A 115,343-nucleotide genomic window follows, 5' to 3' on the forward strand; every position below is an offset into this window, starting at 1 on the left:
GGTGCCGCCATCGGGGCTCATGGTGCCGTTGCCGCTGGCATCGCTGCGGCGGGAACCGTTCATGCCGGACGAATCCGCACTCATACCCGAGTCGGCAGTGGTACCGCTACCGCCCGCACCGGTGGCATCGGAGCTGGTGCCGTTGGAGCCGCAGGCGCTCAGCAGGGTGGTGCTCAACGCCAAGGCGGCTAAAAAAACGGAGGTTTTTTTGATTGTCATCATGGCAAACTGAAATAGTGAATAGGGTTTCTATACGGATATTATCGTGGTGCCAGTCACCGAATTAACCCGTATTTTAGACCGCACAAATACGCATTTTTGGGCCGAAAGCCCCGCGCCCGAGCCCCAGCCAACCCGGCAAAAACAGCAAGGATTCCTCTTGGCTTTCATTCGGGTCAAAACTTGCCGCCAGGGCCGCACGTTAGGCTAAGAGGCTTCCCGAAAAATAGTCTTCCCTGCGAAGAACCGGCGTGCCGAACATCCCCAGCCCCAACTCTATGCCCGATTCTGGTCCCGACATCATCCTTTTCGACGGCGTGTGCAACTTGTGCAACGGCTTCGTACAGTTTATCATCCGCCACGACCAAGCCGGACGCTTCCGTTTCGCGGCCCTGCAAAGTGAAGCCGGGCAGGCCTTGCTGGCTAAACACGGACTTGCGCCCTCCGCTGGCGCGGCGGAGCTTGATTCGGTGCTGCTGCTGAGCGGCGGGCAGCTCTACTCCCACTCCTCAGCGGTGCTGCGCATTGCCCGGGGGCTGGGCGGCGGGTGGGCGCTGGCGGGCGTGGGCGGGCTGCTGCCCCGCGCCTGGCGCGACGCGCTCTACCGCTTCATTGCCCGCAACCGCTACCGTTGGTTTGGGCGGCAGGAAAGCTGCATGCTGCCCACGCCAGAGCTGCGGGCGCGGTTTCTGTAGCAAACCAGCCGTGGACGGCTACCGGCGCGCCCGGCGGCGTTCGGCTTCGTACACGCGCCGGCCCAGGTCGCGCAGAAACGGGAATCCGATGCGGTCGTACTCGTACTTATCGTCGTTCAGCACGCCGTCGGCGTTCACGTAGAGCACGGCGCTGAGCAGGAATTCCACGCCGTGGGCCTCGTCCTGCACGTAGGCGTTGTCGATTAGAAAGCCGTAGGCCTGGCCGATTTTATTGAACACCCGCACGCCGGGCGGCAGCGGGGCAATGCCGCCCCCACCGAGCAGAAATTTGACGTAGGTATCGGGATAATGAGCGGGGTCGTAGCGCGGGTGCGGGCTGTCGCGGGGCAGCTGCGAAAGGGCCTCGCGCAGCAGCGCGTAGTCGGCGGGGGCCAGGCGCAGGCGCTGGGCGGGCGGCGTAGCTTCGGGAAACAGCACGCGGCGCAGCATCAACTGCAAGTCAGTTAGCGAATGGGCATTTTTCTGGCTGAAATCGAGCGGGCCGAGCATCCGCTGGTCATCTTTGAGGTAGGCCAGGCCGATGGCTTCTCCCCGCAAGCCCAGCCGGGGCCACGGGCCGGGGTAGTAGGCAGCGGGCTGCCGCACCAGCAGCTGCGTAGTGGCCGTATCGGCAAAGAAGGCCACTGGGTTGGTGTGGCGGCTGCCGGGCTCCTGGTCGCCCACCGAGAGGCGGTGTAGCAGGCGGCTTTGGCGTAGGCCCAGCCGGTGCAGCTCCTGGTTCAGCTCCCGCGGGCCCACAAATTCGTAGAGGCGGTTGAAAGCGTCGTTATCACTCACGATTAACGCCTTGCGCACGTAGTTGACCAGCGTGGGCCGGCCGCTGGCGCTGCTGGTGTCGCGCCGCGCCCGCGTCTGGCCCACGCAGGCCGAATCGGTCAGCATGGGCGAATCCACGGTCAGGCCGGGGGTTTGCGCGCTCATCGCCCGCAGCTTTTGCAGGGCCAGGGCGGCGGCGGCCAGTTTCACGGTGCTGGCCGGGTAGAAGTAGTTGCGGGGCTGTAGCCGGTAGCGGTAGCTGCGGAAGTGCGGCTGCCCCGCCGCGTCGCGCCGGATGCGCGTGTAAAGGATTTGCAGGCGGTAGGCCGCGGGCCGGGCCAGCACGCGGGCCAGGCCGGTGGTGTCGCGGCGCAGGAGCTGGCGCAGCGGGTTGCTAAGGAACTGGGCCGCCACGGGCCCGGGCCCAAGCAGCAGCCCAAGCAGCCCGAGCAGCAGAACCGCCCGGAACCAGCACGCGGAAATGGGCGAAGGGGTCATGCCGCAAATATATTCCGTTTTTTATCAGATATTGTGGGGGCAGTTGGCCCTCTCCCTAAACTGCTTGGCTTCGGCTAATCCGGGTTCTGCTGCTGCTGTATTTTCTCCTTTCCCCTTATCCTCTTTTCCCTTTTCCCATGAAAACACTGCTCCGCTTTCTGCTGACCGCCGTAGCCGGCACTGGCCTGCTGGCTCTGGCCACCCAGGCCCAGGCCCAAACCTTTCCGAACAGCACGCTCGATGCGTGGGTGACGCGCAATAATATTGAAACGCCCGTCAACTGGCAAACCATCGACACGGAGATTGCAGCCCAAGTACCCGTACCCGTGCCCCCGACGGTTACCAAAACAGCCGTGGCGCGCAACGGTCCTTTTGCAGCCCAGCTCGCCACACAAAATCTGTTGGGAGTGGTGACACTGCCCGGCACCATGATTTTGGGTAATTCCCCCAAAGGCGGCGGCGACATCCCCGGCGGCTTGCCCTTTACGGCGCGGCCGGCCGCGCTGCAGTTCTACTATCAGCTCAGTGGGCCGCGAGCCCTGGCCGATTCAGCCTACATGGCAGTGGAGCTCACCCGCCTGGTCAACGGCAATGTGGAGGTAGTGGCCGAGGGCGAACACTACTTCCGGGCTTTGGCGGGAACCTACACCCTGGTCACGGTGCCCCTGCGGTACCGGTCGTCGCTGGCCCCTGATTCCGTTTCGATGGGCTTTATCTCGGGCGCAGCCGACAACATTACGGCGGGCACCATCCTGCGCATCGACGACATTGCCTTCACCGGCACGGCCACCGCTACCCGCAACGCGGTGCTGAACGCCGCCTTCAGCGCCGCCCCCAACCCCAGCCCCGACGGCCACTACCTGCTGCAAGGGCTGGCCCCGGCCCTGCTGGCGGCCCCGCTCACCGTGCTCGACGCCACCGGCCGCGTGGTGCGCCGCGAGCCGGCCAGTACCCCTGCTGCGGCCGGTGCCGCCCGCGCGCTCGACCTGAGCGCCCTGCCCGCCGGAATTTATACGGCGCAACTATTCACTACCGACGGGCTGGTGACCCGCAAGCTGGCCCGGTAGCCAGGCGCACGGCTGGTTCCGCCACGCGGCCCGCTACACCACCACTTGTTCGGCGCGGCGCAGCCAGGCCTCGTCGATGGTGGCGCCCAGCCCCGGCGCGGTGGGCACCTCGATAACACCGCCGGGCCGGTACTGAATGCCGCCCACCACGGGGTCTTCGGTGAACAGAAGCGGCGTGTCGAGGTCGCAGTGCCGGATGGCGGCGTTGGTGAGGGCCAGGTGGGCGGCGGCCGTCATGCCCAGCCGCGATTCCAGGAAGCCGCCGACTTGCAGGGTGAAGCCGGCGGCCTCGCCCAGACGCGCAATTTTCTGGGCCCGGTGGAAGCCCGAGGACTTACCCAGCTTGATATTGAACTGCTGGCAGGCGCGCAGCGCAATGAGCCGCTCGGCGTCGTGCTCGTCGCCGCAGCTTTCGTCGGCCATGATGGGAATGGGCGAGGCGGCCGACACCCGGCTCAGCTCCATAAAACGGTGGCGGAGAATGGGCTCCTCGCAGTGCTCGATGTTGAATTCGGCCAGGGCCTGAAGCACGGCAATGGCCGCGTCGGCCGTTTGCCAGCCCTGGTTGGCGTCGATGCGCAACGGGTGCGCGGGCCCGATACCTTCCCGAATGGCCCGGATGCGGGCCACGTCATCCACCAGCGCACCGCCCAGCTTCACCTTGATGGCCGGAAAGCCCTGCTGCTGAAAGCGCACGGCATCGGCCCGCATTTTATCGGGCGGGCCGAGGCTCACGGTCATGTCGGTATGCAGCACCTTGTCGTTTTGGCCGCCCAGAAACTGGTAGAGCGGCAGGCCCGCCTGCTGGGCCGCAATGTCATGCAGGGCAATATCGAAGGCACTTTTGATGCTGGTGTTGCCGTAGATGATGCGGTCCAGCTCGGCCAGGCAGCCGGGCAGGTCCAGGGCGTCGCGGCCTTTGAGGGCTGGGGCGAAGTACTGAGCCACCGCAAAGCAGGTGTCGATGCTTTCGCCGTTGATGGTGAGAAACGGGCTGCATTCGCCAAAGCCGGTGCAGCCGTCGGCGGTGCGCAGGCGCACCACCACGTTCTGCACGTGGCAGATGGGGCCCAGGGAAATAACAAACGGCTCATGCAGCGGCACAAGCAGCTTGTAGATGCCAATGGATTGGATGGTGGTGCCGGACATGCGCTAAATGTACGGGTGCCACGAGATACTGAGTCCAGCTCGTACCGTAACTAGCGCGCGTTTAGCGCAGCGTAACTCATGCCGATAATGCGGGGGAGGCTGCGCCTCCCTTGGAACGAGCCACCCGACGCAGGGCCGGCCTGTCGCTGGCGCGGCACGGGAGGCGCAGCCTCCCGGCATGGCTGGTCACGAGTTACGCTGAGCTAAACTCGCGCCAGTGGTGGCCCAGTTTCTTAAACTCCTCCGGCCACTGCAACACCTTACTGGCCACCAGCTGTCGGGCCGATTCCTTATGTTCAGGAAAAGGAGCGTTCAGTTCAACGTGCTTTTATTCTTCAAACCAAAATTCAGGGTCGATGACACATCCACGCCGCTTTATAATTCCAAAATCAAGCACTTTTCGTCGAGCTAGTTGAGAAAGGTCTGCGAAAGAGTGGTTGACCCATTGGCCCTCGACCATTTTTTTCTTGACCAACGAGCGCACTTTCGCTACGCGGGGCTTTCTATTCGTGGCAAAGGCCCACCCTGTTTCTTTTCGGGTTCCTTGCAGATACAGGATTTGGTCAAAGTCTTCCTGGCCGGTTGTCTGCAGTAAAACCGGCACCACGCATTTGCTGCTGTCGGGACTAAAAAACATGGCCTCCTCGATGGTAAAAGCGGACACAATCGAAGAATCCACAAACGCATTCCCATGGTCCGGATGATAATTCTTCATCGCTACGAGGCGGGGGATGCCCGCCGCAGCGCTGGCTTGCGTTTCGCGATAGAGGGTGCTCGTGCGGGCCCGAGTGAGCCGTGTTTCGTAACAGGCGACTTTGTCAAAGGCTTTGCAGCCGGAAAGCAGCCCCAGGGCCGCCAAAACAATTCTTTTCATCGAGGGGAGGGCTGATTTTTAAAGAGTGGAAAGGCTGGCTCGGAGTGCGTGGGGGCCACGGGAACAGGGGGAAAGCGGAAGCGTTTCTCCCTCAAAGAAACACCCCGATGCAGCTGGCAGGACCCTACTGGCTCAAGTTCAAGAAAACGGTGGGTTTTATTTGTATTAAACCCGGTACCTGGCGTGAGTTTAGCGCAGCGTAACTCGTGCCGATAATGCGGGGGAGGCTGCGCCTCCTCTGGAACGAGCCACCCGACGCGGGGCCGGCCTGCCGCTGGCGCGGCACGGAAGGCGCAGCCTCCCGGCATGGCTGGTCACGAGTTACGCTGCGCTAAACTCGCGCCAGTCGTGGGGTTTGAAATTTTAAGAAACCTAAGCGGCCGGAGTAGCGGGCACCTCCCCCTTCTCCCCCACCGATTGCACCACGCTCACCCGCACCTCGCCGAAGCCGACGGGCACCACGAGGCTGGGCAGCTTCAGGCCGGTTTCCAGGGTGGCCTCGGTCACGGTGGCGGCTTGGCCGTCGGTGGTGACGGTGATGGGGCCGGCCACGCCGTGCAGCACCACGCGGTAGGTGGCGTAGCTGGGCTGGTAATCGCCTTCGATGGTTTGGGTGAGCACCAAATCAGAAGTGGAGCCGGTGACGGTGAAGCGGCGCAGGGTTTTGTGGCCGTCCTCGTAGGCGTAGCCGTCGCCGCCGTCGTCGTAGTGCACGCTTTCGGCGGTGCCGTTTTTGTAGTACACGTGCAGGGTGAGCTCCTCAATGGATTTTTCGCCCACGTACTGCAGCACGGGCTGCATGGGGAGCACGGCCCCGGCCTTCACAAACAAAGGAATGCGGGTGAGGTCGGCGGCAGCCCAGACTTCGGCCCCGCCCGCGGTGGGCGCATCGGTCCAATAGTAGAACCAATCGCCGCGGGGCAGGTACATCCAGCGGCCTTCGGCGCCGGGCTGAGTGATGGGGCAGACCAGCAAGTGGTCGCCGAGGCCGAATTCGGCCATGCGCAGGTAGGTTTCGGTGTCGTTCTGGTCGAGGAAGGTGAGCGGGCGCAGCATGGGCGTGCCGGCCGTGGTGTATTGCCAGAAAGCGGTGTACATGTAGGGCAGCAGGCGGTAGCGCAGCTCGATGAAGTGCCGGGCCAAGTCGGTCACGGTGTCGCCGAAGCTCCAGGGCTCCTGGTCGCCGTGGTCGCCGGATGAGTGGGTGCGGAAGAACGGGTGGAAGGCCCCCAGCGCAATCCAGCGGGCATAAAGCTCGCCGGTGGGCGTGTCCACGAAGCCGCCGATGTCGGAGCCGATGAAGCTGAAGCCCGAAATGCTCAGGCGCTGGCACTGAATGTTGGCCAGCCAGAGGTGGTCCCAGGAGGCGATGTTGTCGCCGGTCCAGCCGGAGGAGTAGCGCTGGCCGCCGCTGTAGGTGCTGCGCGTGATGGTGAAGGGCCGGTTGGGGAAGCTGAAGCGCTTCATGCCGGCGGCCGTGGCGCGGGCCATCTGCATACCGTAGATGTTGTGGGCCTTCTGGTGCGAGGCCGAGTGGCCGTCGTAGTCGAAGCGCACATCGGACGGGAAGGTGCCTTTTTCGAACACCGCCGGCTCGTTCATGTCGTTCCAAACCCCGCGCACACCAATGTCCTGCACCAATTCCTGGAACAGGCCGGCCCACCACTCGCGCACCTTGGGCGCGGTGAAATCGGGGAAGTTGCAGAGGCCGGGCCAGACGGAGCCCTTCATCAGCGGGCCATCGGCGCGGCGGCAGAAGTAGTCGTTGGCAATGCCCTCCTGATACACCGGGTAGTCGGGGTCAATCTTGATGCCGGGGTCGATAATGACGATGGTTTTGAAGCCGTCCTCGGCCAGCTCCCGCACCATGCGCTTGGGGTCGGGGAAGTGCGTTTTGCTCCAGGTGAAGCAGCGGTAGCCCTCCATGTAGTCGATGTCGAGGTACAGGGCATCGCAGGGAATCTTACGGTCGCGCAGGCCGGCCGCGATTTCCTTCACGTTGGCTTCCGGGAAGTAGCTCCACTTGCACTGGTGGTAGCCCAGCGTCCAGAGCGGCGGCAGCTCGGGCGGGCAGGTGAGCAGGGTGTATTCCTCGGTCACCTCCATCAGCGTGGGGCCGTAGATGAAGTAGTAGTTCAGCTCGCCGCCCTGGGCCCAGAAGCTGGTGACGTCGGCGCGCTCGGCCGCGAAGTCGAAGCTGGCCTTGAAGGTATTATCGAAGAAAATGCCGTGGGCAATTTTCTGGTGCAGCACGTGGTAGAACGGGATGTTCTTGTAGAGCGGGTCGGAGCCCTTCACGTAGCCGTAGGTATCGGAGCCCCAGTTGGTGAAGCGCTTGCCGCGCAGGTTCATGTTGTCGGGCTTGTCGCCGAGGCCGTAGTAGTGCACGCCGGCGGGCACCTGCTTGCTCATCTTCACGATGTCGTTGCCGGTGTCGTAGTCATATTCCCAATGAAAACCCTTCTCGTCGTCGCTGAGGATGGTACCGGAGCGGTCGAGCACGCGGGCCTTCAGGCTGTCCTTCTGAATGATGCAGATGAGACGAGCCGTGGTGAGGCGGTAGTGGTCGGGCTTCTCGCGAAATTCCACTTGACCCGCAGTGAGGCGCGACACGGCCTCAGAGGGCACGGCGTAGGAGAAATCGGGCGAGAGCGGGCCGTCGGTGAGGTAGCGAAAGCGCAGGATTTTGTCGCTGAGCACGTGCAGCAGCAGGCGCACGCCGTTCTGGCAGTTGAATAGAAAGCGGTTATCATCGAGCTGGTCGACGCGGATAACCGCACCGGGATAATGTTCCTGATGGCTTTGGGCCGCCAGGTCGTTCACCATGTAGTTATTCTCCTGAATCGTGGTATCCATAAAGTAGTTCTAAGCAAAAGGCAAAAACGAACCGCAAACCGGGCAAAAAAGACCGCACAGGCCGGTTGCGAACAGAATAGGTATGCAAGTTACTTTTTTCCGGTCCGGCCGGAAAGGTTTTTCGCCCAGATGTGGGCCGGCTGACGTAGCATTGGGGATTGATAGGTCGCGACGCCCCCGCCCGGGCGGCCATTGGCCCGATTCCGCGTCTCCCGTTCTGTACCCATGACCCTGCCCGAATTCTCCGTCTTGCTGCTGGCCTGGGACGATGCCGACCCCAGCGTGGCCGTACTCGGCGGCGCGGCCCTGCCGCCTACCCTGCCGCTGGTGTACCAGCTGGCCGCGCAGCAGCCCGTGGTGGCCGTGTACCCGTACCTGCCGGCTGATGCCGCGCCGGCCGAGGCCACGCCAGCGCCAGAATCGAACTCACTCACCGAACCGAAAACGGATGCAACGGCACTAAAAACTAAAGCTTCTGAAGCAGCGACAGGTGCTTTTGATGCAGCGGTGGAATTGCCGGGCGTGCTGCTGCTGCCGGGCAATGCTACCACCAAAACAATGACTTCGGCGCAGCCCTCGCGCATCATTGGCCTGGCAAATCTCGCGGCCACGCGCCCGGCTTCACCATCCGGGCCGGTGAACTTACCCGAAATTAAGGCCCCCGATTTCTCCCGTAGCCAATGGCCCACCGGCGAAAATGCGCCGCTTTCCAGTCGCGGCGGCTGGCAGGTGCCGGCCGCTCCGTATTTAGGGGCTGAAACGGGCCGGAATTTTCCGCCCCCACCGCCCGCCCCGCCCCGGCCCTCGGCTTTAATGCCAACTGCCGCTACCTCAACCGGACGGACGCTAACTCCCCGGTCTCACCCTCAGGCCGGCGACCTGAATTTCGACCCCGACCCGGAGCTGCCCCCCGTGCACCGCCCCGCCGTCTTCGATGAGCCCACGGAAGAAGTAGGCTCCGCCGAAGCCCTCGACCTTTTGGCTCCGGAGGACGACCTCGTACCCGATGAGCCGGGGCCGGCCGCAGAGGCAGAGGCAGCTGTTTCAGCAGTAGCTCCAGAACCAGCTCCCGCGCCAACAGCGGAGGTCGCGCCGGTCGTGCTGGTGCCTGTGCTGGAGGGCCTGAATTTTCGCATGATTCAGTACGCCCGCCAGGCCGCGCAGCTGGTACGCGGCCTGGCTGATTTCGGCGTGATTTACGCGCCCAACTGGCCGGCGTGGCTGGCCGCGCTTGAAATCCGGAATAGCTCGGGCCTGCCGCTGGTGCTGTATGCCGCCGGCCTGGCCACCGACCTGCCCAACCCCGCCGAGCGCGGCTGGCAGCTGGAAATAGAACGCATGACCATGCGCCGGGCGCGGCTTATTCTGGTGCCGGATGAAGCCGTGTGCCGCCGCTTGCGGGCTCTCTACGGCAGTACCATCGGCGAAGTGCGCGTGGTAGCGGCCGCCAACGAACCTGGCATCCGCCAAGTGCTGCGCGAAGTGGCAGCGGCCTGAGCAATGGCGGTAGCTGGCGGCGCAATGGCTTACTTTGCCCCCACATGACTATTTCACCCCAGCCCCAGCCCGGCACCACGCCGCCCGAACACGAATTTGAAGCCGTTATCGAAGCCGGTGATGGCGACGGCAGCGTATTTGTGGTGCTGCCCTTTTCGGTGCCCGAAGTGTACGGCAAGCGCGGCCAGGTGCCCGTGCAGGCTACTCTCGACGGCTACCCCTACCAAGGCAGCGTTACGCCACTCGGCGATGGCCACCACGCCCTGCCCATCCTCAAGCAGATTCGCCGCGCCATCGACAAAACGGTGGGCGACACCGTGCACGTAACCCTCTCCCGCGAAGTGGCCGAACGCAAAATGGAGGTTCCCGCCGACCTGGCCGAGCGCCTCGCCACCGAGCCCCAAGCCGCCGCCTACTTCGCCAAGCTGGCCTACACCCACCAGCGCGAGTACGTGCGCTGGCTGGAAGGCGCCAAAAAGCCCGAAACCCGCACCCGCCGCCTCGACGAAATAGTGGAAATGCTGGGCCAGGGCCGCAAGCGGGGGTAACCCATTACCCTTGGCGAACCAGTTGTTTGTCATGCTGAGCTTGTCGAAGCATCTCTACTGCTTCGTTGAATCAATTGGATTACTCTTGAGGTAGAGATGCTTCGACAAGCTCAGCATGACGACCTGTTTGTACCAAACGAACTCTGCCCTACCATATATTGAAAACTACATTGCTTAACTGCCCGCTTGCTTTCATTATGAAAAAGAATTATTCCCTGCTGCTCCTGCTGCCTTTCCTGCTGCCAATGCTGGCAACAGCCCAGGCCGTTACCATCGACCGCGTGAACCCCACCAACTGGTGGGTAGGCATGAAAAACCCGAACGTGCAGCTGCTGGTGCACGGCCCCGGCGCGGGCACGCTGGCCTACACCGTGAATTACCCCGGCGTGAAGCTGGTGAAAAGCAGCACGGTTGAAAACCCAAACTACGCCTTTCTGGACCTGACCATCTCTCCCACTGCCAAGCCCGGCCGGGTGCAGCTGGTGGGCAAAAAAGGTAGCCAGACCGTGACCCAAAGCTGGGAAATCAAAGCCCGCGACAACGCCCCCAAAGCCCAGGGCGTGACGGCGGCCGACTTCATCTACGTGGCCATGCTCGACCGTTTCGCCAACGGCGACCCGACCAACGACAAGTTTACCGACATGCGCGACCCAAACATGGACCGCGCCAACCCTTTTTTCCGCCACGGTGGCGATTTGGCCGGGGTGGCCCAGCACCTCCCCTACCTTAAAGAGCTAGGCGTGACGGCCGTGTGGCTGACGCCGGTGACGGAAAACGACCAACCCCTCACCAACGAAGGCGGCACCATGCGCGCCTCTTACCACGGCTTCGGCTTCACCGACCAATATAAAATCGACAAGCGCTTCGGCGGCAACACGGCCTACAAAAGCTTCGTGCAGCAGGCCCACGCCGCCGGCATCAAAGTGGTGCAGGACGCCGTGTACAACCACGTGGGCAACACCCACTGGATATTACAGGACCTGCCCATGAAAAGCTGGCTGCACCAGTGGCCCACCTACACCAACACCACTTACCGCTACACGCCCGTGACGGACCCACACGCGGCGCAGAGCGACCGCAAAGTCACGCTCGACGGCTGGTTCGTGCCCTTCCTGCCCGACCTCAACCAGCAGAACCCCTACGTGGCCAACTACCTGATTGAAAATGCCCTCTGGAACGTGGAGAATTTTGGCATCGATGCCTACCGCATCGACACCTACCTCTACAACGACCAGCCGTTTATGAATCGCTGCAACGCGGCGCTGCTGGCCGAGTACCCGCGCCTGCACATTTATGGCGAGTCGGCCGTGACCAACGTGGTGGACCAGGCCTACTACACGCGCAGCAAAATCGACTTCCCCTTCAAATCTAACCAGCCCGGCGGGCTCGACTTTGTCCTGGAAGGGGCCATGCTGGCCGGCCTGAAAGAAGTGGGCACGCCCGCCGCCACCGGCTGGGACGGCGGCCCCCAGCGCTTCTACCAGACGCTGGCCCAGGACGTGGTATATGAGGACCCCACCAAGCTCGTCACCTTCCTCGACAATTTCGACCATAACCGCTTCCTCTCCGAAATAGGCGACGACCTCGACAAGTACAAAATGGGCTTGACCTGGCTGCTCACCACCCGCGGTATCCCGAGCCTGTACTACGGCACCGAAATCCTGATGAAGAACTTCAAAGACCCCACCGATGCTGAGGTGCGGCGTGATTTTCCCGGCGGCTGGCCCGGCGACAAGGAAAACAAGTTCACCGCCGCCGGCCGCACGGCCCGCGAAAACGAAGCCTTCGACTTCGTGAAAAAGCTGGCCACCTACCGCCGCGACCACAAAGTGCTACACACCGGCAAGCTGATGCAGTACCTGCCCGAAAACGGCCTCTATGTGTACTTCCGCTACGATGCCACCGGCACCGTGCTGGTGGCCTCAAATACTTCCGACAAGCCCGCCACGCTGCCCACGGCCCGCTTCTCGGAGCGCACGACTGGCTTCAGCAAAGCCCGCAACGTGCTGACCGGCGAAACCCTGAGCAGCATTTCCACGCTGCAACTGCCCGCCAAAACCGCCGTGGTGCTGGAGCTGCTAAAGTAGCTGTTTGGCCGCACGTTGGCCGTAGTCTGAGAAGCTGTTTTGCCGACTGACCACATGGTCTGGCATGCGCGGGGCACGTTTATTGGCCTTTGGCCAACTGCCCACAACAGTGCGCGGGCTGCGGGCCTTTCCGCATTTTTCTAGTTCGGTGGAAAGTTCTTTTTTAGAAAGGCAAACACGAGGTCGAAATGCTTCAGGGGTTCGGCGTGGCCGCCGGCAATGGCGTGGTGCTCGTAGGCATAAGAAAAATGGTGGCGCTTCAGGCGGGCCATCATGTTGATACACATCGGCGTGGTGGGGGCAATTTCGTCGGTGGTGGCTGACAGCAGCAAAATGGGGGCTTTTATTCGCTCTACCCGAATGGCCGCGCTTTGCGCGGCCACGGTATCCTGCAGCATGGCCGTGAAGGCCCCCCGCAAATCGTGCTTCATCAGGAAGGGCACTGCTGCTTCGTTTACCGGCACGAAGGGCAGCTCCCGGCCCTGGTACGTCCACAGCGACGTGCTGAAGTGCGCGGTATGCCCCGGAAACACCGCGTGGCTCGGCACCAGAGCCACTACGCAGTCAATATCGGGGTAGTAGCTGCCCAGCAGCAGCGCCAGGTCGCCGCCCCGGGAGCCGCCGATAATGGCAACCCGGTCGGCGGCGACGGCCGGGTTTTTGGCCGCGGCCCTGATGGCGTTGTACACGGCCTCGACCGCAATTTTATTGAGCGTATCGGGGGTGCCGGGAGCCCCGAAATACCCGATTGCCAGAAAGGCGTAGCCCTTGGCCAGAAACTGGTTCCGGGTGGCGGCCCAGCGGTCGCTGGTCCAGGCGTTGCCGCCTTCCGAGCCGCCCAGGCCCACCACCAGGGGCTGTTTGCGGCCGCTACCCAGGTAAAGCTTGCTTTCCGCGTGGGGGGTATTGAGCAGGAGCTGCGCGGGCGAGGAGATGGCCAGGCACAGGCCCAGCAGGAGGAATCCGATGAATTTCATGGGGCTGATTTGTTTTCTGCAAAAGTGAGAAAGCCAGCAGCCCCGCCATTTGACCCAGGTCAAATAATCATCATCGGGCCCGGATGCGGCTCAGCGTTTCCTGGGCGATGCCCAGGTACGACGCGACCATGCCCAGCGGAATGCGGTGGTGCAGGCCGGCATATGCCTGGCAGAAGTGCGCGTACTTCTCGGTGGCCGAGGTGAAGCGCAGAGAGGTGATGCGCTCGATTAAGTGCCCGAACAGGCTGCCCATCGAGAGGCGGGCGTAGCGCTCCATTTCCGGGTAGTGGTCGAACAGATACCCCAGGTCGGCCACTTTCAGCCGGTAGGCCTCGGTATTTTCCAAGGCATCAATCGAGTAGATGTCAAGCTGCTGCTGCATGAAGCTACGCGGGGAGTTCACCCATTCTGCCTCCGCGCTGAAGTACTCACTGATTTCCTTGCCGTCTTTCAGGTAATAAGTGCGCAACAGCCCCTGCCGAATGAAATAGCTTTCCCGGCATACGCGGCTCGTGTCGTGCACGGTGTCGCCCTTCCGGAAGTGGACGATGGCGATTTTATCCGCTAAATCTGCCTGCAGGGCCGGACTCAGGCGGATGTACTGGCTGAAGTGGCTGAACAGGTTTTCCCTGGATTCAAAAAATTCCGGCTCTTTCATCATCGGCAGCGACAGGTGGAGGGGCATCGGGGCCCGTGAAGTAAGCACGGCCCGCGCTACTGAGCCCGCGCCAGCACCAGCGCCACCCGGCTTGGCACGTAGAGGCTGAGCTGATGCTCATACACCCTAAACTGGCGCGAGTTTAGCGCAGCGTAACTCGTGACTGTAAATTCGGGCGAGGCTGTGCCTCGCAGTAGAACGATGTAGTCGGCCAAAACTAGCGGCGCAATCCTGCCGTGCCGCCGGTGCGGCAGTGGAGGTGCGACCTCCCCTGCAAAGCTGGTCACGAGTTACGCTGCGCTAAACTCGCGCCAGCGTGGTGCTGGAGCTGCTGAAGTAGCTGTGTGGCGTTCGCACTACGCTGCAACATAAGTTGCTCTATGTGACGATTGGAATTCACCTTTCAGCGTTCACGAGACTCGTCCCCGGTGCGAGTTTCGTGAACGCTGAAACACAAACCAGTTTATTGAACTCAATGCAGATAATGTAGCCCTGTTCGAAAAGCTTGTATGCATCGGTAGGCACTGGTTAGCGAAAAACGAGCCTTTAGCGTAGCGGACGTTAAACCGGTCCGTTTAGGGGCAGGCCCACGCGAAAGGTCGTGCCCTGGCCTTCCTGGCTTTCCACGTAGAGGGTGCCGCCATGGCCTTGGGCGATGATGTCGTGCGCGAGCGAGAGGCCCAGGCCCGTGCCCTCACCCAGGGGCTTGGTGGTGAAGAAGGGCTGGAATATTTTCGCCTGCACGGCCGCGCTCATGCCCGTGCCGTTGTCGGCGATGCGGATTTCGACGCCGCCCTGCCCGGCGCTGGTGTGCACCCGCACTTCGGGGCGGTAGCTGACCTCGCCCGCCTGCTGGCGCTGGCGCACGGCGTAGAAAGCGTTAGTGAGCAGGTTGATGAGCACCCGGCCCAGGTCCTGCGGCACCACCGCCACCAGGGGCAGGGCCGGGTCCAGCGCGGTGGTCAGATGGGCGCTGAAGTCGCGGTCTTTGGCCCGCAGGCCTTGGTAGGCCAGGCGCAGGCTTTCTTCAACTAGCCCGTTGAGCGGGGTGAGGATGCGCAGGCCAGTGCCGGCGCGCGCGTGCTCCAGCATGCCCGTGATGATGGCCGTTGCCCGCTGCCCGTGCTGGCTGATTTCGCGCAGGTTCTGCTTTAGCCCGGCCAGGATGTCGCCCTCTAGCCCGGCAGCGCGGGTGCCGCCGCCGGGGCGGGTGCCGCCCATGTCGTCCACCAGCCCGGTGCTCACCTCGGCAAAGTTCTTCATGAAGGTGAGCGGGTTCTGCAGCTCGTGGGCGATGCCGGCCGTGAGCTCGCCCAAAAACGCCATCTTCTCCTGTTGCACCAGTTGGGCCTGGGCGGCCTGCAGGTCGGCCAGCGACTGCTCGAGTTGGGCGGTGCGCTCCGAGAGCAGGGCGTTTTGCACGCTAATGACGCGCAACGTATTGGTGTTGATGTTGTCGAACACCAGCGCCACCACCAGCAAAATAAGCATCAGCCCGGCCAAGATGTCGATGTGCCAGAACTGGGCCTTGTCGACCGGCACCAAGTTCGGAAATACGTAGTGCCGCTGCTCCAGTAGCCAAAAAGTCAAGGCTGTGACCAGGCCCAGGCCGAAATAAATCAACCCCGCCCGGCGGCCCAGCAGGAAGGAGCCCGTCACGCCGCACAGCCCCAGCCACCAGGTAGTGGCCGCGTAGTAGCCACCTTGGTACGCCGAGTTGACCACCACGGTGAGGTAGCCGACGAACAGGAACCAATAGCCCAGCGCGATGTGCGAATACATCCCGGCGCGGTAGCCAAAGAGCAGCAGCCCAAAGCTGATGATGCCGAACAGCAGCACGTACATCCCCGGCTTTAAATCGGCCCACCAGCACAACACCAGGAAGTTGAGCGAGAATAAGCTCGTCAGCAGCACGGTGTTGATGATGATGCGTACCCGCCGCCGCAGGTCGAGGCTGCCCGCAAAGGCGGCGGGGAGGAAGTAATCGGTGATGTTGGCGAACATGTTTACCCGGCAATGGTGAAGGCGACGAAGCAGGCTAGCAGCCTGGCCAGCGGCACCCAGCGCCCGCCGTGCCCCAGGACCAGCTGCAGCAGGGCCAGCAAGTAGCAATAGCGCATCAGGACCGAAGCCACACCGCAAGCCCTGCGCGGGGGTGAAATTAATTAAAAGAGAAGTTGAGCTTTAGACAGGCAAGCTACGGCGAAAAGCGATACCTGTACCGGTACGGGGTTGGTGCACGGCCCGAGCGGGTCGTGGGCGGCAACGGGCTTCCTTCACCGCGAACGTCACCTATTACTGAGCCCGCGCCAGCACCAGCGCCACCCGGCTCGGCACGTAGAGGCTGAGTTGGTGCTCATACGTCTCGTACTCAAACGCTTCATCGGGCCGGTTGAAGCCGCCAAAGCGGCCGTTGTCGGATGAGAGCACCACGCGGTAGCGGCCCTCCTCGGTCACCCAGAAGCAGTAGTCGGCCAGGCTTTTTTCGACGTGGAAATTGACCACGAATACCAGCCCGGCGCGCTCGAAAATCAGCACCTGGTTTTCCTCGTCGTGCTTGAGTAGAGTGGCCGGGGCGGCGGCCAGCAGGTGCTGCTCGCGGGCCAGGTACACCAGCGCCCGGTCGAAATTACCCAGCTGGCTGAATTTCAGGTCAGGGTTGTCGCCCAGGCTCCACTGGCGGCGGGCAAACTGATAGCTCCAGTCGTTGCCTTCGCGGGGGAAATCGACCCACTCGGGGTGGCCGAACTCGTTGCCGATGAACGTGAGGTAGCCCTCGCCGCCCGCCGCCAGCGTGAGCAGCCGGATGAGCTTGTGCAGGGCCAGCGCCCGCGCCGCGCCGGGGTCGGGGTCGGCGGCGTGCATGTGGGTATAAATGGCCGCATCGAAGAGCCAGTGCGAGAGGGTTTTGTCGCCCACCAGGGCCTGGTCGTGGCTTTCGGCGTAGGCAATGGTTTTCTCGCCGGCGCGGCGGTTGGTGAGGGTGTGCCAGAGGTCGCCGAGCGGCCATTTCTCGTCGGGCGTGTGCTTGAGCAGCTTAATCCAGTAGTCCGGAATGCCCATGGCCAGGCGGAAATCGAAGCCCACGCCGCCTTCCTTGATGGGCCGGCACAGGCCGGGCAGGCCGCTCATGTCCTCGGCAATCAGGATGCTGCCTTTTTTGAATTCGTGGGCCAGCGTGGTGGCTAGCTGCAGGTAAAGAATGGCATCTTCATCAGCGTCCTGACCGAAGTAATTGTCGTAGCCCACGAAGGCCACGCCCTCGCCGTGGTGCTGGTAGAGCATGCTGGTCACGCCGTCGAAACGGAAGCCGTCGAAATGGTATTCTTCGAGCCAGAAGCGCAGGTTGCTGAGCAGAAACTGCTGCACCTCGGGCCGGCCGTAGTCGAAGAGCTTGCTGTCCCAACCGGGATGGTTGCCGCGCTTACCCTTGTGAAAATAGAGGTTGCCGGAACCGTCGAAATCGGCCAGGCCCTCGGCTTCATTTTTCACGGCGTGCGAATGCACGATGTCGAGCAGCACCGCGATGCCGCGCCGGTGGGCTTCGTTGATGAGAAACTTCAGGTCCTCGGGGGTGCCGAAGCGCGAGCTGGCCGCAAACAGATTGGCCACGTGGTAGCCGAACGAGCCGTAGTACGGGTGCTCCATCACGGCCATCAGCTGCACCACGTTGTAGCCGCCGGCCTCGATGCGGGGCAGGATATTTTCGGCGAATTCGCGGTAGGTGCCCACCCGGCTTTCCTCGGTGGCCATGCCCACGTGGGCCTCGTAAATGAGCGGTTCCTGAGCCGCAAGGGCGGGTTGAAACCGCTGGTCGGTCCAGGAAAACTCCGTGTCAGGCCGCCACACCTGGGCCGCGAAGTCCTTGGTTTCCTCGTCCTGCACGGCGCGGCGCAGGGCGGCGGGCAGGCGGTCTTTGCCCCCGGCCGGGGTCACGACGTGCACCTTGTAGCGACTGCCGTGGCTGAGCCGGCTCGCATACTCCGCATCCAACAGAAACACCTCCCACACGCCAAATTCCAGCTTTTGCAACGGGTTGGCCTGCCGGTCCCAGCCGTTGAAATCACCCACCAGAGACAGCGCCTCGGCGGCGGGAGCCCACTCGCGGCACACCCAGCCGCCCCGGCCGACATTGTAGTTCAACCCCAGCTGCTGGTGGGCGGTGGCGTAGTTCAGCAGCGAACCGTGGTACTGCTCGATTTCGGCCAACCGGGCCGCCAGCCGCGCCTGGCGCCGGCGCAGCACCGGCTCGAAGGGTGCCAGCCAGGGGTCGTTTTTGACGAGGGCCAGCGGCGCGCGGCGCGGTGCCTTGGGGGCAGCGGGAACAGTGAGTTTCGACTTAGCCATGATGCGGAAAGGGTTTGGACCAAAAGTAACGCTGTATGTGAAAGAACAATCATGCTTCGACTGCGCTCAGCATGATTGTTCTTTCTTTATCGTTCTTTAATTATTTCGCAATTCCCGCTACGTATTGCCCAGCCGCAAACTTGGCGTTATTTTGCCCAATGATGGAGACCCGCTACTTAGCCATTCCGCTCGCGTTGCTATTGGCTTGCTCGTCGGAGCGCCCGGTCACGTCCGCTTCCCGGGCTTTCGAGGATTCGCTGGCTTCACCGGTGCCCAAAGCGGCCGCGCCGCGCCTGGCCAACTACGCCATGGTGGTTTCGGCCCACCCCGAAGCCTCGAAAGTTGGCACCTTGGTCCTGCAGCGGGGCGGTAATGCCTACGATGCGGCCGTGGCCGTGCAGTTTGCCCTGGCCGTGGTGCTGCCCGTGGCGGGCAACGTGGGCGGTGGCGGCTTCCTGCTCTACCACGACCGCAACGGCTCGGCCGGCAGCCTCGACTTCCGCGAAACCGCCCCCGCTGGCGCTACCCGCGACATGTACCTCGACAAGCAGGGCAACCTGGTGCCTGGCTTGAGCACCGCCGGCCCGCTGGCCGTGGGCACGCCCGGCACGGTGGCCGGCATGGCTACGCTGCACAAGCAAATGGGCAGGCTCTCGTGGCCGTCGCTGCTGCAGCCGGCCGTGGCGCTGGCCACCAAAGGCTTCCGCCTCACCGAAAAGGAAGCGGCCGGCCTGAACCGGACCCGCGCCGATTTCACGAAGTATAACCCCGGCAGCAGCCCGGCCTATCTGCGCCCCGGTGGCGGCGACTGGAAGGCCGGCGATACCCTACGCCTGCCCGAGCTGGGCCGCACCCTGGCCCGCGTACGCGACCAGGGCCGGGCCGGCTTCTACCAGGGCGAAACCGCCCGCCTGTTGCTTGCCGAAATGAAGCGCGGCGGCGGCCTCGTCAGCCAGAAAGACCTTGATGGCTACCAGCCCAAGTGGCGCGAGCCCCTGCGCGGCCGCTACCGCGACTACGAAGTCATCACGATGCCCCCGCCCAGCTCCGGCGGCGTGGCCCTGCTCCAAATGCTGCAAATGCTGGAGCCCATCGACCTGGCCCAGCTGGGCTACCACACGCCCCTGGCCGTGCACTACATCACCGAGGCTGAGCGCCGCGTGTACGCCGACCGCGCCACCTACCTCGGCGACCCGGATTTTGGCGCCGTGCCCGTGCAGAAGCTGCTCGACCTGGACTACAACCGCCAGCGGGCGGGCACCATGCGCACCAAGGGCCGGGCCACGGCCAGCGCCGACGTGGCCGCCGGCAAGGGCCTGCCCGGCTACGAAAGCAACGAAACCACCCACTACAGCATCGTCGATGCCCTCGGCAACGCCGTGAGCTGCACCACCACCCTCAACGGCGCGTACGGCAGCAAAGTGGTGGTGCCCGGAGCCGGTTTTCTGCTCAATAATGAAATGGACGATTTCTCGGCCAAGGCCGGGGTACCAAACGCCTACGGCCTGGTGGGCGGCTCGGCCAATGCCATTGCGCCCGGCAAGCGCATGCTCAGCAGCATGACGCCCACCATCCTCACCCGCAACGGCAAAGTGGCTCTCGTGACGGGCACGCCCGGCGGCAGCACCATCATTACCAGCGTGTTGCAGTCCATCATCGGCATTGTCGACTACGGCCTAAACGCTCAGCAGGTGGTGGCCGCCCCACGCCTGCACCACCAGTGGCTGCCCGACCTGCTCGATGTGGAAGCCGGGGCCCTGCTGCCCGCCGCGCAGGACTCGTTGCGCGCCCGCGGCTACCGCCTCAACCCGCGCCAGCCCTGGGGCCGGCTCGACATCATCCACATTCGTCCCGAAGGCACGCTGGAAGGCGGTGCCGACCCGCGCGGCGACGATACGGCGCTGGGATATTGATTAGTGGTTAGTGGTTAAAAACGGAACGTCATGCCGAGCGCAGCCGAGGCATCTCGCGCGGGGTAGTAACTCAATCGATTGGATTACTACCCCCCGCGAGATGCCTCGGCTGCGCTCGGCATGACGTTCTTCTTTTTTGGGTGCTTAACCCACGCAATTCTAGCTACTTAGGGCTGCACGGGCATCTTGGCAATGTGACGCAGATTGCCGGCGGCGGTAATCAGCTTCTGGCTGATTTCGCGGGCTTTGTCGCCATCGCCTTTGAAGCTGTGGGTGGTGAGGGCCGACTGGGCCGTGAGCTCGCCCAGGGTTTGGAAGGACCGGGCCATGGCGGCCACGTTGTTGTTGTTGATGTGGCCGCGCAGGGTTTCCAACTCCGTCACAATGGGGCGCAACACGGGCTGGTCGATGGCGCGCAGGTGCTGAATCCAGTTATCAATCTGGTTTAAGCCCGTGCCGGGGTCCATTTGAAAACCTTTGCTGGTGGCATCGAACAGGACGCGGATGCTGGATTCTACTTCAGAAATAAAGCTCATGAGAGAAATGAGGAATGATTTGGTAAGGGAGCACGGCGGCAAATTTCAGATACGGCCTGCCGGTATTCGGCCGTGAAGATACGCAGCAAGGCAGGCAAACCGTTAATCCTTGAGGCACCTGACCAACGGCCAGCCGTTGCCATTTAAGCACTAAAAAGGCTGCCAACCCGGAAGTTGACAGCCTTTTCGGTGACCGAACTAATCAGTTCGACGTTTGCTTAGCCTTTCAGCTGGCCGGCAGCGGCGCTAAGGGCCTGGCCTAGTTGGCGCAGCTTGTCCTGGGCGTCGGGGGTGGCGGCATCGGCGGCCTTGGTGGTGTGCTCGCCGAGGGTTTTCAGGCTGGTAGCCAGCGCGCCGGTGTCGGAAGCACCGCTGCCCAGAGCATCGTGCAGGTTTTGCAGCTCCGAGCTGATGCCGGATAGCTGCTGATTGCCTTGTAAGGTTTTAATCCAGCCGGCAATGTTGGGGCCGGCGGCACCGGCGGCGGCGGCCAGGCCACCCTGCAAAGCGTTTATCGTAGCGTCGAGCTGGCTGGTGCCCTGGCTGCCTTGTGATTGTGCGTTGTCCATAAAACTCGGAAGGTTAAAAGATGAATTGATACCGGTTTAACGGCCTGCTCCGCCCCTTGGTTAGCCATCCAACGTACAAGATTCCGGCATTTACAGTTAAGTTGTTTTGGGGCAAACTTTTGCTGTCGGCAGTGGTTTTGCAGCGTCGCTTTCATTCCGCGCCAGGGTGCAGCTCCTGCACGTCCGGATGGCTGTAGTTGACCACGATGACGGAGAAAGGGTGCGGCTCGCCCTCGCGCTTTTCGATGCGGATGGTACCGGCGTCGCGCAGCTTGTTAAGTTGGTCGCGGCGCTCGTAGTCGGGCAGCTCGGGCAGCTCATCAGTGAGCAGGCGCATGAACGGACCCAGCCACAGCTCCGTCACGCGGCGCTGCTGCTTGGCTTCCAGCTTCTGAAACTCGGCCAGCATGAAGGCCAGGGTGCGGCGCTCGGTATCGGTGGCCAGGCGGCGGTGGGGGGCAAAATCCGGCACCTCCTCGGCAGGGCGCGAAATGATTGGGCGGGCCGGAACCACCCCTCCCAGCCGGGGGGCACCGGCCGAGGGCACGGGCACTACGGCGGCGGCTTTGGATTGCGGAACCGGGCCGTCGACCTCGCCGCTGGCCGTGGCGCGGGCGGCCAGCGCCGCAGCTGAGGACACCCCGGCCAAGCCCTGCTCGCGCAAGCGGCGGCTTTCGTCAAGAGTCCGTTGGCGGTCGGTGCGGCGCTTTTCAAGCTGCTCGACGCGCTCGGGGGCCAGCAGGTCGCGGGCGTCGATGAACTGTGCGGCCCCGATGTTCTGGAGCAAATCGCCGGACACCGACTCCCGGAAACCGGCCACCAGCACCTGCCGGGCCTGCCGCCGCAGGTGCTGCAGCACCGGAATGTAGTCACGGTCGCCGGCCACGAGCACGAACGTGCCGATGTCGGGCCGGGTGTACATCACCTCCAGCGCGTCGATGCAGAGCTGCATATCGGCGGCGTTTTTGTGGTCGGTGCCCAGCACGTTGCGGGTGCTTACGCCCATCAGGTACAGAGCGCCTTGCGGGGCGGTGGCCAAGCGCTCGAAGTCGGCGTAGGCGTAGCTGATGAGCGAATCCAAGCCCTTGGCGCTGAGCTGCTCGCGCAGGGTACGCACGATGTCGAGCACGATGTCGTTAAGGTCGGGCGGGTCGTGAAAATGGTTTTTGAGGAAGTAGTAGACGTTTTCGAAGTCGATAAAAACGGCGGCGTACGGAGAAGCAGATGATTTTGACGACATGGAGCAAAGGTATTGTACCGGTAAACAGAAACGCGGCGCCGAGGGGGTTTACGGTTCCGCTTGAAACAGCAGTCTTTCCGGAAAGGGTTTACTGAGTAGCTCCGAGCATCCAGTCTAGTTGGCTTCGGCAGTAACTTGCCGCCCACGGCCATTTCTATGTTGATGAAGGTAAATTTCTGCTTTTCCGTTTCCCTTTTCCTCGCGGTGGTATTGCACGGGGTGCTGGCCCCCGTCGCCCACGCCCAACGCGCCGATAATAGCCGGCCGGCCAATGACCCGTTCGGGCGGCGCGTGGTGCCGGCGCGGGCGGTGCCGGGCGGGCGATATGCGAGGCACGCCGTTCGGCATGACCAGACTGGGATGCCGCTGGGCATCCTCGACATTCGGGCCACCGATGGCAGCCTGCGTCGCATCCAGACCTGGGCACCGGGAGTGGTTAAAATCAGTTATTTCCCGACGGGACAGGCCGTCGCCGATTCATCGGTGAGCATGGTGCAACCGCCACAACCGGTGCAGTACGAAACATATTGCAACCACGGCTGCGACGGTCCGCCCTCGGCCGCAACGCTCAAAAGATATGGCCCCGATGTGTGTGCGGGTATCTCTGTTCTGCCCAGCAAGCTGGTGTTCAACATCAATTGTCAATCTATTAGCATCGACAAGCAAACGCTGGCCATAACGCTGGCCGACAGCCGCAGCACCGCTGCGGAATTGCTTGGCGAAGCCGCTAGCCCCTTTCGCCGCCAGGCTGCCCCTCCCACCCCGGCCAGCCGGCCCGAGCCCGGCGGCACGGCCGTGCGCTTCCGCCTCGCGCCGGGCGAGCGGCTCTACGGCACCGGCTCCCGCGCCCTGCCCGTGGACCGGCGCGGCTACCGCCTGGAGCTGTACAACCAGGCCCACTACGCCTCCCAGAACGGCGAGCCCAACCTGAACATTACGCTGCCCACGGTGCTCAGCAGCCGGGGCTATATGCTGTTTTTCGACCACCACGCGGCCGGCTACCTCGACCTGGGCAAGACCGATAAAAACGTGCTCGAATACGGCGGCGAGAACCTGACTTCCCTCTCCTACTTCGTGATAACCGGCCGCGACCAGGCCGAAATCCTGAATCGCTACACCGCCCTTACCGGCCGGCAGCCGCTGCCGCCGCGCTGGGCCCTGGGCCTGATTCAAAGCCGTTTCGGCTACAAGACCGAGGCCGAGATGCAGCAGGTAGCCACCCGGATGCGCCGCGAAAACTTCCCGCTCGATGCGCTGGTGCTGGACTTATACTGGTTTGGCGGCACCACCCGGCAGGGCAATTTGAGTTGGTATAAGCCCGGTTTTCCCGACCCGGTGGGCATGATGAGCAGCCTGAAAAAGCAGGGCGTGAAGACGATTCTGATATCGGAGCCCTATGTAATGCGCACCTCGCGCAACGACTCTACGGTGCGCACGCGGGGGCTGGTGGGCACCACGGCGGCGGGTAAACCGTTCACGGTGGCCTCGTTCTGGGCCGGGCCGGCCAGCATTCTCGACGTGTTTAAGCCCGCCACCCGCGCCTGGCTGTGGGGCTACTACCGCACCCTGCGCAATCAGGGCGCGGCCGGCTGGTGGTCCGACCTCGGCGAGCCCGAAAACCACCCCGAAGCCATGCAGCACGCGGCCGGCCCCACCCGGGCCGTGCACAACGCCTACGGACAGGTGTGGGCTGGTATTTTGCAGGACAACTACACCAAAGAATTCCCCGACGAGCGGGTGTTCAACCTGGCCCGCTCGGGCTGGGCGGGTCTGCAGCGCAACTCGGTGTTCCCGTGGTCGGGCGACATTCAGCGCTCCTGGAGCGGCTATCAGGCCCAGGTGCCCGTGATGCTGGGCATGGGCCAGGGCGGCGTGGGCTACATGCACTCCGACGCGGGCGGCTTCTGCGTGGGCGGCATCGACAGCGAACTATACACCCGCTGGCTGCAAATGGCCAGCCTCTGCCCCATCCTGCGGCCCCACGGCGAGGGGGTGCCGCCGGAACCGTACTACTACCCGGACCCGTATAAGAGCGCCGTGCGCAACGCCGTGCAGCTGCGCTACCAGCTGCTGCCCTACCTCTACACATTGGCCTGGCAGAACACGACCACGGGCGCGCCGCTGGTGCGCAGTATGGATTACGAAGCATCTTCGGTGTCATCGGCAGCCGCTGAAGCAGTCGCTGAAGCAGCCGCTAAAAAAGACGGATGGGGAGACTCTACGGCATCCTCTTTTCCAAAATCGACACGGGACGATGCGGTCTTGGCTACCCTGTCAGAAGCTTCGAACACGCAGTACCTTCTCGGGCCCAACCTGCTGGTCGCGCCCGTGCTGCACCCCAGCCAGCGGCGGCGCAACGTGGTGCTGCCCGGTGGCAATTGGATTGACTTTTACACCAACCAGACCTACGCCGGCAGCCGCACCGTAGGCGTGCCCGCGCCGCTGGCCCACACGCCCCTGCTGGTGCGCGCCGGGGCCTTCCTGCCGATGACGACCTACCGGCCCAGCACCGCCCAGTACCGGCCCGATACGCTGCTGCTGCGCTACTACCCCGATTCTAAGGTTTCCGAATCGGAGTTCACGCTGTATGACGACGACGGCCACACGGCCCAAGCCCTCGCCCGCCGCCACTACGAAACTCTGACCGCACGGGGCTTCTGCACGCCCACGCAGACGAACGTGATTCTGAGCAGCAACGGCAAGTATCCGGGGCAGCCGGTGTTTCGGCTGCTGCGGCTGCTGGTGCAGCGGGTGGCCGCGCCGCCCACCGCCGTGTATCTGGATAACCAACTGGCCCCGGCCGAAGGCTACACCTACGACCCCGTGAAGCACGAGCTGGAGGTGCATTTCCTGATGAACGCCGGTGTGGCCGTGAGCATCCGCGGCCTGCAATTGCTGGACGCACCTACCGGCAGCTCCGCACCCGAAACCCTGACACTGGAAGCACCGGACAGCCGCAGCTTCGGGCCGTATGGCACCACGCTGCACTACACCCGCCACCCCGGCAGCACCGCCGCGAATGCGCAGCTGCGCATTCGCAACGCGCAGGGCAAGGTGGTGCGCGTACTACCGCTCGAAACCAGCCCCGGCTCCCATGCCCTGCCCTGGGATGCCCGCGACGATGCCCGCCAGCCCGTGCCGCCCGGCGTGTACGTGGCCGAAACCGATGGCCAGCATCAGCGGCTGATTGTGACGCGGTAGAAGCAAGCGGAGTAAAACCAAAACGTTATGCAGCCTTTCAACACCGCCCGCCTCCACTTCCGCCCTTTCCTCGACAGCGACGCTGCGGGCATGTTTGCCCTCGATTCGGACCCGGCTGTGCACCGTTATTTGGGCGGTATTGGCGGCCGGCTGGTAACCGAGTTCAGCCAGAGCCTGGCCACGATTCACTTCATTCGAACCCAATACACGGCCAACGGCATTGGCCGCTGGGCCGTGCTGCTGCGCGAAACCGGCGAGTTCATGGGCTGGGCCGGCTTGAAGCTGGTAGCCGGACCGATGAACGGGCACCACAACTTCTACGACCTGGGCTACCGCTACCAGCCGCAGTACTGGGGCCAGGGCTACGGCTACGAAGCAGCCCAGGCTTGGTTCGACTACGGATTTCAAACCCTGCAGCTGCCCCGTATCTGCGCTTATGCTGATGCCAACAACGCCGGCTCGCGCCGGATTCTGACCAAAATTGGTTTGCAGCAGGGCAATGAATTTGTGGAAGATGGCACGCGTTGCGTGTGGTACGAGGCCGATAATTCGAGCCAAAAACTGCCTCAGCAAGCGTTTTCTTCCGTCTGAGATGCGCGGAGGGGTAGCGTTGCCGGCTACAACTTCGGAGAAACCCTGCCTACCTGCCGGGCCACCAACTGCACCCCCACCACCCAGCCCGTGGCCGCGGCCCAGCCGGCCAGCACGTCGGAGGGGTTGTGCACGCCCAAATACACGCGGGCCCAGCCCACGGCCAGCGCAAACAGCGGAGCCAGCCCCCACACCCACCGGCGGCGGTGCCGCCAGCACAGGAAGCCCAGCGCCGCGGCAATCGCCGCCGTGTCCATGGCGTGCCCGCTGGGGAAGCTGAACGTGTGCTCGGGCCGAATGCTGGCCCACAGCGCCGGCCGGGGCCGGGCCACCAGCGGCTTGATTATCTGCGTGAGCAGCATCGAGCCGCCCACTGATAGCGCAAACACCCAAGCGGCCCGCTCCTGCCGCCGCCGCCACAACACCAGCACTACCAGTAGCCCGGTGCCCACCATCGGCCAGGTATTGCCGATGATGGTGAGCAGCACGGCCAGCTTATTGAGCGCGGGCGTGGCGTGGCGGTGCCAAAACCGCAGCCCCGATGCATCCCAGCTCAGCCCACCGGCGTGCCCCACGGCCACCGCCAGCCAGCCAAAGACCGCCCAGGCCAGGCCCAGCGTCAGGAGCAAGGGCCGCAGCGATGGCTCCTGTCCGGGAGTGGGTATGGAGGGTGCGCGAAACGGGAGCATATCGAAGGTGGGCCGCAGTGAAAACCGCAGCAATAAACGGCGCGGACAGCTAAGGAGCCACACTGCGGGCCGCAGCGGGCGGCGGGGCTACCATACCGGGCCACAGCCGGTGCAGGCCCGCGCGCCAGAGCCGCCGCAGCTGGTGGAAGGCCGGCGAAAACAGTACGTGCAGCCCCGCCACCCAGCCCACCGAACCCGTCCAGCCGGCCAGCACATCGGAAGGAAAGTGCACGCCCAAGTACATCCGGCTCCAGCCCACGCCCAGCACAAACCCCGCTCCCAGGCTCCAAGCCAGCCACTGGCCCCGGCGCTGCCACACCAAAAACCCCAGCGCCGTGACCAGTGCCGCCGCCCCCATGGCGTGCCCGCTGGGGAAGCTGTAGTAAAACGCCGGCTTGAGGCTGGGCCACAAATCTGGCCGAGGGCGGGCAAACAGCACCTTTACCAACAAATTCAACGCCATGGCTCCGCCCACCGACAACCCAAAAAACCACGCCTGAAACCGGGTGCCCCACACGGCCAGCCCCAGCGTGATAAGCAGCGTGAGTACGCTCATGGGCAGCGGGCCGGCGGCGGCGGTGAGGGCCAGGGCCAGCTTATTGAGTTCCGGCGTGGTGTGGGTGTGCAGAAACTCCAGAATCCATTTGTCGCCGATGAAACCGCCGGACTCCCAGATGTCCTCGGCCACATTAATAAAGATGACCCACGGCGCTACCAAACCCAGCAACAGGGAGATTAGCAACAGTTTGTGCACGTGCAGGGCGTGGCGCAGGCTTAGCCAAAGGGAGCGCATGGCAGGGTAAATAGATTAAACGTCATGCTGGGCGCAACCGAAGCATCTCTACTGCTTCGTTGTAATAGTAAGAAGCTGTTTGAATTAGCTAAAATCATTCTAGAGCGGTCATGCTGAGCTTGTCGAAGCATCTCTACTGCTTCGCTTGAGCCGGTGCAACGAAGCGGTAGAGATGCTTCGACGAGCTCAGCATGACCGTTTTATTAACTCAAACTACTTCTAAGATAACTTACGCACTCCTTCCCACCGATTAGCCTCGTGTAACCACCCATTACTTCCCAAACTCCAGCACCCGAAACGTGCCGGGCACAATGCTCGGCCGGGGTCGCGGACTTTCGGCAGTGGGGGCTGGCGTGGGGCCGTAGTCGGCAGTGCAGGTGAAAATGTGGTGGGTTTGAGGGTCAAAAGCCATGGTGCGGGCCCCACGGGCGGTGGCCACGCGGGCCACTACGGTGTAGCTATCGGGCGTGTTCTGGTGAATAACGGTGAACGTACCCGAGCCGTTGGACGTGACGATGTTGCGCGTAGCCGGGTCGAAAACCGCGCCGTCGGTGCCCTTGGCGGTGGGCAGCACGGCAACCTGGCGACCGGTGCGGCTGTCGGTCACCACCAGCTTCTCGTTGGCGCAGCCGCTGAACAGGCGGTTGGTTTTGGGGTCGAGGCCCAGGCCGGTGGGCTCCTCGCCGGGAGCCAGGGCGTGGCGCTGGCGCACGGCCAGGGTTTTGGCATCGAACGCCACCACCTCGCTCGTGTTTTCGATGTTGAAGAAAATGGTGCCTTTGCCATCGCTCACGCCCTCTTCCACATCGCCGCCCAGCTCGGCGGTGCCCACCACGGCCCCGGTGGCGGCGTCGAGCACGGTGCTCCGGCCGCCGTCGTTGCTGAAAATAAACACCCGCTTCGAGTAGGCATCGTAGAGCAGCGCATCAGGCTTAGGGCCAGTGGGTATGGGCGCGCCAATGGGCTTGAGGGTTTTTAAATCAAACACCACGCAGGTATTGTTGCGGCCGCAGGTGATGTAGCCGCGCCCGGCCCCGGGCACCACCTCGATACCGTGCACGCCGGGGGTGTTGGGAATAGTGCCAATGCGCTGGTGGGTTTTCAGGTCCACCACTTCTATCTGGGTGCCGTGCGACACGTAGAGGCGCGTACCGGCGGGGTCTACGCGCAGGTAGTCCCAGCCCCCTTCGCCGCCGAGGGCAATGGTGCGCAGCAGGCGATAGGGCGCGGCCGGCACCCGGGCCGCCGGGGCCGGGGCATAAGCACTGCAGAGAGTCAGGGCCAACGGAGCGGCCAGCAGCAGGTTTTTCACAAGGAGAAGCTAGTGGTGAAGAGGATAGCGGCGAAGGTCGCGGCCGATTCTGTAGCCAAGCTGAAGCCGGCGGGCGGGTTGCCAGCAGCCCCGGCTTTCCAGCCGCCGGCCACCAGACCGGGGCGTCGTTATTTTGCGCCATGATTCACGCTCCGCTCCTGCGCCGGCTGCAGGCCCTGCTGCTACCCCTGCTGCTGCTCAATGCCTGCCAGTCCGGCTCCCGGTCCGCCCCCGAAAAAGAAGCCGCCGCAACGAGCGCAACAGCGCGGCCCGAGGCCGCCGCCTTCACCGTCCGGCACCCGGCCTGGGCCAGTAATGCCAGTATTTATCAGGTAAATGTGCGCCAATACACGCCGCAGGGTACGTTTCGGGCTTTTGAGACCGACCTGCCGCGTTTGCAGAAAATGGGCGTGGGCATTCTCTGGCTAATGCCCATCAACCCCATCGGCCTGAGCCAACGCAAGGGCACGCTGGGCAGCGCCTACTCCGTGCGCGACTACCGCGCCGTGAACCCCGACCTGGGCACGCTGGCCGATTTGCAGCATTTGGTGGACGCGGCGCACCAGCGGGGCATGCACGTCATTCTCGATTGGGTGGCCAACCACACGGCCTGGGACAACGCCCTCACCACCGAGCACCCCGACTGGTACTCCCGCGACAGCCTGGGCCATTTTCGCCCGCCCGTGGCCGACTGGCAGGACGTCATCGACCTGGACTACTCCAAGCCGGCCCTGCGCCAGTACATGACCGAAAGCATGGTGTACTGGGTGAAAAATGCGGACATCGACGGCTTTCGGGCCGATGTGGCCGGCCTCGTACCCACCGATTTCTGGAACGACACCCGCCGGGAATTGGAGCAGATAAAGCCCGTGTTCATGCTGGCCGAGTGGGACGAACTGTTCCCGCCCACCTTCATTTCCCGCAAAGAATTTGACCCCGCCACCCGCCTGCTCGAAAAAGCCTTTGATGCCACGTACGCTCTGCGCCTGCACGGCCTGCTCGACAGCCTGGGCCGGGGTCAGAAACCCACCACCGAGCTGGCCCGCTACTGGGCCGCCGAGCGCAACTTGTACCCCGCCGGCGTGAACCTGATGACCTTCACCAGCACCCACGACATCAACGCCTGGGACGGCAGCGAGTACGAGCGCCTCGGGGCCAACGCCCTGCCCGAAGCCGTGCTCACGACTCTCTGGCCCGGCATTCCGATGCTCTACAACGGCCAGGAAGCCGCCCTGAAAAAGCGCCTGCGCTTCTTCGACAAAGACACCATTCCGTGGAATAGCTACCCGCTGCAAGGCTTCTACACCACGCTACTGCAGCTGAAGAAGCGGCATCCGGCGCTGCGGAATTTCGATGCGCAGAGCACGTTCCAGTTGCTGCCCAGTCCGCCGCAGACGGTTCTTTTCGACCGCCGCCTGGGCACCGAAGCGGTGGTGGTAGCCGTGAATCTGAGCGACAAGCCGGCCGTCGTTGCCCTGCCACCAACCCCAACTGAAACGGGCTGGCAGTACCAGCCCGTGCTGACCTCAGCCAACCAAAACGCTGGCTCGATGAAAGTGGGCAGTCGTGTTACGCTGCCCGCCCACGGCTACGGCGTGTGGCAGCAGGCTGCGATGAAGTAAATCGGAGCCGTAGATTAATTTTCCCAAGCCCGGTCTTTTCTGAGCCATTCATAGCGCTTTCGCCCAACACCACACCCAAGGCTCGTTCCTGGGCTATAATCCCTAATTCCTCCTTATGCAAACCCGTGAACTCGGCCGCTCCGGCCTCGCTATTTCGCCCCTCATGCTGGGCGGCAACGTCTTTGGCTGGACCATCGACGAAGCCACGTCCTTCGCCGTGCTTGATGCTTTTGTGGCCGGCGGCGGCAATGCCATCGACACGGCCGACGGCTACTCGGTGTGGGTGCCCGGCCACGTGGGCGGCGAATCCGAAACCATCATCGGCAAGTGGCTGCGGCGGCGCGGCCGGCGCGACGATGTGGTCATCGCCACCAAAGTGGGCTGGGAAGTGAACGCCGATAACAAGGGCCTGAAAAAGGACTACATCCTGCGGGCCGTGGAAGGCTCCCTCAAGCGCCTCGGCACCGACTACATCGACTTGTATCAGTCGCATAAAGACGACCCCACCACGCCCGTAGCCGAAACTCTGGAAGCCTACGCCCAACTGGTGAAGGAAGGTAAAGTGCGCGCCATTGGGGCTTCCAACTTCACGGCCGCCCGCCTGAGCGAGTCCTTGGCCGCCAGCAAGCAGCACGGCTTCCCGCGCTATGAAACGCTGCAAAACCTATATAACCTCTACGACCGGGCGGAGTACGAAAAAGACCTCGCACCGCTGTTGCTTCCGGAAAATATTAGCGGAATTCCCTACTACGGCCTCGCCGCCGGCTTCCTCACCGGCAAGTACCGCACCGCCGACGACCTACAGAAAAGCGCCCGTGGGGCGGGCGTGGGCCAAAAATACCTGAACGAAAAAGGCCTCAGCCTGCTCACTGCTATCGACGCCGTGGCCAACCGCCAGCAGGCCACGCCCGCCCAGGTCGCCCTGGCCTGGCTGATGCAGGCCCCGGCCGTGACCGCGCCCATCGCCAGCGCCACCAGCGTGGGCCAGGTCACGGAGCTGCTCGAAGCCACGGAGCTGCGGCTGACCGCCGAGAATTTGGCGACGCTGGAGCAGGCGGTGTCGGTGTCAGCTGAAGCGGAGGCTAAAGCGTAGCGTGAGTATACAGAACGGTCATGCTGAGCGAAGTCGAAGCATCTCTACTGCAATACTAAATCCAATCGAAAGGATTAGTTGCGCGGTAGAGATGCTTCGACTTCGCTCAGCATGACCGTTCTTTTTTGTCGTTTAGCAGAAATCCTTACTGCGCCATTACGTCCGCGTATTCGTACAGCCGCCCCACTTCCAGCGGCTTGCCATCGGCTTCGGCGTAGGGGTACATGAAGTAGTTGAGCGGCGGGCCGGCCTGCTTGGGGGCCAGGGTCACGTCGCGGCCCCGGGTAAACTCCACGCGGTTTTCATCGTGAGCGCCGAAGAAGTAGGCGCGGCGGCTGGGGTCTTTGGCAGCTTCGGAGGCATCGACGGGCACCCAGCCGGTTTCCGGGGTGTAGAACTCGGCCCAGCAGTGGTAGCCTTTCACTTCGCCTTTGCCGCGCTGGGCGGGCAACGGCAGCCCAATGCTGAACCGCGCCGGAATGCCCAGCGAGCGGCAGTAGCCGATGACGATGGCGTGGAAGTCGGTGCAGTTGCCGCGGCGGGCATCGCAGGCGTAGTAAATATCGCCGCGGCCCCAGCCCTGGCCGGTTTTGTCGTAGGTCACGGTGCCGACGACGTGCTCATAAATAGCGCGGGCTTTGGAGAGCGGAGTCTTGGCATTGGCGTTGGCTACCACTTCCTCGGCCTGCTGCTTGATTTTGGCATCGAGCGGCACGAGGCGGTCGGGGGCCAGCCAGCGGGCCATGTCGGGGTCGGCTTTTTCCTTTTTGGCTTTAGCAGCAGCGGTAGCAGTTGGCGCGTTGGCGCGCAGGTTGAGGTGTTCGCGGCGCGTGATTTGAGCCGTGAGCTTCACCACCAGCGGCGCGGTGGGCAGCGTGGCCGGCTCGTACCTGGCAAGGCGCAGGTGCAGCATCTGGTTGCCGAACTCGCCTTTCTCGATTTTATACGGCACCGGCGAGTCAATTTTCAGGTCGCGCACGTCCTGGCTGGCATCGGTGTGGGGCACGGGCAGCCAGAGGTCCAGGGTTTTGGTGCCGGCGGGCGGCACGGGTACGGTGGCCGTACTGGTGAGCAAAAAGGTGCGGCTGCGCGGTACGGCGGCCGTTTGGGCCGAAGCGCTAAAGCCAGTCAGCAGCACGGCGGCACCCAATAGCCCCGCCCGAATGGCGGGGGAAATCAACAACGAAACATTCACGGCAACGGAGCAACAAGTCGCTGCTGGCGGGCGTCGGTCAGGCTGGTTCGGGACGTTTTTTTCTTTCCCGATTCAACGGCCACGGCCCCAAGCCACGCCCGTTGACGCGACGCCGCAACAGCGCCCGCCAGTCAGGACCAACCAGGCCCCAGCAGTGTGGCAAAGGTACGGCACGCCCGGCGGGACCAACCCCGCCAGGCCAACCACCACCGGGACGTCGCGTATTTGAGGCACTGCCTTTCGCTCCCATGCCTATGCTTTTCCTCGCTGAACCCGTTATTCCCTTCGACTGGCACCGCGTGCTGTTTACGGAAAACGCCTCACCTGCTTTCCTGCTCGAAGTCGTGTTTCGCTGCGTGGCTACGTACCTGATGCTGCTGGGAGCCCTGCGCGTGACGGGCCGACGTGGGGTGCGGCAATTGTCGATTTTTGAGCTAAGCATCATTCTGGCCCTGGGCTCGGCGGCCGGCGACACCATGTTTTACCACGATACGCCGCTGCTGCCCGTCCTCATCGTGTTCGTGATGGTGAGCGGGATGTACTGGTTTTTCAACCGCCTCACCGAATGGTTTCCGCGCTTCAGCGACTGGCTGGAGGGCAAGCCGGTGCTGCTGGTTGAAGACGGCCGCATCAACACGAAAAACCTCAACAACATCAACCTAACCCAGAAAGAGCTGTTTGGGGAACTCCGCCAGCAGCAGGTGGAGCACCTGGGCCAGGTGCGCCGGGCCTACATGGAAGCCACCGGCGACCTCAGCGCCTACTTCTTCGCCCCAGATGAAGCCGCCCCCGGCCTGCCCATCTGGCCCGAGTTGCTGGCCGCTTCACAGCGCCGGGTGGAGGCAGCCGGCCCGCACGCCTGCTGCAAATGCGGCCACGGGCAGGAGCTGGCCCGCGGCGAAGCGGCCACCTGCCCCATGTGCCAGGCCAACGAATGGGTGCCCGTGTGCGATGCCAAACGCCGGGCGTAACTGTTGCAACCAACGCGAATACTCCGTTGTCGATGTTTTATTTTTGTGCCGCCAGGGCTCGAAAGCGGATTTTGGCGGTCGTTGCTGGCGCTGGCAATTCTGCGGTGGCAGCGCAAGAAGGCGGCTAGCCGCAGCCGCAAAAACAGCTTTCAAACCCTGGTGGTTGTGTTCACACGGCGCGTTCGTCCGTATAGCTTTTCAATCCGCCTACAATCTGCTCATATCATCTGGCCATGTCTCCCGAAACCCTCGATTCCACGGCGCTGGCGCTGCTCTCGTTGCGCTGCCCCCGCTGCCACCAGGGCAGTCTTTTCAGCTATTCTGCCCTCAACATCAGCAAATTCGCCCTAATGCCCGAAAAATGCCCCGACTGCGGGCAGACGTTCGAACCCGAGCCGGGGTTCTATTTTGGCTCGATGTACATCACCTTCGCCTTCAACGTGGCCACGGTGCTGGTCATCGGGGTGCTGCTTTACTACTTGTTCAATAACCCCGACACGTGGGTGTACGTCGTGGTCGTGACGGTCGTCACGCTGCTGTCCACGCCGCTAATCCTGCGCTATTCGCGGGCGCTGATGCTGTACCTGTTTGGTGGCGCGCAGTACAACGCCAACTGGCGTACCCACCGCCGCTAAGCGGTTAAAAACTGAGCGTTAAAAGTTAAAAAGGCCTGTCCAAATTAGCGGACAGGCCTTTTTAACTTTTAGCGCTCAGCTTTTAACTGACTACTTCAGCACCTGGGCCCGCCACACGTTATTGCCGGGGTTGGCGTCGGGCAGCAACTTGGTGGGGTTTAGGCGCACCAGCGTGAGCGGCTTGGTGGAGTTGTAGCGGAACGTCCAGGTGCCGCTGCGCTGCCACACTTCTACGGGCAGGCGCACGCGGGTGGTTTTGCCGCCGGTTTCGGTCACGTCGGCGATAACGGGCATGGCGGCCTGGCCGCGGTTTTCCACGGTGATGAGCGCGCCCTGGGCGGGGTCCTGGTTCACGTAGGCTACGGTAGTCACGGCCTGGTCCAAAATCCAGTTGTTGTACACCCACTCGCGCCAGAACCAGGTCAGGTCCTCGCCGCTGGCCTCATTCATGGTCCGGAAAAAGTCTTTGGGTTGCGGGTGCTTAAAGGCCCAGCGTTTGATGTAGGTGCGGAAAGCGTAGTCGAACCGCTCCGGACCCAGCACCTCGGTGCGCAGCAGGAACAGGCCGTAGCCCGTCTTGCTATAGGCCGCGTAGCCGAGCATGTTCGCGGGCGTCACGTCGGGCACGGTGTAGGGCGGCACGGTAGCCGGGTCCATCATGTAGCGAATGTTGCCGGCCACCATTTTAGCGGTGTCGTTCAGCTGTTTGGCGTACTCGCCGTTGTTGAAATCATTGGACGAGAGGATGTTGATAAAGGTATTGAAGCCCTCGTCCATCCACGGGTATTTGCGCTCGTTCGAGCCCACAATCATCGGAAACCAGTTGTGGCCGAATTCGTGGTCCGTCACGCTCCACAGGTCGCCTTTACGGGCCTTCGCGCCGCAAAACACGATGCCCGGGTACTCCATGCCGCCCACCACGCCGGCCACGTTGGTGGCCACCGGGTACGAGTATTCGTACCACTGCTTCGAGTTATACTCGATGCTCTTTTTCACGTACTCCGTCGAGCGATTCCAGGCCGTGTCCTGGGCCGCTTCGGTGGGGTAAAGCGACTGGGCCAGTGACTTACGGCCGCTGGGCAGGTTCATTTTGGCCGCATCCCAAATGAAAGCAGCCGAGGCTGCCCAGGCCACATCCCGCGCCCGCTGGCAGCGAAAGTGCCACGTCAGACGGCCGTTTTTGCCGCCGGGGCGCGAGCTGGCCTGCGTCACCTCGTCGGCGGAGCGCACCAGCACGGTCTTGTCCGAGGCGGCGGCTTTGGCCAAGCGGCTCTGCTGGGCGCTGGTCAGCACTTCGGCGGGGTTCACCAGCTCGCCCGAGCCGCCCACGAGGTAGTTGGCGGGCACATTGAGGGTGTAGTCGAAGTTGCCGTATTCGAGGTAAAACTCGGCCGTGAGGTAGGGCAGCGTGTTCCAGCCCTCCACGTCGTCGTACACGGCCATGCGCGGGTACCACTGCGCCACTTCAAAGATTTCGCCGTTCTTGGTTTTGAGGCGGCCGAGGCGGTCGGAGCCGTACTCAGGAATGTTGAAGCCGTAGCCAATGTGGATAATGAGCTTGTCGCCGTTGGGCTTCAGCGCCTCGGGCAGCATGATTTGCAGGCGCGTGTCACTCACGCGGTAGTCGGCCTTCATCTTCTTGCCGTGCAGCTCGATGGTTACGGTTTGCAGCGAGTCGCCGCCCCGGAACGCCCGGTCGCCGTTGCCGAAACGGCCACCGGCCGCCGGCGTCACAGCCCCACCACGCGAGTCGTTGCGGTACAGATTCTGGTCGACCTGCAGCCACACGAAAGGCAGACGGTCGGGCGAGTTATTGGTGTAGGTAATGTCGACGGTGGCACTCACGCGGGCCGTTTTCTCGTCGAGCCGGGCATCGATGTGGTAATCGGCCGCGTTCTGCCAGTATTCGGCCCCGGGCTGCCCGCCGGCCGTGCGCGTGGGCGTGCTCAGCTGCTCAATAAATGAGGGGTTGAACAGCGTGCGCGAATCGTAGGCCGGGCCGGTGTTGACGGTTTGAGCCAGCGCCGGGCCGGCTGCCAGCAGCGTCGCGCCCAGCAGCACGCCGGGCAGGAAAGGTGATTTCATGCGAAATGAAGAATCAAAAAAGCGAAGAATGGTGCAAAAGAACGTCATGCCGAGCGTAGCCGAGGCATCTCGCTTGTGATGGCAACTCAATCGTTGACCGATGCGAGCGAAATGCTTCGGCTACGCTCGGCATGACATTCCTTTTTATTCCTCTCCTCCCGCTCCTACAGCCGCTCCTGCACCAGTTTCATCAGCCCGTTCAAATCCGTCGCGTCCATTTCCGGCGCGGCAATAATTGGCGTCAGCACCCCCGCTTCGGTAGCGGCGAAGGCGGCAGGCAGCGGGTGCATGCGCCACTGCGGGTAGTCGCGCCCAAACTCGTCGCGGTGCAGAAACTCCACCGGCACGGCCAGCTGCTGGATAAACTGCTGCCACTCGGGCCGCATGCTGGTGGCCCCATAAGTCACGGCGCACAGCGAGCACGAGTAGGTGGCCGGCGAGAGGATTTTGTGGAACATGTCCTGCAGGCCCGCCAGGCGGCCGCCGTCGGCGTTGTACACGAAAATGAGGCGTTGAAGCATGGCGTTATTTTGAGCCGCTACTGGATTGTCAGCTTGGCATAGGTGAAGGTGGTACCTGGATTTTTGCCGGTCCACATTTTCTTTTTTAGCAGCAGCGTTAAGTTGGAGAGCCAGCGAATTTTATCCGGCTCCCATGACATCGGCTCTACCGACGGCTCCAGCTTCCAGACCTGCTGCCAGCGGCCGTTTTCGAATCGGAATAATTGAATTTCATTTGGATATACCGCATACTCAATACCTGGCGAGGCAATAACAAAGCTTTTCAAATCCGGAGAGAATAGCGGAGCCTCGTAAAATTCAAGGCAACGACCCTGCTTATCCAGCAAAACCCATTGGGTCCGCTCCCACAGATGTGCTTCGACAACATGATAGCCAAACTGCGGTAAGTAGCCTTGATAAACATATTCCGCCTGTTCAATATCGTCTGTTCCTATCGCCTTATCCTGAAATATCTTCGGCCCTTTAGCAGTCGGAATCACAAGGTGGCCCCGTATCTTTTTCAGCGGAATGGTTGTGGTGGGCTTGGTTACAACAGTTGCTTTCGCCGCGGCCAGATATGCAGCCTTCGTGAGCGGACTAAACGTGACACGCACGGCCGGTGGCCCAGCGGTCGGTAGTTTCAGCAGCAGCGTGAGCAGCAGGAGTAGCACTGGTTTCATAAAATACTTGGGGGAAGAATGGCGCGCCAAGGTACTGCTGGGCGCATCTTTGCGCCCATGCCCAACGCCGCCCCCCTCCTGCCCTACCTCGTTTTCGACTTCGACTCCACCTTCACCCAGGTTGAAGGCCTCGATGAACTGGCCGACATCGCCCTGCAAGGCCACCCCGACCAGGCCGCCGTGGTAGCCCAAATCCGGGCCCTCACCGACCGGGGCATGGCCGGCGAAATCGGGTTTCAGGAGTCGCTGGCGAAGCGGCTGGCGCTGCTTGGGGCCAACGAGCGCCACCTCGCGCCGCTTATCGCCCGCCTCCAAACCAAAGTCAGCGAAAGCATCCGACGCAACAAAGACTTTTTTCGGCAGTTTGCCGACCGGATTTACGTGGTGAGCAGCGGCTTCCGCGAGTTCATTGAGCCGGTGGTGGGCGAGTTTGGCATTCTGCCCAGCCACGTGCTAGCCAATACCTTCACCTTTGATGCGGCCGGCGACATCACTGGCTGCGACCCGACCAACGTACTGAGCCGCGACGGCGGCAAAATCCGCCAGTTGGTGCTGCTCAATTTGGACGGACCCGTGTACGTGCTGGGCGACGGCTACACCGACTATCAAATCCGCGAAGCCGGCCTGGCCCACCGCTTTTACGCTTATACTGAGAATGTTAGCCGCCCCACCGTGGTGGCCCACGCCGACGAAGTGCTACCCACCTTCGACGAGTTTTTGTACCAACTAGGACTTCCCATGACTTTATCATACCCCAAAAACCGCATCAAAGTCCTGCTGCTGGAGAATCCGGACGCCCGCGCCGCCGAGCTTTTCCGCGCCGAAGGCTACCAAGTGGAGGAAGTGAAAGGCGGCCTCGACGAGGACGAGCTAATCGAACGCATTGAGGGCGTGAGTCTGCTCGGCGTTCGGTCCAAGACGCAGGTGACCCAGCGCGTGCTCGATGCGGCCAACCGGCTGATTGGCATCGGGGCCTTCTGCATCGGCACCAACCAGATTGACCTGCCCGGAGCCATGAAAAAGGGCGTGGCCGTGTTCAACGCCCCGTTCAGCAACACGCGCTCGGTGGTGGAGTTAGCCTTGGGCGAAATCATCGTGCTGGCCCGCCGCATCCCCGAAAAAAACCCAAAAATGCACGCCGGCGAGTGGGACAAGTCGGCCCACGGCGCATTCGAGATACGCGGCAAAACCCTCGGCATCGTGGGCTACGGCAACATCGGTTCGCAGCTCTCAGTAGTGGCCGAGGCCGTGGGCATGAAAGTGGTGTATTTCGACGTGGCCGAAAAGCTGCAGCTCGGCAACGCCGTGAAGTGCCGCACGCTGGAAGAGCTATTAACCCAGGCCGACGTGGTGACGCTGCACATCGACGGCCGGCCCGAAAACGAGAATTTCTTCGGAGCCCGGGATTTTGCCCTGATGAAGCCCGGCGCACTCTTCCTCAACAACGCCCGCGGCCACGTGGTGGACGTGCCCGCCCTCGCCGCCGCCCTGCGCAGCGGCCACCTCGGCGGCGCGGCCGTGGACGTGTTTCCCCACGAGCCCAAAACTAACCACGAAAGCTTCGAAAACGAGCTGCGCGGCCTACCCAATGTGCTGCTCACGCCCCACATCGGCGGCAGCACGGCCGAGGCCCAGCGCAACATCGCCGAGTTCGTGCCCGAGCGCCTGATGCAGTACATCAACACGGGCAACACCCAGCAGTCGGTCAATTTCCCCAACATTCAGCTGCCCATGCAGCCCGGTCACCGCCTCATCCACATCCACGCCAACGTGCCCGGCGTGCTGGCCGACATCAACAACGTGCTGGCCGCCCACCAGGTCAATATCCTCGGCCAGTACCTGAAAACCAACGAACACATCGGCTACGTGATTACGGACATCAACCGCGAATACGACCAGGACGTGATTGAGGCCCTGCGCGCGGTGGAGCACACCATTAAGTTTCGGGTGCTGTACTAGCCGGGCAAGTTCTCCAGGTCCCATAAATCCTGCGGGCGGCCAGTGGCCAGCTTGGTGGCGCGCAAGGCCGCCAGCCCAATATAGCGAACCGGAACATCGGCAAACAGCAGCTCCAAGGCATCAGCGGCCGCTTCCTCAAATCCAATTCCCAGTACGCTGGTCATCAAATCAATCCAGACCCTGCCGGCGCTGAACGACAAAAAATTAGGGACCGTCGTGAAGTCGGCCTCCTCAAACTCACCCTGCGTGTAGCCAGAGTGAGCCAGCGCCCGCACCACGCGCCCGGCGTTCGGCCAGGTAGGGTTGACGAGTAGGTCGAGGTCGCCGGTGGTGCGCGGGAAACCGTGCGCAATCACCGCGTAGCCCCCCACCACTACGTACTCAACGCCCTCGGCGTGGAAGTGGCGCAGCAGATTTAAGTACTCGTCCTCCATCAATGGTTGCAGTGGGTAGCGGCGGGTTGGCGGGGTTGACCGCGTAAATCATCCGGGCCTGCTGGTTGAGCCGCACAGCCAGGGCCAGACGCTCGTGCGGGGTCAAGCTCCAGTAGTAGCGGCGCTGCTGCTCGTCGAGGTCGGCTTTGTAGCGGGATTTGAAAACAGGACGCATCATCGAGGGTACGCAGACTAAAAATGGGCCACGGCGCTGTGGTTAGGCGGCGGGCTTGCCGTTAACGCACCGTGAACACGGGCGTGCGGGCCGTATAAATTTCCCCGTTGGTGAGGCGGTAGCGCACCACAAACTGCTGGGGGCCGACCTGGCTGGGGGCTTGCCGCAGGCGGAGCACGGGAGCGTAGGGCATCTGATTGGGCGCGGGCTTGGGCGGTAGCGGCAGGCTGTTGCCCTGGTCGACCAGCAAGTCGTTGAGGGAAGCCCCAGCCGGATGAGCCGCGTCGTAGGCATAAGCTGACCGCACGACCAAGGAATCGAGGACTTCCTCCGACCCTTTGTAGCCAGCGTCGAGAGGTGAGCAAGCGTAGGCAGCGGGAAGCCAACTGGAACGCGCCGGCTGCTGGCCGTAATACCGCGCCTGTAACTGGACTAATAGTTGAATATCGGTGGCCGCAGCCGATTCGCCAGCCGCAATGGCTCGCCCTTGCTGAGTGGCGTTGAAAATCAGGCCTTGGACATCGAAAAAGCTAGGCACCCCTTCACTACCGCATGAATTACAGCCCTCAATTGCCGCTCCAATTGGAGCAATAGCCAGCAACAAAAGCGCTCCAACTATTCTTTTCATGGAGCTAAATTACATTATTTTCAGGATATTGATAAGAAAGTACCCATGCCCCTACAGCCGGTCCCGCACCTGGCGCAGCACCCGTTCCACCTCGTTGCGCATGTCGCCGCTGTCCACCACGTGGTTGTTGTTTAGGAAGCTAAACGCCACCAGCCGGCCGCTTTTGGTGCGCAGGTAGCCGCACACGTTGAGGTTATTACTCAGGGTTCCGGTTTTGCCCCACACCCAGGGGCCGGCCGCGTCGTGGTAGCGCTTACGCAGGGTGCCTTGGCCGCCGCCGGCCGCCAGCAGGCTCAGCAGGCGGCGCTCGGGCACTTCCCGGTGCAGCTTGAGCAGCAGGCCCGTGAGGGTGCGCGGGGTGATGAGGTTCAGCCGCGACAGCCCGGAGCCATCGGCCCAATAAACCGGGTCGGGCAGGCCGGTAAGCAGGTTTTTGCGGACGTAGCGAATCACCCGCTCCGTGCTGAGCGAGTCGTGCCGGCCGATTTTGGTGCTGCACATGAGCAGCAGCTGCTCGGCCAGAAAATTGTCGCTCACGCGCAGCATGCGGCGGTAGAGCGAGTCGACGCGCAGCCCGTGGAGCGTGCGGACGGAATCCTGGCCGGGGCGCGGGCGCCACGCGGCGTTGCTGGTGGCCCGCCGCAGGGTGTCGCCCAGCAACCGCAGCATCAGCCCGCGGCTGGTGATAAAGGGCGTTTCATCAACCCACTTTTTACCGGAGGGCAGCACGTAGAAGCGGTTTTCATTCGAAGTGCGCAGCACGTGCGTGTCCTTATCGAGGCCGGGCGTGAGCAAGCTGGGCGTAGCCGGCCCCACCAGCGGCGCGAAAAAACGCGGCAGCACCCGCACCCGGGCCGCCGGCACCAGCCCGGGGCGCACGGCCGCTACGCCCCCGGCGCGGGGCTTGGCCGGCATCGGCGCGGCCCCATAAAAGCGCACGGTGTGGCCGTAAATCGGGAAAGCGCCCCGCTCGGGCTGGAAGTAATAGCCGTAGTCGTCCCAGGTCCAGCTGGGGCCGAAAGGCGTAACGCAGGCAATGTCGCAGTAGGCCAGCTTCGGCTCGGGCCGGTTCAGCAAAAAGCTGTACGCTCGGCGGCTGGGCACGTCGCCGTGCAACAGCGTAGGGTCGCCGGTGCCCTGGAAAAACAGGGTATCGTTGCGGCTGAAGTAGCGCAGGCTGGGCAGCGAGTCGCCGAGCAGGTGCAGGCCGGCGTAGAAGCTAAACAACTTCATGGTGCTGGCCGGCGTGAAATACTTGGTTTCCTGGTAGCCAAACAGGTCCTCACCGGTAGCGGCATCGGCCAGGCTCAGGCCCACCTGGTGCTGGCGCAGCACGGCCGAGCTATCGAGCAAGCCCTGCAGCCAAGGCAGGCGCTGGCCCCCGGGCGGCGCGGCGGCCACGGGCGGTTTTTCCGGCGACTGGGCACACGCCGACAGTTGAGTGCCCAAGACGAGCAGCAGAAAATAGAAGGAACGTAGCATTGGTCGCAACTTACGCAGCATTAGGGACTGGGGTGGCTTTGGGGCGCAAAGTTGCGTCTTGCCTGCGGACCAGCCCCGTTTTTTTTCCGGGTTCCAACTTTGGGTGCCGTACTTTTGACCCCCGTCATGCCCGAACGCCAAAACCCCTCCCCCCCCGCGTCGGCTGCGAAATTCATTTTCGTTACCGGCGGCGTCACTTCTTCACTCGGCAAAGGAATTATTTCCGCCTCGCTGGCCAAGCTTTTGCAGGCCCGCGGGTTCCGAGTTACCATCCAGAAGTTCGACCCTTACATCAACATTGACCCCGGTACGCTCAACCCGTACGAGCACGGCGAGTGCTACGTGACCGACGACGGGGCCGAAACCGACCTCGACCTCGGCCACTACGAGCGGTTCCTGAACACGCCGACCTCGCAGGCCAACAACGTAACCACCGGCCGCATCTACGACACCGTCATTCGCCGCGAACGCGAAGGCGCGTTTCTCGGCAAAACCGTACAGGTGGTGCCCCACATCACCGACGAAATCAAGCGGCGTATGCTGCTACTGGGCCAGAACGGCCAGTTCGACGTGGTTATCACCGAAATCGGCGGCTGCATCGGCGACATCGAGAGCCTGCCCTTCGTGGAGGCCGTGCGCCAGCTCCGCTGGGAATTGCCGGATTACGATTCGCTGGTGATTCACCTCACGCTGCTGCCGTATTTGAAGGCGGCCGGCGAGCTCAAGACCAAGCCCACCCAGCACTCGGTGCGCGACTTACGCGAGGCCGGCCTGCAGCCCGATATCCTGGTCTGCCGCTCCGAGCACCCGATTCCGGCCGAGATGCGCCGCAAAATCGCGCTGTTCTGCAACGTGAAAATCAACTCGGTTATCGAGTCGCTCGACGCCGACAGCATCTATTCGGTGCCTTTGCTCATGCGCAAAGAGGGCCTCGACGAGCGGGTGATTAAGCGCCTCAAACTGACTGGTGGCACCCCGCAGCCCGATTTGGAAGCCTGGAAAGACTTCCTCGGCAAGCTCAAAAACCCAACTGAGGAAGTGACCATTGCCCTGGTGGGCAAGTACGTGGAGCTGCCCGACGCCTACAAATCCATCAACGAATCGTTCGTGCACGCCGGCGCTCAAAACGAGTGCAAGGTGACGCTGCGCAGCGTGCAGTCCGATAACATCACGCCCGAAAACGTGGCCGCCCTGCTCCACGGCTGCGACGGCGTGCTGGTAGCGCCCGGCTTCGGCGAGCGCGGCTTTGAGGGCAAGATTGCCGCCGTGCGCTACGTGCGGGAAAACAATATTCCGTTCTTCGGCATCTGCCTGGGCATGCAAGTGGCCGTGGTGGAGTACGCCCGCAACGTGCTGGGCCTGCTCGACGCCAACTCGACCGAGATGGATTCCCTCACGCCCAACCCCGTGGTGGCCATGATGGAAGAGCAGAAAAACATCACGCTGAAAGGCGGCACCATGCGCCTCGGCGCCTACGGCTGCGACTTGCGCCGCGGCTCCCGCGTCGCCAAAGCCTACGGCCGCAACCACATCAGCGAGCGCCACCGCCACCGCTACGAATTCAACAACGACTACCTGGCCCAGTACGAAGCCGCCGGCATGCAGATGACCGGCACTAACGCCGAAACCGGCCTCGTCGAAGTCATCGAGCTGCCCACGCACCCGTGGTTCGTGGCCGGCCAGTTTCACCCCGAGCTGAAAAGCACGGTGGAAAATCCGCACCCGCTGTTTACGCGGTTTGTGCGGGCGGCCATCCAGCACCGCAAAGGGTAGGACGCTGCTCTTACATCTTAAAAAAGAACGTCATGCCGAGCGCAGTCGAAGCATCTTTACCGCGATACTAAACCCGATTGATAGGATTAGTTGCGCGGCAGAAATGCTTCGACTGCGCTCGGCATAACGTTCTTTTTACATTCCTCATTAAACACAGCGCAACGTACCTTTGCCCCTTCGCAACTTAAAATAGTAATGGATAGAAATCAAGCAACCGGCCTGTTCCTCATCTCGGCCTTGCTCCTCGTGTACCTGTTCTTCTTCAGCCCGAAGACGGACGAAAAAGCCACCGGCAAAACCCCGGCCGCTACCACTGCCGCCACCAAGGCCCCGGCTGTTGCCCCCGCTACGGTAGCCGCCCTGGCCCCGGAAACGGTCCTCGACACTACCGCCGGCGCGGCGCAGGACCTGCACCTGACCAACGACAACCTCGACATCACGTTCTCGACCCGCGGCGGCCGCGTCACGGCCGTGCGGATGAAAAAGTACAAGACGTTCTTCGGCCAGCCGCTCGACTTGTTCGACGCCAAAAGCGCCCGGATGGACACCAAGTTCCGCACCGTAGACGGCAAAACCATCAGGTTTTCGGACCTGAACTTTCAGTCCGCGCCCTCGCAGGACGGCAGCACCTCGAAGCTGACCTTCACGGCTCCCGTAGCCGGCGGCAGCATCGTGCAAACCTACACGCTGCCCGCCAACAGCTTCGAGCTGAAGTACGACCTGCGCCTGAACGGCCTGGAGCGCACCGTGGCCCAGGAGCCGCTCACGTTCACCTTTATCGACCAGGTGCGCCAGACCGAGCAGGACCTGCAGCAGAACCGCACCCACACCACCATCAACCACTACTTGGCCGCTGGCGGGGTCGAGCTGGCCGAAGCCAGTGAAAAGCCCGAGGAAATTAAGGCGGCCGGCCCGGTGAAGTGGGCGGCCCACAAGCATAACTTCTTCGTGGCCGGCCTCATCGCCGACCAAAAGCCCTTCGCGGGTGGCGCGTTCAACTCGAACGTGAACCTGGCCGATTCCACCACCATCAAAACGCTGAGCACCACGCTCACATTGCCGGTAGCCGAGGTGACGCAGGGCCGGGGCCAGTACCGTTTCTTCTTCGGCCCCAACTCGTTCAACCTGCTCAAGACCGTGACGCCGGAGTTCGACCGCAACGTGGTCCTGGGCTGGGGCCTGTTTCGGTGGGTGAACAGCTTTGTGGTACTGCCGGTGTTCCACTTCCTGGAGCAGTACATCAGCTCATACGGCCTGATTATCGCACTGCTGGTGCTGTTAATCAAGCTGGTAACCTGGCCACTCACCTACAAAACCTACGAGAGCCAGGCCCGCATGAAAGTGCTGAAGCCTGAGATTGACGAGCTGAAAGCCAAATACGGCGACGACAACGCCAAGGTGCAGCAGGAAACCCAGAAGCTCTACTCCACCTTCGGAGTGAGCATGCTGAGTGGCTGCGTGCCCACGCTGCTAACCATACCCATCCTGTTCGCGATGTTCCAGTTCTTCCCGAACGCCATCGAGCTGCGCCAGCAAAGCTTTTTGTGGGCCAAGGACTTGAGCAGCTACGACGTATTCGTGAAGCTGCCCTTCTACGTGAAATGGTACGGCGACCACGTTTCGATGTTCACGCTGATGATGACGGCCTCTACCTTGCTCATGACTTGGCAGAGCAACCAGACCAACACGGCCATGCAGGGCCCGATGAAGACGTACAGCTACCTGATGCCCATCATCTTCCTGTTCGTACTGAACAGCTTTGCGGCCGGCCTCACCTGGTACTACTTCGTGTCGAACGTCCTCACTTTCGGCCAGCAAGCCCTCATCAAGGCGTTTGTGGACGACACGAAAATCCGCGCCCAGCTCGACGCCAACAAAATCAAGAACAAGGACAAGAAGCCCGGCGGCATCCAGGGCCGCATCGCTGAAGCCATGAAAGCCGCGCAGGAGCGCGAGGCTCAGGCCAAGCGCAAGTCGTAGAATCATCATCTTCGCCGCTGTCATCCTGAGCACAGCATAGGACGACAGCGAAAACCGGCAGAATGAAACCGTAGGCACGGTTTTCGTTCTGCCGGTTTTTTGTTTGCCTACTTGCATGGCCACATCCCGCCGTGTTCACCGTTTAGCTTGCTCCACCATGCGCTATTTCGCCGCTTTTTTACTTCTGCTCGCCTTTGGTTTCGCGCTGCCCGCCTGCGCCCAGAATCCTAAAAAGACCACGACCCAGAAGGTAAAAATCAAGAAAATCCCTAAAAAGACCGTGGCAGCGAAAGCCCCGGTTACGGCCAAAAGCGAAGCCGCGCCGGTGCTCACCTTCGAGCGTACGCCCTGCTTTGGCACCTGCCCGGCTTACACCATGCAGCTATTCGCCGATGGCCGCGTGGCCTACGAAGGCCGCCGCGGCGTACCCATGTTGGGCACCAAAGAGTTGAAACTTCCCGCCTCAGCCGTAGCCGACCTGCTGCGCCAGGCCAAAGAAGCGCGCTTCGAGCAGTTCCAGGACCGGTATTCACAAAACACCACCGACCTGCCCAGCACCATCATCGCCGTGCGCCAGCCCAACGGCCAGCTCAAAACCGTGGTACTGGAAGAAGGTGCGCCCGAAAACGTGCGGCAGCTGTTCACCTACATCAGCAACCAGCTGGATACCCTGGCCAAACTGAGCACAGCCGTTCCCAGCGCCGACCGGTAGCTTCACCGGTGCCTTTCCACCGGAGATGCTCGGGTGGCTACTCTTTGCGCACCCGCTCCAGCAGCAGCTGGTTCATGGGGTTGGGCGTGAGGCCACGCACGTTGTTCTGCGTGAGGCGCACCACTTCGTCGTAATACAGGCTAATAACGGGCGATTCTTCCACCACAATCCGGTCCATGGCCTGGTAGAGAGCCGTGCGCTTGGCCACGTCCTGGGTACGCCGGGCTTCGTCGTACAGCTTATCGTAAGCGGCGTTTTTGAAGTGCGTTTTGTCGGGGCCGGCGGGGCTGAAATTGGGGCTGTAGAACAGGGCCAGGTAGTTCTCGGCGTCGGGGTAGTCGCCCAGCCAGCTTTTGGCGAAGAAGGCCACCCGGCCGTTGTCCACCAAATCCTGCTGCGCCGCCGATTGGTTGATGTCAATCTGGACCTGCGCGCCCACATCGGCCCATTGCTTTTGCAAATACTCACCTATCTCCTTGCGCTCCAGCACGGTGCTCAGGCGCAGGCGCAGCGGATGCTGCGGGCCGTAGCCGGCGGCGCGCAGCAGCTGGCGGGCCTTCTGGGGCTGGTAGGTGTAGCCGGGCACTTCTTTTTCAGAGAATGAGGGCAGGGCCGTGGGCACGAAGCCTGACGTGCCGGCGTGGCCTACGCGGTTGAGCAGGTAGGTCAGCATTTCGGGCTTGTTGAGGGCGTAATTCAGGGCCTGGCGCACGCGCTTGTCGCGCAGGGCCCGACCCTGAATGGCCTGCTCGCCCGTCAGGTTGGCTGAATCGAGTTGAAAGCCCAGATACTCGGTGTTCAGATACGGCGCTTTCTGCACGGTGAATTTGCCCTTGAAATCGTCCCGAATCGTGCCATCGGGATGCATAATCAGGTCGCGCGAGCCGGCCCGGATGCCCGAGAGGAAATCCAGCTTACCCTGCATGAAGGTCAGAAACTCGGTTTTGCGGTCGGGCAGGAAGCTCACGGCCACGGCATCGAGGTAGGGCAATTTATTTCCCTGCCGGTCAGTGCGCCAGTACCCAGGGTTGCGCTCATAAAGTAGCACGTTGCCCTCGTCCCAAAGCTTGAACTGAAACGGCCCGGTGCCCACCGGATGCTCCCGAAAGTCCTTACCGTACTTCGCTACCGCCTCGTGGGGCACCACGTAGGCATACGGCATGGTGAGGATGCCCAGAAATGGAATGAACGGCTCCTTCAGGTGAATGCGTAGCGTGGAGTCATTCACGGCCACAAAAGCGGTGTCGCTGGGGTTGCCATCGGGCTTTTCCAACACCTTGCCCCGAAAAATCCAGCCGCCCGAACTGGCCGTGGCCGCGTCCAGAATGCGCCGGAAGGAATACACGAAATCGGCCGCCGTGACGGCGCGGCCCTTGCCCCCGGCAAACACGTCGCTGTCGTGAAACCGCACGCCCGGCCGCAGCACAAAGGTGTAGAGCCGCCCATCGGGCGAAATGCTGTAGCGCCGAGCCAGCGCGGGCACCGGCAGCAGGGTCGAATCCAGCTCCATCAGCCCATTGAACAGCTGCGATACCGCCCAGGAGTTGGCCTGGTTGCGGGCAAAAGCGGGGTCGAGCGAGGACAGGGCCTCGGGCTGGTTGTAGCGGAACACGCGGCGCTCATCGGCGGCCGGGCGGGCGGCATCGTGGCAGCCGGCCAGCAGCAGCAACGCGGCCAGGGACGCGGCCGGCCGTGCCAACGCAGCGGCCCAACGAGCCAAAAAAGCGGACATACGAACAGGGAAAGAATGTATCTTTGTGCAATGCTACGGCAAAAGTATTTGCTTAGCGTGGCTGATTGATGATTGTTGATGGCCGGTGGCTGCTCGTTTGATGAGCGGCAGCGCCCGGCCTTTAGCAGTCCGCCAGTCAATAATCAACACTGAAAGACTCATGGGAAAAATCATCGCGGTAGCCAATCAAAAAGGCGGGGTGGGCAAAACCACTACCTCCATCAACCTCGCGGCATCCCTGGCCGCCCTGGACTACCGGACCCTGCTCGTCGATGCCGACCCTCAGGCCAACGCCACGTCCGGCGTGGGCTACGACCCTAAGGACATCCAGAACAGCATCTACGAGTGCATGGTGGACGGCATCAACGCCCAGGACATCATCCTGCCCACCAACATCCTGCCCCACCTCGACCTCATGCCCTCCCACATCGACCTGGTGGGCGCCGAAGTGGAGATGATAAACCTGCCCAACCGCGAAGAGAAAATGAAGGAGGCCCTGCGCCCCCTCGCCGAGCAGTACGACTTCATCATCATCGACTGCTCGCCCTCGCTGGGCCTCATCACGGTCAACGCCCTCACGGCAGCGCACTCGGTCATCATCCCGGTGCAGTGCGAATATTTCGCCCTTGAAGGCCTGGGTAAGCTGCTGAATACCATCAAAATCATCCAGAGCCGCCTCAACACCGAGCTGGAAATCGAAGGCATCCTGCTCACGATGTACGACGTGCGCCTGCGCCTCTCGAACCAGGTGGTGGAAGAAGTACGCATGCACTTCCAGCAGCTGGCCTTTGATACCATCATCCCGCGCAACGTGAAGCTGAGCGAGTCGCCCAGCTTCGGCATTCCCGTCATTCTGCACGACGCCGAGAGCAAAGGCTCCATCAGCTACCTCAACCTGGCCCGTGAGATTGTGGAGAAAAACAGCGTGGAGGCCCGGCCCGAGGAAACGGCGGAGGACGAGCGGATTTAGGGCCTGCTTAAAAGGCAAAAGGGAGAACGTCGTGCTGAGCATGACGTTCTCCCTTTTTGTTTATCCACCTTTTTGCGTCTTTCTTACCTACCCAAATTTCGCGGCTTGCCCTTCGGCCAACAATCCGTAATTTTGAAGTTGCGTATGCGCCGACCTTTCGGCCCGCAGGACCTTGCCGAGATGACTCCAGAGAAGAACGACGAGAAAAACACGCTGCCCACCCCGTCCCAACTCGTGCCCAAGCGCAAGATTGGCGGCCTGGGCCGGGGCCTGAACGCCCTGATTGAAGGCAGCTACGAGAAAAAGGGCGACCGCCCCGGTCCCGGCGACCGGCTGCTGGCGCACCCCGTCAATTCGGTGGGCTTTATCTCGGTCGAGCACATCGAGGCCAACCCCTACCAGCCCCGCACCCACTTCGACAAAGAAGCCCTGCAGGAACTGGCCGACAGCATCAAAATCCAGGGCATCATCCAGCCTGTGACGCTACGCCAGCTCGGCACCAACGCGTACCAGCTGATTTCGGGCGAGCGCCGCTTGCAGGCCTCCAAACTGGCGGGCCTGGAAACGATTCCGGCCTACATCCGCAAGGCCGACGACCAGCAAATGCTGGAAATGGCCCTGATTGAAAACATTCAGCGTGAAAATCTGAATGCCATCGAAATTGCCCTCAGCTACCAGCGCTTGCTGAGCGAGTGCAACCTGCGCCAGGAAGAACTGGGCGACCGGGTGGGCAAAAACCGCTCGACCGTCACCAACTACCTGCGCCTGCTCAAGTTGCCGCCCGATGTCCAGATTGGCCTGCGCGACGCCGAAATCAGCATGGGCCACGCTCGCGCCCTCATCGGCCTCGACGACCCCAAGCTGCAAGTGGACCTCTACCGCAAGATTGTGGCCGAAGAACTCTCCGTGCGTCGCGTGGAAGAATTGGTGCGCGGCGGCTACGGCCGCAACGCCGACGATAAGGGCAACACCGAGAAAAACAGCACCGCCCCAACTCCCTCGGCGGTGCCGGTGGCCGAGCTGCGCCGCGCCGAGCGCCACCTCACCGACCGGTTTGGCTCGCGCGTGCAGGTGCGGCCCACCCCCAAGGGCAACGGCGAAATCAAAATCGCCTTCGATTCGGTGGAGGACATGCAGCGCATTCTGCACATTCTGCAGCCGTCGTAGCGTGGCCGATACCAGGCTTCAGCGCTCGTTGCAGTTTATTTCAAATTTCAGTTTTGAAATGTAGCCGTAGCAATGTGCTAAAGCCCGGCATTCCCCGTTAGCAGATTTGCTATGAAAAAATCGTTTACCTCCTTTCTGGCCCTGCTGATTTTTGGCGGCTTGCTGCTGGCTAGCGCCACCAGCCGCGCCCAGGTGGTGGGCCCGCCGCCGGAGCCCACCGTGGTGGTGTCCGACACCACCGAAACCCGGGTAGTGGTGGTGACGCCCGAAGCCAGGCGGCTCAAGGAAGCGGCCGACTCGGCCAAGCGCACGGAGCACATGTTCCGGGCTTTTGGCTACAAGGGCATTCGCCTCACGCGGCCCGGCAAGGCGGCGCTGCTGGCGGCGCTACTGCCCGGCGCGGGCCAGATTTATAACCGGCGCTATTGGAAGCTGCCGCTGGTGTACGGCGCGCTGGGCGGAGTTCTTTACGGCGAGTACTTCTATCAATCGCGCTACCGGGAGTTTGCGGATGCCGTCAACGCCGTGGAGGTGGACCCAAGCAATCTACAGAATGTCAATGACTTGGGACTAGTACGCGCCAATGCCGCCAAAGTACCCAGCCTGGATGGCCTACGCAGCGGCGTAGTGTTCTACCGCGGCAACCGCGACATATTTTACCTCTACATCGGCCTGGCCTACAGCCTGCAGATTGTAGACGCACTGGTTGATGCACACCTCCGGGATTTCGACGTGAGCGACGATTTGACCTTTCACTGGGAGCCCATACTCATGTCCGTGCCCGGCCAGGCTGCGGCGCTGCCCACCGCGCCGGGCCTGTCATTTGCGTTGCGGGTGAAGTAAAGGCTTGCCGCTTCTGGTGCCAACAGGCCACTTAACTGCAGATAATGCCCCTGCCATCCCACAATAAATTTCTGACCACTACCCCTCTACATGAAAATTCTTCTCATCGGCTACGGTAAAATGGGCCAGACCATTGCGGCAGTAGCGGCCCAGCGCGGCCACGAAATTGCCGGCATCGTCGACCTGCACGCCAGCCAGCTGAGCATCACCGACTTCACCCCGGCCACCGTCGATGTCGCCATTGAGTTCACGCATCCCGATTCGGCTTTTGCCAACGTGGCGGCTTGCCTGCGCCAGGGTTTGCCCGTAGTGTGCGGCTCTACCGGCTGGCTCCATCATTTCGATGAAGCCCAGGAATTAACCCAGGAATTGGGCGGCAGCTTGTTCTACGCGTCCAACTACAGCGTGGGCGTAAACCTGTTTTTCCACTTCAACGAGTACATCGCGGCCAAAATGAGCCAGTTTGGCGGCTACGACGTGGCCGTGCGCGAAATTCACCACACCCATAAAATTGACCAGCCCAGCGGCACCGCTATCACCGCGGCCGAAGGCATTCTCCGTCATTTCCCCGCCAAAACCACCTGGCGCAATGCCCCCGCCGAAATCCCCACCGAGTTGGCCATCATCAGCGAGCGCGCCGGTGAGGTAGTGGGCACGCACATCGTGACCTATACTTCGGCCGTGGATACGCTGGAGCTCATGCACGAGGCCCACAACCGCGAAGGCTTTGCGCTGGGTGCGCTGCTGGCCGCCGAGTGGCTGCCCGGCCGCCAGGGCGTGTTTGGAATGAAAGAGTTGCTGGGATTGTAGCCCTGCCAGCAGTGGCGAATACTTTGCCGCCGTTCTGCTGCGTTTCTTTGTTTGATATTCATTGCCAAGCCCAAGCTTGCCGCCCATGTCCTTGCTCAAAACCGACCCCACCACCGCGCCCCAGGCCCCCAAAACGAAAAGCCGCGAGTGGGCTGATTCGCTGATTTTCGCCATCGTGGCGGCCACGCTCATCCGCTGGGCCACGTTTGAGGCCTACACCATTCCCTCGCCCAGCATGGAGAACTCCCTGCTGGTGGGCGATTACCTGTTTGTGAGTAAGCTGCATTACGGCCCCATCACGCCCCAAACGCCGCTGCAGGTGCCCCTCACCCACCAAACCGTGTGGGGCACGGGCCTGAAAAGCTACTCCGAGCTGATTCAGCTGCCCACGTACCGGCTGCCGGGTTTCTCCGAAATCAAGCGCAACGACGTGGTGGTGTTTCACGTGCCGCACGAAACCCAGTTTCCGGCCGACCTGCGCACCAACTACATCAAGCGTTGCGTGGCCGTGGCCGGCGATACCCTCGAAATTCGTGATGGTCAGGTGTTTCTCAACGGCAAACCCGGCGTGACCCCGCCCGGCCTGCAAACCACCTATTTCATGCAGGTGGATAACCCCAACGACGAAGTGCTGGCTGCCCTGCGCTCGCAAGGCGTGGTTGACTACGACCAACCCGGCGGCATGCCCCAGGCCGTGGCCGATGCCGACGGCAAGTTTGGCTACGCCATCAGCTGCACCAAAGCGGCAGCCGACTATTTCCAGAAGCAGCCCTACGTGCGGAGCATCACCGTAATTCAGCCGCCCGTGCAGCTATTCCCCGATGCAGCGGACTTCCGCAACTCCGGGGCCATGAGCGCTACCCCACGCAACTGGAGCCTCGACAATTACGGCGTGTTGCCCATTCCCAAGAAAGGCCAGACCATCACCCTTTCCCCGGCCAATGCCGCCATCTACTTCAAAATCGTGGCCCGCTACGAGCGCAACCTCGGCGTGACCTGGAAAGACGGCATGATTTACCAGAACGGCAAGATGCTCACCAGCTACACCGTGAAGCAGAACTACTACATGATGATGGGCGATAACCGCCACAACTCCGAGGATTCGCGCTTCTGGGGTTTCGTGCCCGAAGACCACGTGGTAGGCAAAGCCGTCCTCATCTGGCTTTCCATCGACCCCAACGCCGACTTCTGGCACAAAATCCGCTGGAGCCGCCTGTTCAGTATCATCCACTAAAGACCGGCCGCCGGTCATTGCGAAGCCGGAGGCCATGGCAAACGAAGTTCAGCGCAGCTAATCTGTCCTGTAAAAGTGACCAAGCTAATATTACAAAAACCCCCAGCACTGCTCAGTACTGGGGGTTTTTATGTTTCAAAAGCGCTTTGTCAGAATGGAAGGCTCGTCGATTTTACGGGACGGATTGCTTCATCGTGCCACCTCGCAATAGCAGAATGCCTACCACTCAATTGGCGTCAGCCCTTTACTCGCCAGCCAGGTATTGGCTTTGCTGAATGGCTTGCTGCCAAAAAAGCCTTTATCAGCGGCAAACGGCGATGGGTGCACGGATTTTATAATGAGGTGCTTCCGCTCGTCAATCAGCTCCGATTTTTTGCCAGCGTAAGCGCCCCAGAGGATAAATACCACGTGCTGGCTTTCTTCCGAAACCTTGCGGATAACGGCATCAGTGAATTCTTCCCAACCCTTTTTTTGATGCGAAGCCGGCTCGGCAGCACGCACGGTGAGCGTGGCATTGAGCAGCAGCACGCCCTGCTGGGCCCAGCGGTCGAGGTTGCCGTTGGATGCGGGCGGCGTGCCAGGAATATCAGCCTGCAACTCCTTGAAAATATTCTGGAGCGAGGGCGGCGTGCGCTGCCCATCCTGCACCGAGAACGACAACCCGTGCGCCTGGCCCCGCCCGTGGTAGGGGTCCTGGCCCAGAATCACCACCTTCACCTGGCCAAACGGCGTGGCTTCGAACGCGTGGAAAATCTGGGAGCCGGCGGGGTAAACAGTGGCCGTGGCGTACTCCCCTTTCACAAAGGCAATTAGCCGCTGAAAATAGGGTTTTTCAAATTCATCGGCGAGCACGGGCTGCCAGCTTTCGGCTATCTTTACCATCGAAGGTTGTTATGAAAATAAACGGGCACTTGCGGCGTTTTATGGCCGCTTTTGCGTAAAACCAATTTTGGCGGGCCGCTGTTATGCCCGCAGCTACGCTTAGCTCCGCCGACTATGCCCACCACCACTACGCAAGGCGTCACCGTTTCGGTTACGACCAACTACCTGCCCGACTACTCCAGCCCCGGCCAGGAGCATTTCGTATTCGCTTACAAAATCGAAATTCGCAACAACAGCGAGTTCACGGTGAAGCTCTTGCGCCGCCACTGGCACATTCACGACGCCAACGGCGTGGTGCGCGAAGTAGAGGGCGAAGGCGTGGTAGGCCGCCAGCCCGTGCTGGAGCCCGGCGAGGCCCACCAGTACGTGAGCGGCTGCAACCTGAAATCAGGAGTAGGCAAAATGCGCGGCACCTACCTCATGGAGCGCTTGGCCAACGGCCAGGAGTTCACAGTCGTAATTCCGGAGTTCACGCTCATGGTGCCCTATCGTTTAAATTAGACTTTAGTTGCTGGTTGTCGGTTGTTAGTTTGTACCGCGGTTGTCGTTTCAGCCTGACAACGGACAACTAACAACCGACAACTATTTTGTTTCAACTACTCGCTTACCTCCGCTTCTGGCTTCGTTCGGGCAATGCCCACGGGTTGCATTCGCCGTTTGTGTTCGGCCTTTACACGTCGGTAGTGCGGCATAGCGGTATTTTCGGGGCTTACGCGGCCATTGAGGCCCGGCGTCAGCAGTTACTGAATAGCGCGGCCAGCATCAGCGTCACGGACTTTGGCGCGGGCTCGCACACCGGCGCGGGGCAGCAGCGCCGCGTGGCCGACATTGCCCGCACGGCGGCCAAACCCCAGCACCTGGCGCAGCTGCTGTTTCGGCTGGTCAATTATTTCCGACCGGCCACCATTCTGGAGTTGGGCACTTCGTTGGGCCTCACCACCGCCTACCTGGCCGCGGCCGATTCGCACCACCGCGTCATCACCCTAGAAGGCTGCCCCAATGTGGCCGCTGTGGCTCGCGAAACTTTTGTTTCGCTGAACCTGAGCAATATTGATATGGTAGAAGGCAACATCGACCAGACGCTGGCCCCTACCCTGGCGGCACTGGGCACGCCCGTCGATTTTGTGTTCTTCGACGGCAACCACCGCTACGAGCCGACGCTGCAGTATTTCGAGCTGTGCCTGGCGCACCGCACCGACGAATCGGTATTCGTGTTCGATGACATCCATTGGTCGACCGATATGGAGCGGGCCTGGGAAGTAATCAAGGCCCATCCCGACGTGCGGCTCACGGTGGACTTGTTCTACATCGGGCTGGTGTTTTTTCGGAAGAATCAACCCAAGCAGCACTTTTCGCTGCGGGTGTAATTAATTTGTAGGTACAAAGACGGTCACTCTACCGCTGTACTAAGTAGTCGCGCACAAGTAACCGTAGTCAACCAAAAAGAACGTCATTCCGAGCTTGCCGAGGAATCTCGCCGGAGTCATCCGCGCCGCCTACTGGCGCGGGCGAGATTCCTCGGCAAGCTCGGAATGACGTTCTTCTTTATCCGGTTACTTATGCGTGGGCACTTAAATCTGATTAGTTGCGCGATAGAGATGCTTCGGCTACGCTCAGCATGACGTGCTTTTCCATAATCCCAATTCCTTACCGCACCGCGTCGCGTACCCGCGTCAGCTTCACCAGCAGCGCTTCGAGTTGGTCGAGCGGCAGCATGTTGGCTCCGTCCGATAGCGCGGTAGCGGGCGTGGGGTGGGTTTCGATGAAGAGGCCATCGGCCCCTACCGCGATGGCGGCTTTGGCGATGGTTTCGATGAGGGCGGGCTGGCCACCGGTGACGCCGCTGGCTTGGTTGGGCTGTTGCAGCGAGTGGGTCACGTCCATCACCACGGGCACTTCGAAGCGGCGCATGGCGGGCAGGTTGCGGAAGTCCACGACCAGCTCAGCATAGCCGAAGGAGTTGCCGCGCTCGGTGAGTATGACGTTGGGGTTGCCGGCCTGACGCACCTTATCCACCGCAAACTCCATGGCCTCACCGCTCAGAAACTGGCCTTTTTTGATGTTGACTACTTTACCGGTTTGGGCGGCGGCAATGAGCAAATCGGTCTGCCGGCATAGAAATGCCGGGATTTGCAGCACGTCCACGTATTCAGCCGCCAGTGCGGCTTCGGTCGATTCGTGGATGTCGGTAACCGTTGGCACCCCGATTTCACGGCCTACTTTCTGCAAAATGCGCAGCGCCGTTTCGTCGCCAATGCCGGTGAAGGAATCGGCCCGCGAGCGGTTGGCCTTGCGGTAGGAACCCTTGAAAATGAAGGGAATCTGCAGCTTATCGGTCATGTGCTTGATGCGCTCGGCAATGCGCAGGGCCATGTCCTCACCTTCGATGACGCAGGGCCCGGCCATGAGGAAAAACTGGCCGGAATTGGTATGGCGGAAATGCGGAAGGGTGTTAGCGAGAGCAGTCAGCATGGGAAGATTATTTCTTTTTTAAACAGATAAACAGCTCCCGCCCCTGGCGGGACCGCAGCGAATTGGTGGCAGTTTCGAAGTGACGAAATTCGAAATACAGCGCGAAATACGCTCGGTATTCTTCCTTGCTGCCACCAAAGGGTGGCTCCTGCACCGGTCCAAAATCGGTATCGAACAACAGACCCATAAGAGTACCACCGGGCCGCAGCAGGGCGGCGCACTGCCGGGCATACGCCGGACGCAGGGCGGGATTGAGGGCGCAGAAAAAGGTCTGCTCCACAATTAAATCAAACGGTGGGTCGTTGGGCAGGGCAAAGAAATCGGCCAACAAGAGGTGGTCGGCCGGAAAATCAGGCACGCGGGCGGCCAAAGCAGCCAGGGCTTCAGGCGCGATATCAGCTACGAAAACCTGCTGAAAACCCCGTTTGTGCAGGTATTCGGCTTCGTAGGCCCGGCCGGCCCCGGGAATGAGGATGCGCGGCTGGTGGGCTACGTCGAGTTGGTCGAAATAGGCGCGTAGTGGTGGCGTTATGGTGTGGGTATCCCAACCGTCGCGGCCGGTGGCGTAACGGCCTTGCCAGTAGGCACTATCGAAGGCGGCAAGAACCGTTTCCATTTGCTTGAAGTATAGAATAAACTTGCCAGGGCACCAAATTCCCCTATTTTTACGCCAAAGGTACGCGTTGCGTAGCGGCACGAACCCCGAAATTACTTCTGTTTCTTTCGATTAAACATTCCCCTATGGACCCCAACGAAACCCCCGAACCCCGCTCCAATAATAGCCGCGTCCTGCTTTGGGTAGCCCTCGTACTTGTGCTCTTAGGCATCAACGGCGTCTTATTTTACCTGAATCAGCAGAAAGGCCAGAAGAACGAGGCGCTGACCACCGAGGTACAAGCCAAAGACGGCAAGCTGCAGGAACAGATTAAGCAATACGAAGCCCTGAAAGCCGATTTCGAGCGCCAAAGCCAGGAGCTGCAAGCCCTGGGCCTGAGCAACGACTCACTCGAATCGAAGATTGCCAGCGTCAATTCCGACCTGCTCAAGCTGCGTTCTTTCAAAGCGGGCAGCTTCTCCATCTCCCAGCAGAACCTGTTTAAGCAGCGCGCCCAGAACCTGGAGGGCCAGCTGCGGAAGAAGGATGACGACATTGCCCAGCTCAAGAAGGACAACGAAACGCTCTACACCGAAACCAGCACGCTGAAAGAGAAGCAGAACAAGCTGACGGACACCATCAGCACCATTGCCCGCACCAACCGCGAGCTGACCGACAAGGTAACGGTGGCCTCGCACCTGCAGGCCGACAACATCAAAATAGCCATCATCACCTCCAAGAATAAGGAGAAGGTCGACGACAAAGAGGAGTTCAAAGCCAAGCGCGTGGAGAAGGTGAAAATCACCGCCAACCTGGCCCGCAACGACGTTTCCCCGAAGGAAACCAAAGCCATTTACCTCCGCATTCTGGAGCCCGATGGCGCGGCCCTCTACAACCTGAGCACCGGCGGCGGCACCTTCACCGTGGATGGCCAGGAGGCTTTCTACACCCAGAAGCAGGACGTGGTGTACGACAACACGCGGCAGAAAATGGAATTCATCTACGCCAAAGGCGCCGAGTACAAGAAGGGCCTGCACACGGTGGAGCTGTACGAAAGCGGCCAGTTGATGGGCAAAACGACGTTCACGCTCAAGTAGACCACGGATTCATCGGATTATACAGCCGATTACTATTCGCCGTAAGAACAAAAAAGGCTTGCCAGTTGGCAAGCCTTTTTTGATGATACTCCGCCGGTTGATATTCGCCCACGAAATCCGATAAATCCGTGGTTCAGACAAGCTTCTCGAAATCCTCCAGCTGCGCCAGCACGGCAGCGATATTCTCCGCAAACATCGTGATGACGGCCCCTTTAGGTGCCGTTTTCAGTACGTGGCTCACGGCGTCGGGCTCATGCTCGATATAGGTTATTTTGAGGTCGGGCTTGTCGAGGCGCAGGCCGCGCTCCATAATTTCCCGGAGGAATTCGGCCGATTTGCCGCGCAGGTCGCGGTCCTGGCGCAAAATGACCTCGTCGAAAATGCGGCCGGCAATGCGGGCGAAGCCCAGCGTATCCTCGTCGCGGCGGTCGCCCAGGCCCGACACCACGCCGATTTTGTGCGTGGCCGGCGTGGCATCCATAAACTCGGCGAATTTGGTGATGCCCGCCGTGTTGTGGGCGTAATCCACGATGACCTCGAACTTCGGAAATTTGAAGGAGTTCATCCGGCCCGGCGTTTTCGTACCCGAGGGCACGAAGGTGCGGAAAGCGGTTTTAATGTCATCCTTATTGAACCCGGCCAGAAAACCGGCCAGGCCTGCCGCCAGGCAGTTCTCAATGTTAAAGCCCGCCCGGCCCTCAAACGTGACCGGAAACTCGGCCGCCCGGTCGATGCGCTCCTTGTAGCTGTTGCGGTAAATCGTGACGTAGCCTTCCTCGTACACGGCCGCTACGCCGCCGGCCTCCACGTGCTCCTGAATGCGCGGGCTGTTCTCATTCATGCTGAACAGGGCCACCTGGCAGTCCACGGTACGGGCCATGGCGTACACCAAGTCGTCGTCGGCATTGAGCACGGCCCAGCCGCTTTTGCGCACCGTGCGGGGCAATACGCCCTTCACGGCGGCCATTTCCTCCACGGTGTAGATGTCGCGCATGCCCAGGTGGTCGGCGGCCACGTTGGTCACCACCGCAATGTCGCAGGTGTGGAAACCCAGGCCCGAGCGCAGCATGCCGCCACGCGCCGTTTCGAGCACGGCGTAGTTCACGGTCGGGTCTTTCAGTACGAACTCGGCGCTCTGGCCGCCGGTGCAGTCGCCCGTTTGCAGCTGCACGCCCTGGATGTAAATGCCATCGGTGGTGGTGAAGCCTACTTTGTACCCCTTACTGGCCACGAGGTGGGCAATGAGGCGGGTGGTCGTGGTCTTGCCATTCGTGCCGGTCACGGCGATAATCGGAATGCGAGCCGTGCTGCCGCGCGGGAAGAGCATGTCTACCACCGGCGCGGCCACGTTGCGCGGCAGGCCCTCGGTGGGCGCGATGTGCATCCGGAAGCCGGGCGCGGCATTCACTTCAATCACAGCCCCGCGGCTTTCATTCAGCGGAATGGAAATATCGGTCGCCATCAAGTCAATGCCGCAGATATCGAGGCCCACGATGCCCGCGGCGCGCTCGGCCATCAGCACGTTGTAGGGGTGCATCTGGTCAGTCACGTCGGTGGCGGTACCGCCGGTGCTGATGTTGGCGGTGCTCTTTAGGTACAGCGTTTCCTTGGCCGGCAGCACCGATTTCATCGTCAGGCCGCGGCCTTTGAGGATATCCAGCGTGTGTTTGTCGACCTTAATACTGGTGAGAACTTTCTCGTGGCCAATGCCGCGGCGTGGGTCCTCGTTTACTTTGGCAATGAGTTGCTGGATGGTGCTCTTGCCGTCGCCCACCACGGCGGCGGGCGTGCGCTTAGCGGCCGCAATCAGCTTGCCGTTCACCACCAGCAGGCGGAAATCAAATCCTTCAATAAACTGCTCCACAATCACGGCGCGGGAATACTCCTGCGCGGCTTTTAGGCCCGCAACGGCATCCTTCCAGTTCATGATGCGAATGGTTGCCCCTTTGCCGTGGTTGCCGTTGAGCGGCTTGGTCACGATGGGAAAGCCCAACTCATCGATGGCATCGCGCAGGCCGGCCTCTGAGTATACGGTGGTGCCGCGGGGCACGGGCACGCCCGAATCGTGCAGCATGGCCTTGGTCCGGTTCTTATTACCCGCTACCTCCACCCCGGCGTGCGAGGTGAGGTTGGTGGTAGTGGCCCAGATACGGCGCTGGTTCACGCCGTAGCCCAACTGAATGATGTTGGTATTCTTGAGCTGGATGTAAGGAATATTGCGCGAAGCAGCCTCGGCTACGATGCTGTAGGTGCTCGGCCCAAAGAATTCGTCTTCCCGGATTTCGTGCAGCTCGGTGATAACGGTCTTCAAATCCACCTTTTCCTTGCGGCACAGCGCTTCTACAATCTCCACGGCAGCCTCGGCGGCACGACGGCCGGCGCGCTCCTCCTGGTAAGCAAATACTACGTAATCCACGCCGTCTTCACGGGCAGGGTAGCTTTTGCCCCAAAACACGGGCATGGCGGCCTGGCGCTGCAGCTCCAGCGCCACGTGCTGGATAACGTGGCCCAGCGGCTCGCCGTCGTTGAGTTGCTCCAGACCCAAGGGCGGGCGCTTAGCGGCCTGCTTGCCACTCATCCCCCCCGGCTGCACGGTCCCGATGTTGGGAAATAACTTCATCAAGCGGCCAGCAAATCCGGGAATGGCATTCGACCACTGGCCGGCAAATTCCTGTAAGTCTACTTTGGCAACAATGAGTTTGTGGTGTTTAACAGACCAATAACTCGGCCCGCGCATGGTGCGGAGGTCAACAATTTTCATAAAGGACGGGTGGTAATGGAGACGCGTTCAGCCGCTAGCACGGGCCGGGGCCCAGCTTGGTTACGAAATGTAGGCATAACATGGCCTAAAACCCGCAAATCGACATTTATAGCGCAAAGAAAGCCCCGCCGGCCAATTGGCCAGCGGGGCTTTCTTCATCTAATCAGAGGTGACGGGCGGATTCGAACCGCCGTAGGAGGTTTTGCAGACCTCTACCTAGCCACTCGGTCACGTCACCAGTAGTGGTCTTTGAGAGCGCAAAGGTAAGCAGCCCGGTTGGCCCAGGCAAGGTTTCGGGCACAAAAAAAGCCCCGGCGCACGCGTCGGGGCTTTTTTCATTCTCCGAAAGAGCTAAGCACTAGGCTTTGGCTTCGTCGTCCTTCTTATCGGCAGCAGCGTCGTCACTACCACCAACCAAGCCTTTGGCTTTCTCAACCAAGTCGTCGGCTACTTCCGAAGCCTTGGTGAAGGCTTCCGAGTGGGTTACGGCGTCCACAGCGTCGGCGGCAGCGTGCTTCACTTTGTCAAAGGTTTCGTTTTGCGAAACAACTTCGGCAGCGTCAGCAGCGACTTCCTTCACCTTGTCTAATGCTGCCGAAGCAGCACCGGCGATACCGGCCAGCAGGCCATCTTCCTCAGCGGCTGGGGCAGCTTCGGCGGCGGGAGCGTCGGCTTTGGCAGCTTTGGCCTTAGGAGCCTTGGCAGCAGGAGCTTCAGCAGCCTCGTCGGCAGCATCAGTCGCGTCGGCGGGCTTGGCAGCAGCAGCTTTCAGCTTCTGCTCGCCAGCCTTGCGCTCGTTGCCCATCATCTGGTCGCGCAGGGCGCTCAGGGCGTCGAGGTCACCGAGGGTCGACTTCTCTTCCGTCTTCTTCAGGTCGCTGATTTTGCCTTCACCTTGGGGCTCACCGCCTTTGGCATTGGTTTTCTTCTTGAACTTGGAGTTGCGGTTGTCGTCCTCAGCAGCGGCTTCTTTGTTAAAGATGGCCGTGTGCGAGAGCACGATGCGACGGTCGTCTTTCGAGAACTCGGTCACGCGGAAGTCCAGCGCTTCGCCGTTTTCAGCGTTCGAGCCGTCCTCTTTCACCAACGATTTGGGGTAAGCGAAGCCCTCGATGCCGTACGGCAACTCGAGAACAGCGCCACGCTCCGATTTCTCGGTGATGGTAGCACGGTGCACCGAGCCGGGAGTGAACACCGACTGGAACGTGTCCCAGGGGTTTTCTTCCAGCTGCTTGTGGCCCAGGGCCAGGCGACGAGCGCCGAGGTCCATTTCCAGTACTACTACGTCGAGACGGTCGCCCACCTTCACCATTTCTGATGGGTGCTTGATTTTCTTGGTCCACGACAGGTCCGATACGTGCACGAGGCCGTCTACACCCTCTTCCAGCTCTACGAACAGGCCGAAGTTGGTCAGGTTACGCACGAGGCCGTTGTGCTTGGTGCCCACGGCGTACTTGTCGCCGAAGTCGCCACGCGTCCACGGGTCTTCGGTCAGTTGCTTGATGCCGAGGCTCATCTTGCGGTCTTCGCGGTCGAGCGTCAGAATCTGCGCTTCTACCGTGTCGCCCTGCTTGATGAAGTCCTGCGGGTTGCGCAGGTGCTGGCTCCAGCTCATTTCCGAAACGTGGATGAGGCCTTCTACGCCCGGTACCACTTCCATGAAAGCGCCGTAGTCGGCCACGTTCACGATGCGGCCCGATACTTTCGAACCCGGCTGCAGGTCGGCGGGCAGCGAATCCCATGGGTGGGGAGTCAGCTGCTTCAAGCCCAGCGAAATACGCTTCTTGGCTTCGTCGAAGTCCAATACTACGATGTTCAGCTTCTGGTCCAACTGGAGTACTTCGCTCGGGTGAGCGATGCGGCCCCACGAAATGTCCGTGATGTGCAGCAGACCATCGACACCGCCGAGGTCGATGAACACGCCGAAGTTGGTCATGTTCTTGATGTTGCCTTCCAGAATCTGGCCTTTCTCCAGGTTGTTCAGGATGGCCTCACGCTGCTTCTCGAGGTCTTTCTCGATGAGTACTTTGTGCGAAACCACCACGTTGTCGAAAGCGGAGTTGATTTTCACCACTTTCACTTCCATGCGACGGCCGACATAAATGTCGAAGTCGCGGATGGGCTTCACGTCGATTTGCGAGCCGGGCAGGAAGGCTTCCACGCCGTCGAGCTCCATGATGAGGCCGCCTTTGGTGCGGCGCTTCACTACACCTTCGAGGATGGTATCCAACTCGAGGGCATCGTAAATGGCCTTCCAGGCCTGCTTGATTTTAGCTTTCTTACGGCTCAGGATGAGCTGGCCGTTTGCGTCTTCCTGGTCTTCGATGAACACCTCTACCTCGTCGCCGATTTTCAAATCGGGCAGGTCGCGGAATTCGGTAATCGACACCAGACCATCGGATTTGAAGCCGATGTTCAAGATTACATCGCGGTCGGTGATGCCGACTACGGTGCCCTTCACTACTTCTTCTTCCTGGACAGTCGTCAGCGTGTCGCCGTACATCTGCTCCATCTCGGCGCGCTGGTCAGCCGAGTAGTTTCCACCAAAACCGGTGGCTCCGACATTATCCCAGTCGAAATCGTCAATCAAATCTGCCATAAATAGCTGTTGGGCACCGCTTAGATAAACGAAAAGGCCGATGCCCGAGCCAATTCGCGGTTCTTATTGAACACCTTGCCGTTAGTTAGCAAGGCCCGCCACCCTGGCGGGGCCGCAAAGGTACAGGTTTTGGGGCGGTTCTGCTAATGTTTGCCGGTACACAACTCGTAGGTCCTTATGCCAATTATAATTAGCAGAAAGGGCAATAGAATAGTGAGGATAGCACCCAGGCAGTAGATTGACCATGTCAATTTTGTATCTCCGTTTTAGAAATCTGTGTCCAGACACGTAACGACGAAAAAGCCCCCGACAGCAACAGGCGTAGCGAACCCCGCACAAAGCCACTCCGATACGTTGCCTCCTTGCTTGACATCATCTTTCGCATCAGCAAATGTCTGTACTCCCCAGTATGCTTGGAATAGCCAAGCCGAGACCAGAACCGGAGCAATAAGCGAGATGATGGTCGGGGTCAGACCAAACATTGCCAAGGCTATATATCAAGCAGTAACGGACTTGCTTCTGCTGAAATCGTCGCAACCTACTCGCTTATTGTCGCAACCCACAATCTTACCCTTGAGCCGAACAACCTAACCCACTGGCAAAGAGTAAAGCAGGAACTCAATTCACAAAAAAAATCTTTCGCATGGCCCATATCAATGCTGGCAACGACGCAGCCGGACATCCGGTTAATATTTTTTACGAAGATTGGGGCCAGGGTGCGCCGGTAGTGCTTATCCACGGCTGGCCGCTCGACCACACCATGTGGGAGCACCAGGCGGTGGCGCTGGCCAAGGCGGGTAAGCGCGTGATTGCTTATGACCGGCGCGGTTTTGGCCGGTCGTCGCGCCCCTGGGGCGGCTACGATTACGACACGCTGGCCGCCGACCTGAACGCTTTGCTGACGGAACTGGACCTGACTGGCGTGACGCTGGTGGGCTTCTCGATGGGCGGCGGCGAAATTGCCCGCTACATCGGCAACTACGGGCAGGCCCGGCTGGCCCGGGTAGCGTTTGTGAGCGCCGTGCCGCCCTACATGCTCCAGACCAGCGATAACCCCGACGGCGTACCGCAAAAGGTGTTCGATGGCATGCACGAAGGCATCGTCAAAGACCGTTTTGCCTTCCTGGAGAGCTTCTCTAAGGACTTCTACGGCCAGAGCATGATTAGCCATCCCGTTAGCCAAGCCGTGCTGAACTGGAACCAGACGGTGACGTCGCTGGCAGCGCCCAACGCTACCGATGACTGCGTAACCTCATTTTCGAGCACCGATTTCCGCGACGATTTGAAGAAGGTAACGGTACCCACGCTGGTAATTCACGGCGACAAGGACCAGACCGTGCCGTTTCCTGTGAGTGGTGAGCGCACCGCCAAAATGGTAGCTGGTGCCGAGCTTAAAGTATATGAGGGTGCCCCTCATGGCCTATTCTTCACCGAAAAGGACAAGCTGACCAAGGATTTGCTGACATTTATCGGGCACTAAGTCCTCGTTTAGTAAGCACAAAAAGCCTCGTTGCATTTGCATCGGGGCTTTTTGCTGTCGTTTATCTAGTTTATTTAGGAGCCCGTGGGCTCTTACTGTGCTGGGCCCGCCTAATGAGATTTGGCTTCAGCTTACCGAGGCTACCGGCCAGCAAAAATTTATACCTACTGCATGAGCGTTGCTTCCTCCCTATCCAAATTGGCTTTCTGCCGACGGCTGGCCCGCACTCCCGGCTCTTTTCTGCGCTTAGTACTGCACAGCAAAGCAGCAGCCAAGCGGGGTGTGGCCCTTGCGACAGCCCCAGATACCGAGCCGGTTGAGTACCTTCTGAACCTAGCCAATGCGCCGAATGGCACGGCGCTGCGCACCTACGCCGGCGATTTGAGCATTTTGTACGAAATCTTCTGGCAGCAATCTTACCGTTTGCCGCAGCTGCGGGCCAATTCGTTTCACACGGTGGTGGACGTCGGGGCCAATGTGGGCTTGGCCGCGTTGTTCTTTCTGGAAAAATTTTCGGCTTCCCGGCTTATCTGTGTCGAGCCGGAGCCGGCCAATTTCCAGCTACTGCAACACAACCTGCGCGGCACGGCCGCCGTGACGCTACAAGCGGCGCTGAGTGCAACCGATGGCGTGGTGAAGATTAATTCCAGTCCGTTGGCCTACAACGCCAAAGTCAGTGCCGAAACCGGCACCACCGAAGTGCCAGCAGTGTCCATGCCCACCCTGCTGCAATCGCAGGGCTTGGTTTGGGTCGATTTGCTGAAAATTGACATCGAAGATTACGAACAGCAGGTTTTTGCCGGGCCTACCGACTGGCTGGCGCGAGTGGGTGTGCTACTCATCGAAATTCATTCGCCGGCCAGCCAAGTCGCGGTGCGGCGAGCGGTGCAGGCACACGGCTTTTCCTGGGAACAAGCAGCGGGCAAACAGCCAGACCTGGGGTTGTTCGTAGCCCGAAATCCGCACAGTCCGCCAGCTTAGTTAAAGCAAAAGACCTCCTACCAGCCAATTATAGCCCGTAGGAGGTCTTTTATATCCTGCCTCAGAACAGCGCAGTGTTAGGCCGCGCGGCCCATCTGACGCAGGTAGCCCACGTGCGAAGCAATGGCCGAGCGGGTGCGGGCGTAGTTGTTGTATTTCACGTCGAACTCATCGCACACTTGCTGCACGATTTTGCTGATGGCGGGGTAATGCACGTGCGAAATCTTGGGAAACAGATGGTGCTCAATCTGGAAGTTGAGGCCGCCTACCAACCAGCTAACCAATTTATTGTCGGTAGCGAAGTTAGCAGTGGTACGCACCTGGTGGATTGCCCACTCATCTTCCAACTTGCCAGTGATGGCGTGGGGCACGGGGAAGGCAGCATCCTCTACGGTATGAGCTAACTGGAACACCATGCTAAGGACCAAGCCAGCTACAGCCGTACTCAGCATAAAGCCGGCAAACCACGGCAGGAAACCAACCATGTAGATAGGCAGCGCCACATAAAGCAAGAGGTTAAGCACTTTGAAGCCCCAGAAGCTGACGTGCTCGCTGGCGTTCATCGGCTTGAGGCCAATGGCCCCAATTTGACGCGTAAAATACTTCTGGTAGTCCATGGCGAAAATCCAGGACGTGTAAAGCATGCAGTAGAGCGCCCAGAAATAGAAGTGCTGGTAGCGATGCAGCGGGTGCTTGGGCTGGTCGGGCGTCATACGCATCCAAGGCTGGATGTTGATGTCGTCGTCGTGGCCCTCAATGTTGGTGTAGGTGTGGTGGATGAGGTTGTGCTTGGAGTTCCACATGTAGGGGCTGCCGCCGAGCACGCCCAGCGTGTAGGCCGCAATGCGGTTCATCCAGGGATAGCGCGAGAAGCTGCCATGCGCCCCGTCGTGCATCACGTTGAAGCCAATGGCGGCGATAACGCAGCCCAGCAACGCGCATTCGAGCAGCGCCCAGCCGGTAGCCGGCGTAAAAAACACGAGGTGCACGTAGAGTGCGACCATGATGCTCACCAACAATATTGCTTTAAAAAGCAGGCTGAAATCACCCGTCATCGGCCGACCGGACTCCTCAAAATATTGATTTATCCGGGTTTTTAGCTCGGTGTGAAACGAGCGGGTAGCTGCGAATTTGGGTAAGGCCATGGGCGGGATGCTGGTTGATAAAGTACAAATGTACTTCCGCCCAACCCGGACCGACCGAACTTAGTTTAGATACGCGTGCCAGTTTTGGTCAATTGTGCCCGCCGAAAGCTTGAGAAAGCCGGCCAAAGTGGGCTTTTTAGGCAACTGCCGAATGGTCAGGCCCGCCTCGTTGGGCGTGTGGTGGCCCTTGGCATGGTTGCAGCGGGCGCAGGCCGTGAGCAGGTTGGTCCACGAAGATTCTCCGCCGCGGGAACGGGGCACTACGTGGTCAAGCGTCAGGTTTTTGGGCGAGCCGCAGTACTGGCACTCGAAATGGTCGCGCTTGAAGATGTTGTGGCGGCTCAGGGCAATGCCTTTGTAGGGCACGCGCACGTAGCGTTGTAAGCGGATAATACTCGGCTTGGGGTAAGCGTGCGAAACGGTGCGCAGGGTACCGTGCTCCGATTTGGCTACCATCTCCGCTTTATCCAGAAACAGGAGCACAAACGCTTTTTGCACGCTGCACAGGGTGATGGCGGTATAGTCGCCATTCAGCACTAACACTTTTTGGTCCATACACGCTTGGGGGTTCGGATAACCCGCCGAAAGCTAGCGGTTTCCAAACGGATAAACAAGCGTGATGGGGTTAAGTTCAGTAGCTGGCTACCGATAAACAGAACGTCATGTCGAGCGCAGCCGAGACATCCCGCGTGCTTTACTAACTGATTCATTCACTGCCTGGAGCGAGATGTCTCGGCTGCGCTCGACATGACGTTCTGTTATCCTTATCACTTCCCCCCCTACTCCGGCAGCAGGCGCTTTATCAGACGGAGCTTGTGCGAGTAGCGCTGCCGGTCGCGGTTGTAGATGCCGTTGTGGTCGAGCGGGTCGAGGCGAACCTCGCCGTGGGCGTGGAGAATCTGGCCTTCGTCCATGACCAGGCCCACGTGCACGATGCGGCCCTCGGCGTTATCAAAGAAGGCGAGGTCGCCGGGCTTGGCTTGGGCCACAAAGTGCACGGGGCGCCCGTGGTCAATCTGCTGGCGGGCATCGCGCGGGAGCTGGATGCCTACCAACCCGTAGAGCTGCTGGCAGAGGCCGGAGCAGTCGAGGCCAAAGACGCTTTTGCCACCCCACACGTAAGGCGCTTTCAGGTACATCAGAGCCATTTTACGCAGCAGCAGGGCTTGGCGGGTGGCGTCGGGCGCGGCGCTGGGGTTAGTGGCAGCGCCGTTGAAAAAGTACTGCTTCTCACCCAGGCGCAGGTTCATACCGTCGAAAAACGGCAGCCGGCAGCCCAGCGTGAGCGGGATTTTGGTAGTGGCGTCACTCACGGCCTGCACCACATCGAGGGCGCGGGGGTGGTCCTGGGCGCACCAGGCGGCGTAGTAATCCGGCGAAACGGGCGTGTGCTGCTTAATATCAATCCAGCCCACGTAGTCGTCGGCGGCGAGCTGCACTTGCAACCAACTTTCCTGGGTGACCAGAATCTGGTAGCACTCACCAAAAAGAAGCTGGGTAACCAGTTCGGCCCGGTCGTTGGGCTCGGCGCGGACGGGGACGGCGCTCAGGGCGCAGATGCCGGGATTCAAAATAATGCGGAAATATGGGTGATGTGGAACTGTGAAGGTGTTTTTATTCACGCTTCCAAAGACTGCAAAGATGCCACCGTTGGCTTAAGTGAAGACTGCCACCACCACATTTTCACATTTCCGTGCTTTCACGTTTCTCATTTTATCACATGCGTTCCATGTCGCGCTTCTGGGCTTTTTCCTTGAGGTCGTTGCGCTTGTCGTAGAGTTTTTTGCCCTGGGCGAGGGCAATTTCGATTTTGGCAAAGCCGCGGTCGGTCACAAACAGGCGCAACGGGATGATGGTCAGGCCCTGGTCCACGGCCTTACCGGCCAGCTGCTTGAGCTCGCGCTTGTTGAGCAGGAGCTTGCGCTCGCGCATGGCATCGTGGTTGTTATAAGTGCCTAAGGAATAGGGTGCGATGCGAATGGAATGAATCCAGAGGCTGCCGTCGGTGTGGAACAGGCAGTAGCCGTCGGTGAGGTTGACGTTGCCTTCACGGATGCTTTTTATTTCGGTTCCCTGCAGCATCACGCCCGCGTCGTACTTGGCCAGGAAGCTGTATTCGTGGCTGGCGCGACGGTTTTTGATGTTGATGATGATGGGTTTGTCGTCTTTGGCCATGGTTGAAATGGATTATGGCACATATTTTAACCTGTGCCGGAGCCACACGGGCACAAGCTAAAGCACGTGCTACACCGTGAAAGGGGCGCGAAGCTACGCCTACGTTAGCTTCAGGCGAGGGTTGGGGCTGCTGAGCTGGGTGGCAAAGTCGCCGGCCTCGTACTGGAAATACGCGGTCATGGCTACCATGGCGGCATTATCGGTGCAAAAGGCAAAGTCCGGGATAAATACCTGCCAGTTCTGAACCACGGCTTCCGCTTCCAGCGCAGCACGCAGGCCGGAGTTGGCGGCCACGCCGCCAGCCACGGCGATTTGGGTGAGGCCGGTATCGGCGGCGGCGCGGCGGAGCTGGCGGAGCAGCGTGGCCACGATAGTGTGCTGGATGCTGGCGCAGAGGTCGACCAGGTTTTCAGCCACAAATTCGGGGTTGGCGGCGGTTTCCTTTTTCAGGAAGTACATCACCGAGGTTTTCAGGCCACTGAAGGAGAAGTCGTAGCCGGGCATGGCCCCTACCGGAAAGGCGAAGCGCTGCGGGTTGCCCTGGCGGGCCAGCTTGTCGAGGTGGGGGCCGCCGGGGTACGGCAGGCCCAGCAGCTTGGCCGTTTTGTCGAAGGCTTCGCCGGCCGCATCGTCGATGGTGTGGCCGATGACGTCCATTTCCAGCGCCGATTTCACCACCACTAGCTGGGTGTGGCCGCCGCTCACGGTGAGGCAGAGGAAGGGAAAGTCGGGTTTGGGGTCGCGCAGGAAATGAGCCAGAATGTGCGCCCGCATGTGGTTCACGGCCAGCAGGGGCTTGCCCAGGGCCAGGGCCAGGGTTTTGGCAAACATGCCGCCTACTAATAAGGAGCCCAGCAGGCCGGGGCCCTGCGTCACGGCTACGGCATCCAAATCGGCTTTAGTGATGCCGGCTTCTTTGAGGGCCGCCGTGACGACGGGCAGCAGGTGCTGCTGATGGGCGCGCGAGGCCAGCTCGGGCACCACGCCGCCGTATTGCTCGTGGACTTTCTGGGTGGCCACCACGTTGCTCAGCAGCTGGCCGCCGGCCAACACGGCCGCGCCGGTGTCGTCGCAGGATGACTCGATGGCTAGAATAATGGGATGAGCGAGCATGAGAAAACGGTAGTTGTGGAATAGCTGCTGACGCATTCCGAATGCGTGTCGATAGCAATGACCAGCGGGGCGTAGCGGCCACAAAGGTAGCAGCGCGGGGTGCGGGCCCGGCCCAAAATCCCTAACCGGGCGGCTGGCACGGGAGTTGAACCAGCGCCTGAGCCTGGCCGTTCCCCGGGTCTGATGTGGGCCGGCCGAGACCGGCAGTTGGCTCAAATAGCTAAAAAACCGCAACTTTGCGGATTAACCTGCGTTTTTTCGCTCTCATTCCCTGCCCTGGTGCGTCGTTTCTTCTCCATTTTGCTAAAAGTGCTGCTGGGCCTCGGGCTGGTGGTGGTGCTGGCCGTGGTGGGAACGTTGCTGGCCCTGCGGGTGCCGGGTGTGCAAACGCGCATCGCCCACAAGGCGGCGGAGTTTCTGACCAAGCGGCTCGGACAGGAAGTGACTATCGGGCGGGTTGATGTGCGGCCGTTTTCGCGGGTGCTGCTGGACGGGGTGCGCGTGAAAGACCGGCGCGGGGGCGAGCTGTTCAGCATTGGTCGGGCCGATGCCGACATTAGCTTGTTCTCGGTATTCGACCCGCGGCACCTGCACATCAGCCTGCTTACGCTGAATGAGCCGCGCTTTGAGCTGAAGAACCTGCCGGGCCAGCCTGATTCGACCACCTTTAGCCAGTTTACGGCGGCCGTGGGGCGGCTGATTGGCCCTTCGAAGGATACGAGCAAGGCGGCCCCGTTTGATTTTCAGGTCGCCGCCGTGGCCCTGCGCAACGGCCATTTCGCCATTGAGAAAGGCGATGTGCCGCGCTCGAAAACCTACGGCAAGAGCATCGACTACGACCACATGCTGGTCGACAGCATCTACGCCGACATCTCCAAAATTCAGCTGGCCGACACGTTGGCTTTGCGCATCAGCCACCTGCACGCCGTGGAAACGCCCTCGCAAACGCAGCTGCGCGAAATCACGGCGGACATGAAGTACGGGCCGCACTTCTGGGAATTCAAGGATTTGAGCTTGCGCGTGGGCCGGAGCCAAATTAAAGATTACGTGCGGTTTGAGTTCCGGGTATTCGGCAACTTCGCGGACTACAACGACTCGATGAAGACCATTGCGCGCCTGCGCAATTCGCGGGTGTACACGGACGACATTGCCAAGTTTGCCCCGCAGCTGGCCACGCTGCACGAGTCGGTGGCCATTTCGGGCGATGCCTCGGGCTACGTGCGCGACTTCAAGGTGAACAACCTGGACGTGCGCTACGGCAAAGGCACGCACATTGTGGCCAAGCGCGCCCACGCCGACGGCCTGCCCAACTACCGGGAGAGCTTTATCGACCTGCGCCTACTGCCCTCGGTGGTGGTGACCAACGACTTGAAGAAATGGTTGCCGGCTTCGGCCAACAAGCTGGTGCAGCGCCTGGGCACCGTGAAGCTGCAGGGCCAGATACTGGGTTTCTACAGCGACTTCGTGGCCAATGCCTCGTTCGATACGGCCCTGGGCTTCGTGGCGACGGACATCAACCTGAAGACCAAAACCGACCTTACGCACGCGATTTACGAGGGCACTATCCGCTCCAATGCGTTTCAGGTGGGCAAGTTTCTGGGCGATGAATCGGTGATTCGAGACGTGACGCTGAACGGGCGCGTGGCGGGCACGGGCTTTCTACCGGCGTTTGCGCAGGGCCGAGCCAAGCTCACGGTACCGGCCATTTGGCTGAAGGGCTACCGCTACCGGAACATTGCGTTCGACGGCGATTTCCGGCCCCTGCACTTCAACGGACACGCCAGCATCAACGACCCGGCCGTGCGCCTGGTGGCCGACGGCCACATCGACCTGGAGCGCAAGCATGAAAATATCGACATCAAGACCAAAATTGACTACGCCAACCTGCGCACCCTGGGCCTGAGCAGCCAGCCCATTACGGTGGCAACCACGGCCGACGTCAACCTCAAAGGCGTGCAGCTCGACTCGCTGGTGGGCTACGCGTACCTGCGCAAGTCGCGCTTTGGCCTGAACGGCCGGCAGCTGCGCCTCGACACCCTCGACATCGTGAGCACGCGCAACCGCCTGAACCAGCGCCGCGTGACGCTGCGCTCGGAAGCGGTGGACGCCAGTCTGGCGGGCACGTTCAACACCTCCGACGTGGTGCGCGACGTGCAAACACTCATTGCTGAGTACCGCCTCAATTTTGAGAGCAACGCCGCGGCCACGGCCAACTACTACCGCCAGAAGCGCCAGCGGGTACTGCCGGTGTATCAGGTTGACCTGCTGCTGAATCTGAAAAAGCCCAACCCCGTGCTGGCGCTGTTTGTGCCTGAGCTGCAGGTGGCGAACGGCAGCCGCATCGACGGCTCATTTCGCAATGGGGAGACGTCGATTTTCCAGCTCGGTGGCCACCTCGACAGTCTGCGCTACGGCCCGGTAATGACGGTGAACAACGATTTCGACTTCCTCACTTCGAAGCTGCCCTATAAGTCCGACATTCTGGCCCAGGCCAGCATCACGAGCGACCGGCAGGTGCTGCCCACGCTGGGCCGCACCGAAAAGTTTGTGGTAGAAGGCGTGTGGGACCAGCAGCGCATCAACTTTTCGACTTCGCTGGCCCAAACGGGCACGACGAACAAAGCCACCATCAATGGCTCGCTGGGCTTTTTGCCCCGCGCCGTGGAAGTGGTGTTCCGGCAGTCGGGCCTGCATTTGCTGGATAAAGACTGGACCATCGCGGCCAACAACTCGGTACGGATTTCGGACTATGGCAAGGAGTTCGAAATCAAGAACCTGACGTTTAGCAACGGCGAGCAGTTTGTGAGCGCGCAGGGCTTTATCTCGCCCGACACCAGCAAGCCCCCATTGGTGTTGCAGGCCAAGGACTTCGAGCTGGCTACCCTCAACAGCCTCACCGGGCAGCGCCTGGCCGGCCGCCTCAATGCCCAGGGCACCGTGAGCGGCGTGTACGGCCCGCTGGCCATCAACAGCACGCTGGGCGTGGATTCTTTGAAATACGACGGCACCCTGATTGGCCAGGTAGCGGGGCGCGCCGATTGGGACAACGCCGCCAGCAAGCTGCGCCTGAACATGGACGTGGCCCGCAGCGGCCAGTCGGTGCTCACGGTGCTGGGCGATATTGCCCCGCAGGACGCCACCAACCAGCTCAACCTGACGGGCACGCTCAACGACGCGCCCATCATCCTGGCCCAGCCGTTTTTGGGCTCGTTGTTTAAGAACCTGGGCGGTACGGGGCGGGGCGAGCTACGGCTCACGGGCCGCTTTGCCGCGCCCAACCTGCTGGGCCAGGTCGACGTGAGTAACGGCCGCCTCACCTTCGGCTACCTGGGCACCACCTACACGTTTGCCAACCGCATCAGCTTCACCAACACATCAATAGAGTTTCGCAATGTGCGGCTGCGCGACGTGCTGGGCAACACCGGCACCGTGGACGGCATCGTGCGCCACCAGGGCTTCAAAGACATGAGCCTGGACATTGCGGCCAGTTTCCGCAAGATGCAGGTGCTCAACACTACCCGCAAGGACAATGACATGTACTTTGGCACGGCCTACGCCACGGGCACCGCCCGGGTGAGCGGCCCCACCGACGACCTCGACGTGACGGTGCGGGCCAGCAGCGAGGCCGGCACCCGCATTTCGCTGCCGCTCGACAACGCGGCCAAGGCCCAGAAGGCGGGCTACATCAAGTTTGTGAACAACAACCCGGTGGGCGACACGGTCATCACGAAAAAGGCTGTAGTCATTGCCGCGCAGGATAAAGTGGACCTCTCGGGCCTGCGCCTGAACATGAATTTGACCATTACGCCCGAGGCGTACATGGAAATTCTGCTCGACGAAAGCACCGGCGACGTTATTCGCGGGTCGGCGGCCGGGCAGCTGCGCATGGCCATCGATACGCGGGGTGAGTTCAATATGTATGGGCAGGTCGAAATCGTACGCGGGGCGTACAATTTCACGTTGCAGGGCCTGATTAACAAGGAGTTTGTGGTGCGCCCCGGCGGCATCATTTCCTGGAACGGCGACCCGCTGGCCGGCGAAATGAACGTGACGGCCACTTACACCCAGCGCACCTCGCTGGCTCCCGTGTTGGGCACCACCACCAACGGCGGGGCCGCCGTAGTGCCCGTGACGGCCGTGATGAACCTGACCGGACCGTTGCTGCTGCCCGCCATCAAGCTCAACCTGGAATTCAACGACGCACCGGGTACGCTGCAGGGCGATTTGGCCGCCTTCACGGCCTCGCTGCGCAACGACGAGCAGGAACTGAACCGGCAGGTATTCAGCCTGCTGGTTTTCAAGCAGCTGTCGCCGCAGGGCTCGTTTGGCAACACCATTTCACTGCGTGGCCAGGACAATACGGTGCAGAATAGTCTGGGCCAGATTCTAAGCACCCAACTGGGCTTGCTGACCTCGCAAATTGACCAGAACCTGGAAATCGACTTCAACATCAACGGCCTCACCACCGCCCAGCTGCAGGCACTGCAGGTGCGCCTGAGCTACTCGTTTCTGAATGGCCGGTTGCGCGTGACCCGGGAGGGTGGCTTCACCAACAATCCGAACCTGACGGGCCCGGGTGGCGGCGGCGGCGTGACCACCACTTCGGGCAATACCGCCGGCCAAGCCTCCCTCCTGGGCGACCTGAGCCTGGAATACTACCTGCGGCCCGACGGCAAGTTCCGCACCAAACTGCGCTACGAAACCACCCCGCGCGACCTGGAAACCATCAACCAGCCCCGCGCGGGCCTCTCGCTGCTGCACACCGAGCAGTTCAACTCGTTTGGGGAGCTATTCAGCCGCAAAAACCCCAAGCGCAAGGAGCGCAACACCCAGAAAGCCCGCGATGCCAAGGAAGTGCTGACCGTGGACGAAGACCCGCGCACGAATCTGTAGATAATGGAATGTGCATCCAGAACGTCATGCCTCGGCTGCGCTCGGCATGACGTTCTTTTTACTTGTCCCTTCCGTTACCTTTGCCCAATATGGCCGCCCCCACCACTCCTTCCAGTCGCAAGAAAAAGCTCGGCTCTTACCCCACGCTGCTTGTTGTGTTCAGCATTACGCTGGCGCTGGTGGTCATTGGCCTGTTTGGCCTGCTGCTGGTGCACGCCCACAAACTGAGCGAAGTGGTGCGCCAGAACCTGGAAGTGCAGGTGTACCTCGACCGTGACCTGCCCGAAACCGAGCTGCTGCGCCTGCAGCAGGACCTGGGCCAGCAGCCCTTCGTGGCCGAACGGGAGGGCAAGCCCCAAATTAGATTTGTAAGTAAGGAAGAAGGTGCCCGCCAACTGCTGCAAAGCACCGGCGAGGATTTCCGCCAGTTCCTGGGTGACAACCCGTTGCGCGATGCCTATGTGCTCAAAATCAAGCCCGAATATACCGACACCATGCACCTGCGCCAGTTGGAGCGCAGCGTTTCGACGCAGCGGGGCGTGTTTGAGGTGCAATACCCGCAGGACCTGTTTGCCAGCATCAACAACAACCTGACGCGGGTGAGCCTTGTGCTGCTGGGCTTTGCGGCGGTGCTGGTGCTGGTGGTGGTCATTCTGATTAACAATACGATTAAGCTGGCGCTGTTCTCGCAGCGGTTTCTTATCCGGTCCATGCAACTGGTGGGCGCTACGCGGCTCTTTATCCAGCAGCCGTTTTTGCGGCGCGCTACCTGGCAGGGCCTGGCCAGCGGCGTGCTGGCGGCGCTGCTGCTGATTGCGCTGCTGCAATACGCCTACCTCGAAGTAGAGCCGCTGCGCCTGCTGCGCGACGACCTGCGGCTGGGCCTGCTCCTGCTGGGCGTGGTGGGGCTGGGCGTCGTAATCGGGTTTTTCAGTTCGGCCCGCGCCGTACACAAGTATCTAAAAATGTCGCTCGACGACCTGTATTAAAACGTTATGCTGTGCTTTGCATGACGTTCTGCTTTCTTCGCAAGTGCAAAACAACCAAATATGACTCCTACCAAACCCGTATTCCGCTTCGCCTTTGGTCCTCGTAACTACCGCCTGATGTGGATTGGGCTGGCCGCACTGGCCGCCGGTTTTATCACCATGATGTTTGGCGACCGGAGCAATTACGGCGAGGATTTCGTCGGCATCACGCTGGGGCCGTTGCTGCTCATCGCCGGGTTTGCCATTGAGTTTGCCGCCATTCTGGTGCGCGATAAAACGTTGGTAGCGGCCCCAATTGCTCCGGTTGCCGCTCCTTTCACGGTTGAAGTGCCAACTGCCACCCCAGCCACCGCTCCGGCCTACAAGCGCCTGTAAATTAGTGAGTAGTGGCGAGTAATTAAGGATTAGTATTTCCTTCAATAACCACCACTTATCACTCACCGCTAATCGTTAATCACTGATAATGACCTACTGGCACGCGCTGCTCCTCGCCATTGTGGAGGGCCTGACTGAGTTTTTGCCTGTTTCCAGCACCGGCCATATGATTATTGCCTCGGCGCTGTTGGGTATTCCGGTTACGCCGTTTTTCAAGCTATATCTGGTCGTTATTCAATTAGGGGCCATTCTGTCGGTATTCGCGGTGTACTGGCGGCGCTTTTTCCAAAGCATCGACTTTTACCTGAAGCTGCTGGTGGCTTTCTTGCCAATTGTGCTGGTGGGCCTGCTCTTCAAAAAGCACATCGACGCGCTGCTCGAATCGGTGACGACGGTGGCCGTGATGCTGGTGGTGGGCGGTGTGGTGCTGCTGTTCATCGACCGCTGGTTTCCGCAGGAAGACCCCAACCAGGGCGGGCACCCCGTCACCAACCCCGGTTTTAAGGAGGCGCTGATGATTGGCCTGTTCCAATGCCTGGCCGTGGTACCGGGCACCAGCCGCTCGGCCGCGACCATCATCGGCGGGCTCACCCAGAAGCTCACCCGGCAGTCAGCGGCCGAGTTTGCGTTCTTTCTGGCCATGCCAACCATGGCAGCCGCCGCGGTGAAGGACGTGTACGACTACTACAAAGACGCCAAGGCCCAGGGCGTGGACCTGAACCACCTATTCTCAGCTGAGCAGTTGAAACAGCTAGCCCTGGGCAACGCCGTGGCCTTTGTGGTGGCGCTGCTGGCCATCCGGCTGTTTGTGGGCTTTGTAGCGAAATACGGGTTTCGTGCGTTTGGTATCTACCGCATCATCGCGGGGGGCATTCTCTTGATAATGTTGGCCCTGGAACTTCCTTTAAACTTGGTATGAGTACGAAAACACTAGCCGATTTTGACTTTGAGACGGGCGAAGTCCTGCTCCTCGACAAACCCCTGACGTGGACGTCGTTCGACGTGGTGCGCAAGGTGAAAAGTGCGCTGCGCATCGGGAAAATTGGCCACGCCGGCACCCTCGACCCGCTGGCTACCGGCCTGCTTATCCTTTGCACCGGCAAGAAAACCAAAGAAATTGACCTGATTCAGGCACAGGAAAAAGAATACACCGGCACCTTCCGCCTGGGCGAAACCACCCCCAGTTTCGACCTGGAAACGGCCGTGGACCTGGTGCGCCCCTACGCCCACCTCACCGATGAGGAAGTGACGGCCGCCACGCCCCAGTTTACCGGCCTCATTCAGCAAACGCCACCGATTTTTTCGGCGGTGAAAATTGACGGCAAGCGCGCTTACGAGCTGGCCCGCACCGGCCAGGAAGCGGAAATAAAGCCCAAAACCGTCGACATTAAAATCTTCGAGCTCACGCGCATTGCCCTGCCCGAAGTCGACTTCCGGGTGGTGTGCTCCAAGGGCACGTACATCCGCAGCCTGGCCCGCGACTTTGGGACGGCCCTGGGCTGCGGCGCGCACCTCACGCGCCTGGTGCGCACCCGCATCGGCGAGTACCGGGTCGAGGATGCCTTTTCGCTTGAAGCCATTGAGGCGCTGCGCCCACCCCGCCCCGAAGGCGACCGCCCGGCCCGGCCCGAGCGCCCGCGCACCGCACCCAACCGAGCGGGCCTGCAATACTTTGCCGCGCTGCAGGCGGATGCCCTGGCCGCCAAGGAGCACCAGGCCCATGAAGCAGGCGAAACACCAGCCGCTGCGCCCGAGAACCCGCCCGAATAGCGCGCCTTACCTTCGCGGCGCTTCCATTTCCTACTTTTCGCTTCTCTGGTGCTTTATGCACGTCATCCGCGACCCGGCCCAGTTTCCGTTTCTTGGCAATGCCGTCGTCACCAGCGGTACCTTCGATGGGGTGCACCTGGGGCACCAACGCATTCTGACCCGGCTGCGCGAGGTGGCGCAGGCCAGCACCGCGCCCGCGGTGGTCATCACCTACTGGCCCCACCCACGGCTGGTGCTGGGCCCGCCGCCCTCCCACCCCGAACTACTGGAGCTGCAGCTGATTACTACCCTCGACGAGCGAATTGCCAAACTGGCCGAGTTGGGCGTCGATTATCTGCTCATCGTGCCCTTCACCCGGGAGTTTGCGCAGTGGACTTCGGAGGAATACATCCAGAACCTGCTGCTGCGAACGGTGGGAACCAAGCAGCTGGTTATTGGCTACGACCACCGGTTTGGCAAAAACCGCGAGGGCGGCTTCGACTACCTCCGGCAGCACGCCGACCGCTACGGCCTAACCGTGGAAGAAATTCCGCGTGAGGACGTGGACGCCGTGGGCGTGAGCAGCACCCGCATCCGTCAGGCGTTGCGTCAGGGCGATATTGCTACCGCCAACCGCTACCTCGGCTACCACTACCCGCTCACCGGCACCGTGGTGCACGGCCAGAAGCTGGGCCGTACCATCGGCTACCCCACGGCTAATCTGAACATTCGGGAGCCACTGAAGCTAGTGCCAGCCCGGGGCATTTACGCAGTGTGGGCCATCACGGCGGCGGGCACCCGGCACCAGGCCATGCTCAATATTGGCGTGCGGCCCACCGTCGGAGCCGAACTGACGCAGACCATTGAAGTAAACTTGCTTGATTTCAGCGGGGATTTATACGACCAGGAGCTGACGCTGGAATTCGTAACGTGGCTGCGAGCCGAAGAAAAATACGACGGCCTGAATGCGTTAACGACCCAACTGGCGTTGGATGCGCAGAACACGAGAGGAGCGCTGACCTAGCCCGCTGGTTTTTCACCCTAACTATTTACAATGAGCTATTTAAGAGCAATATTGTTGCTGTGCGGTGCCTGGCTGCTTGCCCTGAACGCTGCCCAGGCCCAGGGAAAACTTAGCGGCGTGGTGCTGGATTCGGTGACGCACGAGCCATTGTCCTTCGCCAGTGTGTTTCTGGCCAACACCACGCTGGGCGCAACCACCACCGAAAAGGGCGAGTTTGAGTTCCTACGCGTGCCGAAAGGCACCTACGACGTTGTGGGCTCCTACGTGGGCTACCGCCTCGGCAAGCAGACCATTACCGTAGAAGCCGCGCCCCAGCGCCTGACCCTGAACCTGGCCCCCACCGGCAACCAGCTGGGCGAAGTAGTGGTGAAGCCCGCGCCCAACAAGCCCGAGGAGTACCGCAAGTTCGCCGAGCTGTTCATCGGGGGCAGCACGTTCTCGGAGCAGTGCCGCATCAGCAACCCCGACGACGTGCGCGTGATGCTCGACGACTCGACCCAGGAGCTGACAGCCCGCACCAAGGAATTTCTACAAATTGACAACGATGCCCTGGGCTACCGCCTGAAATACTATGGCCTGTACTTCGCCTACGACAAAGATGCCCAGTCAATTACCTACTACGGCCAGCCGGTATTCGAAGAAATGAAGCCGCGCGACGAGGCCCAGCGACGCTTGTGGGCAGCCAACCGCCTCACCGCCTACACGGGCTCCTTTATGCATTTTCTGCGCTGCCTCTACACCAACCGCCTGGCGGCTGGCAGCTTCCTGACCCAGCAGATTCGGGTGGTGCCGAACCCGCGCTACGAGCGCAACCAACAGCAGCGCACGGCCCTGCTGGCGGCCGGCGCGGCCGGGGCCTACACTCCCGCCGAACAGGACTCGCTGCGCCGCTGGAGCCGTGAGGCCGCCGAGCAACTCACCCTTTACCCCGAGCCCCGGCCCATCGACAGCCTGCGCCAAGTGAAACCCAACGGCCGCATTTACCTGCGCTTCAGCGGCCAGTTGCAGGTGGCCCACTTCGGCGAAGCCCCCGACCCGCGCTTCAAGCAGCCCATGAACACGCTGGGCTACGCGCGCACGCCCTTCCCGCCGCTGCGCCAGGTGTCGCGCCTACAATTGGCCGACGACGAGGCCGAAATTCAGGCCGACGGCTCGTTGCGCAACCCGCTCGAAGTGGCCATTGGCGGCTACTGGGGCTTCGAGAAAATCGGGGAGTTCCTGCCCTACGACTACTTGCCCACGGGAATGCCCACACCGGCAGCCCCGGCGCGCCCGGCCCCGCCCGCCCGCCCGGTCCGTCGGCGCTAGGCACGGGCCCGCGCCATGATGTAATTTTCGGCCCCAACTGCGGCCCGGCCGCGCCCAAATCCCACCCAATGATAGATAAAACTGTTCCCCACGCCCAAGCCGCCCTGCAGGGCATGGCCGATGGTATGACCCTGATGCTCGGCGGTTTCGGCCTCTGCGGCATTCCCGAAAACTCCATTCAGGAGCTGCTGCGCCTGGGCGTGAAAAACCTGACTTGCATTTCGAACAACGCGGGCGTCGATGACTTCGGCATTGGCCTGCTGCTGCAAACCAAGCAGGTAAAAAAAATGATTTCGAGCTACGTGGGCGAGAACGCCGAGTTTGAGCGCCAGCTGCTCAACGGCGAGCTCGAAGTGGAGCTGATTCCGCAGGGCACGCTGGCCGAGCGCTGCCGGGCCGGTGGGGCGGGCATTCCGGCATTTTTCACCCCGGCCGGCTACGGCACCGAGGTGGGCGAAGGCAAGGAAAGCCGCGAGTTCAACGGCAAAATGTACCTGATGGAAACCGGCCTCATCGCCGATTTCGCCTTCGTGAAAGCCTGGAAAGGCGATACCGCCGGCAACCTCATCTACAAAGGCACGGCCCGCAACTTCAACCCCATGATGGCCACGGCCGGCAAAATCACGGTGGCCGAAGTGGAAGAGCTGGTGCCCGCCGGCGAGCTCGACCCCAACCAGATTCACACGCCCGGCATTTTCGTGCAGCGAATCTACCAGGGCCAGCACTACGAGAAGCGCATCGAGCAGCGCACGGTGCGGCAGGGATAAATCTCCAGCATGCCGTGCCGTTAGAACGGCACGGCATGCTGAGCTTAGCGAAGTGTACCATTTTAACAATCTCACCGCTTCAAACGAAAGTCAGAATGAAGAAACCTTCGCTCGCACTGCTGTTGCTGCTAAGTGGCTACTCTGCCGTGGCCCAGGTGGCCGCGCCCGCCCGCAAGGCCTCAGCAGCCTGGACCGCGGTGGCTCCGGCCGGAGCCCCGGCCACCGTCGCGCCCGCCAGCGCCCAGCGCATCGACCAGCTGCTGCGCGAGTACACGGCCGCCAACCGCGTGCCCGGGGCCATTGCGCTAGTAATGCGCGACGGAAAGGTGGTCTACCGCAAGGCCTTCGGGGTGGACGAAGTGGCCGCTCAAACGCCCCTGCGGACTGATGCCATTGTGCGCATTGCCTCCCAAACCAAGGCCGTGACCAGCGTGGCCGTCATGATGCTCTATGAAGAGGGCAAGTTTCAGCTCGACGACCCGATTTCGACGTATTTGCCGGCCTTCCGCAACCCCGGGGTGCTCGCAACTTTCAATGCGCAGGACTCGACCTACACCACCGTGCCGGCCCGCGGCGAAATCACCATCCGGCAGCTGCTTACCCACACCTCGGGCATCAGCTACCCGGTGATTGGTACCAAAGAAGCGCAGGCCATTTATGCGAAAGCGCGCATTCCGAGCGGCATTGGCACGCCCACGGGCAGCCTGGCCAAGGCGATGGATGCCCTTGGGCCGCTGCCGCTCACGCACCAGCCGGGCGAGCGGTTTACCTACGGGCTGAGCGTGGACGTGCTGGGCCGCTTGGTGGAGGTGCTGTCGGGCCAGTCGCTGGACCAGTTTCTGCGCGCCCGGCTGTTTGAGCCGCTGAACATGCGCGACACTTACTTTTACCTGCCCGCCGCCAAGCAGGCGCGGCTGGCAAAGCTTCACACCGAGGACGCGACTAAGCAAACGGTGCCCATGGGGCGCATCGGCAACATGACACCGGACTATCCGAACGCGGCAGGCACGTACTTTTCCGGTGGCGCGGGCCTATCGTCAACCATCGACGACTACGCCCGGTTCCTGCAAATGCTGCTGAACAACGGCACCGCCAACGGCCGCCAGCTGCTAAAGCCCGCCACCGTGGCCCTGATGACGCAGAACCAAATCGGAACCGTTAACCAGGGCGACCACAAATTCGGCCTGGGTTTCAGCCTCACCACGCCCGAAAGCGCGAAAGTGCCGGGTCCCTCGGCGGGCTCTTATGAGTGGGGCGGCATATTTGGCACTACGTATTGGGTCGACCCCAAGGAGAAGCTGGTGGCGCTGATATACACTCAGAAGTACCCCAGCAGCACCAGCCGCGACCTGGCTGGCAAGTTCAAAACCGCCGTTTATCAGTCGTTCGTCCCCAACCAAAAAGCCCCCGCCTCTTCCGCCGCCCCGGTGCCGGCCTCCGCGGCTGGCGGCACCAGGTAACGGTTCTAATCTCAAAATCCCACCCTCAAAATCTGCGAAATCCGGCTAATCCGTCGAACTCGTGGTCCCGAAAATTATGCTCGACAAACACGGCATCGCCAAACGCATCGCCCAGGAAGTGAAAGACGGCTCCTACGTCAACCTCGGCATCGGCATTCCTACGCTGGTGGCCAACTACATCCCGGCCGGCATCAACGTGGAGCTGCAGTCGGAAAATGGCCTGCTCGGCATGGGTCCCTTCCCCACCGAAGACCAGGTCGACCCCGACCTCATCAACGCCGGCAAGCAGACCGTGACCACCCTGCCTGGCTCCAGCCTCTTCAGCTCCGCCGATTCGTTCGGCATGATTCGCGGCGAGCACGTGGACCTCACCATTCTCGGCGCGATGGAAGTATCGGAGCGCGGCGACATTGCCAACTGGAAAATCCCGGGCAAGATGGTGAAAGGCATGGGCGGTGCCATGGATTTGGTGGCCTCGGCCAAGAATATCATCGTGGCCATGCAGCATGTGGCCCGCGACGGTTCTTCAAAATTATTGTCGGACTGCACCCTACCCATCACCGGCCTGCGCTGCGTGAAGAAAATTGTGACTGAGTTAGCGGTAGTCGAAATAACGCCCGACGGCTTTGTGCTGCGCGAGCGCGCCCCCGGCGTGACGGTGGAGCAGATTGTGGCCGCCACCGCCGGCAAGCTGGTAGTGCCAGCGGGCGAGGTCCCGGAGATGCAGGGCGTGTAGCGTAGGCTTCAGTTGGTGACTAGGGCGGCGGTAGCGAACTACTTGGCGCAGTTTCGGAATCACGACGCCGTACCCTAGCCCCGAAACGGCGCTTGCACACGGTTGCCCCCGCTCGTCACCAGCGGAGGCTTATGCTGCTATCTTCGTAGTCACCCGTTGCTACGATTTTATGCGCCTACTTGTCCCTCTGCTGCTCGTCACTGCCCCAGTGCTGGCGCAGTCAGTTTCGCCCATCATCGACCGCACCGACATGCCGGCCGCTACAGCCGTCGCGCCCGTCGATACGCTGCGGCTGAGCACAGCCAGCCCGGTGCTGCCCGCTACCGCTCCGCCCCTTTCGCGCCGCGGGGCCAACCAAACCTGGAACTACGCCGGCTTGCTGCCCGTGTCGCAGCGCGTGGAGCGGTTTGTGACGGTGGCCAGCGTGACGGCTACCTCCCCTTTCTACCTCTTCACATTTGGACCGCTGGGCGGTGTGAACCGCGCCACGGTGGCATCGCCGCAGGCCTTACCGCTGGCGGGCGGGCTGCCCGTTCCCCTTCCCATTACCGATTCCTACCAGTTTTACAGCGTCTCGGCAGCGGCAGCGACCACGCAGGATTTTCGCTCGGTGGGCTTTGGGGCCTCGCTGGCGGGCACTGCGGTGCCGGTCACGTACACCAACCAGGCGCTACAGGACGTGATTTACCGCTTCCCCCTGAGCTTCGCCAGCCGGGCCGATTCCAGCAGCTCGTTTTTTGCCACGCCGGCGGCCATTTCTACTGTGGGCTACTTCAGCCAAAAGCGCAAGCGCGTGAATAAGCCCGATGCCTGGGGCACGCTGGTCACACCCTTCGGCTCGTTCCAGACGGTGCGCGTCGTCACCAAGCTCATCGACCACGACAGTGTGGCTTTTGGCGGTGCGCCGGGCCAGGGCTTCGACCTGCCCCTGACCCGCGAATACAAGTGGCTGGCTAAAACCCAGCGTGTCCCGGTGCTCACCATCACCACCCGCCTGCTGGCCGGCCAGGAAACTATCACCAGCGTGGAATACCGCGACTTGTACCGCCGCATTGTGCGCCTGGGCACCCGCGACGCGGCCACCGAAGCCACGCTGGCTGCCTATCCTAACCCGTCGGCCGTTGGTGCGCCGCTCACGCTCACGGTGCCGGCCGGCAGTGGGCCGCTCACCGTTTCGGCCACTGATATAGTGGGGCGGCGGCTGTTCCAGCGCAGCTTTGGCGGCGGCGCACGTCTGCTCAGCCTGCCGGCCGAGGCGTTTGGCAACTTCCGGGGAGTGGCCTTATTGACCGTGCAAACGGCGCGGGGCACGGCCACGCGGCGGGTGGTGCGGGAGTAGCTCCCGCCACCCTCGGAAATAATGTGCTCCGCCGACAGCAGGCTTGTGCAATGCTGCCCAGACCGGCATCATGGCGGTAATCGCGGCCGCTTTGGGCGCGTTTCACCAACTTCTCTACAAATGAAAAAATGCCTGCTGCTTCTGCTGCTGCCGTTTTCGGGGTGGGCCAGTCAGATTGTGGTGGGGCTGCGCTCCGATAATCTTATTAGCTGGAGCGTGTGGGAGCGGCAGGGCAACTCCCTGAAGCACTTCCTCTTGCTCTACAACCGGGGAGCTGCCGGACTGGATATCACCGTCAAGCTGCTCCGTTTTTCTTCCGATGGCAGCCGGTTCACCACAATTGCCACCAACAAAACGCTGCACCGGACTTACCTCGCGCCCCACCAGCTGGTTCGGCTGAAATACCCGACCAAAGCATCAGCGCATGACTGCGCCGAGTATTTTGAAAATGGCAAGAGCGTGGGCGTGCTGCCCATTTCTGTTGGCCGGCCCCCCGCTGCCGTGCTCAAATCTTCCCGGCCTTTTTACTCAAACCAGGGAGCGAATTCCGGCGAAGGCTACTTTTGGATGGCCTTCGAATCCATTTACAGCCCACCCCGGCAGATTGAATTTACGGCCGCCCACGGGTTTTCTCTTCCCAGCGACGAGCTTAAAGAAGAGTACTATCTGGTGAAGTTTTATCCGGCATTCATGGCGCTCTACCCGCCGTCCGGCACGCTGGATTCGCTGGCGGCACGGGCCGACACGACCGTTTTCAAGTTCAGCCAGGCCCGCCGGAGTGCCGTGCTGCCGGTGGGTACGGGCTGGGAGGTGCCTGGCGGTTTGGCGGTGCTGGGCGTGTACACCGAGCAAGTGTCGGACGGCTACTCCTACGACGAACAGAAACACCTGGTCCCCGATAAGTCGGTGGGCGGCGGGTCGGTTCAGTTCGTGCCGCTTTTCTCCCAGCCACCCACCCGGAGCCGGCACCGGCCGGCGCAAAGGTGATTTACAGCACGAATCGGCACCATTTTGGGCGTTTTGCCGTTTGAATACCCGTTGGCGAGCGTCGCCGACGGGTATTTTTATGGGTAATTTTGTTGGGCTGGCGGCCGCGCCCGGCAACTGGGCCGCCTCCGGCCCTAATTTTCAACGGCTTCGCTTTCGATAATTTATGGCAACTTCTTCCAACGGCAAATCGGCCGGTTCCAACGGCCACGCCACGCCAGGCGGCGCGCATCACAAGAAAATAGGCAAGCCGGCACTGGATGAGCTTCTCACGCCCACCGCTGTACCGGCCCACAAATTGGTGTTGCGCACCCTGCGTCGCTCCGACTTCAAGACCATTAAGAACATCATGGACCAGGTGTATTCCAATATGGAAGGCGCGTGGTCGGCTGATGAATTTAGCGCCCTGATTCGCAAGTTTCCGGAGGGCCAGATTGGCATTGAGGACAACGGCCGGCTGGTAGCCGCCGCCCTGGCCATCATCGTGGACTACGATAAATACGGCGATAAGCACACCTACGCCAAGATTACCGGCAACGGCAAATTCGATACCCACGACTCGGACGGCGACACGCTCTACGGCGTGGACGTATTTGTGGACCCCGAATACCGCAGCCTGCGCCTGGGCCGCCGCCTCTACGATGCCCGCAAGGAGCTGTGCGAGAACCTGAACCTGCGCGCCATGGTGGCCGGCGGCCGCATTCCCGGCTACGCGCAGTATGCCAGCGAGATGACGCCCGCCAAGTACGTGGAGATGGTGCGCAACAAGGAATTGGTGGACCCCATCCTCACTTTCCAGCTCTCGAACGAGTTCTATGTTCGCAAAATCATTCGCGGCTACCTGCCCTACGACTCGGAGTCGAAGGCCTACGCCACGCTGCTGGAATGGATTAACGTGTACTACGAGGAGGAAGAAAAACTCATCGGCAACCAGAAATCCAATGTTCGCATCGGCATTGTGCAGTGGCAGATGCGCGCCACCCGCAGCCTGGAAGACCTGCTGCAGCAGATTGAGTTTTTCGTGGACACGGTGAGCGGCTACAAGTCTGACTGCGTGATGTTTCCGGAGTTTTTCAACGCCCCGCTTATGGCCCTCACCAACGAGGACTCGCCGGCGGTGGCCATCCGGGCCATGGCGGCTTTCACCGAACCCATCAAGGTCAAAATGATGGAACTGGCCGTGAGCTACAACATCAACATTGTGGCCGGCTCGATGCCGGTGTACCGCGATGAGAAGCTCTTTAACGTGGCCTTCCTCTGCCGACGCGACGGCACCGTGGACGAGCAGTATAAGCTGCACGTGACCCCCGACGAGGCCAGCTACTGGGGCATGCGCGGCGGCGACAAGCTGAAATGCTTCGACACGGATTTCGGCAAAATCGGCATTTTGGTGTGCTACGACGTGGAATTCCCGGAACTCTCGCGCATGCTAAGCGACGAGGGCATGAAAATTCTGTTCGTGCCCTTCTGGACTGACACCAAGAATTCCTACCAGCGCGTGCGCCTCTGCGCCCAGGCCCGTGCCATCGAGAACGAGTGCTACGTGGCCATTACCGGCTCGGTGGGCAACCTGCCCCGCGTCGAGAACATGGACATTCAGTACTCGCAATCGGCCGTGTTCAGCCCGTCGGACTTTGCTTTCCCGCACGATGCCATTGTGGCCGAAGCCACGCCCAACACGGAAATGACCCTGATTGCCGACCTCGACCTCGACTTGCTTAAAGACCTGAATACCAGCGGCGCGGTGCGCAACCTGCGCGACCGCCGCAAGGACTTGTACTCGGTGAGCTGGGTGAAGAAAACCGAGCGCGACGACGAGCTGCTGGAGCAAGGCGCGGAGCGGGTGCCCAAAACCAGCCGCCGCAGGGCCATCGCCGCAGGCTAGAGCAGGCATAATACCAGTTGAAAAAGGAGGCTGCCGTTAGCACGGCAGCCTCCTTTTTCGTGGGCGGCGGGACGCCTGGAGTTAGCTGACCGGGAGTTCCGGCGGCGTCTTTTGGCCGTTCTGCTTCTGGGCGATGTAGTCCTGCCGGCCGTTATTGAACAGGTTGTGGAAGTACACGACGGCAATAGCGAAAACCACCGAAAACAGGCTCATCATCGCGTTATAATACACCGGTGCCAGCAACGAAAACCGGATGAAGACCGTGACCAATACAAAGGCCGAATACCGGAAAATATCCGGGTAGTGCAGCGTGTAGCGAAACGCGACGAGCAGCAGCAGCACATCGGCAAAAATCAGGAGCTGGAAAAACCGGTCGACCGAATGCACCCACTGGCCAATGAGCAAGACCTCGTACCCATCGTAAACGGCCGTGACCACCAGGGCTACCAGCACGAGCAGCGCCACAAACTGCTTGAGCCGCACGAAGGCCTCGCGGTCGGCTTCGGGGGTGACGGCCCGGTGCCGCTGCACGCCGTAGTACACCGAAAGCAACAGGAACACGAGCAGCGCCCCCACGCCATCAGAAACCATTTTCAGCACCGATTCCAGCTGACCTTGCATGGGCAGCTGAAAGTTGTAGTGGGAAAACTCTTTAAACGAAGACCGCAGCAGCACTAGGCTCAGAATTTCAATCTGCTTGCCGATGGCATTCGCGATGGACGCGGGAATGACGAACACCAGACTCGTCATCTCGAAAAACAGGAGCAGCGTGAACGTCACTTCCACCGCGCTCAGCAGCTTTATGTGCCCCAACAGGCCCGGCAAAGCCACCAGGCCCGAGGCGTTGACCAAGGCCAGGACCACCGTGCTGCCGAAGGTGGCCACCAGCGCCACGCTCAGGAAATAGGCCGTTCGCTTACTCTCCCAGAAATCGTATAAACGCGGGTAGATAAACTGCACGGCAGCGACCAGGAACTTCATAAGAGAGAGCGAAAAAGCGGGTTGCTGCAATCAAGGCATTTACCTATATTCAGTACTTGCAGACCCTTTAGTTGGTGGAATTGTTCAGCGCCTAACACCTGCTGTACTTCCTTCTTATTGTCGACTGTCAACACGCCTCGTTCCGCGAGCCGGGCAGCTATCGGCTGACGCCGTTGTAAACCCTGGGTTTCAGACCGCCACGATAGGCGGCAAAACGCGCAGTTTCTCGTCGATGGCCAATTCCAGCAGCTTGTAGTACACGGCCGTGGCGTGCAGCTGCCGGTCGCTGTTGAGAAAGTATTCGGGTATCAACCCCACAAACTGGTATCCCATTTCCTGGTACAGCTGCTCCGCGATGTCGCCGTGGCGGGTGTCGAGCACCAACGTGGTGCGGGCCAGCTGCCGAGCCTGGTCCTCCAGCGCCAGTAGCAGCTGCCGGGCCACGCCCTGACGGCGCGCCCGGCGGTGCACCAGCAGCTTCGATACTTCGGCCCGGTGCAGGGAATTGGGCCGGGTGGCCAGGTCAAGCTGCACGGTGCCGAGCAGCCCGGCCTGGCCGGAGTGGCGGGCCACGAGCAGCACGCGGGAGCCGGCTGCCACGGCCGCAACGACGCTTTGCCAGTAGTGCAAGGCCTCGGCGGCGGGCAGCGGCGGCAGAAAACCCACCGATGCGCCCGAGTCAACGGCATCGTGGAGCAGCGCGTGGAGCTGCGGCAGCAGGGCCTGGGCTTCGGCCGGGCTGAGGGAGGTAATGAGGAGTGCCATAGAACACGCAAGAAAACTATTTCACCCCAACCCGGCTTGGCGGATGGGCTTGCCGGTGCTTCCGGCTGCGCTTTTTTGCGTAAACTTCGGCCCCTGTTCTTCTCGCTATTTTCCAATTAACACCTATGCGCGCTTTCATCACCGGAGCCAACCGGGGCCTGGGCCTCGAACTTACCCGCCAATACCTGGAGCGGGGCGACCAGGTATTCGCCGCCAGCCGGCACCCCGCCGAGGCCACCGAGCTGCAACAGCTGCACCAGCAGTACGCCGACCGCCTCGTGCTCCTGCCCCTCGACGTGACCAATGACGCTTCCATTGCCGCCGCCGTGCAGGCCGTGAGCGCCGTCACCGATGCCCTCGACGTGCTCATCAACAACGCCGGCGTGTACCCGCACGCGGGTTCCAGCGATGCTCACCAGCGCCTCGGCCAGCTCACCCACAACGATGCCATTGAGGCCATGCAGGTGAATGCCGTTGGCCCGCTGCTGGTGTCGCAGGCGCTGCTGCCGCTGCTGCGCGCCGGGCACAAGGGCCGGATATTGAGCATTTCCTCGGGCCAGGGCTCGCTGACGTGGAAAGCCACCGGCGACCCCTACCACTACAGCGCCAGCAAGGCCGCGCTGAACATGTACATGCGCAGCCTGGCCGCCGAAATCGGCAATCAAGGCCTGATTTCGGTGCTGGTTGACCCCGGCTGGATGCGCACCGGCATGGGCGGCGACGCTGCCACCCAGGACCCCGCCGACTCGGCCAGGGGCATCATCCGGCTGGCCGAGCAGCTGCACGCCGAAGAAAACGGCAGCTTCGTGACCTGGCAGGGCCAACCCGTGCCGTGGTAATCAGGAGCTTGTTTGCCCATTCCTGCGGCGGCTAAGGCCGCCGCAAACCTAGTCTGCATAATGGGCCCGTCCAACTGAGCAATCAGCGGACGGGCCCTTTTTTTCTGGCATTTCTACCGAACGGCTACGCCAAGCCCCGGAGCAACGCAACGCATATACACGGAGCTGTCGGATGCTCAACCTAGGGAGGTTCTCAGCCAACACAACACGCGCTATTAGCCAGCAGATGCACTTTCTGGCAAGAAATAGGTCCTTAATAGAGAGCGGTTCATCACTTGCGGGTGGTTACAAACTATTCGTGATCGACGAGCAGCTAATCTTGCTACTCGCTTAGATAAGCGGGCGTTTTAAGTACCTGCACAAAATCAAACGAGCTATTAGAGCGTCATGCTCGTCTGGCGTCCGCTTTCATCGAAGCATCACGCTCTGATTGACAATTAATTCAGAACAAGCAATTATTATTATACCTAAGATTTACGCAAACAGGAAAATCTTCAGCCCCGGAGGAACGACCCATCGATAGTAATCAGCTGCAAAGTAGTATAAGCCCCAACTGGACGACCTAAACGATTGCCATGCGAATGAGTCGCCTCTCTGGGAATTCAGTTCTCGAGGTCAGTCGGTTACTGTCGATGGGCCGCCCCCCCCCGGGGCTAAAAGAATAGTATTTTGCGTACGTCCTCAATAGTTTCATTCAGCGGTTTACTACATCAAAATGAAATTCAGAGAATGGGCCCTTTTTAATAAATAGGCACTGTTATTAAAATTACGCCACTATATTCGCCAAGTCAGCTAATTCACTCACACAACATTTTAATCAAATGAGAAAAATCTTACTGTTATTCTTTTGCGCGGTCTTCGCCTTGGTGGCGCACGACCTGCGGGCGCAGGACCGGACGGTGTCCGGCGCGGTGTCGGGCTCCGACGGGGTGTCGATACCGGGCGTGACCGTGATTGTGAAGGGCGGTACCCAGGGCACTTCGACCGATGCCTCGGGCAAATACTCGCTGTCGGTGCCGAGCGCGAAAACCACGTTGGTGTACTCCTTCGTGGGCTACGACAACAGGGAAGTGTTCGTGGGCGAGCAATCGACCATCAACGTGACGCTGAAGGTAAACACCACGGGCCTCGACGAGGTGGTGGTGGTGGGCTACGGCACGCAGCTGCGCCGCGAACTCACAGGCAACGTGGCCACCATTTCGGGCAAGGAGATTGCCACGGCCCCGGTACAAAGCTTCGACCAGGCCTTGCAGGGCCGGGCCCCGGGCGTGAACATCACCACGCCCAACGGCGTGCTGAACAACCCGCCCGTTATCCGTATTCGCGGGGTGAATTCCATCACTCTCAGCTCGTCGCCGCTCTTCGTCATCGACGGGGTACCGGCATTCAGCGGCAACTCCTCCGCCGTGGGCAGCGTGCCCAACAACCCGCTGAGTAATCTCAACCCGGCCGACATCGAGAGCATGGAAGTGCTGAAAGATGCCTCGGCCACGGCCATCTACGGGTCGCGGGCGGCCGGTGGGGTCATCTTGGTGACCACCAAAAAAGGCCGGCGGGGCCAGAGCAAATTCAGCTACGACACCTGGGCCGGCTGGTCGCGGCCGGTGCGGCTGTACGAGGTACTGGGCGCGCAGGACTACGTAACCATCAAGAACGAGGCCGTGCGCAACCTGAACGCCAACCGCGTGGCGGTGGGCGCCCTACCCACCAACGTGGAAGGCTTCAAGCTGGCCGATGCGGCCGGCAACGCCGCCGACACCCGCTGGTACGACTACATCTACCGCACAGGCTTCTCGCAGTCGCACAACCTGAACTTCTCGGGCGGCACCGACAAAACCACTTATTACACGTCGGTGGGCTACACCAACCAGAAGGGCATGCTGGTGCGCAACGATTTCAGCCGCGTATCGGCCCGCCTGAACCTGGACCACAAGGTATTTGACCGCTTCACGGTGGGCATGAACGTGGGCTACTCCAACACGAAGAACTCCTCGCCCAACTCGGGCTCGGTGGGCGACGGGGCCTTTGGCACGGGCGGCCTGGGCCGCCTGCCGCTGGCGCTGCCGCCCAACCTGGCACCCTTCAAGCCCGACGGCTCCTACAACACCAGCGGCGCCGGCATCGGGCCGGGGCCCAACATCAACCCCACCACCGGCGCGCCCCTAGTACCGAACTTCTACAACCCGTTGGTGGACCTCGAACTAAACTCCTTCACCTCCGACGGCAACGAGATTCAGGGCAGTGTGTTCGCCAACCTGGAAGTGGTGAAGGGCCTGAACCTGCGCACCAGCTACGGCATCAACAACATCCTGTTCGAGGATAAGTCGTTCAATACCTCCATCGCCGGCGACGGTTTCTCGACCGGCGGCTCAGCCAGCAACTTCTACCGTACCAACCGGCGCTGGAACTGGCAGAACACGGCCCAGTACGACCACACGTTTGGCGAGAAGCACAACTTCTCGGTGCTGCTGGGCAACGAGCAGCAGGCCACCAACATCGTGCGCTCGGGCGCGACCCGCACCGCCGTGGCCGACCCTTTCTTCACCACCTTCGAGGGCAACTTCACCAACATCGCGGTGGCAGGCAACTTTCAGGGCATCAACTACCTGGTGTCCTTCTTCGGGCGGATGAACTACAACTTCAGCCGCAAGTACCTGGCTACGGTCAACGTGCGCCGCGACGGCTATTCGGCCTGGGGCAATCAGAAATTCGGCAACTTCTACGGGGCCTCGCTCGGCTACGTGGTGTCGGAGGAAGATTTCTGGAAGAACTCCTCGTTTGCCCAGGCGTTCTCGTTTCTGAAGCTCACGGGCAGCTTCGGCAACGTGGGCAACAACCAAGGTGTCGCTGACTTTGCGTCGCTGCAAACCTACAATTCGGGCCTGTACGGAGCCAACGCCACGCTGCTCTACGCCAACGCGGGTAACCGGAACCTGAGCTGGGAAGTGAGCAAGAAAACCGACCTGGGCCTTTCGTTTGGCTTCCTGCAGGACCGCCTGCGCGGGGATTTTGCCTACTACCGCAACCTCGTGGACGGCCTGATTCTGGACGTGCCTCAGGCCCCGTCGAAAGGTATTCCGGACAATGTCATCCCCAGCAACATAGGCTCGATGCAGAACACCGGCATCGAGCTTAACCTGACGTTCAACGCCCTGCAAAACAAGGCCTTTACCTGGACCGTGAGTGGCAACGTGACCACGCTGAAGAACCGGGTGCTGTCCTTAGCCACCGAAGGCCAGCGCATCAGCACGGCCACTTCGGGTCTCGAAAGGGCCAATTTCACCGAGGTGGGCCGCTCCGTTGGCGACATCTTGGCGGTGCCCACGCTGGGCATCAACCCGGCCAACGGGCAGCGCCTGATTCGGAAGGCCAACGGCACCGTGGTGCAGTACAACCACTTGGGCACCACGGGCCCGGGCTCGACGGGCTGGACCACCCTGGACGGCAGGAACGCCACTGCCCCGACCCAGCTGGCCGACGGGGTGTACTTCGGGCCCACCTTGCCCACCTTCTACGGCGGGCTCGACAACACCTTCCGCTACAAGGGCTTTGACCTGGGCCTGTTTGTGCAGTTTTCGGGCGGCAACTACATCTACAACGGCACGAAGGCCGGCCTGCACGACCAGCGGTTCTGGAACAACGAAAAGGACATCATGGAGCGCTGGACTGCCGACAATACCAACGCCAAGTGGGCGCGGGTGGTGTTCGGCGACAACGTGTCGAACGGCTCGACGTTCGTAATGTCACAGAATGTGGAGAAGGGCGACTTCGCCCGCCTGCGGCAGGTGTCGCTGGGCTACTCCTTTGGCCAATCCCTGCTCAGCCGCGCGAGCGTGGCCAACGCCCGTCTCTACGTGCAAGTGCAGAACGCGGGCCTGCTAACCCGGTACTCGGGCATCGACCCGGAGATTGCCACCAACGGCGACAACAACACGGGCGCGGGCGTGGACCGCAACTCGGTGGGCCAGGCCCGGACGTACACGGTGGGCTTCAACATTGGCTTCTAAATTCTTACCAACTGATGACAACTAACCTTACTAAAAAGGCCGCGGTGGCCGTGTGCGCCGCCGGCCTGGCGCTGGGCACTTTCTCGTGCCAAAACGACCTACTGAGTCCGTCTCCCCTCACCTCGCTTTCCGACCTGGTAGTATTCGACACGCCCGAGCGCGTGGCCCTTCAGGTCAATGGTATGTACCGGGGCGTGAAGGCGGGGGGCTTCCTGGGAGGGCGGTTCCAGGTTTTCAACGACATCCGGGCCAACGACTTCATCAACCTCACCTCGAACGGCGTGACGGGGCTGGGCGTGTGGAACCACACCCTGACCGAAGCCTCGCAGAACGACGTGGTGAACACTTGGACTAACGGCTACACGGCCATCAACCGAATCAACGTGTTCCTGGCCGGCATGGACGCCAACGCCGGCAAGTTTGTCGCGCCCATCTTCCCCGCCACGTTTGCCGCCACCACGGCCGCTAACTACAAGGGCGAGGCGCGGTTGCTGCGGGCGTTGTGCTACTACTCCCTGCTCCAGTTGTACGCCCGGCCCTTCGCCGACGACAACGGCAGCAAACCAGGACTGCCGCTGCGTCTGAAAGGTGAAACCGGCGACACGGGCAACGACCTGGCCCGCAGTACGGTGGCCCAGGTGTACACCCAGATTCTGGAGGACCTGACCTACGCCGAGTTGAACCTGCCCCTGGCGTACACGGCCACCACGGCCAACACGGCCGCTGTCCTGAACGGGAGCCGCGCCCACCGCAACACGGCCATCGCCCTGAAAACCCGGGTGTACCTTAGCATGGCCCGCTACGCCGACGTGGTTACCGAAGCCAACAAAATCGTGCCCGCCGCGGCCCCCTTCACGGCCACCACCGGGGTGCCCCACGCCCTGAACACCTCGATTGCCGCCGTATTTGCCCCGCCGCAGGAAACCCCGGAAACCATCTTCTCCTTTCCCTTCACGGCCCAGGACGCGCCCGGCGTGCAGAACCAGCTGGCGTTTTATTACCTGCCCGCGCCGGCTGGCAACGGCGAGTACAGCCTGAATGGCGCGGCGGGGGCCATCCTGAATAACCCCGGCTGGGCCGCGACCGATGCCCGCCGCACCGCGTTCGTGCTCACATCTGGTACGCAGTCGTTCCTTCGGAAGTACCCAACCGGCAACCCCTACACCGACAAGGCGCCGGTGATTCGCTACGCCGAGGTGCTGCTTAACCTAGCCGAAGCCCGGGTGCGCTCGACCAGCACCGTAGACCCGCAGGCCGTGGCGCTGCTGAACGCCGTGCGCGGCCGGTCGAACGCGGCCGGCGTGTACACCGCCGCCGGTCTGGGCTCGGTGAGTGCCACCACCGATGCCCTGCTGCTGGAGCGGCGGATTGAGTTTCTGGGCGAAGGCATCCGCAACATCGACGACATGCGCCTGCTGGCCACTCTGCCCGCTAAAGGCTCCGTGCCGGCCATCGACGCGGCCAACCCGGCTTATATCTGGCCGATTCCCTCAACAGAATTACAAGCCAATAAGCTAATGACTCGCAACTAAGCAGCCTGCTGCTGAAAGCTCCACCGCAAAAGCGGCTTGCCCACTATTGGGCAAGCCGCTTTTGCATTTTCGACGGCGTTGCCCATTTGGCAGTGAGCGCAGCGCAACGTTTTTGCCAAGGCCTACCCCTGCTGGACCAAATGGGCGTAGTCGCGCAGCACGGTTTTCAGGAAAGGCTCGTCCTGCAAATCGGTTTGAATACCGGTGAGCGTCTTTACCTTGTTGGCAATCTGGTTCAGCACCTCGTAGTTGCCGCGGCTGCTGGCCTGCTGCAGCAGCTGGCGCACCAGGGCCACGTCGTGGTCGGCCAGCACGGCTACTTGCGGAAATACCACTTGGTAGCCCGCGATTGAGCTCAGCCCGGCCAGGGTGGCGTCGAAGCCCGCATTGGGGCGCACTTTTACCACGGTGGTGCCGGCGGCCAGGTCGCCGAGGCGCTGTCCGCGCTGGGTGGCCGCAATGGAAATAATGGCTACCAGACCCACCATCTGAAAATCGATGATGCACAGCAGCCAGCGCAGCAAGTAGTCGCCGATGCTGGGTGCCGTGCCATCGAGCCGCATCACCTTTATGTTGCGCGCCTTCTTGCCAATGCTCTGGCCATTAAAAAACACCTCGCACACCAAGTTGTAGAAAATCAACGGGGCGTAGGCCAGAAAGGCCACTAGAATGACCAGAGGGCCAAGCCCGGTGCCCGAAGTACGGCCACTAGAAATCATTGGCAGCACCAGCAACATCGCACACAGCATTGCCCAGGCAATGAGGATGGCGTAGTCGATAATCGTGGCCACGATGCGGTCGCCCAAGCTGGCGATTTCGTATTCGAGGGTGACGTTTTGGGCGGTATGGACGCGAATGGAAGGCATACGAAAAGCAACGAGTAGATTTCAGCCCGAAAAGTAGGACCTAGCCAACGGATTCCGGCTGCGCGGCCAGCAGGCGCAGCAGTTCGGCCTCCAGGGCGGGCACGCAGGCGGCCAACTGCTCGTAAGAATCGATGAAGAAGTACACGTCCTGCATCCGGTCCTTCACGTAGGGCGTGGCCAGAATGTCGGCCACGTCGAAGGGCCGGCGGGCGGGCTCGTCGCTCAGGCAAAACTTGGTTTCGCCGGCCGAGGACAGGATGCCCGCGCCGTAGATGCGCAGCCGGCCGTCTTCGTTGATGAGCCCGAACTCGACCGTGAACCAGTAGAGGCGCGAGAGCAGCTCCACGGCGTAGGCATTGTGCAGGTGGCGCAGGGCCAGGGTGCCCATTGCCTGCAGGAAATCAGCAAAAAACCGGTCCGTGAGCAGCGGCACGTGCGCAAATACGTCGTGGAACATATCGGGCTCCTCCAGGTAGTCGAGCTGGGCCGGGGTGCGCAACCAAGTGGTGGCCGGAAAGCGGCGGGCGGCCAGCAGCTCGAAGAACGTGCGGTCGTCCACGATGCCGGGTACGGCCACCAGGCTCCAGCCGGTGGCCTGGGCCAGCAGCGGGTTCACTTCGGCAAAGTCGGGAATTTTGGCGGCTTGAAAATCCACGCGGGGCAGGCCTTCGAGAAAGCGGCGGGAAGCCACGGTAGGCAGCACCTGCATCTGGCGCTCAAACAGGGTGCGCCACACCCACTGGTCATCGGCGGTGTAAGCGGCGTAATCTTGGCCGAGGGCAATGGCTGAAGCGGGAGCAGGAACGTGGTTCATAAAAACAACGAAATAATTGGGAGTAAAACTGAAATTGGATTAAAAGAAACTGCCTGCCTCCGGGGTCGGAAGCAGGCAGTTGCAAGAGTTGCAAGTAGGAGTGCCGGGACTAGCCGGGCTACGCCAAAGCCGCTTCGCCCCGGGAGGGTGCGTAGGTGCAATAACAATAATAGCGGCGGACCAGTGGGGCTAACATGTGACAAAGATAGGCGCAGAATCAGAAAACACCGGCCCGGCCGGACCGGGGGCGCGGTGCGTGGGCGGCGGCTACTTATCTTTAAGGCCTATAAGTCCGAGTCATGCGAGAAGCCGTTTTTTTGCGCCAGAACCAGGAGCGCTGGCAGCAGTACGAACAGCGCCCGCCCGCCGGACCCGATGAGCTGGCCGCCCGCTTCGTAGCCCTGACCGACGACCTGGCCTACGCCCAGACGTTCTACCCAACCTCCCCCACCACGGCCTACCTCAACGGCCTCACCAGCAAGGTGCATCAGCGCCTGTATGCCAACAAGCGCCAGGACCGCGGCCGCTTTGCCCGGTTCTGGGCCCTGGAGCTGCCGCTGGTGGTGGCCCGGCACCATGGCACGCTGGCCTTCACGGCGCTGCTATTTGTGCTGTTCACGGGGCTGGGGGCGCTGTCGGCGGCTTACGACGACTCCTTTGTGCGGGTGGTGATGGGCGACAGCTACGTGAACCAGACCATTGAGAACATTCGGCGCGGCGACCCCATGGCGGTTTACAAGCAGGAGGGCGAAACGCTGATGTTCCTGGGCATCACGGCCAACAACATTTACGTGGCCCTGAGCATTTTCGTGCAGGGCGTGACGCTCGGCATCGGCACACTCGTACAGATGTTCCGCACGGGGCTGATGCTGGGCTCGTTTCAGTACTTCTTTTACCATTACCACGTGCTGCGGGCCTCGGTACTCACCATCTGGATTCACGGCACGCTGGAGATTTCGGCCATTATCGTGGCCGGCGCGGCGGGCTTCGTGATGGCGCGGGGCCTACTGTTTCCGGGCACCTACGGCCGGGGCGAGGCCTTTCGCAAGTCGGCGCGCGACGGCCTGAAAATGGCTGTTGGGCTAGTGCCCATCTTCATCGTGGCCGGCTTTCTGGAAGGGTTTGTGACGCGCCACACCGAGATGCCAGAGGCAGCCAGCTTGCTTATTATCGGCAGCTCGGCGGCATTTATCGGTTGGTATTTCATTTTATATCCTATTCGGGTGACACGGCAGCAGCTCGCGGCTCCTTCCCTTTGAGTTCTCCCTTCCCCTTATGCGTCTATCATTTACCCAAGCATCCGACTTTCACCGTGAGCGGGATTTCGGGCAGAAAATCTCGGCTACCATCGAGTTCATCGCGGCTCATTGGCGGCCTCTGGGGCGGGTACTGGCCTATCTGGTGTTGCCCGTCGCCTTGGTCCGGAGTCTTTTACTAGCCTTTGTACAGCGGCAAATGCCTATCGTGGCACCTGGTCGGGTGCCCGGCCAGCCCCTGGACGGTAGCGGAGTTCTCGCCATGCAGGCAAACCTTTGGCAAGCCATCTTTACCTCTCCGGCCTACTGGCTGGGTTCGTTAATCGGCTCCATTTCGTTTACCTTGCTGCTGCTCAGCGTGTATGGCTACGTAGTGCTGCTGGCCCAGCGCCGCACGCCCGGGCCCCCGCCCACGGTGGCAGAAGTGTGGGCCGTGGTGAAGCGCAGCTTTTTGGGTACCCTCTTTTCGCTTTGGGGCGTGGGGCTGCTTGTTGGCACTGGTTTTTTGTTCTTGTTCATCCCCGGTCTTTACCTGGGCATTGCCCTTAGCCTGTTTTTCATCGTGAAGCTGAGCGAGGGCACTGGTTTTGGGGCCACGCTCAGCCGCTGCCTGCTCCTGACGCGCGGCAAGTGGTGGTCCACCTTTGGCCTCATCTTCGTTGCCGTTCTGATACTTTACGTGGTAATTATTGGTGTCGGAGCAGTTGCGGTGATGGTTTCGGGCGGGTTCTCGGCCACGCTCCACGCCCTGAAGGACAAGTCGCCGCTGGTGAACGTAGTTTTAACCAGCCTCGGCAGCTTTTCTACTTTGCTGCTGTACCCGCCTTTGCTGTTGGCGCTGGCCTTTCAATACTTCAATTTAGTGGAACGCCGCGAAGGCGCAGGCCTACGCCTGATGATAGAGTCCTTGGGCCAAACGGCCGCGCCGCAGGTGGGCAGCACAAATTATCGGCCCGACGACGACGGCGAGTACTAATTTTCGGTTCCTATTTTATTACGAGTGGTGTTGTTCGACCTGCGAAAATTTCTGGTTCAGCTTCTGCTAACGCCCGTGGGCCGGCCGACGCGAGTGGCCGGGCGGCTACTGCTGGGCCTGCTGCTGGCGGCCGGCGCACCGGTTCTGGCCGCCCCCACGCCGGTTACCCTCGCAGCAGCTCAGCGGCAGCGCCCGCAGGCCCTGCCGCCCGACCGCAGCACCACCCTGCCCCCGCGCCGCGCCAACGCTGCCCGCCTGCGCGAGCTGGCTGCCCAGCGCGAATTTCGCTACGTGGAGCCCGCTGCCAGCACCGATGCCTGGGATGCCTTCTGGGCGCGGGTGTGGCACTGGCTGGGCGGGCTGATGAGCACGCCCGCCAGCCGCGTGGCCTGGAAATACGGGATTTATGCGGCGGTGCTGGGCGTGCTGGTTTACGCCGTGCTCAAGCTGTTGCAGGTGGATATTACGGGCGTGTTCGGGCGCTCGGGGCGGCGCAGCCCGCTGGCGTACAACACGGCAGCCGAGAACATCCACGAAGTAGATTTCCCGACCCGCATTGCCGAAGCCGAGGCAGCGGGCAACTTCCGGCTGGCCACGCGCCTGGGCTACCTGGAGGTGCTCAAGCGCCTCACCGACCGGGGCCTCATCAACTGGCAGCCCGACAAGACCAACCACGCCTACCTGGCCGAGCTGGCCCCCGGCGTGCTGGCCGATTCTTTCCGCAGTGCCACCCGCGAGTTTGAGTACGTGTGGTACGGCGAGCTGCGGCTGAACGCGGCCCTCTACCAGCAGGCCCGGACCAACCAGCGGGCGGTGGTCGCAACCTTGGCCGGCAGCCGGCCGGCTCCTCTCGCCCCTGTGGCTTCTCCTAACACGCTGCCCGCCTGATGCCCCAGCTCACCACTTTTCGCCTGTATTTGCTGGGCATCGCGCTGCTGTTCGGCGGCTACGTGGCGCTGGAATACAACCGGCCCAAGCCCCTGAACTGGAGCCCCACCTACGCCAACAAGGACAAGATTCCCTACGGCACCTACGTGCTCTACGACCAGCTCCCGCGCCTGCTCGGCACCGACTCCGTTGAGGTGGTGCGGCTGCCCGTCTATAACCAGCTCACCGGCCTGGGACCGACCGAAATCCCCGAAAACCGGGCCAAGCCCACTGTGGAGGAAGTGACCGTCCCAACTGCTGACTCGACGGCTGACGTGGCCGCGACTGACTCAGCTTCCGTAGCCTCGACCGCTACTGTGGCCACCGAGAGCCGCGACGAAGCTGAACAAGTAGCCTCTGAAGAAGAGGCCGACGACTACGACGACGAAAATCCGGCAGCCATTCCCCTGCTCAGGCAGCAGGCCAACTACTTATTCATCAACAATGATTTTGAGCTGAGCCGGCCCGATGCCCTGGCCCTGCTGCGGTTTGCGGCGCGGGGCAACGACGTTTTCGTGGCGGCCCAAAACTTTAGCAGCGGGCGCGGCCTGCTGCGCGACAGCCTGGGCTTCAGCGTGAAGGATGTGGAAATCAAAACCCACCAGGGCCCCGGAGGCTTGCCGCAGCTCGATTCGGTGGACCTGCGTTTTACCAACCCGGCGCTGGCAGCGGTGCGCACCCGCCTGCCCGGCATCGGGGCCCGGCAGCGCCTGCTGGTCGATTCGGGCCGGGTGGGCCGCACGCTGGCCACCGATGCACAGGGCCGCGCCACGTTTGTGCGCCTCGACTACGGCCGCGGGCATTTCTACGTGTGCACCACGCCCGTGGCCTTCACTAACTACTACCTGCTGCGGCCCCGCACGGCGGGCTTTGCGGCGGCGGCCCTGGCGTATTTGCCCGCTCGCCGCACGTATTGGGACGAATACCAGAAGCAGGGGCCCGTGGGCGAACAGTCGCTGCTGCGCGTGGTGCTAGCGCACGAGCCGTTGCGGCTGGCCTACTACCTCATTCTGATTGGCGGGTTACTTTTTGTGTTTATTGAGGCGCGTCGGCGCCAGCGCATCATTCCCACCATCAAGTCTTTGCCCAACACCACGCTGCTGTTTACGCGCACCGTGGCCAGCCTCTACCGCCAGGGCAGCAGCCACGCGCTCATCGCCGAGAAAAAAGTGGGCCTGTTCATGGATTACCTGCGCACCCGCTTTCATGAAACCAGCCCGGACTTTGGCGATGCCGATTTCCGCGAGCGGCTTAGCCAGAAAGCCGGCGTACCCCGGCCCCGGGTAGACGAGCTATTGCGCATTGTGAACTTCGCCCGGACCGCACCGCGCATGACCGACCAGCAGCTGCTGCAGTTGAGCCGGGCCCTGAGTGATTTTAAACGGGAATCACGTTAACTGCCAGAAACATGCTGACGACCGCGCAATTAGCTATTCTGATTAAGTACCAGTGGGATTTCCGCCTGTTTAAAAAGCGGGCTTCGGCTGATGAGCAGGCGTTGCTGCAGCACCTGAACTGGCATGACCTGGCCGAACTACTAGCCGACCTGAAGCGCTACCACCAAAACCTGGTTTCGGTCGAATACGCCAAAAAAATCCACGCCGACCTACTCGCGGTATGCGCCGACGAACAAACCGCCCAAACTCTACTTGGCTACGCCAGCACTTTGTAAATGGAAAACGAAAACACGTTTCAACCAGCCGAAAATCAAGTAGCCGCCCCCGCTGCGGCCGTCGAGCCCGGCTTCGCCCCGCGCACCGACTTTGCCCGCCTCACGGCCCAAACGGCGGAGATTCGGGCCGAAATCGGCAAAATCATTGTCGGCCAGGCCGATTTGCTGGAGCTGCTGCTCACCGCCGTGCTGGCCGATGGCCACGTGCTGCTGGAAGGCGTGCCCGGCGTGGCCAAAACCCTCATGGCCAAGCTACTGGCCCGCACGCTGGAAGTGCCGTTCAGCCGCATTCAGTTCACGCCCGATATGATGCCGAGCGACGTGCTGGGCACCTCGGTATTCCGACAGAACACTGGCGAGTTTGAGTTTCGGCGCGGCCCTATTTTCGCCAGCGTGGTGCTGATTGACGAAATAAACCGCGCCCCCGCTAAGACGCAATCAGCGCTTTTTGAGGTGATGGAGGAGCGCACCGTGACCCAGGACGGCACCACCTACGCCATGACCGAGCCTTTTCTGGTGCTGGCCACCCAAAACCCCATCGAGCAGGAAGGCACCTACCGCCTGCCCGAAGCCCAGCTCGACCGTTTCCTGTTTAAGCTGCACGTGGGCTACCCCACCTTGGCCGAGGAAGTACAGATTCTGACCGGCCACCACGGCGGCCAGGGCAGCACCAACCTGGAGGCCGTGCAGCCCATCCTGAGCGCCGCCGACCTCGCCCAGCTGCGCCAGCAAGTGCGCCAGCAGCGCGTGGAGGCCAATATTCTGGAATACATCGCCAAGCTGGTGGGCCAGACGCGGGCGCACAAAGCCCTGTACCTGGGCGCGTCGCCCCGCGCCTCGCTGGCCCTGCTCAATGGTGCCAAAGCCCTGGCCGCCCTGCGCGGCCGCGACTTCGTGACGCCCGAGGACGTGCAGTTTCTGGCCCCCAGCGTGCTGCGCCACCGCATCATGCTCACGCCGGAGCGCGAGATGGAAGGCGGCACGCCCGATGAGGTGGTGAAGCAAATCATCCAGAGCGTGGAAGTGCCGCGGTGAAGGTCAATTAAAAATGAAGAATTAAAAATTAAAAGTGAGCCGTCGACATGAAAGATGAAAACCCGGTATTGGTGAAGAGCTATGCGTTTTCTAAGCGCGTGGTGCTGCTCTACAAACTGTTGCTACAGAACAAACAGCCTCGTTCGGTGGCCGACCAAATATTGCGTTGCGGCACTTCCATCGGGGCAAATATTGAGGAAGCTGTGGGTGGGTTTTCGCGGCGTGACTTTGCCGACAAGTGCAGCATTGCTTACAAAGAGGCCCGCGGGGCCCATTATTGGTTGCGCCTGTTGCGCGACACGGAATGTCTCGACCCCGTTCTGGCCGCATCAATGATTGACGATGCTGAAGAACTAAAACGCATTCTGGCAGCCATCATAATCTCGACCAGGACCCCGACAGAATAATTATCAAGGAATTTTTTAATTTTTAATTCTTCATTTTTAATTGACCTTCTTTCTTACAGTTCGCTTCTTCCGCGCCCTGGTTGTAATTATCACGGGCTTTGTAACGGCCTTCTTCCTGCCGTGGCTGCTGGGGCCGATGAAAATCGGGCTGGGCTTATTCGTGGCCCTGACTTTACTCGATGCGCTGCTGCTCTACGCCCCAGCGAAGGGCCAGGCTGCGCCCGTTTTTGGGCGGCGCGTGCTGGGCGATAAGCTGGCCAACGGCTCGGACAACGACGTGCAGATTTACCTCGAAAACCGCTACCGTTTTCCCATTCAAACCGAGACGATTGACGAGATTCCGCACCAGTTTCAGCGGCGCGATGTGCTGTTTAAAACCAGTGTGCAGCCCGGTGAAACCCAGATTATCGACTACCAGCTGCGGCCCACCAAGCGCGGCGAATACGAGTTCGGGGCCCTGAATATCTACGCGGCCTCGCCGCTGGGGCTGGTGCGGCGGCGGTTCCGCTACGAGCAGGGCAAGGTGGTACCGGTGTACCCGTCGTTTCTGCAAATGCGGCAGTACGAGCTGCTGGCCATCCACAACCGCCTCACCGAAGTGGGCGTGAAGCGCATCCGGCGCGTGGGCCACAGCCTGGAATTCGAGCAAATCCGACCTTACGTGGCCGGCGACGACCCGCGCAACATCAACTGGCAGGCTACGGCCCGCCGCGCCAGCACCGGAGCCGGCGACGCCTTGGTGGTGAACCACTTCCAGGATGAGCGCGCCCAGCAGGTGTACTGCCTTATCGACAAAGGCCGGGTGATGCGCATGCCCTTCGACGGGCTGAGCTTGCTCGACTACGCCATCAATGCCACGCTGGTGGTCAGCAACATTGCCCTGCTCAAGCACGACAAGGCCGGCCTGCTCACCTTTTCCAACAAGCCCGGCGCCACGCTGGCCGCCGACCGCCGGCCGGGCCACATGCTGAAGCTGCTGGAAATCCTCTACCGCCAGAAAACCCACTACCTCGAAACCGATTTTGAGCTGCTTTACGCCACCGTGCGGGCCCGCATCAAGCAGCGCAGCTTGCTGATTCTGTTCACCAATTTCGAAACGCTGCACGGCATGCAGCGGCAGCTGCCCTACCTGCGCCGCCTGGCCAAGGACCATTTACTGCTGGTGGTTTTCTTCGAAAACACCGAATTGCGGGAGTTCCTGGACGCGCCGGCCGCGAGTCCGGAGGAAGTCTACAACCAGACCATCGCCGAGAAATTCGCCCAGGAAAAACGCCAGATTGTGCTCGAATTGCAGCGGTACGGCATTTATTCGCTGCTGACTGCGCCGAAGGATTTGACGGCGAATACCATTAATAAGTACCTGGAATTTAAAGCCCGAGGGTTGATTTAACGCGTTGCTTATTCATCAAAACCCGCGAGCTGGGCATCATCAAACCGCATGGCAGCCTGGCCATAATGCAGAAACACCACCGTGACGTGGTCGAAATCTTCGCGCGGCGCTTTGATGTAGAATTGCAGTTCCTGGGGCGCGTTGGGCTGCAACACCCGCTGAAACTGCACCGTGCGCTCGCGTACCACCCGGGAGCCCTGGCAAAACCGCACCGCGAACTGCGTCATTTTGCCTTCAATCCATTCGGGCTGGCTGGTGCTGGCTACGGCCCGGCCCTGCACCCATTTGAATTGGCCGGGCCGGGCCGGAATATCAAACTCGGCACTACGTGGGTGGGCAGCGTCGAGCAGCAGGGAGCAGTTGCCGCGCAGGGCGGGCTGCCCGCATTCGGCTTGGCCGGCCAGCGACTCAAAATCCTGCTTCCAGAGCACGCGGTAATTACGGGGCGTGCCAGTGAAATCGTAGTTCGTATCGAGCAAGAGGCGGGCTTCGAGTGGCACGTCGTAGCGGCCCAGGATGCGCCACCAGTAAGCCCGCGTCATCTGGCCAGCCACCAGCAGGCCGCCCAAATGGGCCTGGTAGGTGAGCCACAAGTTGTGGTAGCAGCTCAGCACTGCGAAACCGGCGTAAGCCAGCAGCCAGGGGCGCCGGGCCAACAGCCAATGGTGCGCCGCTGCGAACGGCCAGGCCAGCACGGCGTAGCTCTGCACCATGGCCCGCTGGCCCAGCGAGCCGCCGTACAGCCATTCGTCCCAGGCAAAGGTGACGTAGGTAAATACCGTGATGAAAATCAGCAGCGGCCAGAACGCGGCGAGCTGCTGGCGACGTAGCGCTGTAAAGCCCAGCAGCGCCACCACCAGCAGCGGCGAGTACAGCAGCCAGCCACTTTTGAAGCTGAAAATACCGTCCCATAAGTGTGGGCGCAGCCAGCTAAAACCCTGCTGCTGGTAGCTATATACTATCCAGTCGCCGCTCACATAGTGCCAGTAAAGCGGCTGAATACTTAGTATAGCGGCCCCGATTAGCCCGGCGGCCAGCAGTAGCCCCCCGTGCTTCCGCCAGAACGCCAGCCGCTCACGCACGGCCGGGCCGGTGGGCCGCAAGCCCCAAAGCAGCGGAATGAGCAAAGCCAGCAGCTCGGTGGGTCGGGTCAGGGCCATCAGGCCCACAATGGCCCCGATACCCAGCGCCCGGCCCCGCGTGGGCCGCTGGTAGAAGGCCGGAGTGAGCAGCAGCAGCGCGGCGTACCAAGTGAACAGCCAGTTATGCGTCATGGCTCCGCCAATGGCACTGTAATCCAGGTAATTGGTTCCCAGCACAATACCCAATAGCGTGAGCGCCGTGGGCCATTCGCCAAAGTGCGGGCGCAAGGCCCGCCGCACCAGTGCCAGGCCCAGGACGGACATCAGTACGCTGGCCCCGAGAATGGCCAGCTGGTAGGGCGGCGAAAAACCATCGGCGGGGTAGCCGAGCGGGGCCGCCACGGCATGGGCAATCAGAAAAAATGGCAGGTACTGCACGGCCATGCCGGCCGAATACTTCATGACGTAGTGCCCACTGCCGCGATGCCGAAACGCCTGCTGAAAGTCGGGTGTGGGGGCGTAATCGCGCATCATCTGGTCCTTAAATTGAAGGTCCTTGATGTCGTGGTGAATGAAGATGGCCGGCAGGTAGAGGTAGTACCCCGACACGTCCCAGCCAATGACGGCCCCCGAATCCCTGACATTCCACCGTTGCAAAGGCACGAAGGCGATGGTGACGATAAACAGGCTGCAAAACAGCCAAGCCAACCAGGACGGTGATTTCATACGAGGGCAAACAGACCGATTTTGCCGCAAGTTGGGCACAAATCACGTTCCCAGGCGGCGCGATGCCGTACTTTGGGCCGATGACAAGATTCTGGCTCACTCTCTTCTTATTCAGTTGGCTTGGCCTACGGTCCGCGTCTATAAGTGCCCAGCCCGCCTCGCCCCTGCTACCCCTGCCCACCGAAACGCGCTGGGGCCAAGGCCGCCTACTGCTGAAAACGCCACTGAAGCTGCAACTCGACGCGGCGGCCGACCCCAGCGTGCGCGCCGCGGCCCGCCGGATGCTCACGCGCCTGCAAGGGCCAACCGAACCGGCCAAAGGGTCCGTGCTGCAAATTCGCTACGGCCGCGTGGGCCGTCCGGAGTTGTTTGACGAAGAACGGTATAGCCTGCGCGTGACGCCCGTGGGCGTGAGCATCGACGCGCCGACTAGCTTGGGCGTGCTGCGGGCCCTGGCCACGCTGGAGCAGCTGCCCATTGCCGGAAAGAAGCAGCGCTACTTGCCCGAGGTGGATATTCAGGACAGCCCGCGCTTTGCCTGGCGCGGGCTGTCGCTCGATGCGGCGCGGCACTTCCTGCCCGTAGCCGTCATCAAGCGCAATATTGACGGCATGGCGGCTGTGAAGCTGAACGTGCTGCACTGGCACCTGACCGATGACCAGGGCTTTCGCATCGAAAGCAAGGTGTTTCCGCGCCTGCAGACGGTGGGCAGCACCGACGGTCTGTATTACACCCAGGCCGAGGTGCGCGAGGTGCTGGCCTACGCGGCGGACCGCGGCATTCGGGTGGTGCCGGAGTTCGACGTGCCCAGCCACACCACCAGCTGGATTGTGGCCTACCCGCGCCTGGCATCCGTCGACTCCACCTACGTGCCCTACCAGCTGTGGCGCACCACCAACGTGGCCATCGACCCCACCCGCGAAACCACTTACACCTTCCTCGATTCGCTGCTGACGGAGATGACTACGCTGTTTCCAGACCCGTATTTCCACATCGGCGGCGATGAGAACGACGGGCGTAACTGGCGGCGCACTCCACGCATTGTGGCCTATATGCAAGCGAACAAAATGGTGAAGGCCGACGGCAAAACCGTGGACAAGCACCAGCTGCAAACCTATTTCAATCGCCGAGTGCTGGCCCTGCTGCAAAAGCGCGGCAAAATCATGATTGGTTGGGACGAAATTCTCGGCCCTGATTTACCCAAGGAAACCGTGATTCAGAGCTGGCGCGGCAAGAAAGGCCTGAACGATGCCGCCGAGCTGGGCCACCCCGTGCTGCTTTCCAGCGGCTACTACCTCGACCTGAACTACAGCGCCGCCGCCGCCTACGCCGCCGACCCGCTGCCCCCCGATACGCCCCTCACGCCCGCCGAGCAGGCCTTGGTGCTGGGCGGCGAAGCCGCCATGTGGACCGAATTCGCCGATTCCGTTATCATTGACTCGCGCATCTGGCCCCGCGCCGCCGCCGTGGCCGAGCGGCTGTGGTCGCCGCAGGCCATCACCCAAAACGTGGCCGATATGTACCGCCGGCTCAACCTGACTTCCGGCAAGTTGGAGATGCTGGGCCTGCGCCACCGGAGCGGCCCCATTGTGCTTCTCAAGCAGCTGGCGGGAGCCAATAATATGGTGCCCCTGCGTATCCTGGCCGAAGTGATTGAACCCGTGAAGGAATACAAGCGCCACTTCCAGGGCTACAAATACACTACCGAAACCCAATACAACCGTTTGGTTGATGCCGCCCCGGCCGAGTCGGAAGTCGCCCGGCGCTTCAGCGTGCTGGTGGATAGTGTACTGACCGCCCGGCCTGCCGCGCCCACTTGGCTACCCGCTGCGATGCGCCAGCTAGCTGCCTTGCGCGCCCAGGCCGTGCGCTGGCAGGCCAACGATGTGCTGATGCAGCCGTTGTTTCTTAGCAACGTCAGCCTGCAGGAATACGCTCCGCTTTCGGCCCAACTAGCAGCGGTGGGTGCCTTGGTGCTGGAACGCCTCACGCAGCTGCAAACCGGCCAGGCTCCGTCGCTGGCGTGGCAAAAAGCCGCCCGCGCCACGCTCGACGCTGCCCAAGCTCCGGTTGGGCAAGCTGAGTTAGCCGTGATAAAAGCTGTCCGGAAGCTGGCGGGACTGTAAGTTTCTTTGTCATTGTTAAAAAGAACGGTCATGCTGAGCGAAGCCGAAGCATGACCGTTTTGCCTTCTCCTTTATTTTGCTAAGTAACTCCAAGCTGCGCTTTTTTCTGCTTAGGCTGGCCCTGCTGCTGGCCCTGGCGCCTTTTCTGCTGCTCACCGCTTTCAACCAGCCGTTTTTCGACGACTTCCGCAACGGCTATTGGATGCGGGAGCACGGCACCTGGGGCGTGCAGCTGTGGCTGTTCCAAACCTGGACCGGGCGCTTCATCACCACATTTATTATGACGGTGTTGAATCCCGTGGCTTACGGCTGGCTGGGCGGTGTGAAAGTGGTGGCCGCTACGGCATTCATGGCGCAGTGGGCCAGCCTGGCTTATTTCCTGCGGACTTTACTGCACACAGCGCTAAAAGTAGCCTGCTCCTGGAGCCAGGCTTTTTGGGCCACTGGGCTGCTGTTGGTGCTGTTTTGCAACGCCGCGCCCGTGCCGTTCTCCTTCCTGTACTGGTTCTGTGGCATCGTGGCCTACCAGCTGCCACTCATTGGTTTACTAACCTTTACGGCGCTGGCATTGCGGGCGGGCTGGGGTCCGGTGCGGGCGCGGTGGCGCAACGCAGGGCTGGCCTGCTTCCCGCTGGTGCTGGCCCTCACCGGCAATGAGCTCACGCTGGTGCAGGCCATGCCGCTGCTGGCGCTGCTAGGATTCGCCTTGCCCACGACAGCCCGCCCGAAGCTGATGCTGTGGCTGATTATCGGCGCGGTGGCCGTGGGCATTGCGGCCGCCGCACCTGGCAACTGGGTCCGGGTCGCCACCATGGCTCCACCTTCCGACCCCTATTACGCCTACCGCTGGCTGGTGCTGATACCTCGGGCCGTGTATTCAATGGTGCTTTTTCTCCTGAAGCCCATGGTTGGCCTGAGCACTTTGGCCGCCGCAACGGTTGGGCTGTGGGTAGGAAATCAAACCCGCGCTACGAACCATTCGCCACTCGCGCGCAGCCAATGGATGGCGGTACTACTGGCCTTTAGCAGCCTCAATTTCATTGGCTTTCTGTTGTTTCGTTACCTCATCGTGGGTGCACCACTCATGCGGGCCCAGAACGAAATCCTGCTCGTGCTACTGCTATCAACGGGCGCGCTGGGCTGGCTGGCGGGACAGCAGCTCACCGACGCGGCTTCATCCAAAGCAACGCGGCTGCGGCAGCTACAGTTGCTGCCACTTTTGGTGCTGGGCGGCCTGTTCGGGGCCGGGCACGTGCCCGAGGCCTGGCGGGAGCTAGTCACCAGCGCCGCGCCTTTCGATGCCCAGATGCAGGCCCGGTTTGCCGCATTGCGGGCGGCGCAACGCGCAGGCACACCCCAGCTCACGCTGCCGCCACTGCGCCTGCCCTACGGCCGGGTACTCATTCCGCTGCGCCAATTCAGCTCGGATATTGAATTCGATATTGACCTCAGCATTGGTTGCGAAGGCACCATCAACAGCGTGATGGAGCGCTACTTTGAGGTGCCGAAAGTGTGCAGCGAGGCGGCCGCGGCCCCACTACCGGCGGCGAATTAAGCAGTAGCCCATAGCTGAATTTGTGCCGACAGAAGCTAACTTGCCTGGTATGCAAGCAGAAATCACCCAGGCGCTGGCCAATCTTGACTTCACGGCCATCGACTTTGAGACGGCCAACGAGCGCCGCGACAGTGCCTGCGCCGTGGGCGTGGTGCGGGTGCGCGGTGGCCAGATTGTCGATTCCTACTACACCCTGCTGCGACCCCGCGTGCTGCGCGTGGATTGGCGCAACCAACAGGTGCACGGCATTGCCGAAGCCGACCTGCACGATGCGCCCTCCCTGGCCGATGCCTGGCCCGCGCTGCTGCCCTACCTGCACCGCCAGCCCGTGGTGGCCCACAATTCATCGTTCGATGTGAGCGTGCTCGAATACACCTGCCGCGATTTCAGCCTGCCCATTCCCGCTTTTCACGCCCTGTGCTCGGTGAAGATGGCCAAGCTGTGCTGGCCGCAGCTGGAGCGCCACAAGCTCAACTACGTAGCCGAGCATTTCGGCATCGCGCTCAACCACCACGACGCCCTAAGCGACGCCCGCGCCTGCGCCGAAATCACCGTCCACGCCTTCCGCTCGGGTACGGCGCTGCCGCTATGCTACAAGCAGCGCGAGCTCACGGCCGGGCTGGCCGCTCGCGCCGCCAAAGCCGCCGCTACCCGCGCTCGCGCGGCCGCGCGCTATTCTTAAAACAGCACCGCTACCTGCATGCGGCCGGTGTGCACGGTGTTGAGGCCGCTGGACTTGCGGCCGTCGTACGCCAGCGTGATATTCAGGCCATTACTTAGGCGCTGCTCCACGTTTAGCGCCCAGGTGAAATTACTGCCCGGGCGCAAGGCATTCAGGATTTCAATGGCCACCACCGAGTTGGGGTCAGTGCCGGCAAACTGCACGCGGGTGTAGCGCGTGGCGGCCGTGATGGTGCGCTTATTCACCTGGCTCAGGCGGGTTTCCAGGCCCAGTTCGTCGAAAACTCCCGGGTTGGTTTCGGCGGGCTTAGGTGGGAACGTGGCTAGCGGCGTATCCAGCGTGTTCTGCTTGAAGGTGCGCAGGTAGGTGCCCGTGAGGCGCAGCGAAGGCGTGGGCTGGTAGCTGATTTCGGGCTGCACCGCGTAAATCAGCAGGCGGTAGTTGCGGGTGGTGAGGTAAGTGCTGGCCGATTCCCGGATATCGCGCGAGCCAATGAGGCGGCCCGTGAACGAGGTGGCCAGCGTGCGGCGCACCAGCACGCTCTGAGTACTGAAGTTGCGGCGGTCAAAGCCCTGCACCAGCTGGGTTTTCTGCTGGGTTTGCTGCACGGTGAACTCGGCCCCAAAAATGGGATTCGACCGGTTGAAGTACAGCGTGTTGCGGAACAGCTGGTTGAAGGCCAGCAGCTGGTCGTCTTCCTTATCGTAGCTGAAAGGGCTGAGCCGCGAGAGCAGCGCGGGGTCAGTCGTGCGGCGGTCGACGGTGATGCTGCTGAGCGTGGCGAAGCGCGAGGCCACCGCCCGCCAGCCGCCCGCCTCGCGCCAGCCGCGCGGAGCCGCCGTGGTGAGGCGGTAGCTCAGGCGGTTAGTGAAGGCGATGAGGTAGTCGGCCGTGGGCAAATACACTTTGATGAAGGTGCGGAACTGCGCATCGGGGGCTTGGGCCTCGAAAAACTCGTCCTTCTGCTGGATGCCGTCGCCGTTGGCATCGCGCCAGAAGTGGGTGCCCTGCCCGGCCGGCACGGCCAGAAACGAGTAGTCGCGCTTCAGTTCGCGGCCGGTAGCCACGCTGTAGCTTAGTTCGGAGCGTATCTGGTTCTGCAGCAGGCTGGCGTTGTAGAACACCTGGCCCAGGACGGTGCGGTTGCGGGCCAGGCCCAGCGAGTCGAGGTCGCGGTAGGTGGCCAGCACGCGCAGGTCCTGGGTTTTGCCGAGGCGGGTGGCCAGCGTGCCCTGCCAGGTTTGGGCGGTGCCGCGCCGCTGCAACGCGGTTTGCTCGCGGTTGGGGCTTTGGTCGCGGCGGTAGCTGTAGTCGAAGCGGTACTGGGTGCGGGCGGAGTCGCGGCTCTGAAAAAACACGTTATGCTCGTCGAAGTAATTGGCCGAGCGAATGGTGTCGGTACTGGCCGAGCTGACGCGATTTTTATCGAACCGGTAGGCGTAGCCAGGCACTACGCGGCCGCCCACGAAGCGCCCGGTGGCCTCGCCCCGGGCCCAGTCGGAATGGAAGCGTCCGGCATCGGAATTCAGCACAAACAACGAGCCGCGCAGCTCCAGCCCACCCACTTTCTGGGCCGCATCCAGCCAGTGCTGCTGCCCGCTCACCTCGCCCGGTCGGAAGCGCCGGCTGAAGCGATAATTGACGCTGTTGTTCACGTCCTTCGCCAATCCCAGGCTCAGGTTGAAGATGTTATCCTCCCGTGGTATTGGGGTAATACCCGTAACCTGCGTGGTATTCACGTTGCTCCAGTTGCGGTCGAATTCAATGTCCCGGTAGCGGTCAATCGGCGCGAAGCGCTTGCCCGTGTACTCATAGTCCAGGGTGGAGCGCAGCCGATAATCGCGCAGCACGCTGCTGGCCAGAGCAGCGGGCAGGCGGCGGTTCTGCACCACGTAGCCCACGTGAAAGGCCCCGTCCTGGTCGCTGGCTGGTGAGAAACGGTTGCGGTCGAGGCGGGAGCGGGCCGCGTCCACAAACACCGTCGTGCTGCTGTCTACCTGGTAGCTCAGGCCGCCGGTCACCAGCTGTTTCAGCAGCGGCGTGGGCACCCGGCGCACGGGCAGGTAGCGGCCCCGGCCCGGCCCCAGGTAGTCGTACACCGTGCCGTTGGCGCTTTGGAAGCGCGGGTTGGTGCTGCGCTCGTAGTCGCCCCGGCCCTGCCCCACATCGGTGAAGCGCACCGTGAACGACTGCCGCACGGAGTCAATCGGCATCTGGGCTCCCACGAAGGTGAATACCTCTACCGACACCGGCAGGCCGGGCAGCTGCCGCGATTCGCGGTGGTACTGCACCAGGCGGCGGTCATACGGCGTGGCATCGCCGCCGGGAAACTCGCCCACGGCCACGTTGCCGGCTCGCCCCAGCTGCGCCCGAATGGAGTCGTTCAGGTCCAGGTTGGGCGCGTTGTTGGGGTTGTCGGATTCCTGATAGAGGTTGCCGTGCACGCTCAGCCGGCCCACCTGCTGGTAGTGGCTGGCGGCCACCAGCGAGCGGGCATAGTTGAGGTCCGAGTACTCAAAATCAATCTTAATGCGCGAATTGCGCGTGATGAGGTGGCGCGGCGTAAACGTGACCTCGGCCAGGTTGTAGTCGATGATATAGTCGGCATCGAAGCCCCGGGTTTGAAGGCGGCCGTCGAGGTACACCTTCTCCGAATTAGCCAGTACGATGATAAATTGCTCGCCGTTGGGCCCGTTGAGGCGGTACGGCCCCTGCACGTTCTCAATGGGCGCCACGTCAATACTGGCAAACTTGCCCTTGGCCACCCCGCCCGCAATGGCCGTGGAGGAGCGCCACGCCACGCCACGGCGCACCCCCGAACTGCTGGCGCTGGTGGCCGTCACGCCCGTGGCCCCCGTCACGGGGGCCCGGTCACCGAGCGGCAGCGGGGCGGCGGTGCCGGGCACTTGCCGGTTAAGGTCCGTAAGCTGAGGCTGGCTGATGGCCGGTGGGTTGAGCGTGGCCGGCGCGGGACCATTGGGCAATCCGTTGGGCAACTGCCCGGCGGTGCCGTTTAGAAACACGGTATTGGGCACGCCGGGCGCGGCTCCCAGCCCGGTCAAGCCCACGATGGGCGGACCGAAATTGGCTTCCACGGCCGCGCCCTGAATGTTTTTATAG

The 115,343-nt window shown here is 61.5% G+C and carries 92 protein-coding genes, 1 tRNA gene and 1 pseudogene (2 of these 94 cut by a window edge); 53 read left to right on the forward strand and 41 right to left on the reverse strand.

All coding sequences use genetic code 11. The features are described 5' to 3' along the window. Window positions 1-222, reverse strand: the 5' portion of a protein-coding gene (locus IEW17_RS00230) for a hypothetical protein (protein ID WP_188559999.1). 219 nt of this gene lie to the left of the window's left edge; only the first 222 of its 441 coding nucleotides appear in the window; its start codon is at window positions 220-222; the stop codon falls past the left edge of the window. Between the two features lie 275 nt (window positions 223-497). On the opposite strand from IEW17_RS00230, the gene IEW17_RS00235 reads away from it, so the two are divergent. Next, the gene (locus IEW17_RS00235; RefSeq protein ID WP_188560000.1) at window positions 498-914 is read left to right on the forward strand and encodes a thiol-disulfide oxidoreductase DCC family protein; all 417 of its coding nucleotides are present in this window, start codon (window positions 498-500) and stop codon (window positions 912-914) included. Between the two features lie 18 nt (window positions 915-932). Here the strand turns inward: IEW17_RS00235 and IEW17_RS00240 are convergent, their stop codons facing one another. Next, window positions 933-2,189 carry a serine hydrolase gene (locus IEW17_RS00240; protein WP_188560001.1) on the reverse strand — a complete coding sequence of 419 codons (1,257 nt, stop codon included), beginning with the start codon at window positions 2,187-2,189 and terminating at the stop codon, window positions 933-935. A 137-nt stretch (window positions 2,190-2,326) separates the two neighbouring features. Between IEW17_RS00240 and IEW17_RS00245 the strand changes: the two genes are divergently transcribed. After that, window positions 2,327-3,256 (forward strand): T9SS type A sorting domain-containing protein, encoded by a 930-nt coding sequence (locus IEW17_RS00245; RefSeq protein WP_188560002.1) that lies wholly within the window; start codon window positions 2,327-2,329, stop codon window positions 3,254-3,256. A 33-nt stretch (window positions 3,257-3,289) separates the two neighbouring features. On the opposite strand, the gene IEW17_RS00250 is transcribed toward IEW17_RS00245, so the two are convergent. The 3 genes from IEW17_RS00250 to IEW17_RS00260 all read right to left on the reverse strand — a co-directional run bounded on the left by IEW17_RS00250 (window position 3,290) and on the right by IEW17_RS00260 (window position 8,135). After that, window positions 3,290-4,405 carry a mandelate racemase/muconate lactonizing enzyme family protein gene (locus IEW17_RS00250; protein ID WP_188560003.1) on the reverse strand — a complete coding sequence of 372 codons (1,116 nt, stop codon included), beginning with the start codon at window positions 4,403-4,405 and terminating at the stop codon, window positions 3,290-3,292. A 328-nt stretch (window positions 4,406-4,733) separates the two neighbouring features. Further along, complete coding sequence (locus IEW17_RS00255; protein WP_188560004.1) at window positions 4,734-5,279, reverse strand: hypothetical protein; 546 nt, start codon at window positions 5,277-5,279, stop codon at window positions 4,734-4,736. Between the two features lie 372 nt (window positions 5,280-5,651). After that, the gene (locus IEW17_RS00260; protein ID WP_229748684.1) at window positions 5,652-8,135 is read right to left on the reverse strand and encodes a glycoside hydrolase family 31 protein; all 2,484 of its coding nucleotides are present in this window, start codon (window positions 8,133-8,135) and stop codon (window positions 5,652-5,654) included. Between the two features lie 225 nt (window positions 8,136-8,360). On the opposite strand from IEW17_RS00260, the gene IEW17_RS00265 reads away from it, so the two are divergent. The 3 genes from IEW17_RS00265 (at window position 8,361) to IEW17_RS00275 (ending at window position 12,267) form a co-directional block, all read left to right on the forward strand. Then, window positions 8,361-9,632, forward strand: coding sequence for a glycosyltransferase family 4 protein (locus IEW17_RS00265; RefSeq protein WP_188560005.1), 1,272 nt, complete (start codon window positions 8,361-8,363; stop codon window positions 9,630-9,632). Window positions 9,633-9,676: 44 nt separating this feature from the next. Next, on the forward strand, window positions 9,677-10,180 hold the full coding sequence (locus tag IEW17_RS00270; protein ID WP_188560006.1) for a YdeI/OmpD-associated family protein: 504 nt from the start codon (window positions 9,677-9,679) through the stop codon (window positions 10,178-10,180). Between the two features lie 197 nt (window positions 10,181-10,377). Further along, on the forward strand, window positions 10,378-12,267 hold the full coding sequence (locus tag IEW17_RS00275) for an alpha-amylase family glycosyl hydrolase (protein WP_188560007.1): 1,890 nt from the start codon (window positions 10,378-10,380) through the stop codon (window positions 12,265-12,267). A 140-nt stretch (window positions 12,268-12,407) separates the two neighbouring features. On the opposite strand, the gene IEW17_RS00280 is transcribed toward IEW17_RS00275, so the two are convergent. The 4 genes from IEW17_RS00280 to IEW17_RS00300 form a co-directional block, all read right to left on the reverse strand. After that, on the reverse strand, window positions 12,408-13,244 hold the full coding sequence (locus IEW17_RS00280) for an acyl-CoA thioester hydrolase/BAAT C-terminal domain-containing protein (protein WP_188560008.1): 837 nt from the start codon (window positions 13,242-13,244) through the stop codon (window positions 12,408-12,410). Between the two features lie 70 nt (window positions 13,245-13,314). Further along, window positions 13,315-13,929, reverse strand: coding sequence for a Crp/Fnr family transcriptional regulator (locus IEW17_RS00285; protein WP_188560009.1), 615 nt, complete (start codon window positions 13,927-13,929; stop codon window positions 13,315-13,317). Window positions 13,930-14,463: 534 nt separating this feature from the next. After that, window positions 14,464-15,906 carry a sensor histidine kinase gene (locus IEW17_RS00295; RefSeq protein WP_188560011.1) on the reverse strand — a complete coding sequence of 481 codons (1,443 nt, stop codon included), beginning with the start codon at window positions 15,904-15,906 and terminating at the stop codon, window positions 14,464-14,466. 291 nt (window positions 15,907-16,197) lie between these two features. Further along, the gene (locus IEW17_RS00300) at window positions 16,198-18,249 is read right to left on the reverse strand and encodes an alpha amylase C-terminal domain-containing protein (RefSeq protein ID WP_188560012.1); all 2,052 of its coding nucleotides are present in this window, start codon (window positions 18,247-18,249) and stop codon (window positions 16,198-16,200) included. A gap of 158 nt (window positions 18,250-18,407) precedes the next feature. Here IEW17_RS00300 and ggt point away from each other — a divergent pair, with 158 nt between their 5' ends. Continuing rightward, on the forward strand, window positions 18,408-20,162 hold the full coding sequence (gene ggt, locus IEW17_RS00305; RefSeq protein WP_188560013.1) for a gamma-glutamyltransferase: 1,755 nt from the start codon (window positions 18,408-18,410) through the stop codon (window positions 20,160-20,162). Between the two features lie 167 nt (window positions 20,163-20,329). Here ggt and IEW17_RS00310 read toward each other — a convergent pair whose 3' ends face one another. The 3 genes from IEW17_RS00310 to IEW17_RS00320 all read right to left on the reverse strand — a co-directional run bounded on the left by IEW17_RS00310 (window position 20,330) and on the right by IEW17_RS00320 (window position 22,507). Continuing rightward, window positions 20,330-20,698 carry a hypothetical protein gene (locus IEW17_RS00310; RefSeq protein ID WP_188560014.1) on the reverse strand — a complete coding sequence of 123 codons (369 nt, stop codon included), beginning with the start codon at window positions 20,696-20,698 and terminating at the stop codon, window positions 20,330-20,332. Between the two features lie 218 nt (window positions 20,699-20,916). Further along, complete coding sequence (locus IEW17_RS00315) at window positions 20,917-21,267, reverse strand: hypothetical protein (RefSeq protein WP_188560015.1); 351 nt, start codon at window positions 21,265-21,267, stop codon at window positions 20,917-20,919. Window positions 21,268-21,418: 151 nt separating this feature from the next. Next, window positions 21,419-22,507 (reverse strand): NYN domain-containing protein, encoded by a 1,089-nt coding sequence (locus IEW17_RS00320; RefSeq protein WP_188560016.1) that lies wholly within the window; start codon window positions 22,505-22,507, stop codon window positions 21,419-21,421. 162 nt (window positions 22,508-22,669) lie between these two features. Between IEW17_RS00320 and IEW17_RS00325 the strand changes: the two genes are divergently transcribed. Further along, window positions 22,670-25,708: a TIM-barrel domain-containing protein gene (locus IEW17_RS00325; RefSeq protein WP_188560017.1), complete on the forward strand. Its 3,039-nt coding sequence runs from the start codon at window positions 22,670-22,672 to the stop codon at window positions 25,706-25,708. Between the two features lie 27 nt (window positions 25,709-25,735). After that, window positions 25,736-26,299: a GNAT family N-acetyltransferase gene (locus tag IEW17_RS00330; protein WP_188560018.1), complete on the forward strand. Its 564-nt coding sequence runs from the start codon at window positions 25,736-25,738 to the stop codon at window positions 26,297-26,299. A 26-nt stretch (window positions 26,300-26,325) separates the two neighbouring features. On the opposite strand, the gene IEW17_RS00335 is transcribed toward IEW17_RS00330, so the two are convergent. The 3 genes from IEW17_RS00335 to IEW17_RS00345 form a co-directional block, all read right to left on the reverse strand. Continuing rightward, window positions 26,326-26,988, reverse strand: coding sequence for a phosphatase PAP2 family protein (locus tag IEW17_RS00335; protein ID WP_188560019.1), 663 nt, complete (start codon window positions 26,986-26,988; stop codon window positions 26,326-26,328). A 49-nt stretch (window positions 26,989-27,037) separates the two neighbouring features. Next, window positions 27,038-27,781 (reverse strand): phosphatase PAP2 family protein, encoded by a 744-nt coding sequence (locus IEW17_RS00340; protein WP_188560020.1) that lies wholly within the window; start codon window positions 27,779-27,781, stop codon window positions 27,038-27,040. 271 nt (window positions 27,782-28,052) lie between these two features. Continuing rightward, window positions 28,053-29,093, reverse strand: a complete 1,041-nt coding sequence (locus IEW17_RS00345) for a YncE family protein (RefSeq protein WP_229748686.1) — start codon at window positions 29,091-29,093, stop codon at window positions 28,053-28,055. Window positions 29,094-29,233: 140 nt separating this feature from the next. Between IEW17_RS00345 and IEW17_RS00350 the strand changes: the two genes are divergently transcribed. Then, window positions 29,234-30,715: an alpha-amylase family glycosyl hydrolase gene (locus IEW17_RS00350; protein WP_188560021.1), complete on the forward strand. Its 1,482-nt coding sequence runs from the start codon at window positions 29,234-29,236 to the stop codon at window positions 30,713-30,715. A 115-nt stretch (window positions 30,716-30,830) separates the two neighbouring features. Continuing rightward, on the forward strand, window positions 30,831-31,808 hold the full coding sequence (locus IEW17_RS00355) for an aldo/keto reductase (protein WP_188560022.1): 978 nt from the start codon (window positions 30,831-30,833) through the stop codon (window positions 31,806-31,808). A gap of 145 nt (window positions 31,809-31,953) precedes the next feature. Here the strand turns inward: IEW17_RS00355 and IEW17_RS00360 are convergent, their stop codons facing one another. Continuing rightward, window positions 31,954-33,003: a transglutaminase-like domain-containing protein gene (locus tag IEW17_RS00360; protein ID WP_229748688.1), complete on the reverse strand. Its 1,050-nt coding sequence runs from the start codon at window positions 33,001-33,003 to the stop codon at window positions 31,954-31,956. 254 nt (window positions 33,004-33,257) lie between these two features. Between IEW17_RS00360 and IEW17_RS00365 the strand changes: the two genes are divergently transcribed. Together IEW17_RS00365 and IEW17_RS00370 are read left to right on the forward strand one after the other, a co-directional pair. Continuing rightward, a complete protein-coding gene (locus IEW17_RS00365; RefSeq protein WP_188560023.1) occupies window positions 33,258-33,974 on the forward strand; it encodes a DUF421 domain-containing protein in 717 nt (238 codons plus the stop codon). Window positions 33,975-34,207: 233 nt separating this feature from the next. Further along, window positions 34,208-34,609 (forward strand): DUF983 domain-containing protein, encoded by a 402-nt coding sequence (locus IEW17_RS00370; protein WP_229748690.1) that lies wholly within the window; start codon window positions 34,208-34,210, stop codon window positions 34,607-34,609. Between the two features lie 90 nt (window positions 34,610-34,699). Here IEW17_RS00370 and IEW17_RS00375 read toward each other — a convergent pair whose 3' ends face one another. The 3 genes from IEW17_RS00375 to IEW17_RS00385 all read right to left on the reverse strand — a co-directional run bounded on the left by IEW17_RS00375 (window position 34,700) and on the right by IEW17_RS00385 (window position 37,874). Further along, on the reverse strand, window positions 34,700-36,694 hold the full coding sequence (locus tag IEW17_RS00375) for a M1 family metallopeptidase (RefSeq protein WP_188560024.1): 1,995 nt from the start codon (window positions 36,692-36,694) through the stop codon (window positions 34,700-34,702). Window positions 36,695-36,858: 164 nt separating this feature from the next. After that, the gene (locus tag IEW17_RS00380; protein WP_188560025.1) at window positions 36,859-37,215 is read right to left on the reverse strand and encodes a hypothetical protein; all 357 of its coding nucleotides are present in this window, start codon (window positions 37,213-37,215) and stop codon (window positions 36,859-36,861) included. 17 nt (window positions 37,216-37,232) lie between these two features. After that, window positions 37,233-37,874, reverse strand: a complete 642-nt coding sequence (locus tag IEW17_RS00385; RefSeq protein WP_188560026.1) for a hypothetical protein — start codon at window positions 37,872-37,874, stop codon at window positions 37,233-37,235. A 57-nt stretch (window positions 37,875-37,931) separates the two neighbouring features. Between IEW17_RS00385 and serA the strand changes: the two genes are divergently transcribed. Beyond that, window positions 37,932-39,833 carry a phosphoglycerate dehydrogenase gene (gene serA, locus IEW17_RS00390; protein WP_188560027.1) on the forward strand — a complete coding sequence of 634 codons (1,902 nt, stop codon included), beginning with the start codon at window positions 37,932-37,934 and terminating at the stop codon, window positions 39,831-39,833. Here serA and IEW17_RS00395 read toward each other — a convergent pair. The 4 genes from IEW17_RS00395 to IEW17_RS00410 form a co-directional block, all read right to left on the reverse strand. Then, a complete protein-coding gene (locus IEW17_RS00395; RefSeq protein ID WP_188560028.1) occupies window positions 39,830-40,267 on the reverse strand; it encodes a nucleotidyltransferase family protein in 438 nt (145 codons plus the stop codon). The genes serA and IEW17_RS00395 overlap by 4 nt on opposite strands. Then, window positions 40,215-40,442, reverse strand: coding sequence for a hypothetical protein (locus tag IEW17_RS00400; RefSeq protein WP_188560150.1), 228 nt, complete (start codon window positions 40,440-40,442; stop codon window positions 40,215-40,217). The genes IEW17_RS00395 and IEW17_RS00400 overlap by 53 nt, the downstream gene beginning before the upstream one ends. A gap of 61 nt (window positions 40,443-40,503) precedes the next feature. Continuing rightward, window positions 40,504-40,980, reverse strand: a complete 477-nt coding sequence (locus tag IEW17_RS00405; RefSeq protein ID WP_188560029.1) for a hypothetical protein — start codon at window positions 40,978-40,980, stop codon at window positions 40,504-40,506. A gap of 141 nt (window positions 40,981-41,121) precedes the next feature. Then, on the reverse strand, window positions 41,122-42,552 hold the full coding sequence (locus IEW17_RS00410) for a D-alanyl-D-alanine carboxypeptidase (RefSeq protein WP_188560030.1): 1,431 nt from the start codon (window positions 42,550-42,552) through the stop codon (window positions 41,122-41,124). 126 nt (window positions 42,553-42,678) lie between these two features. Here IEW17_RS00410 and pyrG point away from each other — a divergent pair, with 126 nt between their 5' ends. The 3 genes from pyrG (at window position 42,679) to IEW17_RS00425 (ending at window position 47,017) form a co-directional block, all read left to right on the forward strand. Beyond that, window positions 42,679-44,325 (forward strand): CTP synthase, encoded by a 1,647-nt coding sequence (pyrG, locus tag IEW17_RS00415; RefSeq protein ID WP_188560031.1) that lies wholly within the window; start codon window positions 42,679-42,681, stop codon window positions 44,323-44,325. A 195-nt stretch (window positions 44,326-44,520) separates the two neighbouring features. Then, a complete protein-coding gene (gene yidC, locus IEW17_RS00420; protein ID WP_188560032.1) occupies window positions 44,521-46,305 on the forward strand; it encodes a membrane protein insertase YidC in 1,785 nt (594 codons plus the stop codon). Window positions 46,306-46,462: 157 nt separating this feature from the next. Next, window positions 46,463-47,017 (forward strand): DUF6438 domain-containing protein, encoded by a 555-nt coding sequence (locus IEW17_RS00425; RefSeq protein ID WP_188560033.1) that lies wholly within the window; start codon window positions 46,463-46,465, stop codon window positions 47,015-47,017. 37 nt (window positions 47,018-47,054) lie between these two features. Here the strand turns inward: IEW17_RS00425 and IEW17_RS00430 are convergent, their stop codons facing one another. Further along, window positions 47,055-48,749 carry an ABC transporter substrate-binding protein gene (locus tag IEW17_RS00430; protein ID WP_188560034.1) on the reverse strand — a complete coding sequence of 565 codons (1,695 nt, stop codon included), beginning with the start codon at window positions 48,747-48,749 and terminating at the stop codon, window positions 47,055-47,057. Between the two features lie 160 nt (window positions 48,750-48,909). On the opposite strand from IEW17_RS00430, the gene IEW17_RS00435 reads away from it, so the two are divergent. From IEW17_RS00435 to lepB, 5 genes are all read left to right on the forward strand, one after another. Beyond that, window positions 48,910-49,719, forward strand: coding sequence for a ParA family protein (locus tag IEW17_RS00435; RefSeq protein WP_068193033.1), 810 nt, complete (start codon window positions 48,910-48,912; stop codon window positions 49,717-49,719). A gap of 144 nt (window positions 49,720-49,863) precedes the next feature. After that, entirely contained in the window at window positions 49,864-50,886 is a 1,023-nt protein-coding gene (locus tag IEW17_RS00440) for a ParB/RepB/Spo0J family partition protein (RefSeq protein ID WP_229748692.1), read from the forward strand. Between the two features lie 111 nt (window positions 50,887-50,997). Next, the gene (locus tag IEW17_RS00445; RefSeq protein ID WP_188560035.1) at window positions 50,998-51,729 is read left to right on the forward strand and encodes a DUF5683 domain-containing protein; all 732 of its coding nucleotides are present in this window, start codon (window positions 50,998-51,000) and stop codon (window positions 51,727-51,729) included. Between the two features lie 90 nt (window positions 51,730-51,819). Beyond that, window positions 51,820-52,539, forward strand: a complete 720-nt coding sequence (gene dapB, locus IEW17_RS00450) for a 4-hydroxy-tetrahydrodipicolinate reductase (protein ID WP_188560036.1) — start codon at window positions 51,820-51,822, stop codon at window positions 52,537-52,539. Between the two features lie 85 nt (window positions 52,540-52,624). Beyond that, the gene (gene lepB, locus IEW17_RS00455; RefSeq protein ID WP_188560037.1) at window positions 52,625-53,773 is read left to right on the forward strand and encodes a signal peptidase I; all 1,149 of its coding nucleotides are present in this window, start codon (window positions 52,625-52,627) and stop codon (window positions 53,771-53,773) included. A 219-nt stretch (window positions 53,774-53,992) separates the two neighbouring features. Here lepB and IEW17_RS00460 read toward each other — a convergent pair whose 3' ends face one another. Beyond that, complete coding sequence (locus IEW17_RS00460) at window positions 53,993-54,655, reverse strand: uracil-DNA glycosylase (protein WP_188560038.1); 663 nt, start codon at window positions 54,653-54,655, stop codon at window positions 53,993-53,995. A gap of 114 nt (window positions 54,656-54,769) precedes the next feature. Here IEW17_RS00460 and apaG point away from each other — a divergent pair, with 114 nt between their 5' ends. Next, the gene (gene apaG, locus IEW17_RS00465) at window positions 54,770-55,156 is read left to right on the forward strand and encodes a Co2+/Mg2+ efflux facilitator ApaG/CorD (protein WP_188560039.1); all 387 of its coding nucleotides are present in this window, start codon (window positions 54,770-54,772) and stop codon (window positions 55,154-55,156) included. 86 nt (window positions 55,157-55,242) lie between these two features. After that, the gene (locus IEW17_RS00470; RefSeq protein ID WP_308420579.1) at window positions 55,243-56,022 is read left to right on the forward strand and encodes an O-methyltransferase; all 780 of its coding nucleotides are present in this window, start codon (window positions 55,243-55,245) and stop codon (window positions 56,020-56,022) included. Window positions 56,023-56,302: 280 nt separating this feature from the next. Here the strand turns inward: IEW17_RS00470 and kdsA are convergent, their stop codons facing one another. Both kdsA and IEW17_RS00480 read right to left on the reverse strand, forming a co-directional pair. Beyond that, a complete protein-coding gene (gene kdsA / locus IEW17_RS00475) occupies window positions 56,303-57,127 on the reverse strand; it encodes a 3-deoxy-8-phosphooctulonate synthase (protein WP_188560040.1) in 825 nt (274 codons plus the stop codon). 7 nt (window positions 57,128-57,134) lie between these two features. Next, window positions 57,135-57,743, reverse strand: a complete 609-nt coding sequence (locus tag IEW17_RS00480) for a methyltransferase domain-containing protein (protein WP_188560041.1) — start codon at window positions 57,741-57,743, stop codon at window positions 57,135-57,137. Between the two features lie 125 nt (window positions 57,744-57,868). On the opposite strand from IEW17_RS00480, the gene IEW17_RS00485 reads away from it, so the two are divergent. Continuing rightward, entirely contained in the window at window positions 57,869-58,819 is a 951-nt protein-coding gene (locus IEW17_RS00485) for a DUF8428 domain-containing protein (RefSeq protein WP_188560042.1), read from the forward strand. Between the two features lie 133 nt (window positions 58,820-58,952). Here IEW17_RS00485 and cphA read toward each other — a convergent pair whose 3' ends face one another. The 3 genes and pseudogenes from cphA to rpsA all read right to left on the reverse strand — a co-directional run. Beyond that, on the reverse strand, window positions 58,953-61,580 hold the full coding sequence (gene cphA / locus IEW17_RS00490; RefSeq protein ID WP_188560043.1) for a cyanophycin synthetase: 2,628 nt from the start codon (window positions 61,578-61,580) through the stop codon (window positions 58,953-58,955). A gap of 167 nt (window positions 61,581-61,747) precedes the next feature. After that, a tRNA-Cys gene (locus IEW17_RS00495) sits at window positions 61,748-61,818 on the reverse strand. Between the two features lie 555 nt (window positions 61,819-62,373). Continuing rightward, a pseudogene (gene rpsA / locus IEW17_RS00500) lies at window positions 62,374-64,179 on the reverse strand (30S ribosomal protein S1); the annotation flags it as partial. A 643-nt stretch (window positions 64,180-64,822) separates the two neighbouring features. On the opposite strand from rpsA, the gene IEW17_RS00505 reads away from it, so the two are divergent. Together IEW17_RS00505 and IEW17_RS00510 are read left to right on the forward strand one after the other, a co-directional pair. Further along, on the forward strand, window positions 64,823-65,659 hold the full coding sequence (locus tag IEW17_RS00505) for an alpha/beta fold hydrolase (protein WP_188560044.1): 837 nt from the start codon (window positions 64,823-64,825) through the stop codon (window positions 65,657-65,659). Window positions 65,660-65,857: 198 nt separating this feature from the next. Then, window positions 65,858-66,640 (forward strand): FkbM family methyltransferase, encoded by a 783-nt coding sequence (locus IEW17_RS00510; RefSeq protein ID WP_229748694.1) that lies wholly within the window; start codon window positions 65,858-65,860, stop codon window positions 66,638-66,640. 77 nt (window positions 66,641-66,717) lie between these two features. On the opposite strand, the gene IEW17_RS00515 is transcribed toward IEW17_RS00510, so the two are convergent. The 5 genes from IEW17_RS00515 to tsaD all read right to left on the reverse strand — a co-directional run bounded on the left by IEW17_RS00515 (window position 66,718) and on the right by tsaD (window position 71,073). After that, window positions 66,718-67,785, reverse strand: coding sequence for a fatty acid desaturase family protein (locus IEW17_RS00515; RefSeq protein WP_188560046.1), 1,068 nt, complete (start codon window positions 67,783-67,785; stop codon window positions 66,718-66,720). Window positions 67,786-67,845: 60 nt separating this feature from the next. Continuing rightward, window positions 67,846-68,340, reverse strand: coding sequence for an HNH endonuclease (locus IEW17_RS00520; RefSeq protein ID WP_188560047.1), 495 nt, complete (start codon window positions 68,338-68,340; stop codon window positions 67,846-67,848). 224 nt (window positions 68,341-68,564) lie between these two features. Beyond that, window positions 68,565-69,356: a C40 family peptidase gene (locus tag IEW17_RS00525; RefSeq protein WP_229748696.1), complete on the reverse strand. Its 792-nt coding sequence runs from the start codon at window positions 69,354-69,356 to the stop codon at window positions 68,565-68,567. Between the two features lie 145 nt (window positions 69,357-69,501). Continuing rightward, window positions 69,502-69,960, reverse strand: a complete 459-nt coding sequence (gene smpB, locus IEW17_RS00530) for an SsrA-binding protein SmpB (RefSeq protein ID WP_188560048.1) — start codon at window positions 69,958-69,960, stop codon at window positions 69,502-69,504. A gap of 99 nt (window positions 69,961-70,059) precedes the next feature. Then, window positions 70,060-71,073, reverse strand: coding sequence for a tRNA (adenosine(37)-N6)-threonylcarbamoyltransferase complex transferase subunit TsaD (tsaD, locus tag IEW17_RS00535; RefSeq protein ID WP_188560049.1), 1,014 nt, complete (start codon window positions 71,071-71,073; stop codon window positions 70,060-70,062). A gap of 279 nt (window positions 71,074-71,352) precedes the next feature. Here tsaD and IEW17_RS00540 point away from each other — a divergent pair, with 279 nt between their 5' ends. The 13 genes from IEW17_RS00540 (at window position 71,353) to IEW17_RS00600 (ending at window position 88,585) form a co-directional block, all read left to right on the forward strand. Continuing rightward, entirely contained in the window at window positions 71,353-75,966 is a 4,614-nt protein-coding gene (locus IEW17_RS00540) for a translocation/assembly module TamB domain-containing protein (RefSeq protein WP_188560050.1), read from the forward strand. Window positions 75,967-76,055: 89 nt separating this feature from the next. Continuing rightward, complete coding sequence (locus tag IEW17_RS00545) at window positions 76,056-76,955, forward strand: cell division protein FtsX (RefSeq protein WP_188560051.1); 900 nt, start codon at window positions 76,056-76,058, stop codon at window positions 76,953-76,955. Between the two features lie 60 nt (window positions 76,956-77,015). Next, window positions 77,016-77,330 carry a DUF3098 domain-containing protein gene (locus tag IEW17_RS00550; protein ID WP_188560052.1) on the forward strand — a complete coding sequence of 105 codons (315 nt, stop codon included), beginning with the start codon at window positions 77,016-77,018 and terminating at the stop codon, window positions 77,328-77,330. Between the two features lie 88 nt (window positions 77,331-77,418). Continuing rightward, complete coding sequence (locus IEW17_RS00555; protein WP_188560053.1) at window positions 77,419-78,249, forward strand: undecaprenyl-diphosphate phosphatase; 831 nt, start codon at window positions 77,419-77,421, stop codon at window positions 78,247-78,249. Continuing rightward, window positions 78,246-79,100, forward strand: a complete 855-nt coding sequence (gene truB / locus IEW17_RS00560) for a tRNA pseudouridine(55) synthase TruB (protein WP_188560054.1) — start codon at window positions 78,246-78,248, stop codon at window positions 79,098-79,100. The genes IEW17_RS00555 and truB overlap by 4 nt, the downstream gene beginning before the upstream one ends. Before the next feature lie 55 nt (window positions 79,101-79,155). Next, complete coding sequence (locus IEW17_RS00565) at window positions 79,156-80,103, forward strand: bifunctional riboflavin kinase/FAD synthetase (protein WP_188560055.1); 948 nt, start codon at window positions 79,156-79,158, stop codon at window positions 80,101-80,103. 30 nt (window positions 80,104-80,133) lie between these two features. Next, window positions 80,134-81,411, forward strand: coding sequence for a carboxypeptidase-like regulatory domain-containing protein (locus tag IEW17_RS00570; RefSeq protein ID WP_188560056.1), 1,278 nt, complete (start codon window positions 80,134-80,136; stop codon window positions 81,409-81,411). A 68-nt stretch (window positions 81,412-81,479) separates the two neighbouring features. After that, window positions 81,480-82,178, forward strand: coding sequence for a CoA transferase subunit A (locus tag IEW17_RS00575; protein ID WP_188560057.1), 699 nt, complete (start codon window positions 81,480-81,482; stop codon window positions 82,176-82,178). 95 nt (window positions 82,179-82,273) lie between these two features. Further along, complete coding sequence (locus IEW17_RS00580) at window positions 82,274-83,638, forward strand: serine hydrolase domain-containing protein (protein WP_188560058.1); 1,365 nt, start codon at window positions 82,274-82,276, stop codon at window positions 83,636-83,638. 76 nt (window positions 83,639-83,714) lie between these two features. Beyond that, on the forward strand, window positions 83,715-84,374 hold the full coding sequence (locus tag IEW17_RS00585; protein ID WP_188560059.1) for a 3-oxoacid CoA-transferase subunit B: 660 nt from the start codon (window positions 83,715-83,717) through the stop codon (window positions 84,372-84,374). Window positions 84,375-84,543: 169 nt separating this feature from the next. Continuing rightward, entirely contained in the window at window positions 84,544-85,713 is a 1,170-nt protein-coding gene (locus tag IEW17_RS00590) for a hypothetical protein (protein ID WP_188560060.1), read from the forward strand. 120 nt (window positions 85,714-85,833) lie between these two features. Beyond that, entirely contained in the window at window positions 85,834-86,700 is an 867-nt protein-coding gene (locus IEW17_RS00595; RefSeq protein ID WP_188560061.1) for a hypothetical protein, read from the forward strand. Window positions 86,701-87,049: 349 nt separating this feature from the next. Further along, window positions 87,050-88,585, forward strand: coding sequence for a carbon-nitrogen hydrolase family protein (locus IEW17_RS00600; RefSeq protein WP_373286145.1), 1,536 nt, complete (start codon window positions 87,050-87,052; stop codon window positions 88,583-88,585). Between the two features lie 81 nt (window positions 88,586-88,666). Here the strand turns inward: IEW17_RS00600 and IEW17_RS00605 are convergent, their stop codons facing one another. Further along, window positions 88,667-89,566, reverse strand: a complete 900-nt coding sequence (locus tag IEW17_RS00605) for a hypothetical protein (protein ID WP_188560063.1) — start codon at window positions 89,564-89,566, stop codon at window positions 88,667-88,669. Between the two features lie 189 nt (window positions 89,567-89,755). Further along, complete coding sequence (locus IEW17_RS00610) at window positions 89,756-90,331, reverse strand: GNAT family N-acetyltransferase (RefSeq protein ID WP_188560064.1); 576 nt, start codon at window positions 90,329-90,331, stop codon at window positions 89,756-89,758. Between the two features lie 125 nt (window positions 90,332-90,456). Here IEW17_RS00610 and IEW17_RS00615 point away from each other — a divergent pair, with 125 nt between their 5' ends. From IEW17_RS00615 to IEW17_RS00625, 3 genes are all read left to right on the forward strand, one after another. After that, window positions 90,457-91,170: an SDR family oxidoreductase gene (locus tag IEW17_RS00615; RefSeq protein ID WP_188560065.1), complete on the forward strand. Its 714-nt coding sequence runs from the start codon at window positions 90,457-90,459 to the stop codon at window positions 91,168-91,170. Window positions 91,171-91,991: 821 nt separating this feature from the next. Then, window positions 91,992-95,177 (forward strand): SusC/RagA family TonB-linked outer membrane protein, encoded by a 3,186-nt coding sequence (locus IEW17_RS00620; RefSeq protein WP_188560066.1) that lies wholly within the window; start codon window positions 91,992-91,994, stop codon window positions 95,175-95,177. Between the two features lie 14 nt (window positions 95,178-95,191). Continuing rightward, complete coding sequence (locus IEW17_RS00625; protein ID WP_188560067.1) at window positions 95,192-96,709, forward strand: RagB/SusD family nutrient uptake outer membrane protein; 1,518 nt, start codon at window positions 95,192-95,194, stop codon at window positions 96,707-96,709. A gap of 122 nt (window positions 96,710-96,831) precedes the next feature. Here the strand turns inward: IEW17_RS00625 and IEW17_RS00630 are convergent, their stop codons facing one another. Both IEW17_RS00630 and phhA read right to left on the reverse strand, forming a co-directional pair. Beyond that, complete coding sequence (locus tag IEW17_RS00630; protein ID WP_188560068.1) at window positions 96,832-97,575, reverse strand: RDD family protein; 744 nt, start codon at window positions 97,573-97,575, stop codon at window positions 96,832-96,834. 40 nt (window positions 97,576-97,615) lie between these two features. After that, a complete protein-coding gene (gene phhA, locus IEW17_RS00635; protein ID WP_188560069.1) occupies window positions 97,616-98,389 on the reverse strand; it encodes a phenylalanine 4-monooxygenase in 774 nt (257 codons plus the stop codon). A 299-nt stretch (window positions 98,390-98,688) separates the two neighbouring features. On the opposite strand from phhA, the gene IEW17_RS00640 reads away from it, so the two are divergent. From IEW17_RS00640 to IEW17_RS00675, 8 genes are read left to right on the forward strand one after another with little or no spacing between them, the layout of a single operon-like run. Beyond that, window positions 98,689-99,648 (forward strand): stage II sporulation protein M, encoded by a 960-nt coding sequence (locus tag IEW17_RS00640; protein ID WP_188560070.1) that lies wholly within the window; start codon window positions 98,689-98,691, stop codon window positions 99,646-99,648. A 16-nt stretch (window positions 99,649-99,664) separates the two neighbouring features. Further along, window positions 99,665-100,621, forward strand: a complete 957-nt coding sequence (locus IEW17_RS00645) for a hypothetical protein (RefSeq protein ID WP_188560071.1) — start codon at window positions 99,665-99,667, stop codon at window positions 100,619-100,621. A gap of 24 nt (window positions 100,622-100,645) precedes the next feature. Next, the gene (locus IEW17_RS00650; protein WP_188560072.1) at window positions 100,646-101,509 is read left to right on the forward strand and encodes a DUF4129 domain-containing protein; all 864 of its coding nucleotides are present in this window, start codon (window positions 100,646-100,648) and stop codon (window positions 101,507-101,509) included. Then, complete coding sequence (locus IEW17_RS00655) at window positions 101,509-102,945, forward strand: DUF4350 domain-containing protein (protein WP_188560073.1); 1,437 nt, start codon at window positions 101,509-101,511, stop codon at window positions 102,943-102,945. Before IEW17_RS00650 ends, IEW17_RS00655 begins: the two co-directional genes overlap by 1 nt. 11 nt (window positions 102,946-102,956) lie before the next feature. Continuing rightward, window positions 102,957-103,220 (forward strand): hypothetical protein, encoded by a 264-nt coding sequence (locus IEW17_RS00660; protein WP_188560074.1) that lies wholly within the window; start codon window positions 102,957-102,959, stop codon window positions 103,218-103,220. Beyond that, entirely contained in the window at window positions 103,221-104,255 is a 1,035-nt protein-coding gene (locus IEW17_RS00665; RefSeq protein WP_188560075.1) for an AAA family ATPase, read from the forward strand. 47 nt (window positions 104,256-104,302) lie between these two features. Then, the gene (locus tag IEW17_RS00670; RefSeq protein ID WP_188560076.1) at window positions 104,303-104,662 is read left to right on the forward strand and encodes a four helix bundle protein; all 360 of its coding nucleotides are present in this window, start codon (window positions 104,303-104,305) and stop codon (window positions 104,660-104,662) included. 40 nt (window positions 104,663-104,702) lie between these two features. After that, complete coding sequence (locus IEW17_RS00675) at window positions 104,703-106,052, forward strand: DUF58 domain-containing protein (RefSeq protein WP_229748699.1); 1,350 nt, start codon at window positions 104,703-104,705, stop codon at window positions 106,050-106,052. A gap of 8 nt (window positions 106,053-106,060) precedes the next feature. Here IEW17_RS00675 and IEW17_RS00680 read toward each other — a convergent pair whose 3' ends face one another. Beyond that, the gene (locus IEW17_RS00680; RefSeq protein ID WP_188560077.1) at window positions 106,061-107,860 is read right to left on the reverse strand and encodes a hypothetical protein; all 1,800 of its coding nucleotides are present in this window, start codon (window positions 107,858-107,860) and stop codon (window positions 106,061-106,063) included. A gap of 80 nt (window positions 107,861-107,940) precedes the next feature. On the opposite strand from IEW17_RS00680, the gene IEW17_RS00685 reads away from it, so the two are divergent. The 3 genes from IEW17_RS00685 (at window position 107,941) to IEW17_RS00695 (ending at window position 112,223) form a co-directional block, all read left to right on the forward strand. Next, on the forward strand, window positions 107,941-109,986 hold the full coding sequence (locus IEW17_RS00685) for a beta-N-acetylhexosaminidase (protein ID WP_188560078.1): 2,046 nt from the start codon (window positions 107,941-107,943) through the stop codon (window positions 109,984-109,986). Between the two features lie 76 nt (window positions 109,987-110,062). Then, the gene (locus IEW17_RS00690; RefSeq protein ID WP_188560079.1) at window positions 110,063-111,541 is read left to right on the forward strand and encodes a hypothetical protein; all 1,479 of its coding nucleotides are present in this window, start codon (window positions 110,063-110,065) and stop codon (window positions 111,539-111,541) included. Between the two features lie 49 nt (window positions 111,542-111,590). Further along, window positions 111,591-112,223, forward strand: coding sequence for a 3'-5' exonuclease (locus tag IEW17_RS00695; protein ID WP_188560080.1), 633 nt, complete (start codon window positions 111,591-111,593; stop codon window positions 112,221-112,223). Here IEW17_RS00695 and IEW17_RS00700 read toward each other — a convergent pair. Further along, window positions 112,220-115,343 carry the 3' portion of a DUF8818 domain-containing protein gene (locus tag IEW17_RS00700; RefSeq protein WP_188560081.1) on the reverse strand. Its footprint extends 764 nt past the window's final position, so the window shows 3,124 of its 3,888 coding nt (coding positions 765-3,888); its start codon lies off the right edge, out of view; its stop codon occupies window positions 112,220-112,222. The two genes, IEW17_RS00695 and IEW17_RS00700, sit on opposite strands and share 4 nt — an antisense overlap.

The organism is Hymenobacter frigidus, from assembly GCF_014640435.1.
Taxonomy (GTDB): domain Bacteria; phylum Bacteroidota; class Bacteroidia; order Cytophagales; family Hymenobacteraceae; genus Hymenobacter; species Hymenobacter frigidus.

Bases quoted from the DNA above. Each gene is read 5' to 3' on its own strand.
- IEW17_RS00235 (WP_188560000.1), top strand. From the start codon at position 498: ATGCCCGATTCTGGTCCCGACATCATCCTTTTCGACGGCGTGTGCAAC.
- IEW17_RS00240 (WP_188560001.1), bottom strand. From the start codon at position 2,189: ATGACCCCTTCGCCCATTTCCGCGTGCTGGTTCCGGGCGGTTCTGCTG.
- IEW17_RS00245 (WP_188560002.1), top strand. From the start codon at position 2,327: ATGAAAACACTGCTCCGCTTTCTGCTGACCGCCGTAGCCGGCACTGGC.
- IEW17_RS00250 (WP_188560003.1), bottom strand. From the start codon at position 4,405: ATGTCCGGCACCACCATCCAATCCATTGGCATCTACAAGCTGCTTGTG.
- IEW17_RS00255 (WP_188560004.1), bottom strand. From the start codon at position 5,279: ATGAAAAGAATTGTTTTGGCGGCCCTGGGGCTGCTTTCCGGCTGCAAA.
- IEW17_RS00260 (WP_229748684.1), bottom strand. From the start codon at position 8,135: ATGGATACCACGATTCAGGAGAATAACTACATGGTGAACGACCTGGCG.
- IEW17_RS00265 (WP_188560005.1), top strand. From the start codon at position 8,361: ATGACCCTGCCCGAATTCTCCGTCTTGCTGCTGGCCTGGGACGATGCC.
- IEW17_RS00270 (WP_188560006.1), top strand. From the start codon at position 9,677: ATGACTATTTCACCCCAGCCCCAGCCCGGCACCACGCCGCCCGAACAC.
- IEW17_RS00275 (WP_188560007.1), top strand. From the start codon at position 10,378: ATGAAAAAGAATTATTCCCTGCTGCTCCTGCTGCCTTTCCTGCTGCCA.
- IEW17_RS00280 (WP_188560008.1), bottom strand. From the start codon at position 13,244: ATGAAATTCATCGGATTCCTCCTGCTGGGCCTGTGCCTGGCCATCTCC.
- IEW17_RS00285 (WP_188560009.1), bottom strand. From the start codon at position 13,929: ATGCCCCTCCACCTGTCGCTGCCGATGATGAAAGAGCCGGAATTTTTT.
- IEW17_RS00295 (WP_188560011.1), bottom strand. From the start codon at position 15,906: ATGTTCGCCAACATCACCGATTACTTCCTCCCCGCCGCCTTTGCGGGC.
- IEW17_RS00300 (WP_188560012.1), bottom strand. From the start codon at position 18,249: ATGGCTAAGTCGAAACTCACTGTTCCCGCTGCCCCCAAGGCACCGCGC.
- ggt (WP_188560013.1), top strand. From the start codon at position 18,408: ATGATGGAGACCCGCTACTTAGCCATTCCGCTCGCGTTGCTATTGGCT.
- IEW17_RS00310 (WP_188560014.1), bottom strand. From the start codon at position 20,698: ATGAGCTTTATTTCTGAAGTAGAATCCAGCATCCGCGTCCTGTTCGAT.
- IEW17_RS00315 (WP_188560015.1), bottom strand. From the start codon at position 21,267: ATGGACAACGCACAATCACAAGGCAGCCAGGGCACCAGCCAGCTCGAC.
- IEW17_RS00320 (WP_188560016.1), bottom strand. From the start codon at position 22,507: ATGTCGTCAAAATCATCTGCTTCTCCGTACGCCGCCGTTTTTATCGAC.
- IEW17_RS00325 (WP_188560017.1), top strand. From the start codon at position 22,670: ATGAAGGTAAATTTCTGCTTTTCCGTTTCCCTTTTCCTCGCGGTGGTA.
- IEW17_RS00330 (WP_188560018.1), top strand. From the start codon at position 25,736: ATGCAGCCTTTCAACACCGCCCGCCTCCACTTCCGCCCTTTCCTCGAC.
- IEW17_RS00335 (WP_188560019.1), bottom strand. From the start codon at position 26,988: ATGCTCCCGTTTCGCGCACCCTCCATACCCACTCCCGGACAGGAGCCA.
- IEW17_RS00340 (WP_188560020.1), bottom strand. From the start codon at position 27,781: ATGCGCTCCCTTTGGCTAAGCCTGCGCCACGCCCTGCACGTGCACAAA.
- IEW17_RS00350 (WP_188560021.1), top strand. From the start codon at position 29,234: ATGATTCACGCTCCGCTCCTGCGCCGGCTGCAGGCCCTGCTGCTACCC.
- IEW17_RS00355 (WP_188560022.1), top strand. From the start codon at position 30,831: ATGCAAACCCGTGAACTCGGCCGCTCCGGCCTCGCTATTTCGCCCCTC.
- IEW17_RS00365 (WP_188560023.1), top strand. From the start codon at position 33,258: ATGCTTTTCCTCGCTGAACCCGTTATTCCCTTCGACTGGCACCGCGTG.
- IEW17_RS00370 (WP_229748690.1), top strand. From the start codon at position 34,208: ATGTCTCCCGAAACCCTCGATTCCACGGCGCTGGCGCTGCTCTCGTTG.
- IEW17_RS00375 (WP_188560024.1), bottom strand. From the start codon at position 36,694: ATGAAATCACCTTTCCTGCCCGGCGTGCTGCTGGGCGCGACGCTGCTG.
- IEW17_RS00380 (WP_188560025.1), bottom strand. From the start codon at position 37,215: ATGCTTCAACGCCTCATTTTCGTGTACAACGCCGACGGCGGCCGCCTG.
- IEW17_RS00385 (WP_188560026.1), bottom strand. From the start codon at position 37,874: ATGAAACCAGTGCTACTCCTGCTGCTCACGCTGCTGCTGAAACTACCG.
- serA (WP_188560027.1), top strand. From the start codon at position 37,932: ATGCCCAACGCCGCCCCCCTCCTGCCCTACCTCGTTTTCGACTTCGAC.
- IEW17_RS00395 (WP_188560028.1), bottom strand. From the start codon at position 40,267: ATGGAGGACGAGTACTTAAATCTGCTGCGCCACTTCCACGCCGAGGGC.
- IEW17_RS00400 (WP_188560150.1), bottom strand. From the start codon at position 40,442: ATGCGTCCTGTTTTCAAATCCCGCTACAAAGCCGACCTCGACGAGCAG.
- IEW17_RS00410 (WP_188560030.1), bottom strand. From the start codon at position 42,552: ATGCTACGTTCCTTCTATTTTCTGCTGCTCGTCTTGGGCACTCAACTG.
- pyrG (WP_188560031.1), top strand. From the start codon at position 42,679: ATGCCCGAACGCCAAAACCCCTCCCCCCCCGCGTCGGCTGCGAAATTC.
- yidC (WP_188560032.1), top strand. From the start codon at position 44,521: ATGGATAGAAATCAAGCAACCGGCCTGTTCCTCATCTCGGCCTTGCTC.
- IEW17_RS00425 (WP_188560033.1), top strand. From the start codon at position 46,463: ATGCGCTATTTCGCCGCTTTTTTACTTCTGCTCGCCTTTGGTTTCGCG.
- IEW17_RS00430 (WP_188560034.1), bottom strand. From the start codon at position 48,749: ATGTCCGCTTTTTTGGCTCGTTGGGCCGCTGCGTTGGCACGGCCGGCC.
- IEW17_RS00435 (WP_068193033.1), top strand. From the start codon at position 48,910: ATGGGAAAAATCATCGCGGTAGCCAATCAAAAAGGCGGGGTGGGCAAA.
- IEW17_RS00440 (WP_229748692.1), top strand. From the start codon at position 49,864: ATGCGCCGACCTTTCGGCCCGCAGGACCTTGCCGAGATGACTCCAGAG.
- IEW17_RS00445 (WP_188560035.1), top strand. From the start codon at position 50,998: ATGAAAAAATCGTTTACCTCCTTTCTGGCCCTGCTGATTTTTGGCGGC.
- dapB (WP_188560036.1), top strand. From the start codon at position 51,820: ATGAAAATTCTTCTCATCGGCTACGGTAAAATGGGCCAGACCATTGCG.
- lepB (WP_188560037.1), top strand. From the start codon at position 52,625: ATGTCCTTGCTCAAAACCGACCCCACCACCGCGCCCCAGGCCCCCAAA.
- IEW17_RS00460 (WP_188560038.1), bottom strand. From the start codon at position 54,655: ATGGTAAAGATAGCCGAAAGCTGGCAGCCCGTGCTCGCCGATGAATTT.
- apaG (WP_188560039.1), top strand. From the start codon at position 54,770: ATGCCCACCACCACTACGCAAGGCGTCACCGTTTCGGTTACGACCAAC.
- kdsA (WP_188560040.1), bottom strand. From the start codon at position 57,127: ATGCTGACTGCTCTCGCTAACACCCTTCCGCATTTCCGCCATACCAAT.
- IEW17_RS00480 (WP_188560041.1), bottom strand. From the start codon at position 57,743: ATGGAAACGGTTCTTGCCGCCTTCGATAGTGCCTACTGGCAAGGCCGT.
- IEW17_RS00485 (WP_188560042.1), top strand. From the start codon at position 57,869: ATGGACCCCAACGAAACCCCCGAACCCCGCTCCAATAATAGCCGCGTC.
- cphA (WP_188560043.1), bottom strand. From the start codon at position 61,580: ATGAAAATTGTTGACCTCCGCACCATGCGCGGGCCGAGTTATTGGTCT.
- IEW17_RS00505 (WP_188560044.1), top strand. From the start codon at position 64,823: ATGGCCCATATCAATGCTGGCAACGACGCAGCCGGACATCCGGTTAAT.
- IEW17_RS00515 (WP_188560046.1), bottom strand. From the start codon at position 67,785: ATGGCCTTACCCAAATTCGCAGCTACCCGCTCGTTTCACACCGAGCTA.
- IEW17_RS00520 (WP_188560047.1), bottom strand. From the start codon at position 68,340: ATGGACCAAAAAGTGTTAGTGCTGAATGGCGACTATACCGCCATCACC.
- smpB (WP_188560048.1), bottom strand. From the start codon at position 69,960: ATGGCCAAAGACGACAAACCCATCATCATCAACATCAAAAACCGTCGC.
- tsaD (WP_188560049.1), bottom strand. From the start codon at position 71,073: ATGCTCGCTCATCCCATTATTCTAGCCATCGAGTCATCCTGCGACGAC.
- IEW17_RS00545 (WP_188560051.1), top strand. From the start codon at position 76,056: ATGGCCGCCCCCACCACTCCTTCCAGTCGCAAGAAAAAGCTCGGCTCT.
- IEW17_RS00550 (WP_188560052.1), top strand. From the start codon at position 77,016: ATGACTCCTACCAAACCCGTATTCCGCTTCGCCTTTGGTCCTCGTAAC.
- IEW17_RS00555 (WP_188560053.1), top strand. From the start codon at position 77,419: ATGACCTACTGGCACGCGCTGCTCCTCGCCATTGTGGAGGGCCTGACT.
- truB (WP_188560054.1), top strand. From the start codon at position 78,246: ATGAGTACGAAAACACTAGCCGATTTTGACTTTGAGACGGGCGAAGTC.
- IEW17_RS00565 (WP_188560055.1), top strand. From the start codon at position 79,156: ATGCACGTCATCCGCGACCCGGCCCAGTTTCCGTTTCTTGGCAATGCC.
- IEW17_RS00570 (WP_188560056.1), top strand. From the start codon at position 80,134: ATGAGCTATTTAAGAGCAATATTGTTGCTGTGCGGTGCCTGGCTGCTT.
- IEW17_RS00575 (WP_188560057.1), top strand. From the start codon at position 81,480: ATGATAGATAAAACTGTTCCCCACGCCCAAGCCGCCCTGCAGGGCATG.
- IEW17_RS00580 (WP_188560058.1), top strand. From the start codon at position 82,274: ATGAAGAAACCTTCGCTCGCACTGCTGTTGCTGCTAAGTGGCTACTCT.
- IEW17_RS00585 (WP_188560059.1), top strand. From the start codon at position 83,715: ATGCTCGACAAACACGGCATCGCCAAACGCATCGCCCAGGAAGTGAAA.
- IEW17_RS00590 (WP_188560060.1), top strand. From the start codon at position 84,544: ATGCGCCTACTTGTCCCTCTGCTGCTCGTCACTGCCCCAGTGCTGGCG.
- IEW17_RS00595 (WP_188560061.1), top strand. From the start codon at position 85,834: ATGAAAAAATGCCTGCTGCTTCTGCTGCTGCCGTTTTCGGGGTGGGCC.
- IEW17_RS00600 (WP_373286145.1), top strand. From the start codon at position 87,050: ATGGACCAGGTGTATTCCAATATGGAAGGCGCGTGGTCGGCTGATGAA.
- IEW17_RS00605 (WP_188560063.1), bottom strand. From the start codon at position 89,566: ATGAAGTTCCTGGTCGCTGCCGTGCAGTTTATCTACCCGCGTTTATAC.
- IEW17_RS00610 (WP_188560064.1), bottom strand. From the start codon at position 90,331: ATGGCACTCCTCATTACCTCCCTCAGCCCGGCCGAAGCCCAGGCCCTG.
- IEW17_RS00615 (WP_188560065.1), top strand. From the start codon at position 90,457: ATGCGCGCTTTCATCACCGGAGCCAACCGGGGCCTGGGCCTCGAACTT.
- IEW17_RS00620 (WP_188560066.1), top strand. From the start codon at position 91,992: ATGAGAAAAATCTTACTGTTATTCTTTTGCGCGGTCTTCGCCTTGGTG.
- IEW17_RS00625 (WP_188560067.1), top strand. From the start codon at position 95,192: ATGACAACTAACCTTACTAAAAAGGCCGCGGTGGCCGTGTGCGCCGCC.
- IEW17_RS00630 (WP_188560068.1), bottom strand. From the start codon at position 97,575: ATGCCTTCCATTCGCGTCCATACCGCCCAAAACGTCACCCTCGAATAC.
- phhA (WP_188560069.1), bottom strand. From the start codon at position 98,389: ATGAACCACGTTCCTGCTCCCGCTTCAGCCATTGCCCTCGGCCAAGAT.
- IEW17_RS00640 (WP_188560070.1), top strand. From the start codon at position 98,689: ATGCGAGAAGCCGTTTTTTTGCGCCAGAACCAGGAGCGCTGGCAGCAG.
- IEW17_RS00645 (WP_188560071.1), top strand. From the start codon at position 99,665: ATGCGTCTATCATTTACCCAAGCATCCGACTTTCACCGTGAGCGGGAT.
- IEW17_RS00655 (WP_188560073.1), top strand. From the start codon at position 101,509: ATGCCCCAGCTCACCACTTTTCGCCTGTATTTGCTGGGCATCGCGCTG.
- IEW17_RS00660 (WP_188560074.1), top strand. From the start codon at position 102,957: ATGCTGACGACCGCGCAATTAGCTATTCTGATTAAGTACCAGTGGGAT.
- IEW17_RS00665 (WP_188560075.1), top strand. From the start codon at position 103,221: ATGGAAAACGAAAACACGTTTCAACCAGCCGAAAATCAAGTAGCCGCC.
- IEW17_RS00670 (WP_188560076.1), top strand. From the start codon at position 104,303: ATGAAAGATGAAAACCCGGTATTGGTGAAGAGCTATGCGTTTTCTAAG.
- IEW17_RS00680 (WP_188560077.1), bottom strand. From the start codon at position 107,860: ATGAAATCACCGTCCTGGTTGGCTTGGCTGTTTTGCAGCCTGTTTATC.
- IEW17_RS00685 (WP_188560078.1), top strand. From the start codon at position 107,941: ATGACAAGATTCTGGCTCACTCTCTTCTTATTCAGTTGGCTTGGCCTA.
- IEW17_RS00695 (WP_188560080.1), top strand. From the start codon at position 111,591: ATGCAAGCAGAAATCACCCAGGCGCTGGCCAATCTTGACTTCACGGCC.